Consider the following 114,101-nt stretch of genomic DNA (forward strand, 5'->3'; position numbering starts at 1 on the left):
CGCTGACCGCGATGTTCCAGCTGGACAAGGACATCCACTGGGGCACGCTGCTGCTCGTGACCGTCGCCATGGTGGGGCTGCGGACGTTCGCGATGGCTGCCAACCGGATCATCGACCGGAAGATCGACGCCCGTAATCCGCGCACGGCGGGACGGGAGCTGGTCACCGGGGCGGTGTCGGTGAAGTCGGCATGGACGGGCGCGATCATCGCCGTCGTCGCGTTCCTCGGGGCCGCCGCCCTGCTGAACCCGCTCTGTCTGGTGCTGGCGCCGGTCGCCGTCGTGCCGATGGTCGTCTACCCGTACGGCAAGCGGTTCACGAACTTCCCGCACGCGATCCTGGGCCTCGCCCAGGCCATCGGGCCGGTCGGCGCCTGGCTGGCGGTGACCGGCAGCTGGTCCTGGGACGCGGTCGTGCTGGGGCTGGCCGTCGGGATCTGGATCGGCGGCTTCGACCTGATCTTCGCCTGCCAGGACGTGCAGGCCGACCGGGCCCAGGGGGTGCTCTCCTTCCCGGCGCGCTTCGGGATCCCGGCGGCACTGTGGGGCGCGCGGGTCTGCCATGCCGTGACGACCGCACTGCTGGTGTGGTTCGGGCTGGTGACGGAGGCGGGGCTCTTCTACTGGCTCGGCATGGTCATCGTCGCCGTGGCCTTCGTCTACGAGCACCGGGTCGTGCGGCCGCACGACCTGTCCCGGCTGAACCGGGCGTTCTTCTCGGTCAACGGATTCATCGGGATCGCGCTGTTCGCCTGTGCGCTGCTCGACCTGCTGGTGCGTGGTCTCACACCGTGACGGCGCCGGCCGGCCGGGGGCGGCGGAGGACGAAGGCCGCCGCCACCCCGCCCATGAGGCCGAAGAGGTGGCCCTGCCAGCTGATGCCGGAGTCGGTCGGCAGCACGCCCCAGAGCAGCGAGCCGTAGACCGCGGCGATGATCACGCCGACCACGATGTCGAGCGGACGCCGGTCCACGAACCCGCGGACCAGCAGATAGCCGAAGAGGCCGAAGACCACACCGGACGCGCCGAGCGTGACGGTGTCCGGCGGCGCGGTGAGCCAGACGCCGAGGCCGCCCGTCACGATCACGAGCAGGACCACGGCGGCGAACCTGCGTATCCCGGCGAGCGCGGCGATGAAGCCGAGGACCAGCAGCGGGACGCTGTTGGAGGCCACGTGCTCCCAGCCGCTGTGCAGGAAGGCGGCCGGCACGACGTCGAGCAGCTCGGAGGGCTCCCGCGGGGAGATGCCGTAGGTGTCCAGGGAGTGGCCGGTCGACGTGTCGATGCCTTCCAGCAGCCACAGGAGCGCGATCCAGGCCGACATGACCGCACCGGCCGTGACGGCTCGTGCGGTGGCGGTAGTGGTGGCGCGTGTGCGCACGGGCACCCCCTGTCCATGGCTGTTGCCTCGTCTGCGCAACGTACGGAGCCCCTGGCTCGGTTCCTGGAGACCGGTGCCGGATAGGCTCGGTGGTGTGGAATCCAGGACTTCAGTGAGTCAGCAGCAGCGCAGGCCTTGGATTGTCGGGGTGTCGGGCGCGTCGGGTACCCCGTTCGCGGCCTCGGTCCTGCGAGGGCTGCTGGCCGCGGGGGAGAGCGTCGACCTGGTGGTGAGCCGCGCCTCGCGGCTGACGCTGCTGGACGAGACGGGGATCGCCTTCCGCGACGGGCACTGGCGCGAGGACCTGCGCGCGTGGCTGGCGCGAGGGGCGGACGGGAAGCCGGACACCTTCGCGGTGGGCGACGACGCGCTCGGCCGGGTGCGGCACTGGGCGGCCGGCGATCTGGCGGCCGGGCCGTCATCGGGTTCGTACCCGGCGAAGGGGATGCTGATCGTCCCGGCATCGACGGCCTGTGTGGCCGGGGTGGCGCTCGGACTCTCGAAGGACCTGCTGCAGCGGGCCGCGAGCGTGACGCTCAAGGAGCGGCGGAAGCTGGTCGTCACCGTGCGCGAGACGCCGCTCGGCGGCCAGACGCTGAAGCAGATGGTGGCGCTCGACGAGGCGGGCGCCGTGGTGCTGCCCGCCTCTCCGGCGTTCTACGCGGGGGCGACGCACATCCAGGATCTGGTGGACTTCGTCGCCGGGCGGGTGCTGGACGCGGCAGGGGTGCCGCACCAGCTGTACCGCCGGTGGGAAGGGGAGCTCGGTGGTGGCTCCCGTGCATGAAGGATCCGGCGGATCAGCGCTTCTTGGCCGCACGCGGGGCGCGGGTCCTGTCGACGCGGTGGGCCGCGGCCGGCTGGTGGGCACGCGAGCGGTTGGCCAGGTCCTGCAGCTCGCGCATCCGGGCGTAGGCCATCTCGATCGTGTACACGGTGAAGTTCACTCCTGAAGATTCGAAAGCGTTTCTTGGGTGATCTGAAAGATTCACAGGGCTTGAACCCTGTTGTGCCTTAGATTCTACACGTAAACTCGCGGTACTGCTGAACAATGGAAGGTTTCAGTCATATGGACGCGGTGGACAGGCAGCTCATCCAGGCCCTCAGAGAGAACGGCAGGGCCTCGTACGCCGAGCTCGGCCGGCTCGTCGGGCTCTCCGGGCCCAGCGTCACCGACCGCATCAACCGGCTGGAATCCGCCGGTGTCATCACCGGTTACCGCGCGACCGTCGACGCCGCGTCCCTGGGGCTCGGCGTCACCGCGCTGATCGGCATCTCGCTCTCCGACGCCGCCGACCACGAGGACGTCGCGCACCGGCTGAAGGACCTGGCCGAGATCGAGGACTGCTGGTTCATCGCGGGCGACGACTCCTTCATGCTCAAGGTCCGGGTCGGTGACGTGGACGGTCTGGAGAAGACGATCCGCAGGCTGAGCGGCACGAAGGGGGTGTCCCGGACCCGCACCACGGTCGTGCTCTCCACCAAGTGGGAGAGCCGGGTCGGGGAACTTCCCGAGGAGGCATAGGCGTACGGTTGGCTGCCGGAGCCTGTTACGCAGAGATATGGGAGGCGCCCTAGTGGACGCGGGACTCAAGCGCGAGCTGGAGGAGAAGGTCCGGGCCGGTGAGCGGCTGACCCGCGAGGACGGGATCGCGCTCTACGAGTCCGACGACCTGGCCTGGCTCGGTGGACTGGCCCACGAGGTGCGCACGAGGAAGAACGGCGACGTCGTCCACTTCAACGTCAACCGCCACCTCAACATGACCAACGTGTGCACGGCGTCCTGCGCCTACTGCTCGTTCCAGCGCAAGCCGGGCGAGAAGGACGCGTACACGATGCGCATCGAGGAGGCCGTCCGCCTCGCCAAGGCGATGCAGGGCGAGAACCTCACCGAGCTGCACATCGTCAACGGGCTGCACCCCACCCTCCCGTGGCGCTACTACCCCCGCTCGCTCAGCGCGCTCAAGGAGGCGCTGCCCGAGGTGGCGCTCAAGGCGTTCACGGCGACGGAGATCCACCACTTCGAGACGATCTCCGGGCTCTCGGCCTCCGAGATCCTCGACGAGCTGATCGACGCCGGTCTGGAGTCCCTGACCGGCGGCGGTGCGGAGATCTTCGACTGGGAGGTCCGCCGGCACATCGTCGACCACAACACCCACTGGGAGGACTGGTCGCGCATCCACCGCCTCGCGCACGAGAAGGGGCTCAAGACCCCGGCGACGATGCTGTACGGGCACATCGAGGAGCCCCGTCACCGCGTCGACCACGTGCTGCGCCTGCGGGAGATGCAGGACGAGACCGGCGGCTTCCAGGTCTTCATCCCGCTGCGCTACCAACACGACTTCGTGGACATGAAGGACGGCAAGGTCCGCAACACGCTCCAGGCGCGGACGTCGATGGCGACCGGCGCGGAAGCGCTGAAGACCTTCGCGGTCTCGCGGCTGCTCTTCGACAACGTCCCGCACGTCAAGGTGTTCTGGGTGATGCACGGCGTGCAGACCGCCCAGCTGGCGCTCCAGCACGGTGCGGACGACATGGACGGCTCCGTCGTCGAGTACAAGATCACGCACGACGCGGACGACTACGGCACGCCGAACAAGCTCGGCCGTGAGGATCTGCTGGACCTGATCCGGGACGCGGGCTTCCGGCCCGTGGAGCGCAACACCCGTTACGAGATCCTGCGCGAATACCCGGGACCGGACGCGGAGCGGCGTGAGTCGCCGCAGCCGATGCGCGTCTGAGGCCCCTGCCCGACGTCGCGCGAACGCCCCGGTCAGCCGTCCCCGGCCGGGGCCTTCTCGCGTTTCGGACAGCGTTTGAGGCTACGGTGGGTAAGGGTTAACCTCCGCCCATGGCACTTACGTTCGAGGTGGATCCCGCGTTCGACCGAGCGCTGCGGGACGGCATCACCGCGCTCTGGGTGGACGTCACCAACGCCGGCGGAGCCGTCGGCTTCGTGCCGCCGGTCACCGCCGGGGACGTCCGGCCGGAGCTGCTCAGGTACCTCTCCGGCATGGCCGACGGCCGCACCCGGCTGGTCGTCGGCCGCGACGAGGGCGGCACGGTGGCCGCCACCGCCTTCCTCACCCACAACGCCCACCGGCTGAAGCGCCACTGGATCGGGCTCTACACGGTCATGGTCCACCCGCGGCACCAGGGCAAGGGCTACGGGCGCGAGCTGATGGCCGCCACCGCGGACGCGGCCTGCGGCATCGACGGCATCGAGGCCGTACGGCTCACCTGCCGCGGCGGCACCGGTGCCGACCGCTTCTACGCCTCCTGCGGATACCAGGAGGTGGGCCGGATCCCGGACGGCATCCGGGTCGCCGAGGACGACTACCGCGACGACATCATCATGCTGCTCCCGCTCTTCCGCCGGGGCGCCCCCGCGGCGGACGCGACGCTCCAGGGGAACCCTGCGAACTGACCGGATTTCGGGGCATGCTTCACTGGTCGGGCAGAACCGCAGACTGAACGACCGCAGGAACGTCGGACGTAGAGAGAAGGCCAGCCGTGTCCGCTGCCAAGCCGAGTGCGACGATCAGGTACACCGCGATGCGCCTGCTGATTTTCGTCGGCTGCTTCTTCGTCGCCGGCGTGGCGGTCCACTTCGGCGTCCTGCCCTCCGGGGTCGGCGGCTCCAACGCCGTCTGGGTCGTCCTGCTCGGCCTGCTGCTCTCCGCGCCGCTCAGCTTCATCCTGCTGCGCAAGCAGCGCGACGAGATGTCCGAGCAGCTCATCTCCACGGTCGACCGGACCAAGGCCCGTCTCGAGGCGAACCGCACACGCGAGGACAGCGTCACCCGGTAAGGGCCGCGTAAGGTTCCTCACACCCAGCGCCCCGTACACACGAAGACCCCGGACCGGAGCATGTGCTCCCGTGCCGGGGTTTCGGCGTTCCCCCGGGGTGTCCGCGGGGGAACGGCGGACGCTTGTTGATCAAAGCGGACCTTTGAGGTTCTCAAAGTTCAAGTGTTAACGTATGCGTCATGAATGCCGCAGTGCGCCCCCGTCACACCATGAGCGTCCCGCTCGTGGCGCGCCTGCACGTCGATCTCTGCCGCTGTATGTCCGCGGTCTGTCGCCGCAACGTCTGAACCGGCATCATGCAGCGGCGCCGCCCCTGACGCGGGCGCCGCACCCCCGTCCCCGTTCGACCGCACGACCGTACGCCTGTCCTCGTACGTCCCGATGCGTCACATCTGGAGTGTGTCCGTGTCCGCGAATTCCGCGCCCCCTGTCGCGACCGACGCCGGCAAACCGTCCGGCTCCGGCTTCCGCGTACCCAGCGTCCCGTTCTGGGCCCAGATCGTCGCCGGTCTGGTCCTCGGTGTCCTGCTCGGCTGGCTCGCCCGCAGCCAGGACGTCGACTGGCTCTACACCACGCTCGACCAGGTCGGCCACATCTTCGTCCAACTGCTGAAGCTGGCCGTGGCGCCCCTCGTCTTCTTCGCGATCCTGGTGTCGATCACCAACCTGCGCAAGGTCAACAACGCCGCCAGGCTGGCCACCCGCACCCTGCTCTGGTTCATGATCACATCGCTGATAGCCGTCGCCATCGGCCTCACGATCGGCCTGGTCACCAACCCGGGCGCAGGCACCGGCCTCACCCCGAAGGACGGAGCCAAGCCCGAGAACGCAGGCTCCTGGCTCGACTTCCTGACCGGCATCATCCCGACGGACGTCATCACGCCGTTCACCGAGCTGAACGTTCTGCAGATCGTCTTCATGGCCGCCGTCGCCGGTATCGCCGCGCTCCAGCTCGGCGAGAAGGCCAAGCCCATCCTCACGCTCAGCGAGTCGATCCTGGAGCTCCTCCAGAAGGCCCTGTGGTGGGTCATCCGCCTCGCCCCGATCGGCACCGTCGGCCTCATCGGCTACGCCATCGCCGACTACGGCTGGGACCTGATCGGCAAGTACGCCACGTTCACCGCCGACGTCTACATCGGCTGCGCCCTGGTGATGTTCGGCGTCTACCCGCTGCTCCTCGCCACGGTCGCCAAGGTCAGCCCCCTGCAGTTCTTCAAGGGCGCCTGGCCGGCGATCCAGCTGGCCTTCGTCTCCCGTTCCTCGGTCGGCACGATGCCGGTCACCCAGAAGGTCACCGAGCGCCTCGGCGTCCCGAAGGAGTACGCGTCGTTCGCGGTGCCGTTCGGCGCCACGACGAAGATGGACGGCTGCGCCGCGATCTACCCGGCGCTGGCGGCGATCTTCATCGCGCAGATCTTCGACGTCCAGCTGGGCATCGGTGACTACCTCCTGATCGCGTTCGTCTCGGTGATCGGCTCGGCGGCCACCGCCGGCCTCACCGGCGCCACGGTGATGCTGACCCTCACCCTGTCGACGCTGGGCCTGCCGCTGGAGGGCGTAGGCCTGCTCCTCGCCATCGACCCGATCCTGGACATGATCCGCACCGCCACGAACGTGGCGGGTCAGGCGCTGGTCCCGGTGATCGTCGCGGCCCGCGAGAAGATCCTCGACCACGACGCGTACGACTCGGCGTCGGCTTCCCCGGTCGACGAGATCGAGGTCGAGGTCGAGGACGCGAAGCCGTCGGGCGTGCCTGTCGCCGTGTGACGTCACCAGGCACGTAGGGATGGATGTGCCCTGTACCCCGGACGGGGTACAGGGCACGTTCAGTTGGCGGCAGTGGATGATTCCGCCATGCGCATGGTGAAGCTTTCGGTCGGAGACGCAGTCAGCCACGAGAGTTTTGGAAGGGGCACGGTAATTTCGGTGTCGGGTGACGGGACGTCGGCCAAGGCGACCGTCGACTTCGACGGGAGCGGACAGAAGCGACTGCTTCTGCGATATGCGCCCATGCGCAAGATCTAGGGTGCGTTCCGGCGCTCCCGCCTGTCGGCGCTCCCGCCTCCTTGTGGGTCGACGCGGCCGTGGTCGGTGAGGTGCAGGACCTGGGTGCCGACGGCGTGCGGGCCGGTCGGGCGGGGCAGCTCGAGCGTGGCGGGTGTGGCAGGGGTGGCCGCGGGGCCGGATAAGGCGTGGGCGGTGACGGTGGGCGTGGTCAGCAGGGCCAGGGCCGTGACGACTGTCCCTCGGTGAAGTCTGATCGTCATACCGGGCGCATTAGGTGGCGGAATCGGGCGAAGGCATCGGACCCGGGTGTGACTCCGTGGGGGACCAGGGGTGCACGGGGCGCCCCCGGCGAGGGCCGGTGGACGACTACCGGTCATCGTGGCCGGGCCGCGCCCCTCCCGTACGACGGGGACGGGACCCGCGCCGTACTCTTGCCGAGGAGCAGGGCAGTGGGGGCGGGGAGGGGAGTCCGACATGAGTGCGGTGAAGAGCAAACGAATGCCGCGCGCGGTGCGCGAGCAGCAGATGATGGACGCGGCGGTGCGGACCTTCGGGCAGCGCGGATACCGCGCCGCCTCGATGGACGAGATCGCCGAGTCGGCCGGGGTCTCCAAGCCGTTGGTCTACCTGTATCTGAATTCCAAGGAGGACCTCTTCACCGCGTGCATCCGCCGTGAGGCGAAGTCGCTGGTGGAGGCGGTGCAGGCCGCCGTGGAGCCGGGGCTGCCGGCCGACCGGCAACTCTGGTCCGGGCTGCGGGCGTTCTTCACGCACACCGCGGAGAACCCGGACGGCTGGGCCGTACTGCACCAGCAGGCCCCCTCGCAGGGGGAGCCGTTCGTCAGCGAGGTCGCGGTGCTGCGGGAGGAGATCGTTGCGTTCGTGACGGGTCTGATCGGGGCGGCGGCGCGCGAGGCGCACCACGACCCCGCGCTGCCCGACCGTGACGTGGCCGGGCTCGCGCAGGCGCTCGTGGGTGCCGCGGAGGCGCTCGCCGGGTGGGCGAACGTCACTCCGGGCGTCTCGGCCAAGGAGGCCGCGGGCACTCTGATGAACTTCTCCTGGGCGGGTCTGGAGAACCTCATGCACGGCCGCGGCTGGCAGTCCCGGGGAGAGTGATCCGGCCGTCAGCCCGCCTCCCGCGTCACGCTGCCGGTGAGGTGGACGCGGCCGGAGCCGCGCACCTCGAAGGCGGAGCCCGCGGCGGCGTACGTCACGGTGGCCGGCAGCAGGACGGGGGCCCTGAAGCCGGCCCGTACGGAACGGATCCGGGCGCCGGCCCCTCGCGCCGCCCCGGCTTCGGCTTCCGCGAGGCAGCGGGCGACGGTCCACATGCCGTGGGCGATGTGCCGGGGGAAGCCGAACAGCCGTGCCGTCAGCGGGTGCAGGTGGATGGGGTTCCGGTCGCCCGACGCGGCTCCGTACCGCCGTCCGAGGTCGCCGGGCAGCCGCCACTCCGCCACGGCGGGGAGGCCCGTCGCGGGCGTTGCGGCGGACGGTGCCGTGGCGGACGGTGCCGTGGCGGTCGCGTGGCGGGACAGGTAGCCGCTGCGGGACTCCCAGACCAGGTCCCCGGCCAGCCGTGCCTCGGTCACCATGGTGACCTCGGTGCCCCGCCGGTGGGGCGTCAGCTCCTGCGCGTATACCGTGAGTTCGAGCGCGTCCGTGGGGCGCAGAGGGCGGTGGCCGGTGATCTCGATCCAGGTGTGGACCAGTCCCAGTACCGGCAGCGGGAAGGCCCGGCCCGTCATGAGCCGCATGGCCGGCGGGAACCCCAGTACGTGCGGGTAGGTGAGCGGCAGCACGCCCGGCTCGGTGAATCCGCAGACCGAGGCGTAGGCGGCGAGGGGTCCGGGGGCGATACGGCGGGCCGGCCGCACCGCCCGGTCGGTGGGCAGCGTGGCGCCGGAGCGCCCCGGCCGCTTGAACGGGGAGGTGACGGCCCCGCGTACGAGGGCCGTGCTCAGGCCGGTCATGACCTCAGGCCCCCAGCAGGCTCTGGCCGCAGACCCGCACGACCTGGCCGTTGACGGCACTCGACGCGGGCTGGGCGAACCACGCGATGGTCTCGGCGACGTCGATCGGAAGCCCGCCCTGGGACAGCGAGTTCATCCGGCGGCCGGCCTCCCGGATGAGGAGGGGCACGGCGGCGGTCATCTTCGTCTCGATGAAGCCGGGCGCGACCGCGTTGACGGTGACGCCGTGGTCGGCGGCGGCGCGCGGGGCGAGCGAGCGGACCAGACCGATGATGCCCGCCTTGCTGGCCGCGTAGTTGGTCTGGCCGTTGTTGCCGGCGATCCCCGCTATGGAGGCGGTGGCGACGATCCGGCCGCCGCGGTTGACGGTGCCGGCCCTGAGGAGGGCGTCCGTGGTGCGCAGGACGCTGTCCAGGTTCACCTCGACGACCGAGGCCCAGCGTTCGGCGGGCATGTTGGCGAGCCGGCGGTCCCGGGTGATGCCCGCGTTGTGGACGAGGACGTCGAGGCCGTCGGGGGCGGCCCCGGCGATCCGGGCGGCGGCGTCGGGCGCGGTGATGTCCAGCGGCAGGGCGGTGGCGCCGAGCCGGTCGGCGGTACGGATCAGCTCCTCCTCGGCCTGCGGGACGTCCAGGCAGATCACGTGGGCCCCGTCGCGCGCCAGCACGGAGGCGACCGACGCGCCGATGCCGCGGGCCGCGCCGGTGACCAGCGCGGTGCGCCCGGCCAGCGGTGCCATCCAGTCGGCCACCGGGTCGGGGGCGGCTGCGGTGAGCTCGATGACCTGGCCGCTGACGTACGCGGACCGGGGGGACAGCAGGAAGCGGAGGGTGGACTCGGCCGAGGCCGCGGCCCCCGGGGCGATGCGCAGCAGCTGCACGGTGGCGCCCCTGCCGATCTCCTTGCCGAGCGAGCGGACGAATCCTTCGAGCGCCTGCTGGGCGGCCGCCTGGTGGTGGTCGCCGGGGGACGGCGGGGTGCCCAGGACGACGACACGGCCGCCGGTCGCCAGGGACCGTACGACGGGGTGGAGGGCGCCGTGCACGTCCCCGAGCCCGGCGGCCGTGGTGATTCCGGTCGCATCCAGGACGATGCCCGCAGGGTGTCCCGCGTGCTCGGTGACCGGGAGTCCGGTCGCCGCGAGGACCGGGCCGAGTGCGCCCTTCAGGGCCGACTCGCCCGCTGTGAGGTGCAGCAACGGTCCGTCGAGGGCCGACGTGCCCACCGTCCAGCGGCGCAGTCGCACGGGCTGCGGCAGCCCTAGCCCGCGGGTCAGAAAGCGGCCGGGTGCTGTGCCGGTGAGGTGCAGATAGCGGTCGGCCATTGTCCAGACTCCCTGCTCGTCGTAGATTTACTCTTGAGTAAGGTTACTCAAGAGTCAGGAGCTGGTCGAGATGAGCTGGTCGAGTTGATTCCCCTCGGACTTCCGCAGCCCCGCCGCGTCGCCGTCCTGGGCGGCAGTCGCATCCCGTTCGCGCGCTCCGACGGCCCGTACGCGCGGGCCTCCAACCAGGAGATGCTTACCGCCGCGCTGGACGGGCTCGTCGAGCGGTTCGGCCTGGGCGGCCGGCAGGTGGGTGAGTTCGTCGCGGGCGCGGTGCTCAAGCACAGCCGGGACTTCAACCTGGCCCGCGAGACCGTCCTCGGCTCGGCCCTCGACCCGCGCACCCCGGCGTACGACATCCAGCAGGCGTGCGGCACCGGACTGCAGGCCGTCATCGCCGCCGCCAACAAGATCGCGCTCGGTGCCGTCGACTCGGCGATCGCGGGCGGCGCGGACACCACGAGCGACGCGCCCCTCGGCGTCAACGACCAGCTGCGCAGGATCCTGCTGGACGCGCGCCGCGCGAAGTCCGCGGCCGGTCGGATCAAGGCCCTGGCGAGGGTGCGCCCACGCCACCTCGTCCCGGACATACCCCGCAACGCCGAACCCCGCACCGGCCTCTCGATGGGTGAGCACGCCGCGGTCACGGCCCGGAAGTGGGGCGTCGCCCGCGCCGACCAGGACCTGCTGGCGGCCACCAGCCACCAGCGGCTCGCGGCGGCCTACGAGCGGGGCTTCCTGGACGATCTCGTCGTCCCGTACCTGGGCCTGGACCGCGACCAGAATCTGCGTCCCGGCTCCACGGTGGAGAAACTCGCCACGCTGAAGCCGGTGTTCGGCGCCGGTCACCCCGACGCGACGATGACGGCGGGCAATTCGACCCCGCTGACGGACGGGGCCGCCACCGTGCTCCTGGCGAGCGAGGAGTGGGCGCGGACGCACGGCCTGGAGCCGCTCGCCTACCTGTCGCTGTACGAGACGGCGGCCGTGGACTACGTGGACGGTGAGGCCGGGCTGCTGATGGCGCCCGCGTACGCCGTCCCGCGCATGCTGGAGCGCGCCGGGCTCACCGTCGAGGACTTCGACCTCTTCGAGATCCACGAGGCCTTCGCCTCCCAGGTGCTCGCCACGCTGGCCTCCTGGGAGCAGCAGGGCCTGGCCCCCGTCGCCAGGGACAAGCTGAACGTGGCCGGCTCGTCCCTCGCCACGGGGCATCCGTTCGCCGCGACCGGTGCCCGGATCGTGGCGACCCTGGCCAAGCTGCTCGCGGAGCGGGACGCACCCGGCCGCGGCCTGATCTCGGTCTGCGCCGCGGGCGGCCAGGGGGTCACGGCCGTCCTGGAGCGCCCCTGACCCCGCGTCACCCCCGCAGCTCGCACGTGTACGACCCCCCGCACCCAGCAGCCCGTACGGCGCCGGACCCAGGCACGGGTCCGGCGCCGGCCCCCGAGTCGAGGAGCCGCCCGTGTCCACGCCCCCCTCCGCCGTACCCGCCACGCCCACCGTGCCCGTCCTGGTCGAGCCGACCAGGGTCCGGGCGGCCGACGGCACGGTACGGGAGGTCTCCGTACCCCTGTTCGCGCCGACGGTCCGACGCGGATCGCTCGCCGAGATCCCCTTCGCCAACGCGGCCGAGGCACCGCAGGAGGCCGTCCTCAGCCGCAAGCGGGCCGACGGCAGCTGGCAGGACGTGACGGCGGCCGACTTCGCCGCCGAGGTCCAGGCCGTCGCCAAGGGCCTGATCGCGGAAGGCCTCCAGGCCGGTGACCGGGTCGCGATCATGGCCCGTACGACCTACGAGTGGACTCTGCTCGACTTCGCGTCCTGGGCGGCCGGGCTGGTCACCGTGCCGATCTACCCCACCTCGTCCGCCTTCCAGGCCCGCTGGATCCTCCAGGACTCGGGGGCCGTCGCCTGCGCCGTCGAGACGAAGGAGCAGGGCAGGCTGATCAGCCTGGAGCGCCAGCAGCTCGGCGACCTCGCCCACCTGTGGCAGTTCTGCACGGGCGCCGTCGACCGGCTGAAGAAGCTCGGCCGGAAGATCCCCGACGCGGTCGTCGCCGCCCGCCGTGCCACGCTGGAGCCGCACAGCCCGGCCACCCTCATCTACACCTCGGGCACCACGGGACGTCCCAAGGGCTGTGTCCTGAGCCACGGCAACTTCTTCGCCGAGGTCGACAACGCCATCGAGCTGCTCCACCCGGTCTTCAAGTCGGTCTCCAAGTACCCGGCGTCCACGCTGCTGTTCCTTCCCCTGTCGCACGTCTTCGGCCGGATGGTCGCGATCGGCTGCATGCGCGCCCGGGTCCGGCTCGGGCACGCGCCGTCCATCCGGACGGAGGACCTGCTGGCGGACCTGGCGGGCTTCAAGCCGTCGTTCCTGCTGGCTATCCCCTACGTCCTGGAGAAGGTCTACAACACCGGCCGGGCCACTGCCGAGAGCATGGGCCGCGCCTCGTCATTCGACCGGGCCGCCCGGATCGCGCAGCGCTACGGCGAGGCCGTCGAGGCGGAGCAGCACGGCACCGGCCCCGGCCCGGGCCTCGGGCTGCGCGCCGCCCGCGCCCTCTACGACCCGCTGGTCTACCGGCGCATCCGGGCCGCGCTGGGCGGCCGCGTCCGGTACGCGATCTGCGGCGGCTCCCCGCTGGGGCACCGGCTCGCCGCCTTCTACGCGGGCGCGGGCATCCAGATCTTCGAGGGCTACGGCCTGACGGAGACCACCGCGGCCGCCACGGTCACCCCGCCCCTCAAGCCCCGGCTGGGCACGGTGGGCTGGCCCCTGCCGGGCACCGCCGTACGGATCGCGGACGACGGGGAGGTCCTGCTCGGCGGCGGCCAGGTGTTCCAGGGCTACTGGGACACCGAGCACCGCAGGGCGGTCCCCTGCCTGGAGGAGGACCGCTGGTTCCCCACCGGCGACCTGGGCGCGCTGGACGAGGACGGCTACCTCACCATCACCGGCCGCAAGAAGGACATCATCATCACGTCCGGTGGCAAGAACGTCACCCCGGCTCCGCTGGAGGACTGGCTCCGCGCCCACCCGCTGGTCGGCCAGTGCATGGTGGTCGGCGACAACCGGTCGTTCATCAGCGCACTGATCACCCTGGAGCCGGAGGGTCTCGCGCACTGGCGCCGGATGCGGAAGAAGGAGGACGTGCCGCTGCGCGAGCTCGTCGAGGACGAGGAGCTCCGCGCGGCGCTGCAGCGCGCGGTCGACGAGGCCAACAGGCTGGTCTCGCGCGCCGAGTCCATCCGCAAGTTCACCGTTCTGCCGGTGGAGTTCACCGAGGAGAGCGGGCACCTGACCCCCTCGCTGAAGCTCAAGCGGGACGCGATCGCGCGGGACTTCGACGCGGTGATCGAGGAGATCTACCGCAAGTAGCGGCGGCGACGGGAGTGGGCCCGGCCCGCGGTGGGCCCACCGGTGAAGCGGAATCTCCGGCACTCCCTTGGTCCGTCCCACACGCCACCGTCATTCGTGACCGCTGAGCGCGCGACCGGCCCCGCGGCTGATCCGCGGGGCCGGTGCGGCGAGGCCCCTCAGGTCGCCCGCCAGTAGCCCAGCGCGTCGACCCGGTCCTTGGGGACGGCCAGCTCCCTGCGGGCGTACGTGCCCAGGGTCCGGGTCGTCGCCGTGTCGCACGCGATCCAGACGTACGCGTCCGAGGTGTCGGTCCCGAGCAGGCCCGGCAGGGCGGCCTTCACCTCGGAGACCAGACGCGCGCCCGCGTCGCGGCGCGGAACCATGTGCAGGGTGTGGTGCGCCGGGTCCAGGCGGAACGGGAGCTCCTCGTCCGAGGCGTGCGCCGTCTCGAACCAGATCGTCACCGGGGTCCCCGGGACCGCGTCCAGCAGGGAGTTGATCGCGGGCAGCGAGGCGGCGTCGCCGATCAGGAAGAGTCGTGCCGGCGCGGGCTCGGGCAGCGTGAAGCCGGTGCCCTGGAGCGTCGCGTCGACCGTGTCGCCGGGCTGCGCGGTGCGCGCCCAGTCGCTCGCCGTCCCGTCGTGGAGGGCGAATTCCAGACTGAACGTACCGGCGGCCGGGTCGGGGTCGACCAGGGTGTAGGCGCGCTGGTGCGGCTTGCCGGCCTGCTCGAACCAGATCCTGACCCACATCGTCGGATGCGCGCCGCCGGTGGCGGCGAGGAGCCCGCCGTCGCTCAGGCGCACCCGCCGGTAGTCCTCGGTGACCTGCTCGACACCGGTCACCGTGAACGTGAAGTCGCGTCCCCGCATGAGCTTGAGGACAACGCCCTCCCAGCCGTGACCCATGACTGTCCCTCCCCCGACCTTAGAAACTATTCAGGTTAGGCTAACCTAAATTCCGCGACCATGGGGGTGGCTGGAAAACATCGGGCGGGAGTGGGGGAACGATGGCCGCAGAGACCGGCTTCGACATCTTCAGGGACGACTGGGGGATACCCCATCTGCGGGCGGACAGTGCCGGCGCGCTCGCCCACGCGCAGGGCTTCTCCGCCGCCCTGGACCGTGCCTGGCAGATCGAGGTCGAACGGCACCGGGTGCGGGGCACCACGGCCGCCTTCCTCGGTGCGGAAGCCGTCGGCTGGGACCGTTTCGCCCGGCAGGCCCGGCTGGAGGACACGGCCCGGCGGTGTTTCGCCCGCCTCGAACCGGAGACCGCCGCCTGGGTCACGGCGTACGTCGGCGGAGTCAACGCCGGACTCGCCGAAGGGGCCCGCCGCGCGCCGGAGTTCGCCGCGACCGGTCTCGCCCCGGGGGTCTGGCGGCCCTGGACCCCGCTCGGTGTCTGGCTGTCCGTCCACATCCTGTTCGCCGGCTTCCCCACCAAACTCTGGCGCGAAGAGGTCGCCCGAAGACTCGGTGACGAGGCGGTCACCCTCTTCGCCACCGACGGCCCCGGCACCTCCGGGAGCAACGGCTGGCTGCTCACCGCCGACCGCACCCGCACCGGTGCCGCCCTCGTCGCCGGCGATCCGCACCGCTTCATCGAGGACCCGGGCGTCTACCAGCAGATCCGTCTCGCCTGCCCCGAGTTCGACGTGGTGGGGCTCGCGGTCCCGGGCGTCCCGGGTCTGGCCCACTTCGGCCACACGGGCGGCGTGGCCTGGGCGATCACCAACGCCATGGCCGACTACCAGGACCTCTACCGGGAACGGCTGCGGCGCACCCCGGACGGGGAGGGCGTCGAGGCGCTCGGCCCGCAGGGCTGGGAGCGCGCCGACGTCCGCACCGAGACCATCGAGGTCGCGGGCGGCAGCCCCGTGACGGTCGAGACCGTCGAGACCGCCCGTGGCCCGGTGATCATCGGCGGCCCGGACTCCGGCCCCGATCGCGGCCCCGATTCCGGTGCGGACGAGGGGGCGATCAGCCTTCGCTACCCGCCCCGCGTCACCGGCGACCTCGGCTTCGACGCCCTGCCCGCCCTGCTCCGGGCCCGTACCGTCGCCGACCTCGACGCCGCACTCGACCGCTGGGCCGAACCCGTCAACGTCGTGCTCGCCGCCGACACCACGGGCGCCACCCTGCACCGGGTCGCCGGACGCGTGCCGGTGCGCGCGCGGGCCAACACCCTGCGCGTCGTACCCGCCCACGACCCGGCGTACGCCTGGAGCGACCGGCCCGCGCCGATGCCACGGGCCGTCGTCGACGGGACCGCCGTCATGGCCAACGCCCGCGGTCTCGCCGCTCCGCTCGGCGTCGAGTTCGCGCCCCCGCACCGGGCGGAGCGGATACGGGAGCTCCTCGACCGGGGCGAGGGCTGGTCGGCCGAGGGCATGGCCGACATCCACACCGACACCCGCCTCGCCTCGGCGGGCCCGCTCCTGGACCTGCTGGCGGCGGCCCGGCCCACCGCCCCCGACGCCGTACGGCTGCGCGAGCGGCTGCTGCGCTGGGACCGGCACATGGCGGCCGGCAGCACCGAGGCCACGCTCTACTCCGCGCTGCGCACCGAGGTCGTCCGCCGGCTGGCGGCCCACCCCGCCCTGGCCCCGCTGACCGGTGCCGCCGACCCGGCACGCTCCCCCGCCTACCCGGCGCTGTTCGCACCCTGGCTGGCCGCCGTGCCCAGGATCGGCTACGCGCTCGAGCACCTGCTCACCGGCGCCTTCCTGCCGTACGAGGACCGGCTCGCGGCCGTGGCCGGAGCCGTGGACGCGGTCGCCTCCCGCTACGCCGACGGGCCGCCCCACCCGTGGGGCGAGGTGCACCGGCTCGCGTCGTGGCGGGCACTGCCGGACCCCACAGAGGTCCGGCCCGGCCTGGCCGGTGACCACGACTGCGTGCTCGCCACCTCCGGCGTCCCTGGCGTCACCGACCTCGCCGCCCGCGGCCCGGCCGCCCGCTACGTCTGGGACCTGGCGCGACGCGAGGACAGCCTGTGGGTGGTCCCGTTCGGCGCCTCGGGTGTCCCGTCCGACGCCCACCACCGTGATCAGCTGCCCCTGTGGCTACGGGGCGAGCTCGCGCCCGTGGTCACGGACTGGACGCTGCTGCACCGATCGAAGGAGACGACGACACAGATGCCCGCCCTGAGGACCCCCGTCCACGAGCAGGAGGTCGACGGCTTCGGCACCGTCCGCCTCGTCCCGATCGACCCCGCGGCGGACGCCGGACTGATCCATGGCTGGGTCGGTCAGGACCGAGCCCGCTTCTGGGGCATGACCGGGGCGAGCCGCGACGAGGTGCGGGAGACCTACGCCTACCTGGACTCGCTCACCACGCACCACGGTTATCTGGCACTGCGTGACGGTGTCCCGGTCGCCCTCTTCCAGACGTACGACCCGGCCGCCGACCCGATCGGGGAGTGCTACGACGTCCAGCCCGGCGACTTCGGGGTCCATCTGCTGATGGCCCCCGAGGACACGCCCCGGCCGGGCTTCACGGCCGGGCTGCTCACCGCGCTCGTCACCTACGTCTTCAGCGACCCGGCCCGCCTGCGGATCGTCGCGGAGCCCGACGCGGCCAACGAGAAGGCGGTCGCCCGTATGGTCCGGGCGGGATTCGTCCTCGGGCCCGTCGTCGACAAGCCGGAGAAGCGGGCCAGGCTCGCCTTCCTCAGCCGGCCCGTCCTCCCGCGGCAGCGCTCCCAGTCCCCAGGAACAGCGGGTTGGTGAGGGCCGCCAGGGCGCCCGGCAGCCCCGGCACCGACGCCGGGTGCCGGACCTCGGCCCGCACGTAGGCGGCGTACGCCGGGGTGGTCCGCCACTCCACCGTGCCCGCCCCCGACGCGGGCAGCGCGACCGCGTGCAGCGTGCCCTGGTCCGTGACGAGGTGCGCGGTGCACCCGGGGGCCCCGGCCACCTCCAGCCGCACGGTGACGGGGGTCTGCGGCCCCGCGGGGAGCCGTTCCCCGATCCCGGCGTGCAGACCGCGTCCGCCCGTGGCGCCGAAGGCGAGCGTGACGGCGGACGACTCGGCGATGTAGCAGCGGCCCGCCCGGATGCCGTCGGTGATCGCCTCGCGTGACAGCTCACGGGCCAGGACGACGGTCTGCGGCAGCCCCACCTCGTCCGGCTCGCGGTGGGCGTCGCTGCTGCCCACGGCCGGGATCCAGGGCCTCGACGTCCGGGTGGCCGCCACGAGGGAGTTGTCCCACTCGGCGAGGGCGATCTCGTCCTCCGGGGTGTACGGGCCGTTCCACACCTCCACCGCGTCCGCCTCGCCGTAGCCGAACTTCCAGTGGCAGCCGACGCAGGTGGCGTGCGGGTGCGCGGGCACGACCAGCCCGCCGGCCCTCCGCACCGCCTTCGCGAAGTGGCCGAAGCGGTTGTCGCGGGCCCGGTAGCGCCAGTCGACGAACGTGCCGGGGTCGGTGGCGACCGCGACCACGTGCCCGTTGCGGGTGGTGACCTCCTCGCCCGTCAGGATCAGCAGGTCGTCACCCCACAGCCCCTGCCAGGCGCTGTGCGCGGAGTGGGTGTTGTGCTCGCTGCTGTTGATGAAGTCGAGCCCGGCGGCGCGCGCGGCGGCGGCGATCTCCGCCGGGGTGCGCCGGCCGTCGGAGTGGACGGAGTGCAGGTGGCAGTCACCCCGGTACCAGGCCCGGCCGCGCCCCTTCGCGCGCTCCGGCGGGTACACGGGCTCCGGTGCGGCGGCGGACACCCCGAAGCGCAGGGCCACCGTCACCTCGTACGGCAGCCCTTCGGGCGCCACGGTGTACGGCCCGAGCGCGATGTGCCAGGTCCCGGCGCGCACGGGACCGGGGATGTAGCCGGGTGTCGCCGCGTCGGCACGCAGGAAGAAGGTGCTCCGCGCCCCGCCGGACCAGCCGCGGAAGCCCCGCCCGCCGAGTTCCGTGCCGCGTTCGTCGAAGATGCCGATGTCGAGGGCGTTGCCCTGGGTGCCGGGCGGGACGGGCGTCTTCTCGTACGCGTAGGAGACCGTGATCTCCCGCACACCGTGGGGGACCTCGACGGGCAGGTAGACGAAGTCGGGGGAGCCCGCGGGCAGCGTGCCGCGTACCGTCCGCTCGGTGTACTCCCCGGCCTCGTCCCCCTCTCCGGCAGCGGCGTCGGCGAAGCTCACCGGGCCCGGCGTCAGTGCGGTGGCGGCGGTTGCGAGAAGGAGACCGCGCCTGGCGATCGATCCGGTCATACGAGTGGCTCCCCAGAGTGTCGTGAGTGACGAGGGCGACGTACGCGCACTCTGGTGTCCGGCGGTGAACTGCCGGGAAACACCGGGGGAGTTACGGCCGAAACGGATCCCTGTGGTCCCCCGGACGGGCCGAAGGCTCCGCTTTGCGCGCCGAACCGCATACGTTGGACCCGTCACGGACGACGACGGAGGTGTCCTCACATGCGGATCGCCACAACGATCTTCCTCACCGATGAGACGATCACGCCGGTACGGCTGGCCCGCGAGCTGGAGCAGCGCGGATTCGCCGGGCTGTACCTGCCCGAGCACACCCACATCCCGGTGAGCAGGCAGACCCCGTACCCGGCGGGGGGCGAGCTGCCGCGCGAGTACGGCCGCACCCTCGACCCCTTCGTCGCCCTGGGGCAGGCCTCGGCGGTCACCGAGCGGCTGGCGCTCGGCACCGGCATCACGCTGGTCGCCCAGCACGACCCCGTCGACCTGGCGAAGCAGATCGCCACGCTGGACCACCTCTCGGGCGGCCGATTCACGCTCGGCGTCGGCTTCGGCTGGAATGTGGAGGAAGCCGCGGACCACGGCGTCCACTGGCCGGACCGGCGGGCGCTGGTCCGCGACCGGATGGCACTGATGCGCGCCCTGTGGGCGGACGAACCGACGGCGTACGAAGGCGAGTTCGGCTCGGTGCGGGCGAGTCATGCCCACCCCAAGCCGGTGCAGGAGCCGCGCGGCCCGGTGAACGGGCCGCGCACCCTGATCGGCGGGGCCGCGGGACCGAAGCTGTTCGCACAGATCGCCGGGACGGCGGACGGCTGGCTGCCGATCGGCGGGCGGGGCCTGACGGAGTCCGTGCCGGCGCTGCGTGCGGCCTGGGACGCGGCCGGCCGCGACCCGAAGCAGCTCCAGGTGGTGCCGTACGCGGTCCTGCCCAGTCCCGGCAAGCTGGCGCACTACGCCGACCTGGGCATCGAGGAGGTCGTCCTGCAGCTGCCCCCGGCCGGGGAGGCGGAGGTGCTGCGGGCCCTGGACGCGTACGCGGCGTATCTGTGACCGGCGCGGCCCGTCCGCACCGGGCGGTGGCCCGAGATCGACCGGCGGCGGTCTCGGGTGCAACCATCAAGGCTAAAATTGCATCCTTCACCTCCGGACATCGATGGTGCGGCCCGTGTGCGTGTGTGCTCGGCTGCCGGGGAGCAGGAGCACGATGAACAGGCCGTTGCGGCACATAGCCATTTTCTGCGGGCTGCTGATGCTGGCTCTGCTGGTACGGACCAACTGGCTCCAGTTCGCCCAGAGCGAGGAGCTCTCCACCCACGAGCACAACCGGCGGGTCAAGATCACCCAGTTCGCGACGCCGCGCGGCGACATCATCGTGGGCGGCAAGGCGATCACGGGCTCGAAGGCGGTGGAGGGGACCGACTTCAAGTACCAGCGGACCTTCAAGCAGGGTCCGATGTACGCGCCGGTCACCGGCTACGCCTCCCAGGCGCAGGGCATGTCGCTCCTGGAGAAGACGTACGACAGCATCCTCAGCGGCCAGGACGAGCGCTTCGCCTTCCGGCACGCCAAGGACATCCTCACGGGTGAGCCGCGGCGCGGCGGTGATGTGATCACGACCATCGATCCGAAGGCGCAGGAGGCGGGCTTCAAGGGCCTGACCGACCTCGACGCACGGGGCGCGGTCGTCGCGCTCGAACCGTCGACGGGCAAGGTCCTCGCGCTGGTCTCGACGCCTTCGTACGACCCCTCGGTCTTCGCCGGCAACTCCTTCAAGGAGGGTGACAAGTTCCAGGCGCTGGTCGACAGGAAGAGCAAGCCGCTGGCCAACCGCCCGCTGCGCGAGACCTTCCCGCCCGGCTCCACCTTCAAGATCGTGACCGCTGCGGCGGCCCTGGAGCACGGCGTCATCACGGACGTCAACGCGCCGACCGACGCGGTCTCCCCGTACCCGCTGCCGCTCTCCACGAACAAGATCAGCAGTGAGGCGGGCGACGCGGTCTGCAACAAGGCCTCGCTCAAGACCGCCATGCAGTACTCCTGCAACAACGTCTTCCTCGACGCGGCGGCCAAGCTCGGCGACGACAAGATGCGTGAGACGGCCGAGAAGTTCGGCTTCAACGCGGACATCTACTCCGAGGACTTCGGCGACATGCTCGCCACGAAGAGCCTGTACCCCGAGGAGCTCGACAAGCCCGGCACGGCCCTGACGGGCATGGGCCAGGGCAGCCTCACGAGCACCCCGATGGAAATGGCGATGGTGACGGCGGCCCTCGCCAACGGCGGCAAGATGATGCAGCCCTACATCGTCGAGAAGCTGCAGGGGCCGGACCTGTCCACCCTGGAGGAGCACGAGCCGCAGCTGAAGAACCAGGCGGTCTCCGAGGAGACGGCGAAGAAGGTCCAGGAAATGATGGAGTTCACCGCCAAGGAGGGCAGCGCGCAGAAGGCGCTGATCGACGGCGTGACGGTGGGCGGCAAGACCGGTACGGCACAGCGCGGCAACGACGTGACCAAGGAGGTGCCGTACGGCTGGTTCGTCTCGTACGGCAAGAAGGCCGACGGTCAGGCGGTGGCGGTGGCGGTGTTCATCGACCCGACGGCGATGGACATCTCCCGCTCGGACATCTCGGGCGGTGGCCTGGGTGCGCCGATCGCCAAGCGCGTGATGCAGGCGGTGCTGGGCAAGTAGCGGCACGGACGGACACGCGCACGGGCCGGGCTCCCCACCAGTCGTGGGGAGTCCGGCCTGTTTTCGCTCGGGACCCGCTGCGGGGGGCGAGGGGCAGGGGTCCGTGCTCGGACGGGCTCCGCCTACGCGCCGGACGGGACCGACCGGAAGACGGGGCGGGGCCGCTGCGCCCCGTTCAGCAGGGCCGGCAGGTCCGTCAGCGCGTCGATGATCCAGTCCGCCGTCTCCGTCACGTCCGGGTGGTCGGCCCACCAGTGCCCGTACGCCCCGCGGCGGATGTGGGCCGCCCGCAGCCCCGAGGACTTCGCCGGGAACAGGTCCTCGGCCGGATGGTCGCCCACGTACAGGGTGGCGTGCGGGGATGCCTCCGAGACCTCCAGTACGCGCGCGAAGAACTCCGGGTCCGGCTTCGCCACACCCCACTCCTCCGACGTGACGACCAGGTCGGCCGGCAGGTCCAGGGCCCGCAGCAACTCCCCGGCCCGCACGGTCCGGTTCCCCGCGATCACGATCCGCAGGCCGAGCGCGCGCAGCTCCGCCAGGGCGGGGCGGACGTCGGGGTAGAGGTCCCTCTCGTCCAGGTGCTCGCCGCGGCCGGCCGCCGTACGGGCGTGGTACGCCTCGGCGACGTCCATGTCGGGGCGCAGGATGCGCAGCGCGTCCACGCAGTCGCGGCCCTGGACGACCGCTGCGCCGACGAGGGCGCTGACGGTGTGCGGCGGGACTCCGAGCCAGTCGGCCCAGGAGGCCCAGTGGCGGTCGTCGCGGACGAGGGTTTCGCCGATGTCGAAGACGATCGTTTCCATCACCTCTCCGACCCTACGGTGCAAGACGGGCATAACGGCCAAGGCGCCAGGGCGGCCGGGGTGGTTACGCCGGACAGAGGCCCTGGTCCGGGCCGGGTGCCCCGCTCGTATGCTCGGTTCATGACCGATCCTCAGCGCGGACGTCCCACGACCAACGCCATGCGGCGCGCCCTCCGGCGGGCCCGCGACGGCGTCGCCCTCGATGTGGCCGAGGCCGCCGTACTGCTCCAGGCACGGGGGGACGACCTGACGGATCTGGCCGCGTCCGCCGCCCGGGTGCGCGACGCCGGGCTCGACGCGGCGGGCCGTCCGGGGGTGATCACGTACTCCCGCAAGGTCTTCATCCCGCTGACCCGGCTCTGCCGTGACACCTGCCACTACTGCACCTTCGTCACCGTGCCGGGGAAGCTCAGGCGTGCGGGCCACGGGATGTTCCTGTCACCGGACGAGGTCCTCGACATCGCTCGCAAGGGCGCCGAACTGGGCTGCAAGGAAGCCCTGTTCACGCTCGGCGACCGGCCGGAGGACCGCTGGCCCGAGGCGCGGGAGTGGCTGGAGGCCGAGGGGTACGACGACACCCTGGCGTACGTACGCGCCATGGCGATCCGGGTGCTGGAGGAGACCGGGCTGCTGCCCCACCTCAACCCCGGGGTGCTGACCTGGACCGATCTGCAGCGGCTGAAGCCCGTCGCCCCGTCCATGGGCATGATGCTGGAGACGACGGCGACCCGGCTCTGGTCGGAGAAGGGTGGCCCGCACCACGGGTCCCCCGACAAGGAGCCCGCCGTCCGGCTGCGGGTGCTGGAGGACGCCGGGCGGTCCAACGTGCCGTTCACCACCGGCATCCTGATCGGCATCGGCGAAACGTACGAGGAACGCGCCGACTCCCTGTTCGAGCTGCGCAGGACGGCCCGCGCCTACCAGGGCATCCAGGAGGTCATCGTCCAGAACTTCCGCGCCAAGCCGGACACCGCGATGCGCGGGATGCCGGACGCGGAGCTGGAGGAGCTGGCCGCCGCGATCGCCGTGGCCCGGCACGTCCTTGGCCCCTCGGCCCGCATCCAGGCCCCGCCGAATCTCGTCGACGCCGAGTACGCCCTGCTGATCGGCGCGGGCATCGACGACTGGGGCGGAGTGTCGCCGCTCACGCCCGACCACGTGAACCCCGAGCGGCCCTGGCCGCACATCGACGAACTCGCCGCCCGTACGGCCGAGTCCGGATTCCGGCTGCGCGAACGTCTCACCATCTACCCGGAGTTCATCCGACGCGGCGAGCCCTGGCTCGACCCCCGCCTCCTCCCGCACGTGCGTGCACTCGCCGACCCGGAGACCGGCCTCGCGAAGGAGGGCGCGATCCCGGTGGGGCTGCGCTGGCAGGAGCCCGACGAGGGGTTCAACGCCTCCGGCCGCACCGACCTGCACCGCACCATCGACACCGAGGGCCGCACCGGCGACCGGCGCGACGACTTCGACGAGGTGTACGGGGACTGGGAGGCGCTCCGCGAGGCCGCGGCCCCCGGCATGGTCCCGTCCCGCATCGACGCCGACGTACGCCAGGCACTGAGCCAGGCGGCCGACGACCCGACGAAGCTCACCGACGACCAGGCCCTCGCGCTGCTCCACGCGGACGGGCCCGCGCTGGACGAGCTGTGCCGGATCGCGGACACCCTGCGCCGGGACGTGGTCGGCGACGAGGTCACGTACATCGTCACGAGGAACATCAACTTCACCAACGTCTGCTACACCGGCTGCCGCTTCTGCGCGTTCGCCCAGCGGCGCACGGACGCCGACGCGTACACCCTGTCCCTGGACCAGGTCGCCGACCGTGCCGCACAGGCCTGGGACGTCGGCGCGGTCGAGGTCTGCATGCAGGGCGGCATCCATCCCGACCTGCCGGGCACCGCGTACTTCGACATCGCGCGGGCCGTGCGTGAACGCGTCCCCGGCATCCACGTCCACGCGTTCTCGCCGATGGAGGTCGTCAACGGCGCGACCCGCACGGGGATGTCGGTCCGCGACTGGCTGACCGCCGCCAGGGAGGCCGGGCTCGGCTCGATCCCCGGCACCGCCGCCGAGATCCTCGACGACGAGGTCCGCTGGATCCTCACCAAGGGCAAACTGCCGACCGCCACCTGGCTGGAGGTCGTCAGGACGGCGCACGAGGTGGGGCTGCGGTCCTCCTCGACCATGATGTACGGGCACGTCGACCAGCCCCGCCACTGGCTCGGCCACCTCAGGACGCTGGCCCGCCTCCAGCAGGAGACCGGCGGCTTCACCGAGTTCGTGACGCTGCCCTTCATCCACACCAACGCCCCGGTCTACCTGGCCGGGATCGCCCGCCCCGGTCCCACCGACCGCGACAACCGGGCCGTCACGGCGATGGCCCGTCTGCTCCTGCACCCGCACATCACCAACATCCAGACCAGCTGGGTCAAGCTCGGTACGGAGGGTGCGGCCCAGATGCTCCGCTCGGGGGCCAACGACCTCGGCGGGACGCTGATGGAGGAGACCATCTCCCGGATGGCGGGCTCCGGCTACGGCTCCTACCGGTCCGTCCAGGACCTGGTGTCCATCGCCGAGCTCGCGGGCAGGCCGGCGAAGCCGCGCACGACGCTGTACGGCGCGGTGCCGCAGGAGCGCGTCGCGGCCGCCGCGGCGTCGGACGGTCACCTGCCGGAGCTGCTGCCGGTGCTGCCGAGCTGACTCTCACGGCAGGCGCTCGGCCGGGGCGTCCGCCACGAGACCTCTCGTGGGGGCGGGGGACGCCCGAAGGTCCGGCCCGGGTTGCGACCCGTCCCGGAATCACCTTCCGAATGCCGGCCGAGGAAACGTCTCCCCGAATCCTTCCCGAAACCTCCTCCGGAATCCCGCACCGGAAATCCGTTCAGGAAACCCGTCCAGGAAACCCGTCCAGAAAAACCGTGAGGAATGCCGTTCAAAAGTGCTCCGAAGCGCGACTCCGTACATAACGTTCCACTCCTGAATCGGCTCTTCCCGTTCGATTACAGTGCTTGCGCAGTCGCAAGCCGCTGAACGAACGGAAGGGGCACGGTGAGCACAGGGACCACGGCTGTCTGGGGCCGTGCCGAGCAGCAGGACTTCCGCAGCCGGGTCCGAGGCTCCCTGCTCGGCGGCGCCATCGGCGACGCGCTCGGGGCGGGGGTCGCCGGACTCACCCTGGAGGCGATCCGTGCGGCCCACGGCGTGGACGGCGTCGTCGACTTCGTCCCGGTGCACGGCAGGCGCGGCGCCGTCACCGCCGTCACCCAGCTCACCCTCTTCACCGTCGACGGGCTGATACGGGCGCAGGTCCGCCGCGACACCGGCGCCTGGCATCCGCCCACCGACGTGCACCGCGCCCACCTGCGCTGGGCGGCCACCCAGAGCGCCTGGGGACCCGACGAACGCCGCGAGGACAACGGCTGGCTGGCAGGGGAGGAGTGGCTGTACACCCGCCGCGCCCCCACCCGGGAGTGCCTCATCGGCTTCGGCGACCCCACCATGGGCACCCTCGCCGTGCCCAAGAACCCGGCGGCGCGGGACTCGGCCGCGCTCACCCGCTCCGCGCCGTTCGGGCTGCTCGTCGGCTGGGAACCGCAGCTGGTCCTCCAGCTGGCCGTCGAGTGCGCCGCCCACACCCACGGACATGCCACCGCGCAGCTCGCCGCCGGGGCCCTCGCCGTCATGGTGCACGGGCTGGCCCGGGGCGAGACCCTGGACGGCTCCGTCCAGCGCGCCCTCGCCCTGCTCGCCGAACGCCCGGGCAACGAGCAGGTCACCGAGGCACTGCGCCAGACCCTCGGCTCCGTACGCCAGGGCATCCCCGGCCCCGCCCTCATCGAGGCGCTCGGCGACACCGACTCCGCGGAGGAGGTCCTCGCCGTGGGCCTGTACTGCGCGCTGGTCGGCGAGGACGTACGGCACGGGCTGCGCCTCGCCGTGAACCACTCGGGGCCGTCCGCGGCCACCGGGGCCGTCTGCGGCGCCCTCCTCGGGGCCCTGCACGGCGAGACGGCACTGCCCCCGGCCTGGCTGGCCGAGCTGGAGGGCCGGGCGACCGTCCTCGAACTCTCCGACGACTTCGCCATGGAGATGACCCAGGGCCCCGCCCTGCACAGCCCCACCGCCGTGGCCCCCGGCTGGCTGGCCCGCTACCCCCGGGGCTGAGTCGCGGGAACGAATCGGAAGTGGGCGGACGCCGCCGCGCCCGCCCGCCCTCCGGTCCCTCCGCACGCGAGGGTCAGTCCTTCACGCCCTCGGGCACCACCGTGCCGTCCGGGCCGGTCCGCTGCGGCGGGACGGCTCCGCCCGCCGGGCTCCCGTCATCCGAGTTGATCTTGTCGATGAGCGCGTCGCGCTCCGGTGTGTCCTCCGGCTTGACGAACCCGATGACGACGTACAGCACCAGCGAGATCGCCAGCGGCAGCGCCACCTGGTACTGCAGCGCGACGTCGGTCTTCACCGAACCGTCGAAGTTGTAGTTGGTGAGGTAGAACGCGAGCAGACCCGCCGCCCAGCTGGTGAGCGCCGCCGTCGGCCCCGACCTGCGGAACCTGCGCAGCAGGCCCAGCATGAACGGGATCGCGATCGGCCCCATGAGCCCGGCCACCCACTTGATGACGACCGAGATGATGTCCTTGAACGTCGGCGAGTTGATCTGGGTCGCCAGCGCCATGGACAGGCCGAGGAAGGCGAGCGTGGACAGCCGCGCGGCCATGAGCCCGCTGCGGTTGCTCCAGGTACGGGCCGCCTTGGAGAAGACCGGTGCGATGTCCCGGGTGAAGACCGCCGCGATGGCGTTGGCGTCGGAGGAGCACATCGCCATCGTGTGCGAGAAGAAGCCGACGACGACCAGGCCCAGCAGTCCGTGCGGCAGCAGCTGCTCGGTCATCAGGGCGTAACTGTCCGAGGCGTCGGGCTTCTTGGCCTCCACGAGCAGCGGGGCGACCCACATCGGGAAGAAGAGCACGACCGGCCAGACCAGCCACAGAACGGCGGACAGCCGGGCCGAACGGGTCGCGGAGCGGGCGGAGTCCGTGGCCATGTAGCGCTGGGCCTGGTTCCACATTCCGCCGTTGTACTCGAAGGTCTTGATGAAGAGGTACGCCAGCAGGAAGGTCACCGTGTACGGGCCGGCCGTCGGGTCCGTGTGACCCTCGGGCAGCTTGTCCCACACCGTCCACAGAGAGCTGAAGCCGCCCAGCTCGCTCATGACGATCACCAGCATGGCCAGACCGGCGAACAGCTGGATGATGAACTGCCCCAGCTCGGTGAGCGCATCGGCCCACAGCCCGCCGACGGTGCAGTAGACGGCGGTGATGGCGCCGGTGATGAAGATGCCCTGGGTGAGGGAGATGCCCGTGAAGACGGAGAGCAGCGTGGCGATGGCCGCCCACTTGGCGCCGACGTCCACGATCTTCAACAGCAGACCGGACCAGGCCAGGGCCTGCTGCGTCTGGATGTTGTAGCGGTTCTTCAGGTACTCGAGCGGCGAGGCGACGTGCAGGCGCGAGCGCAGCCGGTTGAGCCGGGGCGCGAAGAGCTTCGCACCGATGCCGATGCCGATGGCGATCGGCAGGGACCAGGTCACGAAGGACGTGACGCCGTACTGGTACGCGATGCCGGCGTAGCCGGTGAACATCACCGCGCTGTAGCCGGACATGTGGTGCGAGATGCCCGACAGCCACCACGGCATCTTGCCGCCGGCCGTGAAGAAGTCGCTGACGTTGTCCACGCGCTTGTGCGACCAGAGTCCGATCGCGACCATCACACCGAAGTAGCCGATGAGCACGGCCCAGTCGAGACTGTTCATGTGCCCCCTCCAGGGGTCCGCCTTGTGAACGGGAACGCACTTCGCCAGTACGGCCGTTCAGCGGGGCCCCCGCGCGGGAACGGGGGACTTCGGGGATTGAACCGCCTGTTCGGCTCCTCGGTCAAGGTTTTCGCGGTCAAGGATATGAACGCAGATCAGCAAGGCGAACGATTTTACTCGTTCTTGACCTAGTGGGGCGTTGTCGTGAACGTGACCGCAGCCACAGGATGAGCGGGCACTTCGTCAGGCTGTGCAGGGATCGCGGCAACGCAGAGCTCAGGAATGCCCGAGAACGCGGAACGGCCGCACGGGATGCGGGTCCCGTGCGGCCGGAAGAAGGAGGAGAGTTGAGCGAGCGAGGCCTGAAGTGCTGATGCTCCGACAGGCGGTTCGTCGATCGGTGGCGCTGAATCCGTTGGCGGGTCAAGCCCTCTCGGCCAGGACGGCGGACCGGTCTAGAGGACTCCTGACGGCGCTACGGAGTGGCCACGCCGGGCGAACCGCGGGTGGTGGATCAGGCGTTGACCGTGCCCGCTGCGACATCGCGCACGAAGGCGTTCCACGCGCCGGGCACGAAGGTGAGTGAAGGGCCCTCGGGGGCCTTCGAGTCACGCACGGCGATGGCCTGCGTCACGGGGGACTTCACTTCGACGCACGCCCCGTTGCCGCCGGAGTACGACGACTTTGTCCAGTTTTCCGTAGCACCCTGAAGGATAGCCATGTTCACTCCGGTTCAGAGAGTTGTGTGAGTGGCGCCAACTTCGTTCCCGTTGGCGTGATCGACGCTACTCGCCAACATCGCTAAGCGGAGGAGCCGTTCACTCGTCCGGATGGCATATCCCGAATGGGACTTCCGTCGCGAGGTGGTGACGGTGTACCGTCCCGTCCCCACCTCACCTGCAGCCCCGCATCTCTCGCAAATCTCACTTTGCCGGGTGCCTCGTTCCGGCAGGCTCCGTGGTGTTCAGCGGGTGTAGCTCTTGGCGATCTCGCCGATGAAATGGCGGGTCTGCTCCACGTTCAGTGCCTGTGCCCGCAGGTGCTCGTACATGACGCTGTAGCGCTGTACGTCATTCGCCTTCTCCAGATAGAGATCGCTGGTGACGCCTTCGATGTACACGACGCTGGAGTCCGCGGCGTCGGGGAATTCCAGAATGGCGTACTGCCCGTTGATGCCCGGGTGCGCACCCATCTCGAACGGCAGTACCTGCACCGTCACGTGGGGTAGCTGGGACTGCTCGACGAGGTGTTCCAACTGCTCCAGCATCACCTGCTTGCCGCCGACGAGCCGACGCAGTGCGGACTCGTCGATCACGGCCCAGAGGCGCAGCGGGTTCTCAGGGGCGGTGACCCGGTCCTGGCGGCGGGCGCGCACGTTCACCCGCTTCTCGATGTCGGAGGGCGGTGCCTCAGGGAGGGCGCCGTTGATCAGGGCCTCCGCGTATCCGCGGGTCTGCAGCAGTCCCGGGACGACCTGGGGTTCGTACACCCGAAGAGACTCGGCATCCGTTTCCAGGCCGATGTAGACGCTGTACGGGATGTCACCGAAGGCGTGCCACCAGCCCTGCTGGCGGGAGTCCTTGGCCATCTGCATGAGCGACTCGACGATCCGGTGGTCCTCGACCTCGTAGACCCCGCAGAGGTCGCGCACGTCGCGCTGGCTGATGGAGCGGCGGCCGTTCTCCAGGCGGCTGATCTTCGACTGCGAGACCAGCAGCCGCTCCGCCACCTCCTCCGCCGTCATGCCCTTGATCTCGCGGAGGCGGCGCAGTTCCTGGCCCAGCCGGCGTCGCCTGACAGTGGGATTGACGTTGGTCGGCACGGGAACGGCACCTCCGGCTATGCAGCTGTTGTAGCTGTGCGTATCTGCTTGCTCAGCAGATTGCCACCCGGGGCCCCGGCCGCGCTGGGAAATGGCCACACGCATTGACCGCGCGCAAGAGCGCGGGGCAGCCGGTGGATCCGGCTGCCCCGCGCCTGGTGCGGCTCCCGGACCGGGTCATGGGGACGTCGGTGCGGTGGTGTGCGGTGCTCCGCGCAACTGTCCGCGCGGTCGTGCGGTCAGTGGACGGAGGTGTGCGCCATGCTGCCGCTCCGCGCTGGGGCTTGCGGCTGCAACGGCACGCCTGCCGTCTGCTGATTACGGCGTGGCTGGACGGCCGCGCCGTTCTGGACGTCCATCACGGCATGCGCCACGAGACCGCCCATCGGGTCGTGTCTGATCAGGTCCCGGAGCCGGGAGCGCGATGAGCGCCCCTCGTTCCCGGGGTACAGGTGCTTGCCGAGTCCGACCGCGTGGGCCAGCGCGGCGAGCGCCGCGGTCCGCGGGTCCGGCGGTACGCCGGTGCGGATCGCACTGTCCAGCCGGGCTCTGATGTCCCGGCTGATTGCCGTGTCCGTCGCCTGGTAGCGAGTCGTCGGCAGCACTCCGCACATCTGGCCCGCCACGGCATGCACCATGCCGCACCGCTCCAGATGAGCGAGGTAGATCTGGCGAAGTCCCAGTCGGGGTCCGCCGATCCAGTGGACGGCCCGAACCGGGCTGCCGCGACGGCGCAGCAGTTCCAGTGCGGAGTCCAGAGTCGGATCTCCTGTCGGCCGTGGCATCACCACGGCGATACGATCCCCGTCAGGGGCTATCCGTCCTGCCAGAGCCAGCTCCACTAGCTGTGCCCCGGCCAGGCCGAGGTCGAGCGACTGCGGCTGCGCTGTGGTACCCGTGGTCGGGTCCAGAGCGAGCAGCAGAAGCTCCTCCGGAATTGTTCTGCGGCTCCTGCCCATCCATGCCTCCCCGCGTGGATGAATGACAGGGTGACCCCTCTCACATTGGTCTGTCGAGAGTGCCTGGGTGCTTTGTAAGGGAACCGTTAGGTATGTCGTTCCCGTCTAGCAGCCCGGCCAAGGGTTCACACAGGACACTGGTAGATGGTTCGGACAGTGCGGGCATGTCCCCGCGGCGCATCAAGGAGGCATCGGTGGCGGGCGAGTCCCCCGACAAGTCGGAGCAGCGGAAGTCGTCGGGGACGACTGAGGAACGCGATCCGCGTTTCGCCGTGTTCCGCGAACCGGTCGCCGCGGCAGGCGCCGGGAGCACGACGGGCAGGACGACGGGCACCGTGACGGACACCGCGACGGCGGTCTTCCGCTCGCCGCACTCCGCGGACACGGCCGACGAGTCGGAGGAGGTGTCCGAGGACGCCTCCACGGACCCTTCCGAGGGCGGGTCCGTGGACGCCGGCAGCGACACGGGCACGGACCGGGCCGACGGCGCCGCCGCATCGGGCGGCGACCCGGAGGGGCCCGAAGTCCCCACAGAGGGCGCAGAGGCCCCTCAGGAGGGCTCCAGGGCCCGTGGAGAGGCCGGGGGTCCCGCCGGTGCGGACGAGGCGACGAGGAGCGAGCCCGGGGCGACAGCGGCGCCGGACGTGCCGTCCGCTGCCGGGTCCGGGTCCCGGCCGGACACCGAGACGGCTTCCGGGGGCACCGCGGGGTCGGGCGACGCATCGGGGTCCGGTGCTGACGCGGAGTCCGATGCGGGCTCCGATGCCGGACCCGCTCCCGTGACCTCTTCCGAGCCCCAGCCTGACGACGAGCCGGACGACGAGCTGGAGAGGGACGGCCGCGCCGGGACCGGCACGCGGTCCGAGGACGGCGCGCAGGCCAGGGACGGTGCGCAGGCCGAGCCCGCCGACGACGACGAGAACGACGAGGACGACGGCCCGGACTCCCAGGCCTTCGACGCCGACGAGCCCACGGACGCGAAGGCCACCGGCGAGCGCGAAGCCGACGAGCCCGCCGACGCGAAGGCGGCGGACAGCAAGCCCGCCGAGGCATCCTCCTCCGACACGCCCCGCGTGCCGAGGACCCGCACGGAGACCCCCGTCCCCGAAGCCGCTCCCGAGGCCGCCGCCAAGGCACCCGGCACCCCTCACGAGGACGCGAAGCCCGCCGGGGACGAGCGGGGGGTCGACCAGCCGACCACCGCCTTCAAGGCACCGCGGAAGAAGCAGGTCGACCAGCCGACCACCGCTCTCAAGCTCCCCCCGCCGGCGCCCGATCCGGAACCGGCCCCCGAGGCCCCGGCCGAGCGGACCAGCAAATTCGTGCCGCTGCGGTCGGACGACGCCCGGCCCGGTGAGGCCGGCAGGTCCGTGCCCCCGGTCGGCCCGACGGTCACCCCGGACATCACGGCGGAACCCGACACCCCCCGGACGTCCGCGACCCCCGCGGCCGGACTCGTCGAGGCCGAGCGGACCAGGCAGCAGCCCATGCCGCCCAAGCCGCCGCTCGACCTGCTCGCCGAGCTGACGAACACTCCGCCGCCCCCGCAGACCCCGGTCCGCACGGTGTTCAGGCGGATCAAGATCTGGACGCCGCTGGTGCTTCTCCTCGTGGTCGTCTTCGCGATCGCACAGGCGGTGCGCCCGCTTCCCGAGCCCACGCTGGCGCTCTCCGCCGCACCCACGTACACCTTCGACGGCGAGAAGCTCGACATGCCGTGGCCCGCTGAGGGCCAGGGCGCCGTCGAGGTCGAGGGCGTCGGCACCATCGGCACGTACGGCACGGAGAAGTCCGCGCCGATCGCGAGCGTCGCGAAGATCATGACCGCCTACGTGATCCTCAAGGGCCACCCGATCACCGGCAAGCAGGACGGTGAGCAGATCGTGGTCGACGAGACGGCGGGCGAGGAGGCCAACCGTCCGGACGAGTCGACGGCCCCGATCAAGGAGGGGCAGAAGTACACGGAGCGTCAGATGCTCCAGCTCCTGATGATCCCCTCGGGGAACAACGTGGCCCGGCTGCTCGCACGGTGGGACGCCACGACCGTGGACGCCTTCGTCGAGAAGATGAACGCGGCGGCCGAGGAACTCGGGATGACGAAGTCCGTGTACACGGATCCGAGCGGTCTCGAGTCCTCCACCCGGTCCACGCCGGCCGACCAGCTGAAGCTGGCCAAGGCGGTCACGCAGTACGACGTCTTCCGCGAGATCGTGAACATGCCCCAGGCGGACATCCCCGGCATCGGCAAGACGATCTACAACAACAACGTGATCCTCCTGGAGCCCGGGGTGAACGGGATCAAGACCGGCTCCTCCACCCCGGCCGGCGGCAACCTGGTCTGGACGGCCGACACCGTCATCGACGGCAAGGCCCGCCGGATCATCGGCGCGGTGATGGGCGCCAACCTGGACGGCACCCTCGACGCCAAGCTGCAGCGCGCCATACAGAACAGCCTCAAGCTGATCAAGGCCGCCCAGAAGGGCGTCGAATCCGCCACCGTGGTCAAGAAGGGCCAGGTGGTCGGATACGTCGACAACGGGCTCGGCACCCGGACCCCGGTGGTCGCCACCAAGGACCTGAAGGCGGTCGGCTGGGCCGGGCTCCAGGTCGAGCTCGACCTCGGGGACCTCGGTGAGCCGCTCCAGCACGCGGCGGAGGCGGGCACGGTCGTGGGCGAGGTGACGGTCGGCACCGGCACCGGAAAGGTGTCCGCCCCCGTCGCCCTCCGGAACGGGATGACGGAACCGGCCTTCGGCGACAAGCTGACCCGCATCACCTGACCGGACCCGGCCGCATCCGGCCGGCCGGCACGGTTCCGCGCCCCCGCACCGGGGGCGCGGAACCGTCCGCCGGGGGCAGCGGGGAGAAAAACGTGCGTGCTAGCGTCCGAAAGCAACGGAAGGCCGCCGGGACGCGTCCTCCCGGATACGGATGAGGCCCGTGCAGTACATCGACGGTTCGGCAGGCCCGGGCAAGGACGGGGAGAGTCGCAGTGACCACCGCTGAGCCGACACGGGCGAACGACAGTGTGACGTCCACGGGCTTGCCCGTCCGGATCCCGGCCCAGGCCGACGGTGGCCGGGGCGGAACGGGCCGACCCCCGAGACGCCGCCTGTGGCGCCATCCGGTCGTGCTGACGACCGCGGTGGCCGCTGCCGCACACCTGCTCTGGTTCTTCTTCTTCGCGAACAGCGGCGGCGACATCGCCGCCCAGGACGCCTGGGCCGAGTTCGTCGGCCGCCATCCCGGCACCGCGTACAACCTCGCCTGGTACGGGGGCATGCATCCCGTCTCGTACAGCGTGGTGTCGCCCTATCTGATGTCCCTGCTCGGTGTCCGTACGACGATGATGATCGTCGGCACGGTGTCCTCGGCGCTCACCGCGCTGATCCTGGTCAGGGTGCCCGCCGTCCGCAACCCCCTGGCGTGCGCGCTCGCCGGGGCGTTCGCGTATCTGTGCAACGCGCTGTCCGGGCGCGTGACGTTCGGGCTCGGCATGATGTTCGCGCTGGGGGCGGTGGCGGCCGTCTTCTGCTGGCCGTACCGGTGGAGGTACAGGCGGTGGGCGAAGGCCGTCGCCGCCGCGCCGCTGGCCGCGCTGGCGACGGCGGGCAGCCCGGTCGCCGGGCTCTTCCTCGGCGTGGTCGCCGCGGCACTCTTCCTGAACAAGCGACGTCCCGGGGCGTACGCGATCGGCCTGCCCCCCGTCGCGGTCGTGTTGCTGTCCGCGTGGCTGTTCCCCTTCTCGGGCACGCAGCCGATGTCGCTCGGGACCCTGTCCCTGCCGTTCGTCTTCGCCGTCCTGGTGTTCCTCCTGGTGCCCCGGGACTGGTACACCGTGCGTACGGCCGCCGCGGTGTACGGGGTCGGGACGCTGCTGACGTATGTGATCGACTCGCAGATCGGCTCCAACGTGTCGCGCATGGCGATGCTGTTCGCCGGGGTCGTGCTGCTCGCCGCACTCCCGTACACGGCGCCGCGCACCCGCCGCTGGTACGCGCTGGTCATCGCCTTCGCCGGGCTGAACTTCTGGATCGGCTTCAAGAGCGTCGACGACATCGTCCGGACCGCCCCCACCGCCTCCTGGAACCGTGAGCTGGCCCCCCTCGTCAACCAGCTCCAGAAGGCCGGGGCGGAGCGGGGCCGGGTCGAGGTGGTCCCCGCCAGCAGCCACCGGGAGGCCTCGGCGCTCGCCGGGTACGTGAACCTGGCCCGCGGCTGGAACCGGCAGGCCGACATGAAGCGCAACCCGCTCTTCTACGACGACACCCTGAACGCCGTGAACTACCGGGAGTGGCTCGACCGCTGGGCGGTGCACTACGTGGTGCTGCCGAAGGGCAAGCCCGACTCCAGCGGGGCGGTTCGGGAAGCGGAGCTCGTGGAGAAGGGCCAGCCGTACCTGAGGCCGGTCTGGAGCGACGCCAACTGGAAGCTCTTCCGGGTCCTGGACCCGGTGCCGCTCGCCGATCCGCCCGCGACGGTGGAGCGGGCCGGTGACAACGAGCTGACGATCCGGGTGCGGTCGGCGGGCCGGGTGCTGATCCGGATCCCGTACTCGCGCTGGCTCGCCGTCGTGGACGACAAGGGCGAGAGCGTGGAGCGGCCGCAGGAGACGGAGGCCTCCAGGAAGCGCTCCGCGCAGGACGAGGACGCCCCCAAGGACTTCACCAACGCGCACGGCTGCCTGATCAAGGTGGACGAGGGCCCGGACGGCGACGAGTGGACCGAGCTGCTCGCACCGCGGCCGGGGGTCTACCGGCTGGCCGCGCCGTACCAGCTGCAGCCGGGCACACCGTGCCCGGAGGAGCTGCGCTGACGGACCTCGGCCGGAGGCGGGACTTCCGTGACTTCCGTGCAGGGAGTCGGGACGGACGACGCGGCGTGGGCACGGGGCCGGGGCTGGGCGCCGTCGATCGCGCTCAAGGAGCTCTCGTACTGCCGGACGACGAACCCGGTGATGGCGTCGAACGCCCGGCACGTGATCGGCGAGGTCCTCGCGGACACGGGCCGGGACCGCACCCAGCAGACCGTGCGGCACCGCGGCCCGGCGGCCGACCCGGCACCTCCCGCCGGTTCGACCCGGACACGAGCTGGACCGTGCATGGTCCGGCCATGTCAGTGACAACGCACCGGAGCGGACCCGCGGGCGCATGGTCGGCGCGGATCACCAGGCCGCAGGGGACCCTCACGCAGACCTTCCACTTCACGGCGGACGGCCAGGTCTTCATGGCCACCGGCGGTGCCGGCACCTGGACGGCCACCGGCCCCGGCACCTTCGCCTTCCGGCTCTCCGAGCCGGTCTTCGACGAGCACGGCGACTGCGTCGCCTGGGTGGCCATCGACCAGCGGGCCGTCCAGCACGGGGACGAGTTCACCAGCGAGGGGCGGTCCACCGTGACCGGCAGCGACGGAAACCCGCTGCGCACCGTCGAGGTCGCGATCGCGGCCCGGGCACGGTACAGCGGGCGGGGCGCCGGGTGAGGCGGGTGACTCCGGCGGGGGCCGGACGCACCGTCGGCGGCCTCGACCGCGGGGCTCGGCGCCCGCACGGGTCCTGGCCGCCGAGGCAGCAGCGGTGGGCTCAGTGCGCGACGCGTTCGAGCAGCGGCGTGTAGATGTTCGGCTCGCTGCTGCCGAGCTTCTGCAGGGCCGTGCGATGGACGGCGAACTCCGGCCGGCCGAGCGCGCGGCGGAAGGACTCCTCGTCCGCCCAGTCGGCCACGTTCACATAGCGGCCCGGCGCGTTCAGGTGCTTCAGCATGCGGTGCGCGACGAAGCCGGGCTGGGCGGCGAAGAACGCCGAGGTCTCCTCGAACGCGGCCTCGAACTCCTCGATCGGCCCGGTGACTTCGAATCGGTTGATGAACGTGATCACAGCGATTCCTTCCGAAAGGCGGATATGCCGGGGTGAAGCCCGAGCACGGTCGCAGTCCGTACTGGAGTACCGGTCGAACAGCGCACCGTCCCGGCCGCGCGGTCCCGTCGAGAACCGTCGAGAACCGTCGAGAAGCCTTGGGAGCCGGTGAGAACCGGACGGTGTTGCGGGAGCTGTCCCGCACTCGACCGGTTCTGTAGCGGTCGTCCCTAGCGTCGGAGCGAATGAATCGAGCCAGCAGGGAGGACACGGGGTGAGTTCAGTCATTGAGCCCTATCGGGCAGAAATCGCGCAGGCGGATCTCGACGATCTACGCGCCCGGCTGAACAGCACACGCTGGCCGGACCGGGAGACCGTGGACGACTGGTCCCAGGGGGCGAGGCTGGAGACCGTCCAGGACCTGTGCCGGTACTGGGCCGACGGATACGACTGGCGGGCGACCGAGGCCCGGCTGAACGCCTTCCCGCAGTTCACCACCGAGATCGACGGGCTGCGGATCCACTTCGTGCACGTGCGCTCGCCCCACCCGGGCGCCGTACCGCTGCTGCTGACTCATGGCTGGCCCAGCTCGATCGTGGAGTACCTCGACCTGATCCGGCTGCTCACCGACCCGCCGGATCCGGCCGACGCCTTCCACGTGATCTGCCCGTCCCTGCCGGGCCACGGCTTCGGCGGGCGACCGACCGGAACCGGCTGGACCGTGCAGCGGACCGCCGAGGCCTGGGCCGCGCTGATGGCACGGCTGGGATACGACCGGTACCTGGCCCACGGCGGCGACTGGGGCTCCTGGGTCTCCGCCGCGCTCGGCAGCACCGACGCCGCGCATCTGCGGGGCATCCACCTGACGATGCCGCTGGCCCGGCCGCCGGAGCACTCCGTCGAGCTGGACGAGCGGGACCGGGCCGCCATGGCGCGCATGCAGAGTTTCGGCAAGAACCGCTCGGGATACGCCGCCATCCAGTCCACCCGTCCGCAGGCGCTCGGCTACGGCCTCGCGGACTCGCCGGCCGGTCAGCTCGCCTGGATCCTCGACCGGTTCTGGGAGTGGGTCGACCACGAGGGCGACCTCGACAAGGCCATCGGCCGTGACCGGCTGCTGGACATCGTCTCCATGTACTGGTTCACCAACACCGGGGCCTCTTCGGGCCGGCTGTTCTGGGAGAGCTTCACGGACGAGCCGATGCGGGCGACGGACGTTCCGACCGGCTGCTCGGTCTTCCCCAAGGACGCCTGGATGCCGCGGGCCTGGGCCCGCGAGCGCTTCACCGACCTGCGCTACTGGCAGGACCTCCCGGACGGCGGCCACTTCCCGGCGCTGGAGCGGCCCGAGGTGCTGGCCCGCGAACTCAGGCTGTTCAACCGCGCACTGGGCTGACCGACCGCGCACCCCGCCGGACAGCCACACCCCGCGCCGCCGTGCACGCGCGCACTGCCTCGATCAACCGCGCCGGACCGAACCCGCGCGCCGGACCGAGCCGCACGCCGGTCCCCATGACATCTCCACCGACGAGAGGAACCTCCCATGATCACGCGAATAGACGGGCGAGCGGACAAGCGCCTCGCGCGCCGGGTGGGCCGCGCCTTCTGTGCCGTCGCCCTGGCCGCGTCCGTGGCCCTGGCAGTCCCTGCCGTGGCCGGCGCCCGGACCGCCGACACCGCCCCCGCGGCCAAGGCCGCCGTCTCGTCCTCCACGCCGGTGGGCCGCTGGCAGGGAACGGTCGAGCACGCCAACGGATCAGGCAACATCACCCTGTCCTTCCACAGCACCGGTCTGGTCTGCCTGGGGTCGGGTGACGGCTCGACCGGGGGCGGCCAGGGCATGGGTGTGTGGTGGCCGACCGGCACCAACACCTTCTCCTACCGGGTGCTGGAGGTCCTGCGCGAGGCGGAGGGCCCGGTGACCGGATTCGTCGACGTCAACCAGGCGGCCACGCAGGACGTCGCGAACGTCAGCAGCTCGGGCGTCTCCAAGATCTACGACGCGCAGGGCACGTACCTCCTGTCGGCCAACGCGACCGTCACCGTCAAGCGGGTCGCCACCACCCCCGGATCCTGCTGATCCGGTTCGCGACCGCCGCGGCCCGCGCACCCGCTCGGACGTAGCCGTACGCCGTGTCGTACGCCTCCGGGACCCGGGCAGGCCTGCGGCCGGCGAGCCCCCGGGCAGGCCCAGGAATCCGGCCGGCCCGGGGGCGTCGCCGTTACGGCGCGGGGACGGCGGGCCGCGTGCCACCAGTGGCCGCGACCCCCGGCCGAGATACCGTGCGCGCCCGACCACCGAGCGGTGCTCCTGACGACGGGGCGCCCGGGACGGAATCCGTCCCGGGCGCCCCGTCCGTGCTGTGCCCCGCCGCGTACGCGCACGGCGGGCAGGGTCCTGCCGCCGTACGGATCAGCCCGCGGGAACGGCCGGGCGGGCCACGCCGGGCACCCGGGTCTCGCTGCCGGGCGGCAGAGTCCCGTCGAGCAGATAGCGGTTGACGTGCTCGTCGACGGCGCTGTTGCCCCCCAGGGCGTACACCTCGTGGGCGCCCGAGTCGACCACCCGGATCAGCCGGTGGCCGAGGCGCTGCGCCATGACCCGGCCGCCCTCGTGGTGGTCCAGCGGGTCACCGTCCGCCTGCACGACGAGGCCGGCCGGATATCCGGTGTGCCGGATGCGGGTGGCGGGCTCCGGCGGGGTGAACGTACGGAAGGTGCCCACCCACGGCTGTGCCCGCATCACGCCGAGGCCGTACGGGCAACGGTCCCGGAAGTCCCGCATGCCGGCGTGGTATTCCTCCGGGTCGGCCGGCCAGTCGGTCTCGCAGGTGACCGCCTCCAGCACCGCCTCGCGGCGTGTTCCCGCCGGGCGGCCCGGACGCCACACGGACTGCCCGGACAGCAACTCGCCCGTTTTGGCGGTGTCGCCGGACCCGGCCGCGTCCGTCAGCTCCGCCACCAGGTGGCCGAGCCGGTCCCAGCGGGCGCGGTCGGCACCGAGCGTGCCCACGAGGGTGTCGAAGGAGGTCCGCAGGGCGATGCCGTCGGGCAGCGCGGCCAGCGCGGCGGCGGCCCGCTCCACGGCGCCGATCACCGCGTCCGCGCCGGTCCCCAGACCGAAGGCGGACGGCCGCTCGCCGGCCCACCGGGCCCAGGCGTCCACGTTCTCGCGGCTCGCCTCGGCCTGGGACCTGAACTGGGCCCGCCAGTCCCAGTCGGGGTGCACCGAGGAGTCCAGGACGCTGCGGTCCAGCCGGTCGCCGAACATCGTCCCGTACACCGCGCCGAGCAGGGTCCCGTACGCCCAGCCGACGAAGGTGAGCTTCTCCTCGCCGAGCACCGCGCGGATGAGGTCCATGTCGCGGGCGTTGTTCCGGGTCGAGACGTGCGGGCGGAGGTCGCCGCCGGCCCGCCGGCAGCCCTGCTCGCGTTCGCGCATGTCGTGCGCGAGCGCCTCGAAGACGGCGTCCGGCGGCCGGGAGTCGAAGGCCACCGTCATCGGGCTGTCCTCGCCCTCCAGCCGGGTGGACTCACCCGTGCCGCGCGGGTCGAAGCCGATCAGGTCGTACACCTCGCCCAGCGGGGTCGCCGCGGCGAGCCGGGCGGGGAGCCCGCGGCCGGTGCCGTTGTCGCCGCCGGGGCCGCCGTTCAGGGAGAGCAGAACGCCCCTGCGACGGGCGGGGGCGGTGGCCCGGATCCGGCTCAGGGCGAGCGTGATGCGCGGTCCGTCGGGGCGCGCGTAGTCGAGGGGGGCCTCGATGGTGGCGTGCTCCAGCCGGCCGCCGGGGACGTCGGCGCTCTCCACCGCGGTCCACGCGGGCCGTTGCGCCAGGAGGTCCGGTGCCGGAGGCAGCGGGGCGGCCACCGGGGGATCCACTATCTCTGTCTCACAGGTCATGGCCCCACGATGGTCCGGTGGCCAGGAGCGGGGGTGGAGCCCGGCCTGATTCCGAAGCGGGTCCGGAGCGGGCCCCGACCCGCCCTCGACCCGACGTCGACCCGTCCCCGATCCGTCCTGGGCGGTTCCCCGACCTGCCACGGGCGGTTCCGCGACCGGCTTCCCACCGCGAGAGCCCCGACCGGTGCTCGTCGCCCGCCCGGCGGGCGACCGTGACCGCGGGCCGCCTCAGAGGTGCTTGCCGGTGTCCACCGCCCCGAGCGTCAGCACCGGCTTCGCCTCCAGGATCTCGCCGATCCGCTCCACCTGGGCATCCAGCTCCACCAGCCGGCGCTTGCTGAGCTCGGTGAACGCCTCGACCCGGATCTCGACCTTGCGCCCCGACCGCTTCTGATGCCACACCCCGGCCGCGGTCCCGCCGATCGCCATCACCTGCACCGTCCCTGCCTGGCCGCTTGACAGGGCCCGCTCCCCGGCCGGGCCGGGGAAGACCTGTTCCCGGGGATGGCTGCCGACGACGTAGGCGTCGAAGTACGGCAGCAGCCGCAACTCGTGCTCCACGAAGGGCTGCTCGTCGGAAGCATCCGAGGCGAGCTGCCAGGCCGGGCTGCCCTCGACGTCGACCGGACGCAGCTCGTCCCCGAGCGAGGCGAACAGGTCGGCCGCCCACCGGCGGGGTGCGCTCAGCCACTGCGCGAACTGTTGCGAGGTCGCGGGGCCGTACGCGTGCAGGTAGTGCCGTACGACCTCGGCGAGTGCCTCGTCGGCGGGCGCGGGCGCGAAGCCGGGGAGCCAGCGCTCGGGGCTCGTGTACGTCACCTTCCGGCCCCGGTTCGGCCCGAAGCACATCGCCCCGCGGTGCCCGGCGGTGTGCAGCGCCTGCCGCCAGCGCGGCCACATCCCGGTGAAGCCGGGCACCACGAGATCGGCGGCCCAGTCGCCGAGGCGCGCGATGACGGCCTCGCTCAACTCGTCGATGGTGGGCGGCTCCACGTCCCGTACCGCGTCGGCCACCGCGGCCACCACGGCCTCCGTCTGCGCCGCGTCCATCCGGGCCCGCTGGGGCATGCTCGACGAGGGGGTCGGTACGGCCGCCAGTGCCCCGGTCCACAGCGGCAGTTCGGCGGAGGGCAGCAGATGGACCGTGCCGCGCGGACCGAACGCCTTGACCAGCGTGCGGTCCTCCCAGAGCGCGTCGCGCACATCCGCGCGGGTCGTGCCCAGGGTCCGCAGTCCGACGGACAGTTCGGCCGCGGACATCACCTGCGCGTGCGCCCCGCACATCGAGCCCACCACACCGGGGAGTTCGCCGGGCGGAGCCGGCCGGTCCAGCCGGTGCCGGGCCAGCCGCCGGGCGGTCACGTCCTGCCAGGTGATGCTGTCGGTCATGGTCGGGCGTCCTCCTACGGACCAGGTCCTGCTGACGGTCCAGGCCGGCCGATCGGCCGCCCCGGACCCCGAAAAGGCACGACGGCCGCCGCGCGGTGGGCCCGCGCGGCGGCCGTCGGCCCGCTGCTCGTACGGCAGTTGGCAGTGTCGCAGAACGTCGGCGCATCAGGCCCGCGAGCCCTCTGCACGTCGGAACGCCGACACCTCCAAAGGTCAGATCTTCACGACGACGTTTCCGGTGAACTTCCCACCGAGCAGATCGATGAGCGCCTGCCCAGCCGCGTCGTGGCCGCCCTCGACGAGCGTCTGAGGCAGCACGAAACGGCCCTCGGCGGTCCAGGCTGCGAACGCGGAGTTCCACGCCCAGATCTGCTCCGGCGTGTGGAACGTCGCGAAGGGACGGATCACGATCTGCTTGACGATCGCCGTCATCACGTCGAGCCGCGGGAAGGCGCCGATCGACTCGCCCACCTGGCCGGCGAGCGCACCGCAGAGCGCGAAGCGGGCGTTCGGCGCGGCGGCCTGGACGGCCGCCTCGAACTGCTCGCCGCCCACGGTGTCGAAGAAGACGTCGATCCCGTCCGGGGCCAGCTCGCGGAGCCGGTCCACGACCGGTCCGTCGTGGTAGTCGAAGGCCGCGTCGTAGCCGAGGGTGTTGACGAGGTAGTCGACCTTCGCCTTGCTGCCCGCGGCACCGATGACACGCTTGGCGCCCTGGAGCTTGGCGATCTGGCCGGCCAGCGAACCGACACCGCCCGCCGCGCCGGAGACGAAGACGGTGTCGCCGTCCTTGACCTCCGCGATGTCCACGATGCCGTGGTAGGCGGTCACGCCCTGGGTCAGGTGGTGGAGCGGGCTCGGGAACGCATCCGGGTCGAGCTTCCAGTTCTCACCCGCCGGGCCGACGGAGTACTCGCGGAAGCCGCTCATGTTCTGGACGACGTCGCCGACCGCCAGATCCGGGCTGTTGGAGGCGACCACGGTACCGATCCCGCCGCCCCAGAGGGTTTCACCGACCTGATAGCCGGGCATCGGCAGATTGGGCTCGGGCTTCATGAGGTCCTGCATCACCGCGGTGAGCTGGAGGTAGTCGGTACGCACCACCACCTCGCCGTCCGCGGGCTGGGGCACCTCCGCCTCGACGACCTCGAAGGCCGCGAGGGTGAGCGCACCGTCCGGACGGGCGGCCAGCCGTACTTCCTTGGCCTTCGAGGGAATCTCTTCGGTGGTCATGGGACCTCCTGGTTGAAAGTAGCTACCCGGCGAGCATCCCTCGCCGCGCTCGAATCTCACTTGACCGCTTGTCCGACCCAGCACAACAGGATGCGACGTCTGTTCTCAAGCGACGCTCCGGCCGTTTCCGGACCGTCCGGATCCGTTCGTCGCGATCCGCCGGCCGGCGTTCTCCGGAGTACACGGATGTGCGCCGCCCCGGGCGGCGCACTTGTGCTGAGCCGGCACCTCGCCGCGGCGGCTCAGCGCCTCCGAGCCGGTTGAGGAGCGCAGTGGTCCGCTGATCCACGGGGTCCACGGCATGCGCGGGGGCTTACACGCCCGCCGGGCCCCTTCACGACGTCCGGCGGCGCTCCCGGGTGAGGCGCAGGCGCAGCGCGAGCCGGACGACGAGGGCTGCCAGACCCGTCAGGAATCCGATCTTCCCCATCAGTATCCCGGCGCCGTACGGGACCGAGGCCAGCAGGCCGTACTCGTACATCAGCAGGCACGCGGCGGCGATCAGTACCGCCGCGGCGGTCCCTCCGTGCCGGCAGCGGGCCAGGCCGAAGGCGGTCGGGAAGGCCAGTACGAGCGGGGCGAACTGCAGGAACACCCGCATCGGGTCAGGGCGGGCGGACTCCACGATCCCGGCGGACGTTGCGCGCAGCCGTGCCGGCGGGTTCCGGGACCGGTCCCGGGAGGCCCCCACCCGGTTACGGCGTGACGCCCGGGCCTGATCGTGGCCGCCGCCAGGGACCTCGTACCCCGTACCGGAGCGGTCGCCCCGTACAGCCTGCTGCCGAGTCCCGAGCTGCGCACGCTCAAGGGCGCGAACCGGCACGGGCTCCACGGTGAGCACGGCGACCCCTGCGTGGACGGCGCGGTCGGCACCCACCTGGCCACCGGCGAACAGCCGACGAAGGACCGGACCTGCGCCGACCAGACCGGCCGACGGAACTGCCGCGGCCGCACCTCACGCCTCTGGGAGTCGCCCGGGGCGCAGGTACCCCCTACGTGATCAGGTCACGGATCGCCTGTTCCGGCCATCGGGGGCCGACTCCCCGTGTGGAGGCGACGTACGCGGCCACGGTGCCCGCGTCCCAGGCTCCTGTCTCCAACAGGCCGGACATGAGCACGCGGAGATATGCCAGGGCCGGGGCCACCGGGGCCACCGCGTCGGCGCCCCACGGTGCGGTGAAGGTGAGTACGGGCCACCCGTCGATCTGCCCCGCGCACACCAGGGTCTCGTACCGTCCGGGCCCCAGCCGGGCGACGCCCGAGGCGAGGACCTCGCTCAGCTCCAGATCCTCGCCGGGCTCCCTGTACATCTCCTGGGCGGCGATGTCCGCGAACTGCGACGCCGACACCAGGTGGGCGCGGGCGTAGACCCGCCCCACGGCGTCCGGGTCGTAGAAGGCCCGTCCGCCACCCCAGACCGGGGACCTCGTGGCGAAGTAGAGGGCGCCCGCGAGCTCCACGGGAACGGACCGGCCGGGCGGACGACGGTCCCGGCACCCCGGATACACCGTGCCGGTCCCGAACAGCCGACCGCCCTCGATGTAGCAGGCGAGCCGGTCCAGACACATGTTGGAGCCGTACGAGGTGTACCAGACCCGCCGCGGCGCGGATACCTCCACGGCTGCCGGCTCGATCGGATGCACACCAGCCATCTCGTCGCCCCTTCGCGTCAGTGTCCGCCGTACGTCGTACGTCGTACGGAACGGCGTGCCGGGGCACCCGGCACCATGACGATCGTCGTGGACGCGCTCCGGACGCGCCAGGCGCCTGCGGACGCCTCGACGCCCCGTCGGACCAAAAGCACCGCGCCAAGCCTGGGGCGTGGCAGGGGCGCGGATGTGCGGTCAGCCTGCGGCCGGGATCCTGCCGCCTCGCTGTGACGTTTCTTGATCGGCGCGCGCTGTGTTCGGCGGGGCCGGTACGGACCGGTTCCACAGAAGCAAGGAAGGAGCGCATGTGCGCTTCACACACGCTGCGTTGACAGTCGGGCTCGCGATTGCGACGAGTCTGTCACTGGCGGGGACCTCCGGCGCGGTGGGAACGGTGGAGGCGGGGCGGATCACCGCCACGGACTACATGGCGGGGTCCCCCGCCACCGTCGCGCTCGACCCGGCGACCGGCTCCGTGACCGCCACGCTGGCCCAGGCCGCGGAAGACGGGGTCCTCTCGCCCAAGGGCACCCAGGTCGCGTACGTCCAACGCCGGGACACGTGCATCCCGCAGGCCGAAGGGTGCATGTACGCCCGCGACCTGGTGATCGCCGACGTCGACGGCGGCGACCGGCGGGTCCTGGCCGAGGGCGTACAGCCCGAAGACTCCACCGCGCCGTACGTCGGACACCCTGACTGGTCTCCGAGCGGTAGGCGGATCGTCTACGACAGCCCACGCGGCCTGGAATGGATCGCCGCGGACGGCACCGGCGCTGAGGTGCTCACCTCCGGCAGCCGTGGCACGTTCTCCCCGGACGGCCGGAGCATCGCCTTCCTGAAGGCCACCGCGTACGAGACGCCTGACGGCACGGAGTACGGAACCGACGTCTACACCCTGCACCTGGCCACCCGCGAGGTCCGCGCCGTCACAACCGATCACCAGGCGTGGTCGACGGCCGCTGACTGGTCCCCCGATGGGGAGCGTCTCGTCCACTCCACCGGACACAGCCTGCGCATCACGGACGTGGCGACCGGCGCCGTCACCGAGCCGCAGTGGCCGATGCCCCTCTCCAACATCCAGGATCCGGTCTTCTCACCCGACGGCAGCCGGATCGCATTCACCGCCGTCGACGATTCGGTCGGCACCCGCGGCGTCCATGTCGTCGATTCCGCAGACGGAGGGAACCTCCGCGTGCTCACCGACCGTCCCGTGACTCTCACGGACTGGCTGGCCAACTAAGGGCTGTCCCGCAACTCCTGGCGGGCGCACGACGACAGCTACGGCACCTCGCCGCGTTGTCGGAACGCCCGAATACGTCCAGTATTCGGGCGTCCCTCCGCCTTGCGATGCACCGCATCTGACGCCGCGCGCTGATCCACCAGGAATTGCGGGACAGCCCTTAGAGGTGCGGGGCCCCGGCCCGCGGCGGCCTACCGCACGACGATTCCGAGAACCGTCGTCGCAGCGATGTGACCGTGGGGCCGAATCCCGCACCCGCCGCAGACGAACGGCCCCTGACCAGCTCACTCGGTCAGGGGCCGTCCGCGTGGGCGTCGTCTGACAGCGACCACCTCGAAGATCCACCAGGACTTCAGCGGCGCCATGCCACGTTCGACGGGTGCCCGGGATGCCGCCGGCGCCCGGTTGGCGTCCGCTGTGTCGGGGAGGACTGCCTGCCTGGCGGCCGTGCGCCGGGGGGTTAACCCACTGGCCGGCGCACTGGTAGGCGCGGTCGGCCAGCACAGGGACCCTTGGCGTTCACAGATTCGGATGATTCGGTGGTGCGAGCCGCGGTCAGGTCGGGGCACCGTCCCGGCAAGGGCGGCGAGATCCGCAGCACCTGCCCGGTCGGGGTCGGTCACGACGGGTACGTTGACGCCTCGCGGGAGTGCAGCGCACGGGGCAGGTCGAGTGCGGCAGTTGGGACTTCGAACACCTTCCTCAACGGCACGATGCCTCGGCGTTGCCGCGCGTTCGCTCCACGCCGCGGGCCGCGTTGAACACCGCGATCGGCCGGCAGTTGATCACCCTCAACCCGCTTCCCGAGTCGAGTTGGACGCGGGGAGGCGTCCCGAGGCGCTTGTATGGACCGAGGAGCGCATCCTCCACCGGAAGCGAATCGGCGAGAAGCCCTCGCCGGTGATGGCCCGGACGCCGGAGAACACCGGCCGCTTCCTCGACCGTGAAGCCGAGGACCGCCCGTACGCGCTGTTTCACCTGGTCGACTTCCGGGGGCTGCGGCGTGGTGAGGCGTGCGGTCAGAGGTGGACCGACGCGCACCTGGACGCCGGGCTCCTCACGCTCGCCAAGCAACTCGTGAATGGCTGGGAGGTGTACGAGGACGATCCAAACCGTCGCCGGAGCGCGCACCATCGCCCTCGACCGCGCCCAGCAGAACAAGGACCGCGAGACGCGGGGGCGCGCCTGGGTGGAGACCGGAAGGGCCGTCACCCGCGGGAACGGAAAACTGCTCCACCCCGCCAACGTCACGCGGCGGTTCATCGAGCTGCACGAGGAAATCGCAGGTGCCGGCCGGAAGGGCATCCAGGAGATGCTCGGCCACTCCTCGATCACCATCACGTCGGACACATACAGGGGCCTGCTCCCCGAGGCGATCTGGCGATCGCGGAGGCTGCAGCCCCGTGGGTGTCGCGAGCACGCGTCATCTCCGAGGACGGCGGGCCTGGGGCGGGTGGTCAGCCTGGCGAGGCCGACGATCCCGTGCCGGATGATGCTGATTTGTGGTGACGGATTGGGGAGAGCGCTTCCCCGTCCGCTCACGCAAACGGCCCCGGACGAGAAGTCCGAGGCCGAGTAAGACCCCTCCCTGGGGGAGAGACCCCAGGTCAGAGCGGTAACGCGTTGTGCCCCCGGCAGGATTCGAACCTGCGACACCCGCTTTAGGAGAGCGGTGCTCTATCCCCTGAGCTACGAAGGCCAGTGTGCTCACGACAGGGTACCGGATCGGTGTGGCCGAGGTGCTGGGAGACAGCGGTGCGGCTCGGGTGGATGGCGGTCGGGCTCACCGGCCCGCTTGACTTGTGATGTGGATCACAGGAACTGTACGGCGTGGGCGGACAAGTCAGGGAGTGAACTACTCGATGCATGCCCGCATCCGCGCAGGGGACCCGGAGGCCTTCCGGGAGTTGTTCCGCGACCACGCCCAGCTCGTCTACCGGCACGCGGTGCGGACGACGGGGGACTGGGCCGCGGCCGAGGACATAGTGTCGCTGACCTTTCTGGAGGCCTGGCGGCTGCGCGAGAAGCTGAGGGACGAAGGGGACAGCCCACGGCCGTGGCTGATGGGGATCGCGGTCAACGTGCTGCGCAACACCGGCCGGGCGCTCCGGCGGCACGAGCGGGCGCTGGCCAGGCTGCCGCTGCGGGACGTGCTGCCCGACTTCGCCGACGAACTGGTCGGCCGGATCACCGACTCGGAGGAACTGGCGGCGGCGAAGACCGCGTTGGCGCAGTTGCGCAAGGGCGAGCGCGAGGTGTTCGCGCTGTGCGTGTGGTCCGGTCTCGGTTACGCGGAGGCCGCCGAGGCGCTCGGGGTGCCGGTCGGCACCGTGCGGTCCCGGCTGTCGCGGGCGAGGGCCCGGCTGCGCAAGCTGACGGACGGGGAGCTGCGGCGCCGACGGAAGAAGACGGAACCGGTCAGGGCGGGCGGACAAGTACAGGGTGGCCGCGTAGATGCGGTCCGGTCGAACGAGGAGAGAAACCGATGAATCGCACCCCTTGGCGGCGGCGCCGAGAGCCGCTCGACCATGCGGAGCTGACGGGGCTGCTGCCGCCGCCGGGCGATCCGGTGCTGTCCCACGGCCGCCTGACCACGCTCGAGGAGCACCTGATGAACGAGATCCAGCAGGCGCAGTCCCAGAAGGCGGCGGAGCCGCAGCCGCAGCCCGTGATCCTGTTCCCGGCCCCACCCCCCGCGAGGCCGCGCCGTGCCGGACGCCGGCTCGCGCTGGTCGGGGCGGCCGTCGCGGTCGCCGTGCTGGCCGGGGTGGCCGGGGCCGTGCAGTTCGCGGGGCAGGGGACCGGTGAAGTCGCCGGTCCGCCGGAAGGGGCCGTACCCGCGTCGATCGTGCAGGTGGCGCAGGGCACGACGGAAGGGCTGACCCGCACGGTCGACCGGATCTCCGGGGCGGCGGCGCGGGAGGAGCTGCCCGAGCCCCGGCCGGGCCAGTTCCTCTACATCAAGAGCCAGGTCTCCTGGCTGGAGAGGTCGGAGAACGTCGACACGGGGGAGAGCAGGACCTATGTGCAGAAGCTGCACCCCCGCCAGGTGTGGATGTCGCCGGACGGTCGCAAGGGCTGGCTGATCGAACCGGGCAACGGCAACACGTCCGCGGCCGGACTTACCCTGGACGACGATCAAGAGGAGCCGGCGAGGCCGAGCATAGGGGCGCCCAGCTACGACTACCTCAAGACGCTGACCACTGATCCGGACGAGCTGCTGAAGAAGATCTACAAGGAGACGGAGGGGCAGGGCAACGGCCCGGACCAGCAGGCATTCACCACGATCGGCGACCTGGTGATGGAGCAGGTGATGCCGGCGGAGCTGGCGTCCGCGCTGTACCGGGCCGCTGCGAAGATTCCGGGTGTCGTCGTGGTGGACGACACGACCGACGCCGTGGGCCGTCACGGCATCGCCATAGCCCGGACCGACGAGACCTCCGGTGACCGCACCGAGTGGATCTTCGACCCGAAGACCTTCAGTTACCTGGGGGAGCGCACGGTACAGATGCGTGACGCGGAAGGCATCAAGGCCGGCACGGTGACCGGGCACACAGCCATCACGGAGCGAGCGGTCGTCGACGCGATGAGGGAGCTTCCGGGGGGCAGGAGCAGGGTCTGATCGGCCGGGCGGCCGATTCTTGACGGGGACGGGGTGCGGGCATAGCGTCGCCGGGTTGCCGAGACAGTGCTTGGAGAGGTCGTTCGTGCCGCACACCGACCCCACGCCCGCCCTGCCCCCCGGTCCCGACGACGAGGCCGCCGCCCGTGCCCGTAGGGAGGCGGTACTGACCGCCCCGGGTGCTCCGTTCGCCGTCGTACGCGCCGAGCACGGCCCGCTCGTCTATGCCAACGGGCCACGCACGCTCCACGAGTTCGTCGAGACCACCTGGGCCTTCGGGGACCAGCCGTTCCTGATCGCCGGTGAACGGACCTGTACGTACGCGGAGTTCTTCGCCGCCGCGTCCGCGTTGGCGCGGCGGCTCGCAGGGCCGTACGGGCTGCGCCCCGGTGATCGGGCGGTGGTGGCGATGCGCAATCACCCCGAGTGGCAGATCGCCTTCTGGGCGGTACAGATGGCCGGCCTCGTCGCCGTCCCGCTCAACGCCTGGTGGACCGAGGCGGAGTTCGCCCACGCCCTCGACGACTGCGAGCCTTCGGTGCTGCTGGTCGACGGGGAGCAGTTGCCGAAAGTGGCGGACTGGGGGGAGAAGGCCGGGGTGCGGTTCGTCGTCTTCCACGACGGGGAAGCCGGACTCCCGGACAGGGCCGAGCGGTACGCGGACCTGCCCGAGCCCGACCCGCTGGCCGCGCCGCCGGACGTGGAGATCCGGCCGGAGGACGACGCCACGATCCTCTACACCTCCGGCACCACCGGACGGCCCAAGGGGGCCGTCGCCACACACCTCGCCCAGGCGGGAGCGGCGCTCAACGCGCGCTATCAGGCGGCGGCGTCCGCGCTGGGCCGTGGCGTCATCCCGGGACAAGGACCGGCTCCTGTCACCCTCATGACGTTCCCGTTCTTCCATGTCGCGGCGTTCACCGGTCTCTACGCGGCGATGGCGGCGGGCGGGGCCCTCGTCCTGATGCGGAAGTGGGATGCCGACGAGGCACTGCGGCTGATCCACGCGCACCGGGTCACGCACTACGCCGGCGTCCCGGCCACCGCGCTTCAGCTGCTCGCCGCGGCCGACCGTGCGGGCGACGGTCTGGAAAGTCTGCGGATGCTGAACACCGGCGGGGCGGCGGCTCCGCCGGACCTGGTCGCCCGGCTCACCGCACGGCACGGTGAGCGGATCGAGCCGCGTAACGGCTACGGCCTGACCGAGACCAGCGGCGGGGTGCTGGCCAACTTCGGTGCCGCCTACCGGGCGCACCCTCAGAGCGTCGGTACACCGACGCCCGTCACCGAGGTACGGATCGCCGGTGCGGCAGGGGAAGGGCTTCTGGACGGCGAGGTCGGCGAGCTCTGGCTGTGCGGCCAGTCGCTGATCAGGGGCTACTGGCGCGACGAGGGGGCGACGGAGGAGGCGTTCAGCGGCGGCTGGTTCCGTACGGGCGATCTCGCTGTCGTACGGGACGGGCGGGTCGCCGTCGTCGACCGGATCAAGGACATGGTGATCCGGGGCGGCGAGAACGTGTACTGCGTGGAGGTCGAGGCGGCGTTGCACGACCACCCCGATGTGGAGGACGCGGCGGTGCTCGGCGTTCCCCATCCGGTGCTGGGCGAGGAGGTCGCGGCGGTGGTCCGGCTGCGTGCCGGTGCCGTGGTCTCCGTCGAGGAACTGCGGGCGCAGGTGGGGCGGACTCTCGCCGCGTTCAAGGTGCCGGTCCATGTGCTGGTGACCTACGAGCCGCTGCCCAGGAACGCGACGGGGAAGATCCTGAAGAGGGAGCTGCGCGGGCCGGTCCAGGAGCAGGCGCGGAGGAGGGATGGCTGAGCGGGCTGTCAGGGCCGGGTGATGCGCACCCGGTAGTTCCCGTCTGGTTCCTTCGCGAGCACGGATATGCGTATTCCGTGCGGCCGGTCGGTGAAGGTCTCACCGGGCTCGAACGGGGCGTCGGAGAGTTCGGCGTGGACGTTCGGCCGCCGGGTGCAGCCGCCGCTGTCCTCGGTGCTGTCCGTGACGGAGACCGGCCCCTGGCCGGTGTCCACGTCGGAGCTCACCCTGTAGATGAGGACGCCGGGCCTGCAGACGGCTTCGTCGTTGCCGGCCGGGGTGCGTACCTCCACGGCGTAGCCGGACTGGGCGCTGAGCGGCACGAAGGCCAGCTTCGTGCCGCCCTCCATGGCCAGTGGCTCGAGGACGTGTTCGGTGGTGCCGGGCATGGCGGCGCAGCGGATTTGGCTGTTGTCGAGCCAGCCGAGCTTCCACTTGTGCCAGGCCAGGAGGTCGTTGTTGGCCCCCCAGTCCTCGGACATGATGTCCCAGTGCCCCACGGAGCCGCCGCCCTCCGTCGTGTAGAGGTCGGGCAGGCCGAAGACATGGCCGTTCTCGTGGGGCAGGACCCGGTAGCCGGTCTCCGCGTACGACCCCGAGCCGTCGTCCTGGCGGCTGTAGACGAAGGACGTGTTGGCGAGCGGTACCCCGTCGGCGAACGGTGCGTCGTCGTTGCCGGAGAAGGTCACCGACAGGACGGTGTCCAGCGCGGAAGGTCCCGCGTTCGGGGTGACCAGCACGTTGAACAGGTCGTACGCGGAGAAGTCGACTTTGGGATCGGCGACTGCCACGAGGTCCTTGACGAGGTCGCGGTAGCCCGGTTCGTACGGTGAGCCGCGTTCTATGCCGTACTCCGCGAACGGCAGCGGCATCCGCAGCCAGTCGTTCACGGGTGCTTCCGGTACGTAGGTGAGCCGGCCGTAGGAGCTGGTACGGAACCATTCGGAGGTCTGCGGGAAGAATTCCGCGAGCCGGTCCGCCGCCGGTTCCGTCGCCTGCGCGTCCGGGAAGTCGATCATCAGATTGAGGGCCTTGATCCGCCCGGTGGAGCGTGCGTACCCCGGCGGTGTCGGCATGCCTTCCGACATCTGCACACCCATGGTCGTGGGGATCCGGCAGGGGCCGAGGCCGGTTCCCCGGGGTGCGGCCACCGGTCCGGCGGAGGCGGGGCTGGCGGCGGGGAGGGTGGAGCTGGCCGACGCCATGGTCGCTATGACCAGGGCCGTCGCCCCGGCAAGGGCGAGGGAGCGGTATCTGCGTATCCGGTGGCGGGGCTGCTGCATAGGGCTTCGCCTTCGGGTCCGCGGCAGCCGGCCGGCCCTGACTGCTCTCTGGCGATCAGCCTGTGGCGGGCCGCGGTGGTCCGCTCGCTGGGTGAGCCGATGGAGGGGTTCTCCCGGGTTCCCCCGGTCGCTTCATGTGACTCAGGTCACTTGAGACTGCGAAATAACCGGGGATCCTCTCCCCGTTTGCACATGTGTCCCCGCGAAACGGGGAAGCGGTCCCCGGTTGTGCCAGGGATCGTCCACACGCCGAAGGAAGGGCCGCAGTCGTGGAGACCGTCGCCGGAACCGCCTCCTGCGCCGCGCAGCGCCGTACGCCCCGCCCGCGGGCCGACGCCCTGCGCAACCGGGAGCGGATCGTGACGGCCGCCCGTGAGATGTTCGTCGAGTTCGGGCCGGACGTGCCGCTCGACGAAGTCGCACGTCGTGCCGGAGTCGGCAACGCCACGCTCTACCGGAACTTCCCCGACCGCGCCGCGCTCATCCACGAGGTCGTCCTCGCGGTCACCTCCCGCACCACGGAGTGTGCGCAGGAGGCCGTGGCGGCGGAGTCCGACCCGTTCGCCGCGCTCAGCCGCTTCGTCCACGCGGCGGCCGACGAACGGATCGGCGCCCTGTGCCCGATGCTGTCCGGCGGCTTCGACAAGAGCCACCCCGAACTGCTCGCCGAGCTCCGTCGCCTCGAAGAGACCGTCGAAGGGCTCGTGGAGCGCGCCATGTCCGCGGGGCGGCTGCGCACCGACATCGCCGTCGGTGACGTACTCGTCGCCCTCTCCCAGCTCACCCGGCCGTTGCCCGGCATCGCCTGCCCGAACATCGACCGGTACACCCACCGCCATCTGCAGCTCTTCCTGGACGGCCTGGAAGCTCCGGCCCGCTCCGAACTGCCCGGATCGGCGGCGACCATGGAGGACCTGCGCCGCGGGGACTGACGCCCACGCGGCACCAGAGACCAACAGACCACGGGCCCGAGCGGCCGACAGAACCCACATGGAGCGGGCGGGGCCTGACCAGCAGGTCCGACCGCCAGCTCGTACACCCTTTTCCGGCGGTGCCCGCGGATCCGTCCGCGGGCCGGCCCCGCCGGTCTCACGACTCCTCGCGTCCACGCGCGTCCTTAGGTGGCTACTCGCATGTCAAAAACAGCCGACATCCGGCTTCCGGATCCCAGCCGCTGGAAAGCGCTGGCCTTCATCGCCCTCGCCCAGCTGATGGTCGTGCTCGACGCGACCATCGTGAACATCGCCCTGCCTTCCGCCCAGACCGACCTGGGCATCTCCGAGGGCAACAAGCAGTGGGTCATCACCGCGTACGCGCTCGCGTTCGGCGGACTCCTGCTCTTCGGCGGACGCATCGCGGACCTCTGGGGCCGTAAGCGCACGTTCGTGGTGGGCCTGATCGGCTTCGCCGCCGCGTCCGCGATCGGTGGTGCCGCCCAGGGCGAGGCGATGATGTTCGGCTCCCGTGCCCTGCAGGGTGCCTTCGGCGCACTGCTCGCACCGGCAGCCCTGTCGCTGCTCGCGGTGATGTTCACCGACGCCAAGGAGCGCGCCAAGGCCTTCGGTATCTACGGGGCCATCGCCGGTGGCGGTGGCGCGGTCGGCCTGATCCTGGGCGGGTTCCTGACGGAGTACCTGAACTGGCGCTGGACGTTCTTCGTGAACATCCCGTTCGCGATCGTCGCCGCCGCCGGTGCCTACTTCGTCATCCGTGAGCCGGCCGGCGGCCGCAACCGCTCGCCGCTCGACATCCCCGGTGTCGTCCTGTCCACGCTCGGCCTGGTCGCGCTGGTGTACGGCTTCACCCGAGCCGAGTCGGCCGGCTGGTCCGACTCGCTGACCATCGGCATGTTCATCGCGGCCGCGGTGCTGCTGCTGGCCTTCGTCGTCACCGAGTCGCGCGTCAAGTCGCCGCTGCTGCCGCTGCGTGTCCTGACCGAGCGCAATCGCGGTGGGGTCTACCTCTCCCTGGGGCTCGCCATCATCGCGATGTTCGGGCTCTTCCTCTTCCTGACGTACTACCTCCAGGTCGCGAAGGGGTACTCGCCGGTCAAGACGGGCTTCGCGTTCCTCCCGATGATCGCGGGCATGATTGTCGGCTCCACACAGATCGGTACCCGGCTGATGACCCGGGTTCCCCCGCGGTTGCTGATGGGCCCCGGTTTCCTCGTGGCCGCCATCGGCATGCTGCTGCTGACCCAGCTGGAGGTCGACACCTCGTACGCGGGCGTCATCCTGCCGGGCCAGCTGCTGCTCGGCCTGGGCATGGGTACGGCATTCATGCCGGCCATGTCGTTGGCCACGCACGGCATCGAGCCGCGGGACGCGGGTGTGGCCTCCGCGATGGTGAACACCTCGCAGCAGGTCGGCGGAGCCATCGGTACGGCGCTGCTCAACACCATCGCCGCAGGCGCCACCACCGCGTACATCGCGGACCACGCCGCGGGCGCCACCGATCCCGAGCTGCTGCGGATGCAGGCCATGGTCAGTGGTTTCGCCAGCGCGATCTGGTGGGCGGTGGGCATCCTCGTCGCCGCCTCGGCCATCGCGACGGTGCTGATCAACACCGGGCGTCCGGGCACCGGAACGGCCGGTTCGGCCGACGGTGCCGGGGACCGTGCGGACGGCGTCGAGGACGAGCTGAAGATCCCGGTCATCGCGCACTGAGTCCTGAAGGCCACGGCCGAGCCACGACCGCCACGACCGGCGTGACGGGTGCGCCGGGTGGGGCGGGTGGGGCGGCACCGGACACCGGACGCCCCCGACATCTGCCCTGGCTCCGCTCAGCGGAGCCAGGGCAGATCCGCGTCCGCGCCCTCCGGCTGCAGTCCGGCGGCGATGACCTGCATGATCTCGCCGAGGCTCGCCACCTGGCCGGGGGTGAGCCGGGCGAACATCGCGTGGCGCACCGCGTCGACGTGCCCCGGAGCGGACCGGGCGAGCATCTCGTAACCGTCGTCCGTGAGGACCGCGTTCTGACCGCGCTTGTCGGAGGGGCACTCCTCGCGGCGGACCCACCCGTTCTTCTCCAGCCGGGCGACGGCGTGCGAGAGCCGGGAGCGGGTGATCTTGGCGTCCTTGGCCAGCTCGGTCATCCGCTTCCGGTGCCTGGGCGCCTGGGAGAGCTGGACGAGCAGCCCGTAGTAGATGTGCGGCATGCCGGCATCGCGCTGCAACTGGCGGTCGAGGTGATCCTCCATCAGCGTGGTGGCGTGGAGATACGCCCGCCACACGCTCTGCTCTTCGTCGGTGAGCCATCGGGGCCCGCCGGTGGATGTCGTGGTCATGTACTTCACTGTACGACCTTTTCTTGAATGTTGAACTAGATAGAGCTAAGGTCTCAGGTGATAGGAACTTGAAGATTCAAAGAAACCATCTGTCGAGTCCCCGGTGGTCTGCCCAGGTGACCGTTTCCCGGTGCCTGTAGAGAACACATACCTTGATCGGCGGAGGAATGGGAGTGTCATGACTGTCACCGCGGAACGCATGCCGGCCCTCTATCTCTCCCACGGCGCGCCGCCGCTCGCCGACGACCCGGTCTGGCCCGGTGAGCTGGCCGCCTGGTCCGCCGGACTCCCCCGCCCCAAGGCGATCCTGATGGTCTCCGCGCACTGGGAGGAGGCCCCGCTCGCGCTCGGCGCCACCGAGACCGTGCCGCTCGTCTACGACTTCTGGGGCTTCCCCGAGCACTATTACCAGGTGCGGTACGCGGCCCCCGGTGCCCCGAAGCTCGCGGACGACGTGCGCAAGCTCCTGCGTGCCGCGGGTGCCCCGGTCCAGGACATCCCCGACCGCGGCCTCGACCACGGGGCGTACGTGCCGCTCGTGGAGATGTTCCCGGATGCGGACGTCCCCGTGCTGCAGATCTCCCTGCCGACGCTGGACCCGCGGAAGCTGATGGACATCGGGCGCAAGCTCGCTCCGCTGCGCGACGAGGGCGTGCTGATCGTCGGCAGCGGCTTCTTCACGCACAACCTGGCGGCGCTGCGGCACGCAGGCACCCCCGGCTGGTCGGCGGAGTTCGACGACTGGGGGCACCGGGCGCTCCAGGCGCAGGACGTCGACGCGCTGCTGGATTTCGCACACAAGTCGCCTGCGGGGAAGCTGGCCCACCCCCGCACCGAGCACTTCGCCCCGCTGTTCGTGACGCTGGGTGCTTCGGAGGGTGAGCTCGATCAGGGACGCAGTGTCATCGACGGGTTCTGGATGGGGCTGGCGAAGCGATCGGTCCAGTTCGGCTGAGCATCGGCTTCTCGTACCAGGACACGTCCCAGTACCGGCCGAACTTCCGCCCCACCTCGGTGTACGTGCCGACGTGGCGGAAGCCGAAGGTGTCGTGCAGCCGGACCGACGGTTCGTTGGGCTGGGCGATCGCGGCGTAGGCGCGGTGGATGTCCTCACCGGCCAGGGCCTCGAAGAGCGCCTTGTAGAGCAGGGTGCCGATGCCGCGGCCGGTGGCGCCCGGTGCGCAGTAGGCGCTCACCTCGACCGACGTGCTGTACGCCGCCTTGGGCCGGTACGGGCTGCTGGTGGCATAACCGAGGAGCTCGGGCGCGTTGTACGTCGTACTGACGTCCGAGGCAACCAGCAGCCGGTACGGGCCGTCTTCGGGGTGTGAGCGCAACCACGGCAGGCGTTCGGCCGGCGTGAAGGGGGATGTGTCGAACGTGAGTGCAGTCTCACGGACGTAATGGTTGTAGATGGCCGTCAGGGCTTCAAGATCAGTCTCCGTGCCGGGCCTGACCTGCACTTCTGTGGGTATCTGGGCCATCTGTCCTCCTGTCGGGGCGGACAGGGTACTGCATGATCTCGAAAGTGAATGGTCGCCGTGGGAATTCTGTCCGGATTCCAGTCGTTGTTTCCATCGGATGCAGGGCACCCGGAAGGGTGTCGCGACCTACTCAGCAAGGGAGCTCGCATGGCAACCCGTGCCGTCGCCCGTCGTTCGTCCGCCCGCTCCGGCGGGACCGACCGGGCAAGCAGTGTTCGCGCCGTGGGCGGGGAGATCGCCGATCGCGACCTGGTCGGCATGTACCTGGACGAGATCGCTCGCACACCCCTGCTCGACGCCGCGAAGGAGGTCGAGCTCTCCCAGACGATCGAGGCGGGTGTCTTCGCCCAGCAGATCCTCGACGGCCAGGTGGAGAGCGGGGCCGGCGGAGCGAAGCGCGAGGAGCTGGAGGCGCTGGTGGCCGAAGGCGAGCGCGCCAAGGACGTGTTCATCCGGTCCAACCTCCGGCTCGTCGTCGCCGTGGCCCGGCGCTACCCGCGGGCCGGTCTCCCGCTGCTCGACCTGATCCAGGAGGGCAACGCGGGCCTGGTGCGTGCGGTCGAGAAGTTCGACTACGCCAAGGGCTTCAAGTTCTCCACATACGCCACGTGGTGGATCCGCCAGGCCATCACCCGCTCGATAGCCGACCAGTCCCGCACCATCAGGCTCCCCGTCCACCTCGTGGAGGAGCTCGGCCGGATCCGCCGGGTGCAGCGCGAATTCAACCGCGAGCACGGGCGCGACCCGGAGCACACGGAGATCGCGGCGGAGCTGGACTCCAACGCCGAGCGCGTGGGCAATGTCCTGGACTGGGCCCGTGACCCGGTCAGCCTCAACATGTCCGTCGACGACGACGGGGACACCCAGTTCGGCGATCTGCTGGAGGACACCTCCGCGGTGTCGCCCGAGCAGTCCGTGATGACGCTGCTGCGCAGCGAGGAGCTCGAAGACCTCATCGGCAAGCTCGACAACAGGACCGCCTCCATCATCCGTATGCGGTACGGGATCGAGGACGGCCGCGAGCGGACCCTCACCGAGGTGGGCAAGCAGCACGGTCTGACGCGGGAGCGGATCCGTCAGATCGAGAAGCACGCATTGCTCGAATTGAAGCGAATGGCTCACGACACGGGCTTTGACGCTGCGGCGTGAGGCAATAACCCGTAATCTCCCCATCAAGCCGGTTCGCACCGGCCCGACGACCGGTCCCGTACCGGTCCCCTGAGCTGAGTCCCGGCGCCCACCCCCCCGGCGCCGGGGCTCATTCATTTCCGCTCCCCCCGGGCCCGGCCGACGAAGCGCGGGTCAGACGGGCACCCAGGCCGCTCAGATACTGCACCAGCCGCGGCGGCCCGTGCGCCTCGAACTCGCAGTCCACCAGAGCCAGCCGCAGCGCCACCCACTCCAGCGAGTCCGAGGAGACAGTGCGCAGCCGGCAGCTGTCCGCACCGGTCGGCTCCACGGCGCCCAGCATCGCGGGGAGCCGTGCCCTCACGAAGTCCGCCGGTGCCCCGAAGCTCACATCGATCCGGAGTTCCGGCTGCATCCGGGTCATCGAACGGGCGATGAACTCCGCCGCGTCCCCGTTCTCGGTGGGCAGCTCGCGAGGGGTGAAGCGGGCCCCGGTGGCGAACGGCTCGTTCACCCGGTCCACGCGGAAGGTGCGCCAGTCCTCGCGGTCCATGTCGTACGCGACGAGATACCAGCGGCTGCCGGTGCTCACCAGCCGGTACGGCTCGACCCGGCGTTTCGACGCGGTGCCGTCCCCCGCGCGGTAGCCGAAGCGCAGCCGCTCCCGCCCGGTGGCCGCCGAGGCGATCACCGTGAGGGTCCGCGGATCGATGGTCGAACCGTCGCCGCGGGTGAGTGGCACCGTCGCTCTCTGCAGGGAGGAGACCCGGTGCCGCAGCCGTGACGGAAGCACCTGTTCCAGCTTGGCCAGCGCCCGTACCGAAGCCTCGTCGACACCCTCGATGGCATGCCCGGCCCCGGCCCTCAGCCCCACCGCGATGGCCACCGCCTCCTCGTCGTCCAGCAGGAGGGGCGGCATGGCACTGCCCGCCACCAGGCGATAGCCCCCGATGGAACCGCGGGAGGCCTCGACCGGGTAGCCGAGGTCGCGGAGCCGGTCGATGTCACGGCGGATGGTGCGCGGGCTGACGTCGAGCCGCTCGGCCAGCTCGCTGCCCGGCCACTCGCGCGGGGTCTGGAGGAGCGACAGCAGATTCAGCAGTCGTGCCGGGGTATCCGTCATGGGACCCAGCATGCCGGTCCATCAGGACACGATCTGACCTAATGGACTCCTAGCTTCTTCCTATGCCTTCTTCCGAATCCCCGCCGTCCTCGGCAGCCGCCCGCACGGCGCCCATGGGCCCGGACGCCCCACAGGACCGTGCGGACCGCCGTCGCTGGTTCGCGCTCGCGATCGTGATGACCGCGGCCTTCATGGACCTGGTCGATGTCACGATCGTCAATATCGCCATCCCGAGCATCACCCGGGACACCGGTGCCTCGTTCTCCGAGATCCAGTGGATCACCGCCGGGTATGCCCTGGCCTTCGCGGCCGGTCTGATCACGGGCGGCCGGCTCGGCGACATCTACGGCCGCAAGCGGATGTTCCTCATCGGGATCGGCGGCTTCACGATCGCCTCCGCCCTCTGCGGCTTCGCCGGGAACCCGGAGATGCTGGTCGCCTCCCGCATCCTGCAGGGCGGCATGGCCGCGCTGATGGTGCCCCAGGTGCTGTCCATCGTGCACGCCACCTTCCCGGCACACGAACGTGGCAAGGTCTTCGGGCTCTTCGGCGCGATCGTCGGGCTCGGCGCGGTCTCCGGGCCCCTGCTGGGTGCGCTGCTCACCGAGTGGAACCTCTTCGGCCTGCAGTGGCGGCCGATCTTCCTGATCAACCTGCCGGTGGGCATCGCCGGACTGGTCCTGGGGCGGAAGTTCATCAGCGAGTCCAAGGCACCGAAGGCACTGCGCCTCGACCTGGCCGGTGTGTTCCTGGTGACGCTGGGCCTGCTCATGCTGCTCTACCCACTGACCCGGGGACGCGAGCTGGGCTGGCCGCTGTGGGGGTACGCGTCGATGGCCGCCAGCCTCCTGGTCTTCGCGGCGCTGATCGCGTACGAGCGGCAGAAGGCGAGCAGGGACGGCTCCCCGCTCATCGAACTGTCGCTGTTCCGGGTGAAGAGCTTCGCCGCAGGTATCGCCGTACAGCTGGCCTTCGGCCTCGGCCTCGGCATCTTCTTCCTGGTCTGGACGCTCTACATGCAGATGGGGCTCGGCTGGAGCGCGCTGCGCGCGGGCACGACCGGGATCCCGTTCTCGATCTCCGTCTCGGTGGCCGCAGGGATCTCCGTGCAGAAGCTGGTGCCCCGATTCGGCCGCAAGGTTCTTCAGTCGGGCGCGCTGCTGATGATCGCCGGGCTGCTGGTCTACATCGGCGAGGCCGAGCGGTACGGCCTGGCCATCACGTCCTGGCAGATGATCGTGCCGCTGGTGATCATGGGTGCGGGCATGGGGCTGATCGTGGCCCCGCTGACGGACGCGGTGCTCTCCGGGGTACCCAAGGAGCACTCAGGATCGGCGTCCGGGCTGATCAACACCGTGCAGCAGATGGGTACGGCGCTGGGGCTCGGCCTCGTCTCGGTCGTCTTCTTCGGATCGATCAGCGACGACCTGGCGCCGCAGGAGATGGGTGCGGCCTTCGTGGACGCGTTCCAGCAGTCGCTGTGGTGGGTGGCCGGGGTGCTCATGGTGATCTTCCTCGTGATGTTCGTGCTGCCGGCCAGGCCGCAGGTGCACCTCGAGGGCGGCGACGACACGGCCGCTGTGCCGGACACCGGGATCAGTAAGGAGCCTGCGCTGTCGCGCTGATCGCGCGCCCGCGCAGTGCTGTCACGGCGGTCCTCGCCCGTCCGTCCCGGTTCCGGGGCGGACGGGCGATCCGTGTCCGGCGTCCGCGCGGGTCAGCAGATCCTGGTGCGGTTCTCCATGGCCCGGCGTGCGGTGTCCTCGTCCCCGTACACCTCGCACATGTGACGGCCGTCGGGCGTCGCCGTGTGCTCGACCTCCCACAGGCTCGTCTCGCTGCCGTCCAGGAGCAGGAAGGCGTGCTCGTAGAGCGTGAATCCGGCGTCACGGCCTTCGACGCGGCACTGGCGGCCGAAGACCTGCGTGATGTGGTGGGCGAAGGCCGCCCGGAGCAGTCCGGCCGTGCCGGCGCCCGGCCGGTCCCCGTTCTCCGCGCGGCGCAGGACCCGGCGGGCGTGGTCCGCCGAATTGTCCGGGGCGTACACGCGGGGGTGGGGGGCCGGGGGGACGGACATCAGGAGCGTGAGGACGTCCATGTCCCCCCGCAGGCTCTCCTCGCCGAAGGCCGGGGTGTCCCAGAAGGTGCCCGCGAGCCGTGCGGCGGCGATCTGGGCATCGCCCTCGTCGTCGTACAGCTCGTGCCGGCGGGGGACCGAGGCGTCCCGGCCGCCGCCGTGCACCAGCTCCCACAGGGTGAACGCGGTGCCGTCGGCCAGCAGATACGTGTGCCGGTAGGTCTCACGGTGCAGAACGGCACTGTGATGGGACGAATGCAGGGCACTGCTGTGCGCCAGGGCCGTCCCGAGCCGGTCGACCGTGGTGTCGGACAGATCGAAGGAGTTGAGGGCGCATCGCAGGAGTCGCTCGAGATGCTGCTCGGTTGTCTCGTACGGATCGCTCAAGGTGCTGTCTCCAGGCCGTCGCCGCGTGTTACTTGATGCGTGCATAACGTAGTCCCTGGGTCTGACATCGTGACCGGGGTTAGCGAAAAACGTACGGCGCACGCAGAAAGTTCCCGGCCCGATCAGGGGGCGTCGCAGGGATCGGCGCACGAGGCGAACGCATCCCGGGGCCGTCGATTCCCTGGGCCGCCGCGACGCCCTCGCGAGGGCGCGGGCCAGCGCATCCGCGCCTGCGGCCAGGATCTCGTTCAGCTCGGTGACGGGCTCCGGAGGCAACGGCCGACGGCCGGCGGCACGGGTGAACAGGGTGTCCCCGTCGGGCAGCACATGGGTCGGCCGCACGGCGCGCGCCAGCCCGTCGTGCGCCGTGCCCGCGCGCTCCTGCGCCGGGGCGCGGGTGAGGGGGCGCCCGTGGCGGCGACGGCGACCGTGGTGTTGAACGGAAGGTCCCCTTCGCGTCCCGGATCGCGGCCGGCCGTCGGACGGCGGCCTCGTGGTCCGCGGACTGCGGCGGCTCGATCCGAAGGACCGCTGTGCCGCCGTACCCTGGAGACATGAGTACCGCCCCCGCCCCTGGACCGCGAGATTCGAAGCCGTCGCAGCGGCAGGAGCCGCCGTCGCAGGAGCCCAGGCCCAAGCCGGCTCTGATCTTCGACGATCCGCTGGACCGGCAGTCCGCGGACGATACGGACCAGGGGTGGGGTGAGCGGGCTCCGGCCGGCGGGAGCGCGGCCGATCTGGCGCGCTTCCTCGACGACAAGCCGCCCCACCACATCTGATCCCCGCCGTCCGCGAGGTCTTGCGCCTTGTCACGCCGTGGGACGAGCCGTCGCGGATCTCCTTCAGAACGTCCGGCTCGCTCAGTTCCAAGGTCTCCTGCACCCCTCCCACGACTGACCTTCTTCTCGCTCACACGTGAGCCTTCCTCCGTGCGGGCCGCAAGGGAACGGGCGGATCCGCGCCGTCGAGACGAGGCAAGGGCGCGCCGCCGGATCAGCGACCTTCCGTGGGTGGGTGACGGCATATCAGTACCGGTCGGCACGGGACACCGCCACCGCGAGCCGGCCCGAGGCGCCGGCTCCGGCCAGGGTGACAGCGGTCTCCCGCTCCACGGACAGCACCACCAGGGCGCCGCCTTCCGGCCCGGTCCCGCCGTCCGGCCCCGGGAAGGCCGTCCCCGTGCCCGCGGCACCGCGGGGCACCTCCACCACCCGTGCGTCCTTCGCCACCATTCGCGCACCGGCGTCCCCGCCCCGCGCGGCGATCACATCGACCCGGTCGCCCGGCCGCAGCAGCCCGACCGTCGCCCCGTCCGCGATCCGCACGGGCGCGGACACGAGCCGTACGGGCGGCCGCTCCGGCCCCGGCGGCGCACCGCCGCTCGTGACGGCGGCCGCCTCGTCGCCGCCCGGCCCGGCAGGGCCCGAGCCCGCACCGCCCAGCCCCGAGGCGGCGAGCACCGCTGAGGCCAGGGCGAATCCCGCCGCCATGGCGCGGCGCCGCCCGCGCAACGCCCGCCGCAGTCGTCGGCCACCGCCGCCGCGCACCCGCAGGGGCCCGAAGAGCGGGACCTCGCAAGGCGGGGGAGACGCGGGACGTGTATCGGGCACCGACGGGAACATGGCCAACACCACCTGCCGTGAAGGAGATCCACGAGGGAGATCCACAAGGGACCCGCCCGGGGAGACGCATGAGGAGACGCATGAGGAGACGCGAGAACGTGGAGAGGGACGTATGACGACATGCGTGAGGGGAGTCCCGCGGGATCTCCCGCCGGACTCCCCTCACGATCCACTCTCCGCACGAATCCCGCGCGGCCCTGTGGACAGTTCACGCGATGTGGACAACTCGCTCACCCGTACGCGAGGTGCGAGACGTGAGGGGAGTGCGAGGTGCCGGCATGCCGAGCTGCCGGGCAGCTCGGGTCAAGGCAGTTCCACCCCCGTGTGGATCCCGTCCAGGGCGTGCACACAGACGCAGTCACGGTCCGCGTTCGCGGGCAGTGCGGCCACCGCGTCGAACAGCACCGACCGCAGCCGGTCCACATTGGCCGAGAACACCTTCAGCACATCGCCGTGGTTGACACCCTCGCCGGCCTCGGCGCCCGCGTCCAGGTCCGTCACCAGTGTCAGCGTCGTGTAGCAGAGCCCCAGTTCACGGGCCAGCACCGCTTCGGGGTGTCCCGTCATCCCGACCACCGACCAGCCCATCGCCGCGTGCCAGCGCGATTCCGCGCGGGTCGAGAAACGGGGCCCCTCGACCACGACCAGCGTTCCGCCGTCCACCGGCTCCCAGTCGCGCCCGCGGGCCGCGGCGAGAGCCGCCTTGCGTCCCTCGGGGCAGTAGGGGTCGGCGAAGCCGAGGTGCACCACGTTCGGCTCGGTGCCGTCCGCCCGGGTCTCGCCGTCGTAGTAGGTCTGCGTACGAGCCTTGGTGCGGTCCACCAGCTGATCCGGCACGAGCAGGGTGCCCGGCCCGTACTCCGGACGCAGGCCGCCGACGGCGCACGGGCCGAGTACCTGACGTACGCCGACGGAGCGCAGGGCCCAGAGGTTGGCGCGGTAGTTGATGCGGTGCGGCGGCATGTGGTGGCCGCGGCCGTGACGCGGGAGGAAGGCCACCCGGCGGCCCGCGATCTCGCCCAGGAAGAGGGAGTCGCTGGGCGCCCCGTACGGGGTGTCCACCTGGACCTCGGTCACGTCCTCCAGGAAGGAGTAGAGGCCCGATCCGCCGATCACGCCGATATCCGCTGTACCCGTTTCTGCGTTCACCATGCGGTCACACTAACGGGGCACGCACGACCGGGACCCCGCCGAGTGGATCAGCGGGGTCCCGGTGGAGCGTATGAAGGTATGTGTCCCGCCTCAGGCGGCCGACGTACCGCTCGTCGAGGAGCTCGACGAAGAAGTGGACCCCGAGGACGAGGACGTCGAAGCGGCGGGCTTCGCATCCGATCCCGACGAGGCCGGCGTGCTGGACGCGGAACCGGAAGCCTTCGCGGACGACGTGGCCGGCGTGCTGCTCGACGAGGAGCCGCGGCTGTCGTTCCGGTAGAAACCGGAACCCTTGAAGACGATGCCGACCGCTGAGAACACCTTCTTGAGGCGTCCTTCGCAGTTCGGGCACACGGTCAGGGCATCATCGGTGAACTTCTGCACCGCCTCGAGGCCCTCGCCGCACTCGGTGCACTGGTACTGATAGGTCGGCACTTGATCCTCCTGGCACTCTCACTCAATGAGTGCTAACGACGTTCCATACTGACGTATTCCGAGCCATCAGTCCACCGTGACCGGCTCGCGGTGACCGATCCCACGTGCCACCGTCCGTCCCCGGTGCCTCGGTATCAGCCGCGAGCGCAGGGCCAGCAGGGTCACCAGGGCCAGCGCCGTGCCGATCATCGGCACCACGAAACCGGTGCTCGCTCCGTGGGCGTCGGCGAGCTGTCCGGCCACCGTGACGGCGGCCGCCTGGCCCAGGGCCACCGCGCCCGTCAGCCAGGTGAAGGCCTCGGTCCGGGCGGACGCCGGGACCAGGGCCTCGACCAGCGTGTAGCCGCTGATCAGAGCCGGTGCGATGCAGAGTCCGACCAGCAGGCCCAGGCCGGCCAGCAGCGGCACGGAGTGCACCGCCCAGAGACCGGACGCGGTCAGCGTCAGGGCCACGTACCCGACGATCAGGCGGCGGCGCGGGCCGCTCTTCCAGGCGATGGCTCCGCAGGCGACCCCGGCCAGCATGTTGCCGGCCGCGAAGATCCCGTACAGCAGCCCGTTCACGCCGGGCCGGCCGATCTCCTCGGAGAACGCGGTCAGGGAGACCTGCATGCCGCCGAAGACGGCACCGATGCCGAGGAAGGTGACCGCCAGGACGCGGACGCCCGGCACGGAGAGCGCCGAGCGGTGCGGCTCGGCGGCGGTCGCGGCGCTCCGGGTGGCGGGCTGGGTGGCGCGCTGGGCGGCGAACAGGAGGCCGCCGACGAGCGTCAGCACCGCCTCGGCGATCAGGCCGGCCGCCGGGTGCACGCCGGTGCACAGGGCCGTCGCGAGCACGGGTCCTACGACGAAGGTGAACTCGTCCGTCACGGACTCGAAGGCGGCGGCCGTGGCCATCAGCGGGGAGGCCGGCCGCCCCGGAGCGGCGCCGAGCGCGGCCGCCCAGCGGGCCCGCACCATCGGCCCGATCTGCGGGATGGAGGCGCCGGTGGGTACCGCCGCCAGGAACAGCACCCACAGGGGCGCGTCCGCCAGGGCGAGCGCCGTGAGTGCGCCGACGGAGGTGGCGTGCGCCAGGACGCCGGGCACGAGGACGGAGCGCTGGCCGAAGCGGTCGGCGAGCCTGCCGCTCTGCGGGGCGAACAGTGCCATCGAGACACCGGACACGGCCGCCACGGCGCCCGCGCTGCCGTACGAGCCGGTGGTGTGCTGCACCAGGAGCACGATGCCGATGGTCAGCATCGCGAAGGGCTGCCGGGCGGCGAAGCCCGGAAGGAGGAAGGTCCACGCACCGGGGGTGCGCAGCAACTGCCCGTAACCGGGGCGGTCGGAGACCGTGGACGCCACGGTCCTTGCCTTTCTGCCGCCTGGTGGCCGTGCTCCCGTGCGGGCCGCCGCACCGGGGTGCGGGCTCGGGCGGGAGCTGCCGAGAGCTGTCCTCTTCGCGCGGAACTGCGGTAGATGCCGGGCGCTCGCCGCAGAGGCGAAAGGACGCCACGACCGCCATACGGTCGCGCCAGCTCTGCATCAGACAGAGTTGGTCGATCAAAATCAAAACAGATGGATCATGTGGATAAGTCCTTCATGTTACAGACCCCAGGTCCGGTGCGCCTGTGATGGCGTCCGAGATGCCCGTCACCACCTTTGATCAGTGGTGCGCCTTCCTGCCGCCCGACGCGCCCCGGGACGCGCGCCCCGACGTACCGCCCGGCCGTCCCTCGCCGCCCCTGCTCAGCTTCTTGGCCAGCTTCATCACGTGCGGCGCGTCCGGTGAGCCGTCGTCCTGACGGCCTCCGCCGCCCGTCCCCAGCCAGCCTGCCAGCTTGCCTCCCTCGCCGACCGACCGCAGGCGCGCCTCCGCGGCGTCACGCACCGGGTCGGTCGCGACCACCAGCAGCTCGTCCCCACGCCGGAGCACGGTGGACGGGGCGGGGACGAAGCTCTTCCCGTCCCGTACGACGAGGGTGACGGCTGCCCCGGAGGGCAGCCGCAGCTCGGCGACCTCCACGCCGTGCATCTTCGACCTCCCGGGGATGGCGACGGACAGCAGATGCCCGCGCAGCCGTTCCAGGGGCGCCGACTCGATGCCCAGGTCCGCGGTCTCGGACGGGTCGTCCGAGATCTTCAGAGCCCTCGCGAGCCAGGGCAGGGTGGGCCCCTGGATCAGCGTGTAGACGATGACGAGCACGAAGACGATGTTGAAGACCCGGGTGCTGCCCTCGATCCCGGACACCATGGGAATGGTCGCCAGGACGATGGGGACGGCGCCGCGCAGCCCCGCCCAGGACATGAGGGCCTTCTCGCGCCGCGGCAGGGTGAACGGCGCCAGGCTGATGAAGACCGACAGCGGGCGCGCGACCGCTGTCAGGACCAGCCCCACGGCCACGGCGGGCCAGAAGTCGCCGACGAGGTCGTGCGGGGTGACCAGCAGGCCGAGCAGGACGAACATGCCGATCTGCGCCAGCCAGCCGAGCCCGTCCGCGAAGCCCCGGGTGGCCGGCCAGTGCGGCAGCTTGGAGTTGCCGAGGACCATCGCGGCCAGGTAGACGGCCAGGAAGCCGCTGCCGTGGGCCATGGCGCCCGCGGCGTACGCGGACACGGCGATGGCCATCACGGCGATCGGGTAGAGGCCGGACGCGGGCAGTGCCACATGACGCAGTCCGAAGGAGCCGAGCCAGCCCACCGCGAGACCGATGGCCGCGCCGATGGCCAGCTCCAGGGCTATCTCGCCGACGAGTACGTACCAGTGCTCCACCGGGCCGACGGCGGAGAACGCCACCACCAGGATGACCACGGGGGCGTCGTTGAAGCCGGACTCGGCCTCCAGGACACCGGTGATCCGGGAGGGGAGCGGGACCTTGCGCAGTACGGAGAAGACGGCTGCGGCGTCGGTGGAGGAGACGACGGCACCGATGATCAGGGCCTGCTGCCAGTCGAGGCCGACGAGATAGTGCGCCGCGCTCGCGGTGACGCCCACGCTGATGCCCACGCCGACGGTCGACAGCATGGCAGCCGCCGGCAGCGCGGGTCTGACTTCCTTCCACTTCGTGCCCAGTCCGCCCTCGGCCAGGATGACCACCAGGGCGGCATAACCGATCACCTGGGTCAGCTCGGCGTTGTCGAACTTGACGTCGAAGATGCCGTCCTGCCCCATGGCGATCCCGATGCCGAGGTACAGGAGCAGGCTGGGGAGCCCGCTGCGGGACGAGATGCGTACGGCCGCGACGGCCACCAGCAGGACGAGCGAGCAGACGAGCAGAAGTTCGTTGAGCGCGTGGACAGTCAGGGTCCGTTCCTTCCCTGCGTACGCCTTCCGGATCGACCTCCGGCGGCCAGTACTTCGTTACCTTACCTAATCTTTAACGTTTCCTTGACGCGGTCGAGTGTTCGTGCGAGGACTACGCAAATGGACGCATCTCCATACCGCGTCCGAGTGGCATCGGCGGGGCGCCTATGGTTGCTCCTGCACTCCCAGGACCACCCTGCCCCTCGAAGGACAGCGATGCCCGCCAACACAACCGCCCCTTCCGGTTCTTCCGATGCGAAGAAGCCCGGCAGGAAGAAGGGGCGACGCGCCCGCCTGTTCGTGATCGTCCTGGTGCTGGCGCTTGTCGCGGGTGTCGGTTACGGCGCGTTCTGGTCCGTATCCACGGTCCGGGCCTCGTACCCCCAGACCACCGGTTCGATCGAGCTCAAGGGTCTTGCCGGCGACGTCGACGTCAAACGCGACAGTTACGGGATCCCGCAGATCTACGCGGACTCCGACAGTGATCTCTTCCGTGCGCAGGGCTTCGTCCAGGCCCAGGACCGCTTCTGGGAGATGGACGTCCGCCGTCACATGACCTCGGGACGGCTCTCCGAGATGTTCGGCTCCGGCCAGGTGGAGACCGACGCCTTCCTGCGCACGCTGGGCTGGCGCAAGGTCGCGCAGCAGGAGTACGACGAGGTCCTGGACGAGGACACCAAGAAGAACCTCCAGGCGTACGCGGAGGGGGTGAACGCGTATCTGGACGGCAAGGACGGCAAGGACATCTCCGTCGAGTACGCGGCCCTCGGTCTGACCAACGACTACAAGCCCACCGAGTGGACCCCGGTCGACTCGGTCGCCTGGCTGAAGGCGATGGCCTGGGACCTGCGCGGGAACATGCAGGACGAGATCGACCGCTCGCTGATGACCAGCAGGCTCGGCAAGAAGCAGATCGAGGATCTCTATCCGGCCTACCGGTTCGACAAGAACGACCCGATCGTCGGACAGGGTGCGGTCTCCCCGGTCACCGGCGCATTCGAGCCTGACGCCGAACCGTCGGACGGCATCGGTGCGCAGACCCCCGAGGGCGCGACCGAAGGGCTGAACACCCAGCTCTCCGCGCTCTCCGACACCCTGGACGAGATCCCGGCACTGCTCGGCCCCAACGGCAACGGCATCGGATCGAACTCCTGGGTCGTGTCCGGGGACCACACGACCACCGGCAACCCGCTCCTGGCCAACGACCCGCACCTGGCGCCCATGCTGCCCTCGCTCTGGTACCAGATGGGGCTGCACTGCCGTCAGGTGTCGGAGACCTGCCGGTACGACACCGCCGGTTACACGTTCTCCGGGATGCCCGGGGTGATCATCGGGCACAACAAGGACATCGCCTGGGGCTTCACCAACCTGGGCGCGGACGTCACCGACCTCTTCCTGGAGAAGGTCTCGGCCGACGGCTACCAGTACGACGGCAAGACCGAGCCCTTCGTCACCCGTGAGGAGACCATCAAGGTCGCGGGCGGCAAGAGCCGGAAGATCACGGTCCGGGAGACCAACAACGGGCCGCTGGTCTCCGACCGGAGCAGCGAGATGGTGAAGGTCGGCAAGAAGGCGCCCGTCACCGCCTCCGCCCCGGACCGCGGCGACGGTTACGCGGTCGCGCTGAAGTGGACCGCACTGGAGGCCGGCAGGTCGATGGACGCGGTCTTCGAGCTCAACCGGGCCAAGGACTTCAAGACCTTCCGGGCGGCCGCGGAGCACTTCGAGGTGCCTTCGCAGAACCTCATCTACGCGGACACCGACGGCAACATCGGCTACCAGGCCCCCGGCAGGATCCCGGTCCGTGTCAAGGGTGACGGCAGGATGCCGAGTCCCGGCTGGACGTCGGAGTACGGCTGGGAGGAGAAGCCGGTCCCGTTCGCCGAGCTGCCGTTCGAGTACAACCCGGATCGCGGCTACATCGTCACCGCCAACCAGGCCGTCATCGAGAAGTACGACCACCTGCTCACCAAGGACTGGGGCTACGGCGCCCGCAGCCAGCGGATCAACGACCTCATCGAGCAGAAGATCGGCGGCGGCGAGAAGATCTCCACCGACGACATGCAGACGATGCAGATGGACAACCAGAGCGTGATCGCCGCCGAGCTGGTTCCGAAGCTGTTGAAGATCGGTATCTCCGACAAGAGCGTCCGTGAGGCCCAGAAGCTGCTGGAGGGCTGGGAATACGTCCAGGAGCCCGACTCCGCCGCCGCCGCGTACTTCAACGCCGTCTGGCGCAACATCCTCAAGCTGGCCTTCGGCAACAAGCTCCCCAAGGAGCTCCGCGCCAAGGGCGACTGCCTCAGCGTGCTGCCCGCCACCAGCACCGGACCGGTGGACGAGCAGACCAAGCGCGTACGGGAGTGCGGTCAGCGTGACCCCGACACGGCGCAGCCGGACGGCGGAGACCGCTGGTACGAGGTCGTCGAGTCCATCCTCGAGGACCCGGACAACGAGTGGTGGAAGGTGCCCGCCCAGGGGCGCGAGGAGGCGATCGGGAACCGTGACCAGCTCTTCGCCCGCGCCATGGAGGACGCCCGCTGGGAGCTGACCGCCGAGCTCGGCAAGGACATCAACACCTGGAGCTGGGGCCGGCTGCACCAGCTGACCCTGCGCAACCAGACGCTCGGCACCGACGGCCCCGACCTTCTGCAGCGGGCCCTCAACCGGGGCCCGTGGCACCTCGGCGGCGGCGAGGCCGCGGTCAACGCCACCGGCTGGAACGCGGCGGGCGGCTACGACGTGATCTGGGTTCCGTCGATGCGGATGGTCGTCAACGTGGGGGAGTGGGACAAGTCCCGCTGGATCAACCTCACCGGCGCCTCCGGGCACGCATTCAGCGCGCACTACACCGATCAGACCGACAAGTGGGTCGACGGGGAACTGCTCGACTGGTCCTTCGAGTCCGACGCGGTCGGGCGGTCCACGGTCGACACCCTGACGCTCACGAAGCCTTAAGGGCTGTCCCGCCGGGACCTCGCCGGACAGCGCTCAGGCGAGGTCCCGGGGTGGAAAGCGCCGCGCCCCGGCCGGCGTGACCACGGCGTCCACGGGGTGGTCGTGCGGTTCCTCCGGAACCTGCGCGACCACCTCGTCGTCGTACAGCAGGACGACGAGGGCGGGATCCGCTCCGGCCGCCGAAAGCCGCGCCAGCACCCGGTCGTAGCTGCCCCCGCCGCGGCCCAGCCGCATCCCGCGCCGGTCCACGGCGAGTCCGGGCAGCAGGACCACGCCGGCCCCGAGGACCGCTCCGGGCCCCAGGCGTACACCGTCCGGCTCCAGCAGTCCCCGCCCGGCGGGGACGAGATGTTCCGGCCCCTCGTACACGGCCCAGTCCAGGTCGTTGTCCGTCATGAGCACCGGCAGCAACACCCGTACGCCCCGCGCACGCAGCGTGTCCAGGAGCGCGTGCGTCCCGGGCTCGCGTCCCACGGACACGTAGGCCGCCACGGTCCGGGCTCCGGCCACCTCCGGGAGGGCCGATGCGGCGGCGGCGAGAACCTCGGCGGCTCTCTTGACGTCCTCGGAGGACAGGAGCCTTCGCGCGGCGAGGAGTTCGCGCCGCAGTAGTGCCTTTCCGGACATGTCATCGTTCAATGGGTGCTCGCAAACCTCGTTTATCGGGTTGTATGAGTTCAAAGTTAACCGGACGCTCATCTTCCGCCCATACGCACCGGTTACAGTTCTGCGCATGACTCAGTCGCGCCCCAGGATCAGCAAAGCTGTCATCCCAGCTGCAGGTCTCGGCACCCGGTTCCTGCCGGCCACCAAGGCCACTCCCAAGGAGATGCTGCCTGTCGTCGACAAGCCCGCCATCCAGTATGTCGTCGAGGAGGCGGTCACCGCAGGCCTCTCGGACGTACTGATGATCACCGGTCGCAACAAGCGTCCCCTGGAGGACCACTTCGACCGGAACTACGAGCTGGAGTCCGCGCTCACCCGTAAGGGAGATGCCGAACGGCTCTCCAAGGTCCAGGAGTCCAGCGACCTCGCCACCATGCACTACGTCCGCCAGGGCGACCCGCGCGGCCTCGGCCACGCCGTGCTGTGCGCCGCGCCGCACGTCGGCGACCAGCCCTTCGCCGTCCTCCTGGGCGACGACCTGATCGACCCGCGCGATCCGCTGCTCGCCCGCATGGTCGAGATCCAGGAGCGCGAGGGCGGCAGTGTCGTCGCGCTCATGGAGGTCGACCCGGCGCAGATCCACATGTACGGCTGTGCGGCCACGGAGCCCACCGGTGACGGCGACGTCGTACGGGTCACGGGCCTGGTGGAGAAGCCCGACCGTGCCGACGCGCCCAGCAGCCTCGCCGTCATCGGCCGATATGTGCTTGACCCCGCGATCTTCGACATACTGCGCCACACCGAGCCGGGCCGCGGCGGCGAGATCCAGCTCACCGACGCACTCCAACTGCTGGCCGAGGACGAGAAGATCGGCGGTCCGGTGCACGGCGTCGTCTTCAAGGGGCGCCGCTACGACACCGGTGACCGCGGCGACTACCTGCGTGCCATTGTCAGACTCGCGTGCGAACGTGAGGACCTGGGCCCGGACTTCCGGACCTGGCTGCGCAGTTACGTCACCGAGGAGTTGTAACAGCTTGAGCAGCACGATCTGGTCGGTGGACGAGCACCTGGACGACATCCTCGCCGCGGTGAGGCCGCTCGAACCCATCGAGCTGCAACTCCCCGACGCCCAGGGCTGCGTCCTGGTCGAGGACGTCATGGTCGAGGTCGCGCTGCCGCCCTTCGACAACAGCTCGATGGACGGGTACGCCGTCCGGATCTCCGATGTCGAGGGCGCCAGCGAGGAGTTCCCCGCCGTCCTCACCGTCGTCGGCGACGTCGCGGCGGGCGACGGCGGGCTGGCCGACGGCCGGTCGGTCGGCCCCGGTGAGGCCGCCCGCATCATGACCGGCGCCCCGCTGCCCGCGGGCGCCGAGGCGGTGGTCCCGGTCGAGTGGACCGACGGCGGTACGGGCGGGGGCCCGGCCGACGCCATGCGCGCCCACAGCGACGCCCCGGAGGGGGCGAGCGGCGAGGTCCGGGTCCACCGGCCCGTCGAAGCCGGGGCCCATGTCCGGGTCCGGGGGAGCGACGTCCAGCCCGGAGCCCTGGCGCTGCGCGCGGGCTCGGTCGTCGGACCGGCGCAGATCGGGCTGCTCGCCGCGATCGGCCGCTCGACGGTGAAGGTGCGGCCCCGCCCGCGCGTCGTCGTGCTCTCCACCGGCAGTGAGCTCGTGCAGCCGGGCGAGGAGCTGACAGGCGGCCGGATCTACGACTCCAACAGCTTCGCACTGACGGCCGCCGCCCGGGATGCCGGAGCCATCGCCTACCGTGTCCCCGCGGTGGCCGACGACGCGGAGACACTGCGTGCCACGATCGAGGACCAGCTGATCCGCGCCGACATCGTCGTCACCACCGGTGGCGTGAGCGTCGGCGCGTACGACGTGGTCAAGGAGGCCCTGTCCTCGGTGGGGGACGAGGACGAGCCCGGCAGTGGCATCGACTTCCGGAAGCTCGCCATGCAGCCGGGCAAGCCGCAGGGCTTCGGCGCGATCGGCCCCGACCACACGCCGCTGCTGGCGCTGCCCGGCAATCCGGTCTCCTCGTACGTCTCCTTCGAGCTGTTCGTCCGGCCGGCGATCCGGGCCCTGATGGGCCTCGACGACGTCCACCGCCCGACCGTCCTGGCCTCGCTGGACGTCGACAAGGCGCTCACCTCGCCGGCCGGCAAGCGGCAGTTCCTGCGGGGGACGTACGACGCGCAGTCCGGCACCGTGACCCCTGTCGGCGGTCCCGGATCCCACCTGATCGCCGCCCTCGCCCAGGCGGACGCCCTGATCGTGCTGCCCGAGGACGTCACCTCCGCCGAGCCCGGCACGCAGACCCAGGTGATCCTCCTCCGCTGACTTCGGCGCGGTGGCGGTACGGTGTCAGGCGCTGTGCCTTACCGGGGGAAGCCCCCCGGACCCTCCGGCCCGCGCTCCGGTGCGGGCCGGGCGGGCAACCGGCGCCCTACCGCTAGGCGGAGTGAGTTGAGTACGCAGAACAGGCTGACGCACATCGACGAGGCGGGCGCGGCCCGCATGGTCGATGTGTCGGAGAAGGACGTCACGGCACGCGTCGCCCGGGCGAGCGGCCGGGTGCTCGTGTCCCCACGCGTCGTCGAACTCCTCAGAGGCGAGGGGGTTCCCAAGGGAGACGCCCTCGCCACGGCACGCATCGCCGGGATCATGGGGGCCAAGCGCACCCCGGACCTGATCCCGCTGTGCCATCCGCTCGCCGTCTCCGGTGTCGAGGTCGACCTGAGCGTCGCCGACGACGCGGTGGAGATCCTGGCCACGGTGAAGACGACGGACCGGACAGGGGTCGAGATGGAGGCCCTGACCGCGGTCTCGGTCGCCGCCCTGACGGTCATCGACATGATCAAGGCGGTCGACAAGAGCGCCGTGATCACGGACGTCCGTGTCGAGGCGAAGTCGGGCGGCAAATCCGGCGACTACCGGCGCCCGGCAGCGGAGAAGGCGGAGGCATGACCGCGCCCGACAGCGAGCAGGCGGCGCTCGGCGGGGCCCTCACCGCCCCGTACGCGGCCCTCGTCGTGACCGCTTCCAACCGCGCCTCGGCCGGTGTCTACCCCGACCGGGGCGGGCCGCTGGTCGCCGAAGGGCTCGCCGCTCTCGGGTTCGCCGTCGACGGCCCGCAGGTCGTTCCCGACGGCGACCCCGTGGAGGCGGCCCTGCGCGCCGGTGCTGCCGCCGGCTACGACGTGATCGTCACCACCGGAGGCACGGGCGTCTCGCCTACCGACCGGACCCCCGAGGCCACCCTCCGCGTCATCGACCGCGAGATCCCCGGCATCGCGGAGGCGATCCGCGCCGAGGGCCGGGACAAGGTCCCCACGGCCGCACTCTCCCGAGGCCTCGCGGGCATCACGGGCGGCACCCTCATCGTGAACCTGCCCGGCTCCACCGGCGGCGTACGCGACGGGCTCGCGGTCCTGGGCAGGCTTCTGGTGCACGCCGTCGACCAGATGCGCGGCGGCGACCACCCCCGACCGGGGAGCCCGAGCTGAACGTCCCGACCTGGCCGGTGATCCTGACCGACGGCGCGATCACCCTCCGTCCGATAAAGCTGCGTGACCAGCGCATGTGGCGCGAGGTCAACCGCCGCAACCGTGACTGGCTCCGGCCTTGGGAGGCGACCGTTCCGCCGCCGGCCCCCGGCGGCCCCGTGGCCCGGCGCCCGACCTACCGCCAGATGATCCGTCACCTGCGCACCGAGGCGAACGCCGGCCGCATGCTCCCCTTCGCCATCGAGTACGAAGGCCGTCTCGTCGGGCAGTTGACGGTGGCCGGGATCACCTGGGGCTCGATGTGCTCGGGCCATGTCGGCTACTGGGTCGACCAGGGCGTGGCCGGCCGCGGCGTCATGCCGACAGCCGTGGCGCTCGCCGTCGACCACTGTTTCCGCACGGTAGGACTGCACCGGATCGAGGTCTGCATTCGGCCCGAGAACGGCCCCAGCCGGAGAGTCGTGGAAAAACTCGGATTCCGCGAGGAGGGATTGCGGCCACGGTATCTCCACATCGACGGCGCGTGGCGGGACCACCTGATCTTCGCCCTCACCGCGGAGGAGGTGCCCGACGGTTTGCTCCGGCGTTGGCGCAGGGTGCGGCCGGGTACGCCGCGCACACCCGGGGAAATGAAATAAGTGTTCGAAATTGATCGCTCTGTGACTGCTGTCGAACCCGCTCGCGTCGAGTGTTGATCCGAGGAATCGCAAAAAAAGTCCGTGATATCAGCCTGATCGTGCGACACACCGGGCCAATTGGCGGATGCTGCCGTGCAAACCCCTCTACGGTGTGAGCGTGAGCAGTAGCGGCCTCATCTACGCAGTCATCGTCGGTGCCTGGGCCGCCTACCTGGTGCCGATGTGGCTCCGCAGGCAGGACGAGCTCAATGAAGCCCGACCGACGGAACGCTTCAGCACCGCCATCCGGCTGCTGTCCGGACGGGCGGCCATGGAGCGCCGGTACGCCAAGGAGCTGCAGGAGCGCGATGCCGGGGAGGCGCCTGGCGACGTGGACCCGGATGCCGTCACGGACCGATTGGATTCCGTCGACGTCCGGGCCTTTTCCGCGCCCCCGGCACACACCGAAGCCCGGTTGAACGACCCGGCGCAGAACACCCCGGAGCGGCCGGCGTCCGGTCCTCCGGCGGACCGCCCGCGCGCGGAACAGGCGCGCCTGGCGCCGGCCCGGCGCCCGCGTACCTCCGGCGCGGAGACCGAGCGCGAGCGCCGGCGGCGCTCGCAGGTCCTGGCGCGCCGCCGGCGTACGACCACCGTCCTGTTCCTGGCGTTCACGCTCGGCGCGATCGTCGCGGGCGTCGGCGGGCTCCGCTTCCTGTGGGCGCCCGCTGTCCCGGCCGTGCTGCTGAGCTCGTACATCGTGCATCTGCGCGCCCAGGAGCGCCGCCGGTTCGTCTTCACCATGGACCGGCGCAGGGCCGAGGTCGCCGCGCAGCGGCTCCGCGAGAACCGCCCTCGCAGGCATCAGCCCGCTGCGACGGCTCCCGCCGAGCCCGACGAGGAGCCCGAAGGGCGTCACCCCGCCCCCACTCCGACCGTCTCCCCGCAGGAGGCCGGCCGTCGCGCCCTCGTCGAGCAGACGGACCACGCGGAGTGGGTCGACCAGCAGCGCGAGCGTGGTCCGGCCCAGGGCGACAGCTGGGAGCCGGTCCCGGTCCCGCTGCCGACCTACGTCACCGCCCCCGTCGCCCCGCGTGCCACGGGCGGGGTGGAGGTCGGCGACCCGGAGACCTGGAGCGCGGCCCGCTCCAGCACGGCCGAGCCCACGGGCACCTCGCACCCCGTCGTATCCGAGGCGGACCCCGCGCCACGCCGCCGCGGCAACCAGCCCCGGCGCACCCGCGACCGCGGCCGGACCCCGCTCTTCGACCAGTACGACGACGAGGACCGGCCCCGAGCGGCCAACGAGTGAGCCCGGGGAGAGACCGGCTCGCCTGACCTGCGGGATGCGGATTTCCGAGCACCCCGTTGAGGGTGCTAAAGTTTCACTCGTTGCAAGGGCCTGTGGCGCAGTCTGGTAGCGCACCTCGTTCGCATCGAGGGGGTCTGGGGTTCAAATCCCCACAGGTCCACCACCGCAACTCAGAGCCCCTGCTGGGGAAATCCGGCAGGGGCTCTTCGGTGTTCGGCGGCAGTGTGGTTCAGCACTTGCGTCTGGACGCGTCGCCGCGACCAGGATGCCTGTCGTGGCAGGTACGAGGCCGGGCGCGGCAATCGTGTGGTGACGAGCGACTCCGGCCATCCTGTCCACGCCAATCAGATCCAGGAGATCCCGGTGACGCCGGCCGAGCGGCCTCCGCCCCGGAGCCCGGTCTTCCTCCGCGCCGCGAGCACTGGTAGAGCCACGCCGCTCGGAATTCCGGTGGGAGCAGGAGTGACTGGACCGTGTACGGCAGTTGATGCCCCAGACCGATCCCTACCGGGGTGTGGGTGACGTTCCGGTTCACGGGGGACCACGGCGGGGTCAATGAATGCGACCGGCACCCTGACCTCTTGCGTAGCATGATTGCAAAGTTAGATTGAATCTACGTAAGGCTCTATCCACGTAGAAAATGATCTACTCAGTGAATGGAGAGTGCGTGATGGAGTTCCGAGGTCGCGCCGCGGATCTTGCCCTGCTGACTGAGTGGTACCGCAGCTGTATGCCACCCAGTACCTTCTCCGGTGCCGTCACGAGCAGCAGAGTCGTGATCCCGGCTCCGGCCGCGACCAGTGCGTAGGGCCGGCCCTCCTGGAGGTGGAACTGCACGGCCGGGAGCATTCCGAACACTGACCCGCCCCCCAGGCCCCGGCCAGCCGCTGACCGATGAGTGCCACACAGGAGGCTCCCACCGCTATGGCCAGGACGGAAGGCAATCGCAGAATCGTGGTTGAGGGCCCGAAGCACTCGAAGAGCCCATGTATGAACAGGTAGTAGAGCCCGTGCACGACGTCGACATGCTCCAGCATGCGCACGATGTCGCCGGTGGAGCGCTGAGCCACCTGCCAGGTCGCGGCCTCGTCCCGCCAGACACTGTTCTGCCGGGACAGACCCCACGCGCCGAGGGCGGCGGTCCACACCGACGGAATCAGCCATATGTGAAGAGGACTACGGGAAAGGACGGTTGCGGGCTTCATGAACGTTGGCTCAGACCTCGAATAGTGGCACTCTGACGAATCTGGCGATTGAGGGACGACGGAGAACCCGAAAATTCCCTGAAAGGGAATGACGAGGCCGGCCAATGCCGCAGGGTGACGGCATGTCCCGGCGAGATGAGCCGGGCCGGATGCATGTGACGCCGTGTTTGCCGTCCATGAGTCCGTCGGCCGGAACCTTGAAGGACGCGGCCTAACGAACGGGCTGCCCCAGCGGCTTGGCCATGCAGATGCTGTTTTCGTACAGGCGGTAGTGGCCGAACTTCGGGCAGGGTGTGTAGCCGCTGGAGGTGTACAGCGCGATCGCCTCGGGCTGCTTGTTACCGGTCTCCAGGACCATGCGGGTGCGTCCCGCGGCCCTGGCGTCGGCCTCCAGGGCGGCGAGGATGCGACGGGCGAGGCCGAGGCCGCGGCCTGCGGGTATCACGAACATCCGCTTGATCTCGGCGTCGCCGTCGGAGTAGCCCTCGGCGTTCCGGTCCTGCGTGCGCCAGCCGCCGGTGGCCACGGGCTCGCCCCGGTCGTCGTAGGCGAGCAGGTAGAGTCCGCGCGGCGGATCGAACATGGCGGCGTCGAGCGGTGTCATGTCGCCCCCCTCGCCGTAGCGCTCGGCGTATTCGAGCTGCACCTGGTCGTTGAGTTTGACGGCGTCGGGGTGGTCGAAAGGCCGAGGCTGGATATTCATGCGAGTCATGGTACAGCTATGCACTAGCGTCCCTCGGTACTGTACGGGGATGCTGACTGTTACCACGGTAAATGTGAACGGGCTCCGTGCTGCCGCGAAGAAGGGATTCGTGGAGTGGCTGGGGCAGACCGAGGCCGACGCGGTCTGCCTCCAGGAAGTCCGTGCCGAAGCGCAGCAGCTCCCCGAAGAGCTGCGTGAGCTCGAGGGCTGGCACGCCGCGTACGCCCCGGCGGCGGCCAAGGGGCGCGCGGGGGTCGCCGTCTACACGCGGCATGCGCCGGAGCGCGTCCAGGTCGGGTTCGGCGGATTCGAGGTGCCGGGGAGTGAGGAATTCGACACCTCCGGCCGCTACGTCGAGGTGGACCTGCCCGGCGTGACGGTCGCCAGCCTGTATCTGCCCTCCGGCGAGGCCGGCACCGAGAAGCAGGAGGAGAAGGAGCGCTTCATGGCGGCCTTCCTCCCCTATCTCCAAGGGCTGAAGGAGCGGGCAGCCGCCGAGGGGCGCGAGGTCGTCGTCTGTGGTGACTGGAACATCGCCCACCGGGAGGCCGACCTCAGGAACTGGCGGTCCAACAAGAAGAACTCCGGCTTCCTCCCCGAGGAGCGGGAGTGGCTGACCCGGGTGTTCGACGAGGCGGCGTACGTGGATGTCGTCCGCGCTCTGCACCCGGACGAGGAGGGGCCGTACTCCTGGTGGTCCTACCGTGGACGGGCCTTCGACAACGACGCGGGCTGGCGCATCGACCTCCACGTGGCGACCCCGGGCCTGGCGGCGCGGGCGGTGAAGGCCTGGGTGGAGCGGGCGGCCACGCGTGACGGGCGGTGGAGCGACCACGCGCCCGTGACGGTCACGTACGAGCGCTGAGGCGCGGGGGCGGGGCCTGTCCTGAGCGCTGAGGCGCGCGATGGGGCGCGTCCTGGGCGCTACGGCTGGGGCGCGCCCTCGTCGCGCAGTCGCCGGTCCAGGGCCATGGACAGCTCCGCGTCCGCCACCGCGTGGGCGAGCGTGCGCAGTTGGTCCGGATCGGTGTCCGCGGCGTGGGCGCGCAGGACGCGGACGAAGAGTCCGGCGAGGGCGTCGGCGTGCTCACGGACCAGCCGGCCGGAGGAGAGCACCGCGGAGAGCGGCACCCCTTCCCGCACGAGCTCGGCCGACACCTCCAGCAGGCGGCGGCTGATGTGCACGATCTCGTCACCGTCGGTCGCGAGATAGCCCAGGTCCAGGGCCGCGGCGAGGTTCTCCGCCGTGGCCTGGTCCCCGAAGTAGTCGGCGAGCTGCTCGGGGGTGAGCCGGACCGGGGTCTCCTCGGTCGGCTCGCCCAGGCCCAGCACCTCGGCGACATCGCGGCCGCTGTCGAAGGTGGCGGCGAGGTCGGCGATGCCGTTGAGGGTGTGGCCGCGGTCCAGCAGGCCCGTGATGGTGCGCAGCCGGGCGAGGTGGTGGTCGTCGTACCAGGCGATGCGGCCCTCGCGGCGAGGTGGCTGGATCAGCCCGCGCTCCCGGTAGAAGCGCAGGGTGCGCACGGTGATGCCGGCCTCCTCGGCCAGTTCCTCCATGCGGTACTCGCGGTGCTCGCGTCCTTCGGCCACACCCGCACCCTATGTTGTACCGCCGGTAACTTTCCTCGTCCCGACCCCTACCCATCAGTACGGAGCTGCTCTACTCTCCCAACAATGCCAGTGATTGCTGGCAGAGTCGTGTACGTACCGCGGGGAGGCGGCAGCATGGCCCAGCACGAGCACGTACGAGTGGCGGTGATCGGATCCGGATTCGGGGGCCTCGGGGCCGCGGTCCGGTTGCGCCGCGAAGGCATCACCGACTTCCTGGTTCTCGAGCGGGCCGGATCCGTCGGTGGCACCTGGCGCGACAACAGCTATCCGGGCTGTGCCTGTGACGTACCGTCCCACCTCTATTCCTTCTCGTTCGCGCCCAACCCCGACTGGCCGCGCACCTTCTCCGGACAGGAGCACATCCGCGCCTACCTGGAGCACGTGGCCGACACCTTCGGGCTGCGCCCGCACCTCAGGTTCGGCCATGAGGTCACGATGATGCGCTGGGACAACGACCAGCTGTACTGGGTGATCGAGTCGGCGAACGGCTCCACGGTCACCGCCGACGTCATCGTCTCCGCGACCGGCCCGCTCTCCGAGCCGAAGCTGCCGGACATACCCGGGCTCGTCGGCTTCCCCGGCAAGGTCTTCCACTCGGCGCAGTGGGACCACGACCACGACCTGACCGGCCGGCGCGTCGCCGTGATCGGCACCGGCGCCTCCGCCATCCAGATCGTGCCGGAGATCCAGCCCGAGGTGGCCGCGCTCACGCTGTTCCAGCGGACGCCGCCCTGGGTGATGCCGCGTGTGGACCGTGCCATCAGCGGTGCCGAGAAGTGGCTGCACCGCACGCTTCCGTTCACCGGCACCGCGCGCCGCGGACTGCTCTGGGGCATCCGGGAACTGCAGGTCGGGGCCTTCACCAAACATCCCGACCAGCTGGGCTTCGTCGAGCGGATAGCCAAGGCCAACATGGCCCGGGCGGTCAAGGACCCGGAGCTGCGGGCCAAGCTGACCCCCTCGTACCGCATCGGCTGCAAGCGCATCCTGCTCTCCAACACCTACTACCCGGCGCTGGCCCGGCCCAATGTGGACGTGGTCACCTCGGGCCTGGCGGAGGTGCGGGGCTCCACCCTGGTCGCCACGGACGGTACGGAGACCGAGGCCGACGTGATCGTCCTCGGCACCGGCTTCCACGTGACGGACATGCCGATCGCGAACCGGGTCGTCGGCGCCGAGGGCGTCACGCTCGCCGAGTCCTGGAAGGACGGCATCCAGGCGCTGCGCGGCGCGACGGCGGCGGGCTTCCCCAACTGGATGTCGATCATCGGCCCCAACACCGGGCTCGGCAACTCCTCCATGATCCTGATGATCGAGTCGCAGCTGAACTACATGGCGGACTTCATGCGTCAACTGGACGTCCTGGGCGGACGCGTGGCGCTCGGTGCGCGGACCTCCGCCGTCGGCGCGTGGAACCGGCGCGTCCAGGACCGGATGAAGCGGACCGTGTGGAACACCGGCGGCTGCACCAGCTGGTATCTGGACGCCGAGGGGCGCAACACCACGGTCTGGCCGGGGACGACGGCCGAATTCCGGCGGGCCACGCGCACCGTCGACCTCGGGGAGTACGAGGTCGTCCGGCCGCCCGCCGCCGGCACCCGGAAGAAGTCCGTCACCGAGGAGATCGCCCGATGAGCCGGCTGCTGCACCGCGCGGACGCCCCGCCCGTGCCCGTACGCGAACTGACCGCCCTGTCCGCCGACGGCTCGTCCGTCCACGTCGAGCTGCACGGGCCCGACGACGGCCCCGCCGTGGTCCTGGCGCACGGCTGGACCTGCAACACCCACTTCTGGGCGGCGCAGGTACGCGACCTGGCGGTGGACCACCGGGTCGTCGTCTACGACCAGCGTGGACACGGCCTCTCCCCGGAGGCGGGCCCGGGCGGATACAGCACGCGTGCGCTGGCCGACGACCTCGAAGCGGTGCTGCGGGCCACCCTCGCGCCGGGGCAGAAGGCGGTGCTCGGCGGGCACTCCATGGGCGGGATGACGCTGATGGCGGCGGCCGGCCGGGCCGCCGTGCGCGAGCACGGGGCGGCCGTCCTGCTGTGCAGTACGGGCAGTTCGCGGCTGACCGAGGAATCCCTGGTGCTGCCGATGCGGGCCGGTGCCCTCCGTACGCGCCTGACCGGGAAGATCCTCGGTGCTCCGGCACCGCTCGGGCCGGTCACGGGGATTTCGAAAGCGATACTCAGGTACGCGACGATGGGCCGCGGTTCCTCCCCGGAGCGGGTGGACGCCTGTGCCAGGATCGTGCACGCGTGTCCCCGCAAGGCACGCGTCGCCTGGGGTCATGTGCTCGCGGGGATCGATCTCGAGGCGCGGCTGCGGGAGTTGCGGCTGCCGACCGCCGTCATCGCGGGTACGGAGGACCGGCTGACGCCGCCCGTGCACGCACGGGCCATCGAGGCGGCACTGCCCCGGAGCCTCGGGCTCACGGAGCTGACCGGCATGGGCCACATGACACCCGTCGAGGCGCCCGAGGCGGTCACCGCGAAACTTCGGGAACTGGTGGCCGCGTACATCACCGTGGACGGTGCGGCGCAGGCAGTGAACGAGGAGGAGGTCGCATGAGCGGCAGGCGGAGTCTCGAAGGCCAGGTCGTCGTCGTCACGGGTGCGGCACGCGGCGTGGGCGAGCTGCTGGCCCGCAAGCTGTCCGCCCGTGGGGCCAAGCTGGCGCTGGTCGGTCTGGAACCGGACGAGCTGAAGAAGGTCTCGGAGCGGCTGCACGCGGAGAGCGACCACTGGCACGCGGACGTCACCGACCACGAGGCCATGGCGCGGGTCGCCCGCGAGGTCAAGGCACGCTTCGGGAAGGTCGACGTCGTCGTCGCCAATGCCGGGGTCGCCTCGGGCGGGCCGTTCGTGGACTCCGATCCCGTCGCCTGGCGCCGGGTCATCGAGGTGAACCTGATCGGTGGCGCGGTGACGGGGCGGGCGTTCCTGCCGGTGCTCATGGAGAGCCGCGGATACTTCCTCCAGATAGCCTCGCTGGCGGCGATCACCCCGGCACCGATGATGAGCGCGTACTGCGCCTCGAAGTCGGGTGTGGAGGCGTTCGCGCACAGCCTGCGGGCGGAGGTCGGCTACCGGGGGGTGAAGGTCGGGGTCGGCTACCTGTCCTGGACCGACACCGACATGGTGCGCGGTGCCGACGAGGACGACGTCATGCGGGAGCTGCGGCAGCGGCTGCCGTGGCCGGCCAACCGTACGTATCCGCTGGGTCCCGCGGTGGACCGGATCGTGGCCGGGATCGAGCGGCGCTCCGCGCATGTGTACGCGCAGTGGTGGCTGCGTGGGATGCAGTCGGTACGGGGATACCTGCCGATGCTGATCGGGGCCGTCGGACAGCGCGAGATGGAGCGGTTCGGGCCGCGGCTCGAAGGCGTGAGCAAGGGGCTCGTGGGGGCCGGTGGTGCGGCGGACCAGGAGGAGCGGGCACAGCGCGAATGATCGAAATGCGTTGAAAGTCCGGGTGTGTAAGTCTGAGCGAGGCCCTCACGGGGCCACCCCCACGCACCCACGGAGGAGTGAACGGCATGGGCATCGCAGACCAGTTCAAGGACAAGGCGCAGGAGCTCGCCGACCAGGCCAGGCAGAAGAAGCCGGGTGAGAGGCGGGACGAGGCGCAGGAGCGTCCGTCCGGCGCCGGGGGCGAGCGTTCGGACCGCCGCGGCTCGGAGCGGTCCGGGGTCCGGGACCGGGCGCAGGACGCGGCGGACCGTACCCGTGAGCGTTCCGACCGCTGACGTGAGGCGGGCGGCACGGGGCGTCTGACGCGTCTGTGTTGTGGTGAGGGGCGCATCCGGAGGACCGGGTGCGCCCCTCTCGCGTGGCCGGTGGCCGCCCGCGCCACGCGAAGGGTCACCTCGGGGGGAGTGGGGGCCGGCGGAGGATCGGGGCCGTGTCGTAGGTGGGGGGTGTGGCTGCCGGGTGGCGCGTCAGGAGGTCCAGGGCCACCCGGACCGCGTCGTCCAGGACCGCGTGGCGGCCTTCCGCCCAGTCCAGGGGGGTGCGCAGGGCCTCGACGTCCGGTTCGACGCCGTGGTTCTCGACGGACCAGCCGTACGTGTCGAACCAGGCCGCGTTCATCGGCACCGTGATCACCGTTCCGTCGACGAGCCGGTGACGCCCGGTCATGCCGACCACGCCGCCCCAGGTGCGCTGGCCCACCACCGGTCCCAGTCCGAGCAGCCGGAAGGCGGCCGTGATCATGTCGCCGTCGGAGGACGTCGCCTCGTCGGCCAGGGCCACCACGGGACCCCGGGGTGCGTTCGACGCGTAACTGACCGCCTGGGCGTTGCGGGTCAGGTCCCAGCCGAGGATCGTGCGGGTGAGCTTCTCCACGACCAGCTCGCTGATGTGGCCGCCCGCGTTGCCCCGTACGTCCACGATCAGGGCCGGACGCGACACCTCCAGCCGCAGGTCGCGGTTGAACTGGGCCCAGCCCGAGCCGCCCATGTCAGGGATGTGCAGATACCCGCACATGCCGCCGCTCAGATCCCGTACGACCTCGCGGCGCTTGGCCACCCAGTCCTGGTAGCGCAGCGGCCGTTCGTCGACCAGGGGGACGATCGCGACGCGGCGGGACCGGCCGCCGCACTCGCCCCCGGCGGGTCGGAACGTCAGCTCGACCGTGGTACCGCCCGCAGCCGTCAGCAGCGGGTAGGGGCCCGCCACCGGGTCCACCGGCCGGCCGTCCACATGGGTGAGGACCGCGCCCTCCCGGATGCCCGTGCCGGCCAGCGGTGAACGGGCCTTGGAGTCCGAGGAGTCGCCGGGCAGGATGCGCCGCACCGTCCAGTCGCCGTCCCGGCACACGAGGTTCGCGCCCAGCAGCCCGATGGCCCGCTGGTAGTGCGGGGGGCCCTCGTTGCGGCGGGCGGGCGAGACGTACGCGTGGGAGGTGCCCAGCTCGCCCACGACCTCGCGCAGCAGATCCGCGAACTCGTCGGGCGAGGCGACCCGTTCGACCAGGGGACGGTACTGGTCGAGCACGCCGTCCCAGTCGATGCCGCACATGTCCGGTTCCCAGAAGTAGGACCGGATGATGCGCCCCGCCTCCCCGTAGGCCTGACGCCATTCGGCGGCGGGGTCCACGTCGTGCAGGATGCGGCGCAGGTCGAGATAGACCGTCGAGTCGTTGTCGCCGGGCTCGTTGGACGGTACGGCGCGCAGCTCGCCGTCGTCCATGACGACCAGCCGGGATCTGTCGCCGCTCATCGCGAACCAGTCCAGGTGGTCGACCAGTTCGGTCTTCCGGGCCTTGGCGATGTTGAAGTGCTCCAGTGTGGGCCGGCCCGACATGTCCGCCGGGTTCGCGAAGGTCTCGCCCAGCGCACCGGAGATCGGCCAGCGCAGCCAGACCAGGCCGCCGCCGCTGACCGGCTGCAGTGCCGAGTACTTCGACGCGGAGACGGGGAACGGCGTCACCCGGCTCTCCAGGCCCTCGAACTCCACCGTGACCGTCGTCCCCTCGACCGTGCCTTCGGGGATGTCCACCGGATCCAGCCCGCCCGCCGCGGGCCGGCCGTCAGGGAGCAGGGCGAACGGCGACGGGGTGGCCGAGGAGAGCGGGACCAGGTACGGCCGGCAGCCCAGGGGGAAGGAGAGGTCGCCGGTGTGGACGTCGTACACCGGATCGAAACCGCGCCAGGACAGGAAGGCGAGATAGCGGCCGTCCCCGGTGAAGACGGGGTTCTCGTCCTCGAAGCGGCCGTTGGTGACGTCCACTATCACCGGGGCGTCGGGGCCGGTGATCCTGGCCAGCTTGATCTGCCGCAGCGACCGCCCGATGCCCGGCTGCGACCAGGTCAGCCAGGCGCCGTCCGGCGAGAACGCCAGATCGCGGACCGGGCCGTTGAGCGAGTGGATGAGCTCGGTGACCACGTCCGGCGCGGGGGCCGGCGGCACGGGGGCGGTCTCCGCGGTCTCCGCCGTGCCCGCGGTCTCCGACGTGCCCGACGCGTCGGCCGGATCCGAGAGGCCGGCGAGGTCCGCGATCCTGTCCAGGCCCGCGGTCTCCCCGTCCGTGGTGTCCAGGAGCAGCAGACGGCCGTCGTTCGACGCGATGGCCAGGCGTTCGCCCTCCGGATCCGAGACGATCTCGTGGACCCTGCCCAGCCGCCCGGAGGCCAGCCGCTGCGGCTCGCGGTCGCCGCTGGCCCGGGGGAGGTAGGCGATCTCGATCGCGTCGTCGCCGTCCGCGTCCGTGACGTACGCGACCTTGCCGCTGCTGCCGAGCATCTCCGGCAGCCGGACCCGTACCCCCGGGGTGTCCGCGATCGTGCGCGCGGGCCCGTCCCGGTGCGTGAGCCAGTACAGGCTGCCGCGTACGGACACGGCGCTCGCCCGGCCCGTCTCGTCCACGGACAGCGAGCCGACGTGGCTCGAGGCCGGTACCTGGTAGGTGCGCCTGCCCGTGCGCGGTCCGCCGAGCCGCACTTCCAGCTTCCGGGGCACCGCGTCCGGCGACTCCAGGTCGTCGACCAGCCAGAGATCCCCCGCGCACTGGTAGACGACCCTGCTGCCGTCGCTGGACGCGTTCCGGGCGTAGAACGCGTCGTGATCGGTGTGGCGGCGCAGATCGCCGCCGTCCATCAGACAGGAGTACAGGTTGCCGACGCCCTGGTGGTCGGAGAGGAAGGCGATCCGCCGTCCGACGAACATCGGCGCGTCCAGATGCCCGCCGATGTCCGGGAGCAGCCGTTCGCCGTGCAGCCACAGCCGCCCGGTCGCCCCGCCCCGGTAGCGCTTCCACGCCGACGGCTCGTGCGGCGGCGTCCCGGTGAGCAGCAGGGTGCGCCGCTCCCCGTCGATGTCGGCGACGGAGATGTCGGAGACCGGCCCCCAGGGCAGCTTGCCGCCGGGGCCGCCGTCGGTGGGGACGCTGTAGGCCCACGAGAAGTACGAGAACGGCTGGTTGTGCGAGGACACGGCGAGGATCTGGGAGCTGTCGCCGGGGTCGGGGCTCCACCCGCACACCCGGGTGTCGGTCGAGCCCCAGTACGTGAGTCTGCGAGCGGGCCCCCCGTCCACGGGGGCCAGATGGATCTCTGGATCGAGCGTGCGCCAGGTCGTGTAGGCGATACGGCTCCCGTCGGGCGAGAAGCGCGGATGACTGACCCGGGTCCGGTCGACGGTCACCCGCCAGGCACGGCCGGGCCGCTGCCCCGCCTCGGCGAGGGGGGCGACCCAGAGGTCGTCCTCGGCCGCGAAGCAGAGCAAGTCCTCGTGGAGGTGCGGGAAACGGAGATACGCGACGTCGTCACTCACCCTCCAATGCTTTCCGCGCGAAGGGCCTCCGGCAACTTGTGGTGCACGACACAAGCGAAACTATTTCGTTTCGCCGGGGAAGGGGGGTAGCTTCGAAGTGTACGAAACAGTTTCGTTCGCTTGGTGGATCTTCCGCTTGATCATCGGGCGGGCGGACCGCTGGCGTACGATCCAGCAGGCGCAAGGGAACAGGAGGTCGACACATGGCACGTACCCGGCTCACGCCCGAACGTGAGAACGAGCTGTACACCGCTGTGCTCGACCTGCTCGGCGAGGTCGGCTACGAAGCCCTGACCATGGACGCCGTTGCCGCCCGCACCCGTTCCAGCAAGGCCACCCTCTACCGCCAGTGGGGGAGCAAGCCCGAGCTGGTCGTCAAGGCGCTCCGGAACAACAAGCCGGTCCGTCTTGCCGAGATCGACACCGGTTCGCTGCGTGGCGACTTCAACGCCGTGCTCACGCGTACCGACGACTGCCAGATGGAGAAGAACTCCGCGCTGCTGCGGGGTCTGAGCCATGCCGTCCACGACAACCCCGATCTGTTCCAGGCGCTGCGCGAGCTGCTGATCGAGCCGGAGATGACCGGTCTCGGGGCGCTGCTCCAGCGGGCCGTGGACCGGGGTGAAGTGCGTCCGGACAATCCGGCGCTCCCCTATGTGTCGCACATGATGATCGGCGCCCTCGCCGCTCGGGAGCTGGTCGAGGACCGACCGGTCGACCAGGCGTTCCTCATCGACTACGTGGAAGCCGTGGTGTTCCCCGCCCTCGGCGTCTGACGTCCCCGTTTCTCGCACCACCCCTCCCCGACGCCCCACCTGACACGCCGCTCTCGTCGTCGGGCTGCTTCCTCACGCCCTTTTCCACTCCACGACCTGACCGGGAGCACTCCTCCATGGCCACATTCCTTTACAAGCTCGGGCGGCTCGCCTTCCGGCGCCGCCACTATGTCGCGCTCGTCTGGGTGGCGCTGCTGGCACTCGCCGGATTCGGCGCCGCGTCCGCGTCCACCGCCACCTCCAGCTCCTTCTCGATTCCCGGTACGGAGGCCCAGAAAGCCTTCGACCTGCTGGAAGAACGTTTTCCCGGAGGCAGCGCCGACGGCGCGACCGCCCGGGTCGTCTTCAAGGCCCCCGAGGGGCAGAAGGTCACCGACGCCGGCAACAAGGCCGAGGTCGGCGCGATCGTGGGCGAGCTGAGGTCCGGTTCGGACCAGATCGCCTCCGTCGCCGACCCGTACACGGCGAACGCCGTCAGCGAGGACGGTTCGACGGCGTACATCTCCGTCTCCTACGAGGTCAGCTCGATGGAGCTCACCGACGGGACGCGTGAGGCGCTGGAGGACGCGGGCGAGGCCGCGCGGAGCAGCGGGATGACCGTGGAGATCGGCGGTGACGCGCTCCAGGTGATGCCGCACACCGGCGCCACCGAGGTCATCGGGATCGCCGTCGCCGCGGTGGTGCTGGTCATCACCTTCGGTTCGCTGATCGCCGCGGGGCTGCCGCTGCTGACCGCGCTCATCGGCGTCGGAATCGGGGTGTCGCTGATCACGGCCCTGGCGAACGTGCTCGACCTGGGCTCCACCACCTCCACGCTCGCGATGATGATCGGCCTCGCGGTCGGCATCGACTACGCGCTCTTCATCGTCTCCCGCTACCGCGCCGAACTGGCCGAGGGCCGGGAACGCGAGGAAGCGGCCGGGCGGGCCGTGGGCACGGCCGGGTCCGCGGTCGTCTTCGCCGGTCTGACCGTCGTCATCGCCCTCGTCGGTCTCGCCGTCGTCAACATCCCGATGCTGACGAAGATGGGCGCCGCCGCGGCCGGTACGGTCGCGATCGCCGTCCTCATCGCGCTCACCCTCGTCCCGGCGATGCTGGGCTTCGCGGGCAAGCGGGTCATGGGACGCAAGGCGCGCAAGGCCGCCGAGGCGGAGAACCAGCCGGACGCGAAGCCGAACGCGGGCACCCGCTGGGCGCGGTTCGTGCTGCGCAAGCCGGTGTGGGTGCTGCTGGCCGGAGTGATCGGCCTCGGGGTCATCGCCGTACCGGCCGCCTCGCTGGAGATGGGCCTGCCCGACGACGGTTCCCAGCCGAGGAGCACCACGCAGCGCCAGGCCTACGACCTGCTGTCCGACGGTTTCGGCCCCGGGTTCAACGGGCCGCTCCTGGTCGTCGTGGACACGAAGAACAGCTCGGACGGCGAGACCGCCGTCGCCCAGGTCTCCCAGGAGATCGAGGGCCTCGGCCACGTCGCCGCGGTCACCCCCGCCACCTTCAACAAGGCCGGCGACGCCGCGACCATCACGGTGATTCCCGAGGACCGGCCGAGCTCCGTCGAGACGGAGGACGTCGTCCACGCGATCCGTGGCGCCGGTGCGGACATCAAGAGCGACACGGGTGCCGAGGTCCTGGTCACCGGTGCCACGGCGATGAACATCGACTTCTCGCAGAAGATGAACGACGCGCTGCTGCCCTACCTGGCGCTCGTCGTCGGCCTGGCCTTCCTGCTCCTGATGGTGGTCTTCCGGTCCCTGCTGGTGCCTCTCAAGGCGGCCCTCGGCTTCCTGCTCTCGGTCGTCGCGGCCCTGGGTGCGGTCGTCGCGGTCTTCCAGTGGGGCTGGCTCGCCTCGCTCTTCGGGGTCGAGCAGACCGGTCCGATCATGAGCATGATGCCGATCTTCATGGTCGGTGTGGTCTTCGGTCTCGCGATGGACTACGAGGTCTTCCTGGTCACCCGGATGCGTGAGGCGTACGTGCACGGTGAGACGCCCGGCCAGGCGATCGTCACCGGTTTCCGGCACGGGGCACGCGTGGTCACGGCAGCCGCGGTGATCATGATGGCGGTCTTCGCGGGCTTCATCGGCTCCAGCGAATCGATGATCAAGATGATCGGCTTCTCGCTGGCCATCGCGGTCTTCTTCGACGCCTTCGTGGTCCGGATGGCCATCGTGCCCGCCGTGCTCGCCCTGCTGGGCAAGCGCGCCTGGTGGCTGCCGCGGTGGCTCGACCGCGCGCTGCCCAACGTGGATGTGGAGGGTGAGGGCCTGCGCCACGGGCCCGCCGCCGACGGTCCCGCGGACGGCGAGCGCGAGCTGAGCCGCGTCTGAGCCGCGTCCGATCCGCGGCTCGGTCCGAGCCGCACATGCTCCGGGGTCCGCGTCCGAGCGGAACGCGGCCCCGGTGCGCCGGTTACCTGTGGGGACGGGGGACCGGAGCGACAGGGAGCCCCCGTGCACGCGGCACGGGGGCTCTCGTCACGCGCGGGTGGCGGATGCGGCCGGGGCGGCCGCCCCGGTGCCGGGCTCCGTCCTGTTCCCGGCCGCCGCGCTCCCGGCCTCCTCGTGTGCGCGGTGCAGGAAGCGGATCAGCGGCGCGACGTCGAACTGGAACACGGCCACACCGTCCGGCGAGTGCAGTTCCAGGACCAGCTGCGCACGTCCGCAGGGCCAGACCCGTATGTCGCCGCGGGCGACGGGCGAGCGCAGTCCCCTCTCCAGGAGGTCGCGGCCGAAGGCCCAGTCGACGCCGCCGGGGAGTCCGAGGTGGACGGTCTGCGGCTCGTCGGGGTCGCAGCGCAGTTCCACGGGGACCAGCCGCGGGTCGGGTCCATCCGTGATGAGCCGGGCTCGGGCGTGTTCTTGGATCACGAGGGACATCGGCCCGCTCCTCCTGTGTGAACTTCTCTCCTCATCCAATGTCGCATATGTTCCAATTCGGGCGCGCTGAGAGGACGAGGTAGTTGGGTGACCTAGGCTCTTGCGAAGGCTTTGCAACAAGGCCCTATCATTGAGCGGTTGCCGACCCGCCCGCAGAAACGCCCCGAAGCGGAGCCACTCCATGCATGTACCCGACGGATTCATCGATGCACCCGTCTCCGCCGTCGCCGGAGTCGTCGCCGCGGGCGCGGTCGCGGTCAGCCTCAGGGGTGCCCGGCGGGAGCTGGAGGAGCGCACCGCGCCGCTCGCCGGTCTCGTCGCCGCCTTCGTCTTCGCCGTGCAGATGCTGAACTTCCCGGTCGCCGCCGGCACCAGCGGCCATCTCCTGGGCGGGGCGCTGGCGGCGATCCTGGTCGGGCCCTACACCGGGGTGCTCTGCATAGCCGTCGTCCTGCTGATGCAGGGGATCCTCTTCGCCGACGGCGGTCTCACCGCGCTCGGCGTGAACATCTCGGTCATGGGCGTCGTCACCGTCGTCGTCGCGTACGCCCTGTTCCGCGGCCTCACCGGCGTGCTGCCCCGCACCCGCCGCTCGACGACCGCGGCGGCCTTCGTGGCCGCGCTGGTCTCCGTGCCGGCCGCCGCCGTCGCCTTCACCCTGCTCTACGCGGTCGGCGGGACCACCGACGTGCCCATCGGCAAGGTCCTCACCGCGATGGTCGGCGTCCACGTCCTGATCGGCATCGGCGAGGCCGCGATCACCGCGCTGACCGTCGGCGCCGTCATCGCGGTGCGCCCCGACCTCGTCCACGGCGCCCGTGGCCTCGCCGCCCCGCTCAGACTCCGCGTGGACGGCGAGCTCGTCGACGCCCCGGCAGCCGCTCCCGCCCCGGCCGCCCCGCGCCCCACCCGCACGGTCTGGGCGACCGGGCTGGCCGCCGCTCTCGTCCTCGCGGGCTTCGTCTCCTTCTACGCTTCCGGCGACCCCGACGGCCTGGAGAAGGTCGCCGCCGACCAGGGCATCGACGAGAAGGCGCGGGAGCACGGCGCGGCCGGCTCCCCGCTCGCCGACTACGGGGTCGAGGACGTCGAGAACGCCCGGATCTCCGGCGGCCTCGCCGGAGTGATCGGCGTCGGCGTCACCGTCGCCGCCGGCAGCGGCGTCTTCCTGGCCGTACGCCGACGGCGGACGCCCGAGGAGCCCGGCACCACCGCGACCAGGTCCCACTGACATGGGCGCCGGCCACGCGCACAAGCTCTACCGGCACGGTCATTCCCCGGTCCACGACCTGCCGCCCCACTGCAAGCTCGTCGCGGTCCTCTGCTTCGTCGTGGTCGTCGTCTCCACGCCGCGCGAGGCCCTCTGGGCCTTCGCGCTGTACGCGGTGCTGCTCGCCGCCGTCGCCGCCACGGCCCGGATCCCCGCCGGATTCCTGCTGAAGCGGCTGGTCATCGAGGTGCCGTTCGTGGCGTTCGCGCTCCTCATGCCGTTCGTGGTGCCTGGCGAGCAGACCGAGCTCCTCGGGATCTCCGTCAGCGTCCCCGGTCTCTGGGGCGCGTGGAACGTCCTCGCCAAGGGCACCCTGGGCGTGGCCGCCTCGATCGTCCTGGCCTCCACCACCGAGCTGCGCTCCCTGCTGCTCGGCCTCCAGCGGCTCGGACTCCCGCCACTCCTCGTCCAGATCGCGTCCTTCATGATCCGCTACGGCGATGTGATCACCGACGAGCTCCGCCGGATGTCGATCGCCCGCCGGTCCCGCGGGTTCGAGGCCCGCGGTGTACGGCACTGGGGGGTCCTCGCCAAGACGATGGGCGCCCTGTTCATCCGGTCCTACGAGCGCGGCGAACGGGTCCACCTCGCGATGGTCAGCCGCGGCTACACCGGCAGGATGCCGGTGATCGACGAGGTGACCGCCTCCCGCACCCAGTGGGCGTCCGCGTCCGTGCTCCCCGTGCTCGCCCTCGTCGTATGTCTGCTGGGATGGACCGTATGAGCCTGCCCACCGCCCCCGTGCCGTCCCTCGAGGTCAGCGGCCTCGCCTACGCCTACCCCGACGGCCATCAGGCCCTGTTCGGCGTCGACCTGACCGTGGCCCGCGGCGAACGGGTCGCCATCCTCGGCCCCAACGGGGCGGGCAAGACCACCCTCGTCCTGCACCTCAACGGCATCCTCGACGCGGGCGCCGGCACCGTCCGGGTCGCCGGGCTGCCGGTGGAGAAGCGACACCTGGCCGAGATCCGGCGCCGGGTCGGCATCGTGTTCCAGGACCCCGACGACCAGCTCTTCATGCCGACCGTCCGCGAGGACGTCGCCTTCGGGCCCGCCGCGGCCGGACTGCGCGGCCCCGAGCTGGAGGACCGGGTCATGACCGCGCTCAAGCAGGTCGGCATGGAGGCGTACGCGACACGGCCCCCGCACCACCTCTCCTTCGGCCAGCGCCGCCGGGTCGCCGTCGCCACCGTCCTCGCCATGGAGCCCGAGATCCTCGTCCTGGACGAGCCCTCCTCCAACCTGGACCCCGCCTCCCGACGCGAACTGGCCGACATCCTGCGCTCCCTGGACGTCACCGTGCTGATGGTCACCCATGACCTGCCGTACGCCCTCGAGCTCTGCCCGCGCGCCGTGATCCTCAGCGACGGGGTGATCGCCGCCGACGACCGTACCCAGGACCTCCTCTGCGACGACGAACTGATGCGCGAACACCGGCTGGAGCTGCCCTTCGGCTTCGACCCGCGTTCCGTCGTCGTGCCGCTCCTGTGAACAGGACCGACCCGCCCCCCGCCCGGCCTGCGGCCCGATGCACCATGGGGGGATGAGCGGGAGCGCGGGAGCAGGCGTGGATGTACGGGGCACGGTGACACCGGGGTTCGAGGCGGTACGGGACGCTTTCGTCCGGAATTTCGAACAGCGGGGCGAGCGGGGGGCGGCCGTGACGGTCTACCGCCACGGCCGCAAGGTCGTCGACCTGTGGGCGGGTACGAGGGACGTCGACGGCACCGAACCGTGGGCCGTCGACACCGTCCAGGTCGTCCGGTCGGCGGGCAAGGGCGTCGCCGCCGCCGTACCGCTGCTCCTGCACCAGCGCGGGCAGGTGGACCTGGACGCACCCGTCGGCACGTACTGGCCGGAGTTCAAGGCGAACGGCAAGGAACGCGTCCTCGTACGCCACCTCCTGGCCCACCGGGCCGGCCTGGCCGCCCTCGACGGGACGCTGACCCCCGAGGAGGCGGTCGACGGAACGTCCGGGCCGCGGGCGGTCGCCGCCCAGCGGCCCCTGTGGGAGCCCGGCACCGACCACGGGTACCACGCCCAGACCTACAGCTGGCTCATCGCCGAACTGGTCCGCAGGACCACCGGACGCACCATCGGCCGCTGGATCGCCGAGGAGATCGCCCGCCCGCTCGGCCTGGACTTCTGGTTCGGGCTCCCGGCGGACGAGGCGCACCGGATCGGGCGGATCGGCCCCGTCGAACCCCCGGTGACCGAAGGCAACGGCGGCGCCCTGCGCTTGCGCCCCAAGCGCTCCGTCGCCGAGGCCTACCGCGACCCCGCCTCGCTCACCCGTCGCGCGTTCGGCGCGATCCACCCCTTCCCCGACGAGAACGACCCCGCCTACCGTGCGGCCGAACTGCCCGCCTCCAACGGCGTCGCCACCGCGCGCGGCCTCGCCCGCTGCTACGCCGCGATGATCGGCGAGGTCGACGGCCACCGGCTGTTCGCACCGGCCACCCTGACCCTGGCCCGCACCGAGGAGTCCGCGGGCCCGGACCGGGTCCTGGTCGTCAACACCCGCTTCGGCCTCGGCTACATGCTGCACGGACCGGCTGCCCCGCTGCTGGCCCCCGGCTCCTTCGGCCACCCCGGCCGCGGCGGTTCGCTCGGCTTCGCGGACCCCGAAACGGGCGTCGCGCTCGGCTATGTGACGAACGGTCTGCAGAAGGGAGTCACCGCCGATCCCCGTGCCCAGGCACTGGTCAGGGCAGTACGTTCGGCCCTATGACTCCTTCCCCTTCCGCAGCACGCTTCGACGGATACGCCGCACTCCTCACCGGCGCGGGCCAGGGCATCGGCGCCGCCACGGCCCGGAGGCTGGCCGCCGAGGGTGCGGCCGTCCTCGTCACCGACCTGGACGCCGGACGGGCCCGGAGCACGGCGGCGGAGATCCGCGAGAGGGGCGGCACGGCCGAGTCGCTGCCCTGCGACGTGGGCGACCGGGCGGCGGTCGAGGCGGCCGTCGCCCACGCGGCCGCGGCCTTCGGCCGGCTCGACGTCCTGGTCAACAACGCCTACGCCAACCACGAGGACGCACCCCTCTTCGAGGACGAGGCGGACGAGTCCTGGGACCACACCCTCGACGTCACCCTGACCGGCCCCTACCGCTGCTCCCGTGCGGCCCTGCCGCACCTGGTGGCCTCCGGGCGGGGCGCGATCGTCAACATCGGCTCGGTCAACGGCGAACAGGACTTCGGCGGCCACGCCTACAGCGCCGCCAAGGCGGGCCTGGCGAGCCTCACCCGCACCCTGGCCGGCCACGCGGGTCCGCGCGGCGTCCGGGTCAACCTCATCGCCCCCGGCACGATCCGCACCGATGCCTGGAGCGGCCGGGACGCCGACCTGGCGAGGGCGACCGCCCTCTACCCGCTGGGCCGGCTCGGCACCCCGGACGACATCGCGTCCGCCGTCGCCTTCCTCGCCTCCCGGGACGCGTCCTGGATCACGGGGACGACGCTCCGGGTGGACGGGGGCCTGCTCGGGATCAACGCGGGCTTCCGCAGGGCGATGCGCGGCGACGGGTGAATCCGGTGGCCGGCCGGTCGCCATCGAGGCATGGAAGGAGACGGGCTCGGGCACGGCGCCCCGCTCCGCCCGCGGGCCCTCCTCCCCGGTCACCGAGTGCGAGTCCGGCTCCGGCGTGCTCATCCCTCGAGCCGTTCGTGCCCGGCCGTCCCGTCATACCCAGGTGTCCAGCCACATCCGGTCGCGCCAGGAGTTCTCCGGCAGGGACGTGCCCGTGTAGACGGGCCAGAAATAGACGAAGTTCCAGATGATCAGCAGCACCAGCACACCCGCCGCGATCGCGCCCAGTGTCCGTCTCCGCTCGCCCGTCGGATCACCGGTGGCCAGTCCCAGCTCCTGCTTGGTCCCCGTGCCGGCCGCCGGGCCCAGCAGGGCGCCGATCAGCATCGTCACCGCCAGGCAGAGGAACGGCACGAACACGACCGCGTAGAACAGGAAGATCGTCCGCTCCTGGTAGAAGAACCAGGGCACCCAGCCCGCCGCCACGCCACAGGCGATCGCGCCCGCCCGCCAGTCGCGGCGGAAGAACCAGCGCCACAGCACGTACAGCAGCGCCACGCAGCCCGCCCACCACAGCAGCGGGGTGCCGATCGCCAGCACCTCACGGGCGCACTTGCCGGTCTCCGACGCGGTGCAGCCCGCCTTCTCCTCGTAGAAGTACGAGACGGGGCGGCCCAGCACGATCCAGCTCCACGGGTTGGACTCGTACGTGTGGCCCGAGGTCAGGCCGACGTGGAACTCGAACACCTGGTGCTCGTAGTGCCACAGGCTGCGCAGCCAGTCCGGCAGCCAGCTCCAGGTGCCGCCCTTGCCCTCGGTGGCCGCCCAGTCGCGGTAGTAGCCCTTGTCCGTGACGATCCAGCCGGTCCACGACACGAGGTACGTGCCGATGGCGACCGGCACCGTCGACACGAACGCGGGCAGCAGGTCCCGCAGCATCACGGCGCGGTGCGGCTGCCGCGCACCCGCGGTGCGCCGCGCGCCCACGTCCCAGAGCACCGTCATCACACCGAACGCGGCCAGGATGTAGAGCCCGTTCCACTTCGTGGCGAAGGCCAGGCCGAGCATCACACCGGCGGCGATCCGCCAGGGGCGCAGGCCCAGGCGGAGGGTCTCGGCCACGTGGACGTCCGGACGCAGCACCCCCTCCTCGTCGGCCGGCAGCGCGGCGGCCAGTCTGCGGCGGGCCCGGTCACGGTCGACGAGGAGGCAGCCGAAGGAGGCGAGCACGAAGAACATCAGCACCAGGTCGAGCAGCGCGGTGCGGCTCATCACGAAGTGCAGCCCGTCCACGGCCAGCAGGGTGCCCGCGAGGCAGCCCAGGAACGTGGAGCGGAAGAGCCGGCGGCCGATCCGGCACAGCATGAGCACCGAGATCGTGCCGAGCAGCGCCACCATGAAGCGCCAGCCGAACGGGGTGAAGCCGAAGATCTGCTCGCCGATGCCGATGATCCACTTGCCGACCGGCGGATGCACGACGTAGCCGGGATCCACCGGGACGTCCACGGAGGACGGGTCCTTGAGGATCAGCTTGTCGACGTCCTTGGGCCAGGAACCCTCGTACCCCTGGTTGATCAGGGCCCAGGCGTCCTTGGCGTAGTACGTCTCGTCGAATATCACCGCCTTCGGGCTGCCCAGGTTCCAGAACCGCAGCACACCGGCCACCAGGGCCACCAGGAGCGGCCCGCCCCACGCCGACCGGCGGACCAGGCGGTCCGCCAGGGCCGGCGGCACGGCGAGCACGTCCCAGAACTGCCGTCCGGGCCGGGTGTACGGGGGGTCCAGGCGCTCGCGCAGCGCCGTTTCCGGCCGTGGGGAATGGCCGAAGCGGCGCAGCCGCCGCTGCCAGGAAGGCGGCTGGTCGCCGGTGTGATCCCCGGCGTCGTGGCCCTGATGGGCTTCGGGCGCAGTACTCGTCACCGCGCCATCGTAGGGAACGCGTCCGTGCGAGTGGTGCCGCCCGTGCTGGGAGGATGGCCGGTGTGACTGGAACGACTGGAACGCTCGTACTCGCAGGGACCCCCATCGGCGATGTGGCGGACGCCCCGCCACGGCTCGCCGCCGAACTGGAGACGGCCGATGTGGTGGCCGCCGAGGACACCCGTCGGCTGCGCCGGCTCACCCAGGCGCTGGGCATCCACACGACGGGGCGTGTCGTCTCCTACTTCGAGGGCAACGAGTCGGCGCGTACGCCCGAACTCGTCGAGGCGCTGGTCAACGGGGCGCGCGTCCTGCTGGTCACGGACGCCGGGATGCCGTCCGTCTCCGACCCCGGCTACCGGCTCGTGGCCGCGGCCGTGGAGAAGGGCATCAAGGTCACCGCCGTGCCGGGCCCGTCGGCCGTGCTGACGGCGCTCGCGCTGTCCGGGCTGCCGGTGGACCGCTTCTGCTTCGAGGGCTTCCTGCCGCGCAAGGCGGGCGAACGGCTCGGGAAACTGCGCGAGGTCGCGGACGAGCGCCGCACGATGGTCTTCTTCGAGGCACCCCACCGGCTGGACGACACCCTGGCCGCGATGGCCGAGGTGTTCGGCGCGGACCGCAGGGCGGCCGTGTGCCGGGAGCTCACCAAGACGTACGAGGAGGTGAAGCGCGGTCCGCTGGGCGAACTGGCCAGCTGGGCGGCCGAGGGAGTGCGCGGCGAGATCACCGTCGTCGTCGAGGGCGCCACGGACTCCGGGAACGAGGGGCTGGACGCCGCCGAGCTGGTGCGCAGGGTGCAGGTGCGCGAGGAGGCGGGGGAGCGGCGCAAGGAGGCCATCGCGGCGGTCGCCGCCGAGGCGGGACTGCCCAAGCGCGAGGTGTTCGATGCGGTGGTCGCGGCAAAGAACGCGGCCAGGACCGGCCCGGCGGAGGGCAAAGGACTAGCCTGAACGTAAAGCGCGAGCCGCGTACCCGGCCCCTTTGGCCATGGATGGGCCAAGAGCGTTCCAACACTCGGCAGACCTGGTGCGTCGCCGTCGGGAGAAGCGTCCACTGGAAGGTGGAACGCACCACCCGGAGTGCTCGTCCGGAGTGCTTGTCCGGCGGACAAGAGGAGCAGGCATGAGTGAGATCGCAGCAAGCACCGTGCACGAGGCGTACGCGTTCGCCTGTATGCGGTGCGGATACGGCTGGGAACAGGCCTACGAGATAGAACACCACGTGGACGGCTCCGGCCACGCGTTCGTGGTGTACAAGGCGGACGGGGAGCGCGTGCCCTCGCCCCTGTCCACACCCACCTGCACGAACTGCGGCGGGAACGTGGTCCGGATCATGCGGTCCGGCCGGGTCTCCACCGTCCAGCACCTGCTGGAGCAGCAGAACGCGGGCCGTCCCGAGGGAGCGGCTCAGGACGCGGCCGTACCCGCCGCCGTCCCGGCCCCGGGTTCCGAACCCCACCACTGGCAGCTGTCCGACCTGCTGCATCCCTTCCACCGGCGGTGAGACCGGGCCCGTCGCCCTCGTAGAGTCGGGGGCATGAGCCGTACCGACGCGCCGCCGCTGCCCGAACCACTCAGGGTCCCGGTCGCCGATTCGCACACCCATCTGGACATGCAGGACGGAACCGTCGAAGAGGGCCTGGCCCGGGCAGCGGCGGTCAACGTGACCGCCGTCGTCCAGGTGGGCTGTGACGTGGAGGGCTCGCGCTGGGCCGCCGCGACCGCGGCGGCGCACCCCTCCGTCCACGCCTCCGTCGCCCTCCACCCCAACGAGGCGCCGCGCATCGTGCACGGGGACCCGGAGGGCTCGGCGCGGCAGGGGGTCCGCGAGCCGGGCGGGAAGGCGGCGCTGGACGAGGCGCTCGCCGAGATCGACGCGCTGGCCGCCCTCGGCCACGTACGCGGCGTCGGCGAGACCGGGCTCGACCGGTTCCGTACGGGCCCCGAGGGCATGGCGGCCCAGGAGGAGTCCTTCCGGGCGCACATCGAGATCGCCAAGCGGCACGGCAAGGCGCTGGTCATCCACGACCGTGACGCGCACGCGGACGTGCTGCGCATCCTGGCCGACGCGGGTGCGCCGGAGCGGACGGTCTTCCACTGCTACTCCGGTGACGCCGACATGGCCCGGATCTGCGCGGCGGCCGGGTACTTCATGTCGTTCGCCGGCAACGTCACCTTCAAGAACGCCCAGCCGCTGCGCGACGCGCTGGCCGTGGCGCCGACGGAGCTGGTGCTCGTCGAGACGGACGCCCCGTTCCTCACCCCCGCCCCCTACCGCGGACGGCCCAACGCGCCTTACCTCATCCCGGTGACGCTCCGTGCGATGGCCGAGGTGCGGGGGACGGACGAGGACACCCTGGCCTCCGCGATCTACGACAACACCGCGCGCGCATTCGATTTCTGACGCCCGCCGCGCCACGCTGGGTAGTTACGCCGTCCTGGAGGGTGACGCACGCTCCGCCCGGGGAGGCCCGGCCCGCGGCGGGCGGCGGACCCCGGGCCCCGCGGCGGCCGTAGGCTTGACGGGTGAGCACCACTGAGCCCGACGCCCTCCTGGGCCCCGCAGACATCCGCGAGCTGGCCGCAGCGCTGGGCGTACGCCCCACGAAGCAGCGCGGTCAGAACTTCGTCATCGACGCCAACACGGTCCGCAGGATCGTACGGACCGCCGAGGTGCGGCCCGACGACGTGGTGGTCGAGGTCGGCCCCGGCCTCGGCTCGCTGACCCTGGCCCTGCTGGAGGCGGCCGACCGGGTCGTCGCCGTCGAGATCGACGATGTGCTCGCGGGCGCCCTGCCGGCCACGGTCGCCGCCCGCCTGCCGGGGCGCGCCGACCGCTTCGCCCTGGTCCACTCGGACGCGATGCTGGTGACGGAGCTGCCCGGACCGGCGCCCACCGCGCTCGTCGCCAACCTCCCGTACAACGTCGCCGTGCCGGTCCTGCTCACGATGCTGGAGCGCTTCCCCTCCATCGAGCGCACCCTCGTGATGGTGCAGGCCGAGGTCGCCGACCGGCTGGCCGCCAAACCGGGCAACAAGGTCTACGGGGTGCCGTCGGTCAAGGCCAACTGGTACGCCGACGTCAAGCGCGCCGGGTCCATCGGCCGCACGGTGTTCTGGCCCGCGCCGAACGTCGACTCGGGGCTGGTGTCCCTGGTGCGGCGTACCGAGCCGATCCGGACCACCGCGAGCCGGACCGAGGTCTTCGCCGTCGTGGACGCCGCCTTCGCCCAGCGCCGCAAGACGCTGCGCGCGGCCCTGGCCGGCTGGGCGGGCTCCGCGCCCGCGGCCGAGGCGGCCCTGGTCGCGGCGGGCGTCTCGCCGCAGGCCAGGGGCGAGGCGCTGACGGTCGAGGAGTTCGCCGCCATCGCCGAGAACAAGCCTGCCGAGAACAAGCCGTCCGGCAACCAGCCGTCAGGGAGCAGCGAGTGAGCGTCACCGTCCGCGTGCCCGCCAAGGTCAACGCACAGCTCGCGGTAGGCGCCCCGCGCCCCGACGGCTTCCACGACCTGGCCAACGTCTTCCTCGCCGTCGGCCTGTACGACGAGGTCACCGTCACCCCCGCCGACGAACTGCGCGTCACCTGCTCGGGCCCGGACGCCGCCCAGGTCCCGCTGGACGCCACCAACCTCGCGGCCCGCGCCGCGATCGCGCTGGCCGAGCGGCACGGCATCGCACCCGACGTGCACATCCACATCGCCAAGGACATCCCCGTCGCGGGCGGCATGGCGGGCGGCAGCGCCGACGGCGCCGCCGCACTGCTGGCCTGCGACGCCCTGTGGTCCACCGGCGCCACCCGCGACGAACTGCTCGCGATCTGCGCCGAGCTGGGCAGCGACGTGCCGTTCAGCCTGGTCGGCGGGGCCGCCCTCGGAGTCGGACGCGGCGAGCGGCTGACCGCGGTCGACGTCGGCGGCACCTTCCACTGGGTCTTCGCGGTCGCCGACGGCGGACTCTCCACCCCGGCGGTCTACGGCGAGTTCGACCGGCTCACCGCCGGTACCGACGTGCCCGAACCCGCCGCGTCCGGTGCACTCCTGGCCGCGCTGCGCTCCGGGGACACCGCCGCGCTCGCGGGCGCCCTGGGCAACGACCTGCAGGCCGCGGCGCTCTCCCTGCGCCCCTCGCTGGCCGACACCCTCGCCGCGGGCACCGCGGCGGGTGCCCTGGCCGCGCTGGTCTCGGGTTCCGGGCCGACCACCGCGTTCCTGGTGTCCGACCCGGAGTCGGCGCGGAAGGTGGCCGACGCGCTGCTGACGTCGGGCACCTGCCGCACCGCACGGGTCGCCGTGTCCCCGGCGCCGGGAGCCACGGTCCTCTGACCGCCGGTACTCAGACGGGAATTGAGTACGGTCGCGGTGCCGCCCCCGGGCGCGCGGCGCGACCGTATCCCTATGGGATCAAGTGTTCGTGAACTGGCCGGGGCGACGCCCGCCACGCGGGACCGCTACATCGACCTGCTGCGGGTCGCCTCGCTCGGGACGGTCGTCCTCGGCCACTGGCTGATGGCCGCCGTCACCACCGACGGGGTCGGCAACCTCCTCGCCGTCCTCCCCGGACTGCAACGCTGACCTGGGTGCTCCAGATCATGCCGGTGTTCTTCTTCGTCGGCGGCTTCTCCCATGCCCTGTCCTACCGTTCGCTGCTGCGCAAGCGGCCCGAAGACTCCACGGACCGGGTCTACTCGGCGTTCCTGCGGGCCCGGCTGCAGCGGCTGCTGCGTCCCACCATGGTCTTCGTCCTGGTGTGGGGCGCCGCGGCACTGGTCGTCCAACTGCTCGGCGGGGGCGGCGGACTGACCGGCGTCACGCTCCGGCTGGTGACCCAGCCGCTCTGGTTCATCGGGATCTACCTGGCGATGGTGGCGTTCACCCCGCCGCTGCTGAAGCTCCACGACCGCTATGGCTGGGGCGCGTTCGCCGCGCTCGCGGGGGCCGCCGCCACGGTGGACGTACTGAGGTTCGCCGCCGGTGTGCCGTACCTCGAATTCCTCAACTTCGCGTTCGTCTGGCTCGCCGTGCACCAGCTCGGATTCCTGCGCGCCGACGGCCGTATCCGCCGCCCCGCGCTCCTCGCCGGGTCCGGACTGGTCGCGGCCGCCGCGCTGGTGGCCCTCGGCCCGTATCCGCTGTCCATGGTCGGCATGCCCGGCGAGAAGATCAGCAACATGGCGCCGCCCACCCTCGCGCTGCTCTGCCACGGCCTCTGGCTGGTCGGCGCGGTGGAGCTGTTGCGCGCTCCCGGGTCCCGGCTGGTGGCCCGGCCCCGGGTCTGGCGCACGGTCGTGGCCGCCAACGGCGTCGCCATGACCGCGTTCCTCTGGCACCTCACCGCGATGCTCGGCGTGTACGGGGCGATGCTCGCCCTCGGCGTCCCGCTGCCCGAGCCGGCCACCGGCGCCTGGTGGGCGCAGGTGCCGGTGCGGATTGCGGTCGCCGCCGGGATCACCGCGGCCCTGGTCGCCGTCTTCCGCGCCTTCGAGCGGCCCGTCCCCGCCGTCCCCGGCCGGGGCGCGGGCTCGGGACCCGTCTCGGCCCTGGGCGTGACGCTCACCCTCCTGGGGGTGCTCGGCCTGTCCATGGTCGGGTACGGAGGACTGTTGGAGGGGCGCACCACGCTGCTGATCGCCGTACGGGTCAGCGCTCCGGCGGCCGTGGCGATGGCGCTCGGCGGCTGGCTGCTCGTCGAGCGGGCAGGGCGGTGAGTGGGGCGGGGCTGTGCGCTTGTGGGAAGCCGCTCAGCGACCGTAGTGGTAGTGGCGGGAGACGGTACGTACCTCGTCCTCGGTCACACGGTGGATGAGCCGGTGTTCCTCGCTGATCCGGCGTGACCAGTACCCGTGGAGATCACGCCGGAGCGGCTCCGGTTTCCCGATGCTCTCGTTTCCGTTACGGACGACGTCCTGGAGCAGGGCGTTGATCCGCTCGAGGACCTTCCTGTCCTGGGTCTGCCACCACAGGTGGTCCGTCCACGCGGATTCGTGCCAGACGAGCTTCACTCGATGAGTTCCTGGCAAAGGGCGCAGCCGCAGGCGGCCCGCTCATTCAGCCGAGCTCCAGTGTCCGCTTGGCCAGCTCGTACGTGGGCAGCATCTGCCGGTGCTCCTCGGAGTCCAGCCCGCCCAGGTGCACCACGACCGGGCCGTCCGGGGTGGCGACGGCGAAGGCCCGCTCCGTCTTCTGCTCGTCCAGCAGCTCGGCGTCCACGGTGTAGGTGACCTCGGCGGCCGCCACCGCCCCCGCCCGGGTCTCCTGGTAGACGGCCTCGGCCGCGTTCGGGTCGCCGGCCACGAAATCCTCCAGAGCCGCACGCGGGGCGGTGCCGGAACCCTTGCCCTGCCAGACCCGGAGGTAGCCGATGTTCCCCGCCGGCTTCGCGTCGATCTCGCAGACCATCGTGGCCGAGCCCTGCCCGGCCAGTGCGGCCAGGTCGGAACCGGGCTCGATCTCGACGGCCTGGGGCTTCCAGTCCGCCGCCAGGTCGAAGGTCACCGGCAGTTCGCAGGCCGAACCGGGGCCGCCGAGCGTGAGGCCCTTGGCCGCGGCCTTCACCGGGGCGCTCTCGGCCGTCTTCGAGGGGGCGCTGTCCCCGTTCTTGTCCGGGTCCGCGTCCGTACCGCTGCCGGACGGCGACGAACAGCCCGCCAGCAGCGTCGCCGCCAGGACCACCGGTATCAAGGCCCGCATCGTGTCGTGCGTCATGAAGTCCCCACCCCAGAGATGTTCCGTACCGCTCCGACCAGGGGTTACTCCCCATGATCGATCGCCGCACGCTATCGCACCTCCCGCGGCGACTACTCTGGGACGTCGAGCGGTCCCCGACGCAGGGATCCCCGAGGCAGGAGTGAAATGGCCGTCAATCTGGTCAATGTCGAGCAGGTCAGCAAGGTGTACGGCACCCGTGCCCTGCTCGACGGTGTATCCCTCGGGGTGTCCGAGGGCGACCGGATCGGCGTCGTCGGCCGCAACGGCGACGGCAAGACGACGCTCATCCGGATGCTCGCCAAGCTGGAGGAGGCGGACACCGGCCGGGTCACCCACAACGGCGGTCTGCGCCTGGGCGTCCTCACCCAGCACGACTCGCTCGACCCGAAGGCCACCATCCGGCACGAGGTCATCGGCGATCTCGCCGACCACGAGTGGGCGGGCAGCGCCAAGATCCGTGACGTGCTGACGGGGCTGTTCGGCGGGCTCGCCCTGCCGGGCTTCGAGCACGGCCTGGACACCGTCATCGCCCCGCTCTCGGGTGGCGAGCGGCGCCGGATCGCGCTGGCCAAGCTGCTCATCGGCGAGCCGGACCTGATCGTCCTCGACGAGCCGACCAACCACCTCGACGTCGAGGGCATCTCCTGGCTGGCGGGGCACCTGCGCGCCCGCCGCTCCGCTCTCGTCTGCGTCACCCACGACCGGTGGTTCCTCGACCAGGTCTGCACCCGCATGTGGGACGTCCAGCGCGGCTCGGTCCACGAGTACGAGGGCGGCTACAGCGACTACGTGTTCGCCCGGGCCGAGCGGGAGCGGATCGCCGCGACCGAGGAGTCGAAGCGGCAGAACCTGATGCGCAAGGAGCTGGCCTGGCTGCGGCGCGGTGCTCCCGCCCGTACGTCCAAGCCGCGCTACCGCATCGAGGCCGCCAACGAGCTGATCGCCGACGTGCCGCCGCCCCGCGACACGAGCGAGCTGATGAAGTTCGCCAACGCGCGGCTCGGCAAGACCGTCTTCGACCTGGAGGACGTGACCGTCCAGGCCGGACCCAAGACCCTGCTGACCCACCTCACCTGGCAGCTCGGCCCCGGTGACCGCATCGGCCTGGTCGGTGTGAACGGCGCGGGCAAGACCTCGCTGCTGCGGGCGCTCGCCGAGGCCTGCCGGACCCAGGGCGACGTACAGCCCGCGGCCGGGAAGATCGTCGTCGGCAAGACGGTCAAGCTGGCCTACCTCTCCCAGGAGGTCGCCGAGCTCAACCCGAACCTGCGGGTGCTCGAAGCCGTCCAGCAGGTACGCGACCGGGTCGACCTCGGCAAGGGCCGCGAGATGACCGCCGGTCAGCTCTGCGAGCAGTTCGGCTTCTCCAAGGAGAAGCAGTGGACCCCGGTCGGCGACCTGTCCGGCGGTGAGCGACGGCGGCTGCAGATCCTGCGGCTGCTGATGGACGAGCCCAACGTCCTCTTCCTCGACGAGCCCACGAACGACCTGGACATCGAGACCCTGACCCAGCTGGAGGACCTCCTCGACAGCTGGCCCGGGTCGATGATCGTGATCTCCCACGACCGGTTCTTCATCGAGCGGACCACGGACCGGGTGATGGCACTCCTCGGTGACAGGGCGCTGCGCATGCTGCCGCGCGGGATCGACGAGTACCTGGAGCGCAGGCAGCGGATGGAGCAGACGGCCACGCCCGCCTCCGCCGCGGCGGCTTCGGCCCCGAGGACGGCACCGGCGGAGAGCGTGTCGCCGCAGGCGGCGCGTGCCGCGAAGAAGGAACTGCAGAAGGTCGAGCGGCAGCTCGAGAAGATGTCCACCAGGGAGACGGCTCTGCACGCGCAGATCGCCGACAACGCCACCGACTTCGAGAAGGTGGCCGGGCTCGACGCGGAGCTGCGGCAACTGGTCGCGGAGCGGGACGTGTTGGAGATGCGCTGGCTCGAACTGGCCGAGGAGGCCTGACCGCTGGGGCGTGACGGGCGATGCGGTGCCGGTGGGGCCGCAGGGTCGGGCGGGGCGGGTGGTAGAAAGTAGGCTGCCCGGATCGCGGTGACCTTGCGGTGGCCGTGCCGCTCGAAGGGGGACCCGCAGATGACCCAGCCGCCCGGCCAGCAACCGCCGCAGGGAGGCTTCGGGGCACCGTACGACCCGCCGCAGGGCCCACTGCCCGCAGGCCCGTCCTACGGCTACCCGCCCGCGTCCCCGTCGTACGGCTACCCGCCGGCACAGGGCGCGCCTCAGGGGCCGTACGCCCAGCAGCCGGGTCCCTACGGGCAGCAGCAGCCCGGACCGTACGCCCCGCAGCCCGGGCCGCCTGGCCATCCGCGGCAGGTGCCGTACGGGGCCGGCTCCCCACCGCCGGGGTCCGGCGGGTCCGGGAGTGGGCGCCGGCCGTTCAGGGGCAGGCCCGGGCTGGTCATCGGGACCGTCCTCGCCGTGCTCCTCGTCGCCGGGGGCGGCATCTGGCTCGCCACGAGCGGCGACGGGGACGACCGGAAGCCCGTCGCCGGGAAGGGCAGCGGGGACCCGAGCGGCTCGCCCACGTCCGGCAAGGACGACGGCAAGGACGACAAGGCCGCCGGGCCGACGGCCGCCGAGCTCAACACTGCCCGCAAGCCCGGTGAGGCGAAGGTGCTCTGGCTGCGGGAGAACGGCGTCGATCTGCCGCAGTACGGGGAGGAGACGCACGGCCCCTGGTTCACCGGGGACACCGTCGTCAAGGCCATGTACCGCACGGTCTCCGGCTACTCGGCGGCCGACGGCGGCGAGAAGTGGACCCTGGCGCTGCCCACCGACCTCTGCGCGGCGCCCACGCTGCCCACCGACGACGGCAAGATCGTCGTCGGGATCGAGGACAACGTCTCGGAGAAGGAGGCGAGCTGCTCGGTCCTGCAGATGATCGATCTGCGCACCGGCAAGGCGGGCTGGAAGGCGACGGTCGACCGCAGCGAGATGCAGGACGGGCTGTCGCACGTGGCCATGTCGGTGAACGGGGACACGGTGACCTTCGGGCGCACCGGCAACACGGACGCGTTCCGCGTCAGTGACGGGAAGAAGCTGTTCGGCAAGCGGGAGGACGTCTGCCAGCCGTTCGCCTTCACCAGCGGACCCCGGATGATCGCCGCGGTCAGCTGCCAGCTCGAGCCCGGCGACCCCGTCGAGCAGCAGGTCCAGGAGACCGACCCGGTCACCGGCGCCGCCCGCTGGACCTACCGGGTGAAGGCCGGCTGGAAGGTCGCGCACGTGTATGCGGCGCGACCGCCCGTCATCTCGATCTGGAAGGACGAGGAGAAGGCCGTCGTCGTCCTGAACGAGGACGGCACCTTCCGCTCGCAACTGGCCGGCGGAGTCGAGGGCCACGCCGCGAGGTGCCGCGAGGAGTTCGTGGAGTACGGCGGCAATCTGGACGGCTGCGCGGGAATCGCGGCCGACGCGGACAAGCTGTACATGGCGACTTTGCCCAAGGTGACCAAGAAGTCCAGCGCCAACCAGGTCGCCGCCTTCGACCTGGCGACCGGACGAGTCGTGTGGAACGTGTCCGGGCCGGAGGATCAGCTCGTGCTGCCGCTGCGCATGGAGGGCGGCGACGTGCTGATCCGTGTGGAACCCTCGTACCGCAAGGGCGGCGGGATCGCCACGGTCGCCCCGTCGGGAGGTGCGCTCAAGACGCTGCTGACACATCCGGCCTCGGGCGCCGCGACCGAGGCGACGCTCTTCCAGGCGAAGGTCGCCTACGTCGACGGCCGTTCCTTCCTCCTGGCCAGTCGCATCAGTGCGGACGACGACGCGGAGGAGATGGCGGCGACGGCCCTGATGGTCTTCGGCCGGTGAGGGTCCGGGCTGATCCGCTGATAGCGGTACAAAATCGGCTATGACGGTGGGAAGCGCCTGCGGCGTTCCGTGAAAGGCGCCTACGGCGGGGCGAGTTGACGCAGCATCGGTGAGAGAGCTTTCCGCCGGGCCCGGTACGTGCGTAACGGCGGCATCACGGGCCGGTCCTCCCTTGGGTACAGGGGGTGGACCGACCCGGTGTCCGACGTGCGGCGGGTGGTACAAAGAAGCCCCGCTCGACTGTCGTAACACCGCGGAATCCATGTCCCATTCGCTCCTTTCCGGGGGAATCCCGTCCCACCGGAATCGCGGGGGAGGACGAACAGGACACCGGACCGCGACCGCACGAAGGGGGACGTGCTGATGACCCAGCCGCCCAGCCAGCAACCGCCGCAGGGAGGCTTCGGGGCTCCGCAGGAGCCGCCGCAGGGAACTCCTCAGCCGCCACCCCAGGCCCCGCCGTCGCAGGACCAGCCGCCCCAGCCGCAGACCCCGCCGCCGGCGGCCCCGCCCCAGATACCGCCGGGCGCACCGCAGACGCCCCCCGGTCCGCCGCCGGCACAGCCCGGCTACGGCTACCCGCAGACGCCGGGCCCGTACAGCCAGCAGCCCGGTCCCTACGGCGCCCAGCCCGGCCCCTACGCGCAGCCGGGCCCGTACAGCCAGCAGCCCGGCCCGTACGGCCAGCCCACGCAGCCCGGCGCCTACGGCCAGCCCACGCAGCCCGGCGCCTACGGATACCCGCAGCAGCAGTACCCCGGCGCGCCCGTCCCCGGCGGCTCCGGCGGGGGCCCCTTCAAGGGCAAGCCCGCGGTCGTCATCGGTGCGGCGCTCGCCGCGCTGCTCGTCATCGGCGGTGGCATCTTCTTCGCCACGAGCGGCGACGACGACGAGAAGAAGCCCGTCGCCAAGTCCAGCACCGGCCCCGCGGAGCCGAGCGCCTCGCCCACCGTCGACGAGGGCGACGGCAACGGCGACGGCCGCGAGGTGGACGAGGACCTCAACGCCGGGCGCAAGCCGGGCGAGGCCAAGGTCCTGTGGCTGTCGACGAACGACATCGACCTGCCGCGCAACGGCGCGGAGGTGTACGGCCCGTGGATCGTCGGCGACACGCTCGTCAAGGGCATGTACCGCTCGCTCGCGGGCTATTCGGTGGCCGACGGCAAGCAGAAGTGGACCCTCCCGCTGCCCGCAGACCTGTGCGCGGCGCCCAGCACCCCCACGGCCGACGGCAAGATCGTCATCGGCGTGATGAACGGCACCACGGACAAGGCCGACTGCGCCGACCTGCAGATGGTCGACCTCAACACGGGCAAGGCCGGCTGGAAGAAGTCGATCACGAAGAACGGCACCTGGGACCTGATGTCCGACATCGGCCTCGCTATCAGCGGTGACACCGTGACCGTCGGCCGTACCGGCAACTCCAACGGCTACCGGGTCAGCGACGGCAAGGAGCTGTTCGGCAAGCCGTCGGGCAACTGCCAGCCGTTCGCGTTCGCCGGCGGCCCCAAGCTGATCGCCGCGACCAGCTGCCGCACCGACGACGTGGACAATCCCCAGCAGCAGGTCCAGGAGATCGACCCGGCCACCGGGAAGCCCAGGTGGACGTACGAGCCCCAGCGCGGCTGGGAGGTCGACAAGGTCTACTCGGTGAGTCCCCTCGTCGTCTCGCTGACCAAGCGCGAGGAGAAGAAGTGGTCCATCCTCGCCCTCAGGGAGAACGGCACGCTCCGTTCCCAGCTGGTCGGTGACAAGGAGGACAAGTTCGCCGTGGACTGCGGCCACGACTTCTCGATCTTCGGCCAGCAGATCGAGGGCTGCACCGGAGTCGCCGCGGACGCCAACACCTTCTACATGGCGACCGAGGACGACACCAGCGGCACCGGCCGTACCAACAAGGTCGTCGCGTTCAACCTGAACACCGGCAAGCCGAAGTGGAAGGCCGCGGCCCCCGCCGAGCGCGTCATGAAGCCGCTGCGCATGGAGGGCGGCAACGTGCTGCTCTACCTGGAGGCCACGTACAACAAGGGCGGGGCGATCGCGACGCTCGCGCCGACCGGCGGCGCGCCCACCGTGCTGCTGCAGCACCCGGACTCGACGACCCGGATCGAGAGCTCCTTCTTCACGTCGGAGATCGCTTACGCGGGAGGCCGTTCCTTCATCGTGAGCGGGCGCGTCAGCGCCTCGAACGACGAGGAAGAGAAGTCCCAGAAGACCATGATGGCCTTCGGCAAGTGACGGACCACGACGGTACCCGCAGCCCCTTCTCCTCAGACCCCTCAGAGGTACGCACGCCATGACTCAGCCGCCCCAGCCGCCCAACGATCCGCCCCAGGGCGGATTCGGAGCCCCGCAGGACCCGCCCCCGGGCGGATTCGGCGCGCCCACCCCGCCGCCCGCCGACCCGTTCGGCAAGCAGCCCCCCGCCGCCGCACCGCCGACCCTGCCCGCGGGCGGCTACGGCAGCCCGCCGCCTCCGCCCGGCGGATTCGGCGCCCCGCAGACGCCCCCGCCCGGCCAGCCGCAGAACCCGGCGTACGGCTACCCGCAGGCACCGCCCCCCGGGCAGCCCCCGACGCAGCCCGGCTACGGCTTCCCGCAGGCACAGCAAGGCATGCCCCCGCAGCAGGGGTACGGCTACCCGACGGCTCCGATGCAGCCGCAGTACGGAGCACCGCAGCCGGGCAACGGCGGCAAGAAGTTCTCCACGCAGATGCAGATCATCGTCGCCGCGGTCGTCGCCGTGGTGCTGATCGTCGGCGGCGGAGTCATCTACGCCTCCAGCGGCGGTGACGACGAGGGCGGCAAGAAGACCGAGGCGTCCTCGGCCGGCACGACCGGCGGCGAGGGCAAGGGCGGTTCGGGCAGCGGACAGGGCGGCGGCAGCGAGAAGGCGCCCGCCGACACCACGTCCACGGTGGGCTTCCAGCTGCCCCATCCGAAGGTCACCGACACCACCGACGTCAGCGGCTCCTGGGTCACCGACAAGGCGTACGTGAAGACCGGTGTGTACGAGATCGTCGGCTACGACCTCGCCAAGGGCACCAAGCTCTGGTCGATCCCGCTGGAGGGCCAGCTCTGCGCCGCCTCCCGGCACATGAGCAAGGACTACAAGACCGCCGTCGTCTTCGAGGACGGCAAGCCGACCGCGGCGGACAAGTACCCCTCCTGCACCCAGGTCGGCGCGATCGACCTGGCCACCGGCAAGCTGATGTGGAGCAAGTCGGTCACCTCTCCCGCGAGCGGTGACGCGCCCGTCAGGTTCGGCGAGGTGACGCTCAGCGGCACCACCGTCGCCGCGGGCGGCACCGGCGGCGGCGCCGCCTTCAAGCTCACCGACGGCGCCGAGCTGTGGAAGCCGAAGACCGAGACGGACGGTTGCTACGACAAGGGATACGGCGGCGGCGAGGCCCTCGCGGTGGTCCGCAAGTGCGGCTCCTACGACGAGCCGCAGCTCACCATCCAGGCCCTGAACCCGGATACGGGCGCGCCCCTGTCCTCGTACGAGATGCCGGCCGGCGTCGAGTACGCGAGCATCATCTCCACGAAGCCGCTCGTCGTCGCGGCCGACGTCGGCGACACCGCCGGTGACGGCAGCGGCATCTCGGACTTCTTCTCCATCGACGCGGCGACCGGCAAGCTGACCGTCCGGATCTCCGCCGACGCCGACCAGTACGCGGCGCGCTGCGGCTCCACCGAGGTGGAGACCTGCGGCTCGGTGGCCGTCGGCAACAACCGGATCTACGTGCCGACCGAGGAGCACGAGGGCGGCGGGGAGTACGGCGACACCAACGAGATCGTCGCCTTCGACCTGACCACCGGGAAGCTCGTCGGCGGCAAGGCGGACGCGGGCGACCGCTACACGCTGACGCCGCTGCGCATGGACGGCCCCGACGTCATCGCGTACAAGAAGCCCCCGTACGACAAGGGCGGCCAGATCGTCTCCATCGACGGCTCCACCTTCAAGGAGACCGTGCTGATGCAGAACCCGGACGACGAGGCGGTCCGGGACGCGGAGACCAGCTTCTCCGTCGACTACGCCGAGTTCATCTTCGAGAAGGGCCGGCTGTTCATCTCCGAGACGATGATCAGCGAACCCCGCAAGAGCGCGTTCGACGACAAGGAGTACCTCGTCGTCTCCTTCACCACCGGCTGACCCCTCCGCGGGTGAGCAGCGACGGCCCTGCCGGTTGATCAACGACCGGCAGGGCCGATCGTTTTCCGTCCGCCAAGTAGGCCTGAAAGAATCAGAATTCGGCATTCCGG

The 114,101-nt window shown here is 71.2% G+C and carries 97 protein-coding genes, 2 tRNA genes and 4 pseudogenes (1 of these 103 only partly in view); 63 read left to right on the top strand and 40 right to left on the bottom strand.

The annotated features are described in order from the left end of the window. On the top strand, positions 1-794 hold the 3' portion of the coding sequence (gene mqnP / locus AB0F38_RS15440; RefSeq protein WP_361892360.1) for a menaquinone biosynthesis prenyltransferase MqnP. 112 nt of this gene lie to the left of the window's left edge; only the last 794 of its 906 coding nucleotides appear in the window; the start codon falls outside the window, past its left edge; its stop codon occupies positions 792-794. Here the strand turns inward: mqnP and AB0F38_RS15445 are convergent. Next, positions 784-1,323 (bottom strand): rhomboid family intramembrane serine protease, encoded by a 540-nt coding sequence (locus AB0F38_RS15445; protein ID WP_361892918.1) that lies wholly within the window; start codon positions 1,321-1,323, stop codon positions 784-786. The two genes, mqnP and AB0F38_RS15445, sit on opposite strands and share 11 nt — an antisense overlap. Before the next feature lie 169 nt (positions 1,324-1,492). Here AB0F38_RS15445 and AB0F38_RS15450 point away from each other — a divergent pair, with 169 nt between their 5' ends. Then, entirely contained in the window at positions 1,493-2,167 is a 675-nt protein-coding gene (locus tag AB0F38_RS15450; RefSeq protein WP_361892363.1) for a UbiX family flavin prenyltransferase, read from the top strand. 13 nt (positions 2,168-2,180) lie between these two features. Here AB0F38_RS15450 and AB0F38_RS15455 read toward each other — a convergent pair whose 3' ends face one another. Further along, entirely contained in the window at positions 2,181-2,327 is a 147-nt protein-coding gene (locus AB0F38_RS15455) for a hypothetical protein (protein WP_361892960.1), read from the bottom strand. A 122-nt stretch (positions 2,328-2,449) separates the two neighbouring features. Here AB0F38_RS15455 and AB0F38_RS15460 point away from each other — a divergent pair, with 122 nt between their 5' ends. The 6 genes from AB0F38_RS15460 (at position 2,450) to AB0F38_RS15485 (ending at position 7,215) form a co-directional block, all read left to right on the top strand. Continuing rightward, a complete protein-coding gene (locus tag AB0F38_RS15460; RefSeq protein WP_361892366.1) occupies positions 2,450-2,905 on the top strand; it encodes an Lrp/AsnC family transcriptional regulator in 456 nt (151 codons plus the stop codon). Positions 2,906-2,957: 52 nt separating this feature from the next. Further along, entirely contained in the window at positions 2,958-4,121 is a 1,164-nt protein-coding gene (mqnE, locus tag AB0F38_RS15465; protein WP_361892369.1) for an aminofutalosine synthase MqnE, read from the top strand. A gap of 110 nt (positions 4,122-4,231) precedes the next feature. Next, positions 4,232-4,807, top strand: a complete 576-nt coding sequence (locus AB0F38_RS15470) for a GNAT family N-acetyltransferase (RefSeq protein ID WP_361892372.1) — start codon at positions 4,232-4,234, stop codon at positions 4,805-4,807. 86 nt (positions 4,808-4,893) lie between these two features. Then, the gene (locus AB0F38_RS15475) at positions 4,894-5,190 is read left to right on the top strand and encodes a DUF4229 domain-containing protein (RefSeq protein WP_361892375.1); all 297 of its coding nucleotides are present in this window, start codon (positions 4,894-4,896) and stop codon (positions 5,188-5,190) included. Between the two features lie 405 nt (positions 5,191-5,595). Beyond that, positions 5,596-6,957, top strand: a complete 1,362-nt coding sequence (locus tag AB0F38_RS15480; protein WP_361892377.1) for a dicarboxylate/amino acid:cation symporter — start codon at positions 5,596-5,598, stop codon at positions 6,955-6,957. Between the two features lie 93 nt (positions 6,958-7,050). Next, a complete protein-coding gene (locus AB0F38_RS15485) occupies positions 7,051-7,215 on the top strand; it encodes a hypothetical protein (RefSeq protein WP_361892921.1) in 165 nt (54 codons plus the stop codon). Here the strand turns inward: AB0F38_RS15485 and AB0F38_RS15490 are convergent. After that, entirely contained in the window at positions 7,212-7,457 is a 246-nt protein-coding gene (locus tag AB0F38_RS15490) for a hypothetical protein (protein WP_361892380.1), read from the bottom strand. The genes AB0F38_RS15485 and AB0F38_RS15490 overlap by 4 nt on opposite strands. A gap of 214 nt (positions 7,458-7,671) precedes the next feature. On the opposite strand from AB0F38_RS15490, the gene AB0F38_RS15495 reads away from it, so the two are divergent. Beyond that, entirely contained in the window at positions 7,672-8,316 is a 645-nt protein-coding gene (locus AB0F38_RS15495) for a TetR/AcrR family transcriptional regulator (protein ID WP_361892383.1), read from the top strand. Positions 8,317-8,324: 8 nt separating this feature from the next. On the opposite strand, the gene AB0F38_RS15500 is transcribed toward AB0F38_RS15495, so the two are convergent. Both AB0F38_RS15500 and AB0F38_RS15505 read right to left on the bottom strand, forming a co-directional pair. Then, a complete protein-coding gene (locus tag AB0F38_RS15500) occupies positions 8,325-9,173 on the bottom strand; it encodes a MaoC/PaaZ C-terminal domain-containing protein (protein WP_361892386.1) in 849 nt (282 codons plus the stop codon). A 4-nt stretch (positions 9,174-9,177) separates the two neighbouring features. Further along, a complete protein-coding gene (locus AB0F38_RS15505) occupies positions 9,178-10,497 on the bottom strand; it encodes a 3-oxoacyl-ACP reductase (protein ID WP_361892389.1) in 1,320 nt (439 codons plus the stop codon). Between the two features lie 75 nt (positions 10,498-10,572). On the opposite strand from AB0F38_RS15505, the gene AB0F38_RS15510 reads away from it, so the two are divergent. Beyond that, positions 10,573-11,850, top strand: a complete 1,278-nt coding sequence (locus AB0F38_RS15510; protein WP_361892924.1) for an acetyl-CoA C-acetyltransferase — start codon at positions 10,573-10,575, stop codon at positions 11,848-11,850. A 112-nt stretch (positions 11,851-11,962) separates the two neighbouring features. Further along, complete coding sequence (locus AB0F38_RS15515; RefSeq protein WP_361892392.1) at positions 11,963-13,882, top strand: AMP-dependent synthetase/ligase; 1,920 nt, start codon at positions 11,963-11,965, stop codon at positions 13,880-13,882. A gap of 158 nt (positions 13,883-14,040) precedes the next feature. Here AB0F38_RS15515 and AB0F38_RS15520 read toward each other — a convergent pair whose 3' ends face one another. After that, the gene (locus tag AB0F38_RS15520) at positions 14,041-14,772 is read right to left on the bottom strand and encodes a siderophore-interacting protein (RefSeq protein WP_361892395.1); all 732 of its coding nucleotides are present in this window, start codon (positions 14,770-14,772) and stop codon (positions 14,041-14,043) included. Between the two features lie 101 nt (positions 14,773-14,873). Here AB0F38_RS15520 and AB0F38_RS15525 point away from each other — a divergent pair, with 101 nt between their 5' ends. Further along, on the top strand, positions 14,874-17,597 hold the full coding sequence (locus tag AB0F38_RS15525; protein WP_361892398.1) for a GNAT family N-acetyltransferase: 2,724 nt from the start codon (positions 14,874-14,876) through the stop codon (positions 17,595-17,597). Here the strand turns inward: AB0F38_RS15525 and AB0F38_RS15530 are convergent. Next, positions 17,539-19,077, bottom strand: a complete 1,539-nt coding sequence (locus tag AB0F38_RS15530) for a CehA/McbA family metallohydrolase (protein WP_361892400.1) — start codon at positions 19,075-19,077, stop codon at positions 17,539-17,541. The genes AB0F38_RS15525 and AB0F38_RS15530 overlap by 59 nt on opposite strands. A gap of 201 nt (positions 19,078-19,278) precedes the next feature. Here AB0F38_RS15530 and AB0F38_RS15535 point away from each other — a divergent pair, with 201 nt between their 5' ends. Both AB0F38_RS15535 and AB0F38_RS15540 read left to right on the top strand, forming a co-directional pair. Beyond that, the gene (locus AB0F38_RS15535; RefSeq protein ID WP_361892403.1) at positions 19,279-20,124 is read left to right on the top strand and encodes a TIGR03619 family F420-dependent LLM class oxidoreductase; all 846 of its coding nucleotides are present in this window, start codon (positions 19,279-19,281) and stop codon (positions 20,122-20,124) included. A 154-nt stretch (positions 20,125-20,278) separates the two neighbouring features. Beyond that, the gene (locus AB0F38_RS15540; RefSeq protein ID WP_361892406.1) at positions 20,279-21,763 is read left to right on the top strand and encodes a penicillin-binding protein 2; all 1,485 of its coding nucleotides are present in this window, start codon (positions 20,279-20,281) and stop codon (positions 21,761-21,763) included. A gap of 122 nt (positions 21,764-21,885) precedes the next feature. Here AB0F38_RS15540 and AB0F38_RS15545 read toward each other — a convergent pair whose 3' ends face one another. Then, on the bottom strand, positions 21,886-22,569 hold the full coding sequence (locus AB0F38_RS15545; RefSeq protein WP_361892927.1) for an HAD family hydrolase: 684 nt from the start codon (positions 22,567-22,569) through the stop codon (positions 21,886-21,888). Between the two features lie 120 nt (positions 22,570-22,689). On the opposite strand from AB0F38_RS15545, the gene AB0F38_RS15550 reads away from it, so the two are divergent. Together AB0F38_RS15550 and AB0F38_RS15555 are read left to right on the top strand one after the other, a co-directional pair. Then, positions 22,690-25,272, top strand: a complete 2,583-nt coding sequence (locus AB0F38_RS15550) for a bifunctional FO biosynthesis protein CofGH (RefSeq protein ID WP_361892409.1) — start codon at positions 22,690-22,692, stop codon at positions 25,270-25,272. A gap of 348 nt (positions 25,273-25,620) precedes the next feature. Next, positions 25,621-26,736, top strand: a complete 1,116-nt coding sequence (locus tag AB0F38_RS15555; RefSeq protein WP_361892412.1) for an ADP-ribosylglycohydrolase family protein — start codon at positions 25,621-25,623, stop codon at positions 26,734-26,736. Positions 26,737-26,809: 73 nt separating this feature from the next. Here AB0F38_RS15555 and AB0F38_RS15560 read toward each other — a convergent pair whose 3' ends face one another. From AB0F38_RS15560 to AB0F38_RS15575, 4 genes are all read right to left on the bottom strand, one after another. Further along, positions 26,810-28,381 (bottom strand): sodium:solute symporter family protein, encoded by a 1,572-nt coding sequence (locus tag AB0F38_RS15560; protein ID WP_361892415.1) that lies wholly within the window; start codon positions 28,379-28,381, stop codon positions 26,810-26,812. A gap of 514 nt (positions 28,382-28,895) precedes the next feature. Next, positions 28,896-29,102, bottom strand: coding sequence for a DUF397 domain-containing protein (locus AB0F38_RS15565; RefSeq protein WP_361892418.1), 207 nt, complete (start codon positions 29,100-29,102; stop codon positions 28,896-28,898). Between the two features lie 243 nt (positions 29,103-29,345). Continuing rightward, on the bottom strand, positions 29,346-30,203 hold the full coding sequence (locus AB0F38_RS15570; RefSeq protein WP_361892421.1) for a helix-turn-helix transcriptional regulator: 858 nt from the start codon (positions 30,201-30,203) through the stop codon (positions 29,346-29,348). A gap of 239 nt (positions 30,204-30,442) precedes the next feature. After that, positions 30,443-31,162: a GPP34 family phosphoprotein gene (locus tag AB0F38_RS15575; protein WP_361892424.1), complete on the bottom strand. Its 720-nt coding sequence runs from the start codon at positions 31,160-31,162 to the stop codon at positions 30,443-30,445. A gap of 164 nt (positions 31,163-31,326) precedes the next feature. Between AB0F38_RS15575 and AB0F38_RS15580 the strand changes: the two genes are divergently transcribed. The 4 genes and pseudogenes from AB0F38_RS15580 to AB0F38_RS15595 all read left to right on the top strand — a co-directional run bounded on the left by AB0F38_RS15580 (position 31,327) and on the right by AB0F38_RS15595 (position 36,643). Beyond that, on the top strand, positions 31,327-33,942 hold the full coding sequence (locus AB0F38_RS15580) for a D-alanyl-D-alanine carboxypeptidase (RefSeq protein ID WP_361892427.1): 2,616 nt from the start codon (positions 31,327-31,329) through the stop codon (positions 33,940-33,942). 212 nt (positions 33,943-34,154) lie between these two features. After that, positions 34,155-35,978, top strand: coding sequence for an MFS transporter (locus AB0F38_RS15585; RefSeq protein ID WP_361892430.1), 1,824 nt, complete (start codon positions 34,155-34,157; stop codon positions 35,976-35,978). Between the two features lie 45 nt (positions 35,979-36,023). Beyond that, positions 36,024-36,164 (top strand): annotated as a pseudogene (locus AB0F38_RS15590) (phosphotransferase); the annotation flags it as partial. A 110-nt stretch (positions 36,165-36,274) separates the two neighbouring features. After that, positions 36,275-36,643, top strand: coding sequence for a hypothetical protein (locus tag AB0F38_RS15595; protein WP_361892432.1), 369 nt, complete (start codon positions 36,275-36,277; stop codon positions 36,641-36,643). A 100-nt stretch (positions 36,644-36,743) separates the two neighbouring features. Here AB0F38_RS15595 and AB0F38_RS15600 read toward each other — a convergent pair whose 3' ends face one another. Beyond that, the gene (locus tag AB0F38_RS15600) at positions 36,744-37,037 is read right to left on the bottom strand and encodes an antibiotic biosynthesis monooxygenase (protein WP_361892435.1); all 294 of its coding nucleotides are present in this window, start codon (positions 37,035-37,037) and stop codon (positions 36,744-36,746) included. A gap of 253 nt (positions 37,038-37,290) precedes the next feature. On the opposite strand from AB0F38_RS15600, the gene AB0F38_RS15605 reads away from it, so the two are divergent. Together AB0F38_RS15605 and AB0F38_RS15610 are read left to right on the top strand one after the other, a co-directional pair. Beyond that, on the top strand, positions 37,291-38,412 hold the full coding sequence (locus tag AB0F38_RS15605; RefSeq protein WP_361892438.1) for an epoxide hydrolase family protein: 1,122 nt from the start codon (positions 37,291-37,293) through the stop codon (positions 38,410-38,412). Between the two features lie 147 nt (positions 38,413-38,559). Continuing rightward, on the top strand, positions 38,560-39,096 hold the full coding sequence (locus AB0F38_RS15610) for a hypothetical protein (RefSeq protein WP_361892440.1): 537 nt from the start codon (positions 38,560-38,562) through the stop codon (positions 39,094-39,096). Positions 39,097-39,429: 333 nt separating this feature from the next. Here the strand turns inward: AB0F38_RS15610 and AB0F38_RS15615 are convergent, their stop codons facing one another. The 4 genes from AB0F38_RS15615 to AB0F38_RS15630 form a co-directional block, all read right to left on the bottom strand. Then, positions 39,430-40,917 (bottom strand): alpha/beta fold hydrolase, encoded by a 1,488-nt coding sequence (locus AB0F38_RS15615; RefSeq protein ID WP_361892443.1) that lies wholly within the window; start codon positions 40,915-40,917, stop codon positions 39,430-39,432. Between the two features lie 228 nt (positions 40,918-41,145). Continuing rightward, positions 41,146-42,306, bottom strand: coding sequence for a winged helix DNA-binding domain-containing protein (locus AB0F38_RS15620; RefSeq protein ID WP_361892446.1), 1,161 nt, complete (start codon positions 42,304-42,306; stop codon positions 41,146-41,148). Positions 42,307-42,519: 213 nt separating this feature from the next. Next, positions 42,520-43,539, bottom strand: coding sequence for an NADP-dependent oxidoreductase (locus tag AB0F38_RS15625; RefSeq protein ID WP_361892449.1), 1,020 nt, complete (start codon positions 43,537-43,539; stop codon positions 42,520-42,522). Between the two features lie 334 nt (positions 43,540-43,873). Then, positions 43,874-44,164, bottom strand: a complete 291-nt coding sequence (locus tag AB0F38_RS15630; protein WP_361892452.1) for a hypothetical protein — start codon at positions 44,162-44,164, stop codon at positions 43,874-43,876. 96 nt (positions 44,165-44,260) lie between these two features. Between AB0F38_RS15630 and AB0F38_RS15635 the strand changes: the two genes are divergently transcribed. Beyond that, a complete protein-coding gene (locus AB0F38_RS15635; RefSeq protein ID WP_361892455.1) occupies positions 44,261-44,539 on the top strand; it encodes a hypothetical protein in 279 nt (92 codons plus the stop codon). Here AB0F38_RS15635 and AB0F38_RS15640 read toward each other — a convergent pair. Beyond that, on the bottom strand, positions 44,532-45,191 hold the full coding sequence (locus AB0F38_RS15640; RefSeq protein ID WP_361892458.1) for a histone deacetylase: 660 nt from the start codon (positions 45,189-45,191) through the stop codon (positions 44,532-44,534). The two genes, AB0F38_RS15635 and AB0F38_RS15640, sit on opposite strands and share 8 nt — an antisense overlap. A gap of 304 nt (positions 45,192-45,495) precedes the next feature. On the opposite strand from AB0F38_RS15640, the gene AB0F38_RS15645 reads away from it, so the two are divergent. After that, positions 45,496-46,428, top strand: coding sequence for a hypothetical protein (locus tag AB0F38_RS15645; RefSeq protein ID WP_361892461.1), 933 nt, complete (start codon positions 45,496-45,498; stop codon positions 46,426-46,428). Positions 46,429-46,763: 335 nt separating this feature from the next. Here AB0F38_RS15645 and AB0F38_RS15650 read toward each other — a convergent pair. From AB0F38_RS15650 to AB0F38_RS15660, 3 genes and pseudogenes are all read right to left on the bottom strand, one after another. Further along, positions 46,764-47,041: pseudogene (locus AB0F38_RS15650) on the bottom strand (transposase family protein); the annotation flags it as partial. Positions 47,042-47,130: 89 nt separating this feature from the next. Beyond that, positions 47,131-47,778: a hypothetical protein gene (locus AB0F38_RS15655; RefSeq protein WP_361892464.1), complete on the bottom strand. Its 648-nt coding sequence runs from the start codon at positions 47,776-47,778 to the stop codon at positions 47,131-47,133. Between the two features lie 276 nt (positions 47,779-48,054). After that, positions 48,055-48,127 (bottom strand) — tRNA-Arg (locus AB0F38_RS15660). A gap of 163 nt (positions 48,128-48,290) precedes the next feature. Between AB0F38_RS15660 and AB0F38_RS15665 the strand changes: the two genes are divergently transcribed. The 3 genes from AB0F38_RS15665 (at position 48,291) to AB0F38_RS15675 (ending at position 51,869) form a co-directional block, all read left to right on the top strand. After that, the gene (locus AB0F38_RS15665) at positions 48,291-48,917 is read left to right on the top strand and encodes an RNA polymerase sigma factor (protein WP_361892467.1); all 627 of its coding nucleotides are present in this window, start codon (positions 48,291-48,293) and stop codon (positions 48,915-48,917) included. Further along, positions 48,914-50,050 (top strand): CU044_5270 family protein, encoded by a 1,137-nt coding sequence (locus AB0F38_RS15670; RefSeq protein WP_361892470.1) that lies wholly within the window; start codon positions 48,914-48,916, stop codon positions 50,048-50,050. Before AB0F38_RS15665 ends, AB0F38_RS15670 begins: the two co-directional genes overlap by 4 nt. 85 nt (positions 50,051-50,135) lie before the next feature. Beyond that, positions 50,136-51,869: a class I adenylate-forming enzyme family protein gene (locus AB0F38_RS15675; protein ID WP_361892473.1), complete on the top strand. Its 1,734-nt coding sequence runs from the start codon at positions 50,136-50,138 to the stop codon at positions 51,867-51,869. 8 nt (positions 51,870-51,877) lie between these two features. Here the strand turns inward: AB0F38_RS15675 and AB0F38_RS15680 are convergent, their stop codons facing one another. Then, positions 51,878-53,152 (bottom strand): M6 family metalloprotease domain-containing protein, encoded by a 1,275-nt coding sequence (locus AB0F38_RS15680; RefSeq protein WP_361892476.1) that lies wholly within the window; start codon positions 53,150-53,152, stop codon positions 51,878-51,880. A 269-nt stretch (positions 53,153-53,421) separates the two neighbouring features. Here AB0F38_RS15680 and AB0F38_RS15685 point away from each other — a divergent pair, with 269 nt between their 5' ends. Continuing rightward, positions 53,422-54,084 carry a TetR/AcrR family transcriptional regulator gene (locus tag AB0F38_RS15685; RefSeq protein ID WP_361892478.1) on the top strand — a complete coding sequence of 221 codons (663 nt, stop codon included), beginning with the start codon at positions 53,422-53,424 and terminating at the stop codon, positions 54,082-54,084. 201 nt (positions 54,085-54,285) lie between these two features. Beyond that, positions 54,286-55,818, top strand: a complete 1,533-nt coding sequence (locus tag AB0F38_RS15690; protein ID WP_361892481.1) for an MFS transporter — start codon at positions 54,286-54,288, stop codon at positions 55,816-55,818. A gap of 116 nt (positions 55,819-55,934) precedes the next feature. On the opposite strand, the gene AB0F38_RS15695 is transcribed toward AB0F38_RS15690, so the two are convergent. Further along, complete coding sequence (locus AB0F38_RS15695) at positions 55,935-56,447, bottom strand: MarR family transcriptional regulator (RefSeq protein WP_361892484.1); 513 nt, start codon at positions 56,445-56,447, stop codon at positions 55,935-55,937. Positions 56,448-56,616: 169 nt separating this feature from the next. On the opposite strand from AB0F38_RS15695, the gene AB0F38_RS15700 reads away from it, so the two are divergent. Then, positions 56,617-57,393 carry a class III extradiol ring-cleavage dioxygenase gene (locus tag AB0F38_RS15700; protein ID WP_361892487.1) on the top strand — a complete coding sequence of 259 codons (777 nt, stop codon included), beginning with the start codon at positions 56,617-56,619 and terminating at the stop codon, positions 57,391-57,393. Here the strand turns inward: AB0F38_RS15700 and AB0F38_RS15705 are convergent. After that, the gene (locus AB0F38_RS15705) at positions 57,341-57,922 is read right to left on the bottom strand and encodes an N-acetyltransferase family protein (protein WP_361892489.1); all 582 of its coding nucleotides are present in this window, start codon (positions 57,920-57,922) and stop codon (positions 57,341-57,343) included. The genes AB0F38_RS15700 and AB0F38_RS15705 overlap by 53 nt on opposite strands. Positions 57,923-58,069: 147 nt before the next feature. Between AB0F38_RS15705 and AB0F38_RS15710 the strand changes: the two genes are divergently transcribed. Beyond that, on the top strand, positions 58,070-59,071 hold the full coding sequence (locus AB0F38_RS15710) for a sigma-70 family RNA polymerase sigma factor (RefSeq protein ID WP_361892492.1): 1,002 nt from the start codon (positions 58,070-58,072) through the stop codon (positions 59,069-59,071). 109 nt (positions 59,072-59,180) lie between these two features. Here the strand turns inward: AB0F38_RS15710 and AB0F38_RS15715 are convergent, their stop codons facing one another. Beyond that, complete coding sequence (locus AB0F38_RS15715) at positions 59,181-60,173, bottom strand: YafY family protein (RefSeq protein ID WP_361892495.1); 993 nt, start codon at positions 60,171-60,173, stop codon at positions 59,181-59,183. A 62-nt stretch (positions 60,174-60,235) separates the two neighbouring features. On the opposite strand from AB0F38_RS15715, the gene AB0F38_RS15720 reads away from it, so the two are divergent. After that, positions 60,236-61,798, top strand: a complete 1,563-nt coding sequence (locus AB0F38_RS15720; protein ID WP_361892498.1) for an MFS transporter — start codon at positions 60,236-60,238, stop codon at positions 61,796-61,798. Between the two features lie 92 nt (positions 61,799-61,890). Here the strand turns inward: AB0F38_RS15720 and AB0F38_RS15725 are convergent, their stop codons facing one another. Continuing rightward, positions 61,891-62,637, bottom strand: a complete 747-nt coding sequence (locus AB0F38_RS15725) for a DUF6227 family protein (RefSeq protein ID WP_361892501.1) — start codon at positions 62,635-62,637, stop codon at positions 61,891-61,893. 554 nt (positions 62,638-63,191) lie between these two features. On the opposite strand from AB0F38_RS15725, the gene AB0F38_RS15730 reads away from it, so the two are divergent. Next, positions 63,192-63,416 (top strand): hypothetical protein, encoded by a 225-nt coding sequence (locus AB0F38_RS15730; protein WP_361892504.1) that lies wholly within the window; start codon positions 63,192-63,194, stop codon positions 63,414-63,416. A gap of 246 nt (positions 63,417-63,662) precedes the next feature. On the opposite strand, the gene AB0F38_RS15735 is transcribed toward AB0F38_RS15730, so the two are convergent. The 5 genes from AB0F38_RS15735 to AB0F38_RS15755 form a co-directional block, all read right to left on the bottom strand. Next, positions 63,663-64,259 carry an RcpC/CpaB family pilus assembly protein gene (locus AB0F38_RS15735; RefSeq protein WP_361892507.1) on the bottom strand — a complete coding sequence of 199 codons (597 nt, stop codon included), beginning with the start codon at positions 64,257-64,259 and terminating at the stop codon, positions 63,663-63,665. Between the two features lie 303 nt (positions 64,260-64,562). Continuing rightward, on the bottom strand, positions 64,563-65,411 hold the full coding sequence (locus AB0F38_RS15740) for an S-methyl-5'-thioadenosine phosphorylase (RefSeq protein WP_361892510.1): 849 nt from the start codon (positions 65,409-65,411) through the stop codon (positions 64,563-64,565). Between the two features lie 90 nt (positions 65,412-65,501). Beyond that, positions 65,502-65,846, bottom strand: coding sequence for an FmdB family zinc ribbon protein (locus tag AB0F38_RS15745; protein ID WP_361892513.1), 345 nt, complete (start codon positions 65,844-65,846; stop codon positions 65,502-65,504). A 66-nt stretch (positions 65,847-65,912) separates the two neighbouring features. Next, positions 65,913-67,193, bottom strand: a complete 1,281-nt coding sequence (locus AB0F38_RS15750; RefSeq protein ID WP_361892515.1) for an MFS transporter — start codon at positions 67,191-67,193, stop codon at positions 65,913-65,915. A 301-nt stretch (positions 67,194-67,494) separates the two neighbouring features. Then, entirely contained in the window at positions 67,495-69,105 is a 1,611-nt protein-coding gene (locus tag AB0F38_RS15755; RefSeq protein WP_361892929.1) for a potassium/proton antiporter, read from the bottom strand. A gap of 243 nt (positions 69,106-69,348) precedes the next feature. Between AB0F38_RS15755 and AB0F38_RS15760 the strand changes: the two genes are divergently transcribed. After that, positions 69,349-72,090, top strand: a complete 2,742-nt coding sequence (locus tag AB0F38_RS15760) for a penicillin acylase family protein (RefSeq protein WP_361892518.1) — start codon at positions 69,349-69,351, stop codon at positions 72,088-72,090. 33 nt (positions 72,091-72,123) lie between these two features. Here the strand turns inward: AB0F38_RS15760 and AB0F38_RS15765 are convergent, their stop codons facing one another. Further along, positions 72,124-72,717: a 5-formyltetrahydrofolate cyclo-ligase gene (locus AB0F38_RS15765; protein WP_361892521.1), complete on the bottom strand. Its 594-nt coding sequence runs from the start codon at positions 72,715-72,717 to the stop codon at positions 72,124-72,126. A 106-nt stretch (positions 72,718-72,823) separates the two neighbouring features. On the opposite strand from AB0F38_RS15765, the gene galU reads away from it, so the two are divergent. The 7 genes from galU to AB0F38_RS15800 all read left to right on the top strand — a co-directional run bounded on the left by galU (position 72,824) and on the right by AB0F38_RS15800 (position 78,299). Beyond that, positions 72,824-73,726, top strand: a complete 903-nt coding sequence (gene galU / locus AB0F38_RS15770) for a UTP--glucose-1-phosphate uridylyltransferase GalU (RefSeq protein WP_361892524.1) — start codon at positions 72,824-72,826, stop codon at positions 73,724-73,726. Between the two features lie 4 nt (positions 73,727-73,730). After that, a complete protein-coding gene (gene glp / locus AB0F38_RS15775; RefSeq protein ID WP_361892527.1) occupies positions 73,731-75,041 on the top strand; it encodes a gephyrin-like molybdotransferase Glp in 1,311 nt (436 codons plus the stop codon). Between the two features lie 126 nt (positions 75,042-75,167). Then, positions 75,168-75,668, top strand: coding sequence for a cyclic pyranopterin monophosphate synthase MoaC (gene moaC, locus AB0F38_RS15780; protein ID WP_361892530.1), 501 nt, complete (start codon positions 75,168-75,170; stop codon positions 75,666-75,668). Next, positions 75,665-76,207, top strand: coding sequence for a MogA/MoaB family molybdenum cofactor biosynthesis protein (locus tag AB0F38_RS15785; protein WP_361892533.1), 543 nt, complete (start codon positions 75,665-75,667; stop codon positions 76,205-76,207). The genes moaC and AB0F38_RS15785 overlap by 4 nt, the downstream gene beginning before the upstream one ends. Positions 76,208-76,224: 17 nt before the next feature. Further along, positions 76,225-76,845 carry a GNAT family protein gene (locus tag AB0F38_RS15790; protein WP_361892536.1) on the top strand — a complete coding sequence of 207 codons (621 nt, stop codon included), beginning with the start codon at positions 76,225-76,227 and terminating at the stop codon, positions 76,843-76,845. Between the two features lie 124 nt (positions 76,846-76,969). Then, on the top strand, positions 76,970-78,136 hold the full coding sequence (gene glpR / locus AB0F38_RS15795) for a gephyrin-like molybdotransferase receptor GlpR (RefSeq protein WP_361892539.1): 1,167 nt from the start codon (positions 76,970-76,972) through the stop codon (positions 78,134-78,136). 86 nt (positions 78,137-78,222) lie between these two features. Further along, positions 78,223-78,299: transfer RNA gene (locus AB0F38_RS15800), tRNA-Ala, on the top strand. Positions 78,300-78,892: 593 nt separating this feature from the next. On the opposite strand, the pseudogene AB0F38_RS15805 reads toward AB0F38_RS15800, so the two are convergent. After that, positions 78,893-79,341, bottom strand: a pseudogene (locus AB0F38_RS15805) (hypothetical protein); the annotation flags it as partial. A gap of 211 nt (positions 79,342-79,552) precedes the next feature. Continuing rightward, positions 79,553-80,044, bottom strand: a complete 492-nt coding sequence (locus tag AB0F38_RS15810) for a GNAT family N-acetyltransferase (protein WP_361892542.1) — start codon at positions 80,042-80,044, stop codon at positions 79,553-79,555. A 49-nt stretch (positions 80,045-80,093) separates the two neighbouring features. Here AB0F38_RS15810 and AB0F38_RS15815 point away from each other — a divergent pair, with 49 nt between their 5' ends. Next, the gene (locus tag AB0F38_RS15815) at positions 80,094-80,909 is read left to right on the top strand and encodes an exodeoxyribonuclease III (protein ID WP_361892545.1); all 816 of its coding nucleotides are present in this window, start codon (positions 80,094-80,096) and stop codon (positions 80,907-80,909) included. Positions 80,910-80,968: 59 nt separating this feature from the next. On the opposite strand, the gene AB0F38_RS15820 is transcribed toward AB0F38_RS15815, so the two are convergent. After that, positions 80,969-81,601, bottom strand: coding sequence for a MerR family transcriptional regulator (locus AB0F38_RS15820; RefSeq protein WP_361892932.1), 633 nt, complete (start codon positions 81,599-81,601; stop codon positions 80,969-80,971). A 168-nt stretch (positions 81,602-81,769) separates the two neighbouring features. Between AB0F38_RS15820 and AB0F38_RS15825 the strand changes: the two genes are divergently transcribed. The 4 genes from AB0F38_RS15825 (at position 81,770) to AB0F38_RS15840 (ending at position 85,405) form a co-directional block, all read left to right on the top strand. Next, positions 81,770-83,290, top strand: coding sequence for an NAD(P)/FAD-dependent oxidoreductase (locus AB0F38_RS15825; protein WP_361892548.1), 1,521 nt, complete (start codon positions 81,770-81,772; stop codon positions 83,288-83,290). Then, complete coding sequence (locus AB0F38_RS15830; protein ID WP_361892551.1) at positions 83,287-84,228, top strand: alpha/beta hydrolase; 942 nt, start codon at positions 83,287-83,289, stop codon at positions 84,226-84,228. The genes AB0F38_RS15825 and AB0F38_RS15830 overlap by 4 nt, the downstream gene beginning before the upstream one ends. Continuing rightward, positions 84,225-85,109, top strand: coding sequence for an SDR family oxidoreductase (locus tag AB0F38_RS15835; RefSeq protein WP_361892554.1), 885 nt, complete (start codon positions 84,225-84,227; stop codon positions 85,107-85,109). Before AB0F38_RS15830 ends, AB0F38_RS15835 begins: the two co-directional genes overlap by 4 nt. Before the next feature lie 86 nt (positions 85,110-85,195). After that, positions 85,196-85,405: a hypothetical protein gene (locus AB0F38_RS15840; protein WP_361892557.1), complete on the top strand. Its 210-nt coding sequence runs from the start codon at positions 85,196-85,198 to the stop codon at positions 85,403-85,405. A 115-nt stretch (positions 85,406-85,520) separates the two neighbouring features. Here the strand turns inward: AB0F38_RS15840 and AB0F38_RS15845 are convergent, their stop codons facing one another. Beyond that, the gene (locus tag AB0F38_RS15845; protein ID WP_361892560.1) at positions 85,521-88,931 is read right to left on the bottom strand and encodes a S41 family peptidase; all 3,411 of its coding nucleotides are present in this window, start codon (positions 88,929-88,931) and stop codon (positions 85,521-85,523) included. Between the two features lie 203 nt (positions 88,932-89,134). On the opposite strand from AB0F38_RS15845, the gene AB0F38_RS15850 reads away from it, so the two are divergent. Then, on the top strand, positions 89,135-89,707 hold the full coding sequence (locus tag AB0F38_RS15850) for a TetR/AcrR family transcriptional regulator (RefSeq protein ID WP_361892563.1): 573 nt from the start codon (positions 89,135-89,137) through the stop codon (positions 89,705-89,707). 116 nt (positions 89,708-89,823) lie between these two features. Then, a complete protein-coding gene (locus tag AB0F38_RS15855) occupies positions 89,824-92,034 on the top strand; it encodes an MMPL family transporter (protein ID WP_361892566.1) in 2,211 nt (736 codons plus the stop codon). 147 nt (positions 92,035-92,181) lie between these two features. Here AB0F38_RS15855 and AB0F38_RS15860 read toward each other — a convergent pair whose 3' ends face one another. Further along, positions 92,182-92,583, bottom strand: a complete 402-nt coding sequence (locus AB0F38_RS15860) for an SsgA family sporulation/cell division regulator (protein ID WP_361892568.1) — start codon at positions 92,581-92,583, stop codon at positions 92,182-92,184. A 181-nt stretch (positions 92,584-92,764) separates the two neighbouring features. Here AB0F38_RS15860 and AB0F38_RS15865 point away from each other — a divergent pair, with 181 nt between their 5' ends. The 5 genes from AB0F38_RS15865 (at position 92,765) to AB0F38_RS15885 (ending at position 97,381) form a co-directional block, all read left to right on the top strand. Further along, positions 92,765-93,814: an energy-coupling factor ABC transporter permease gene (locus AB0F38_RS15865; protein WP_361892571.1), complete on the top strand. Its 1,050-nt coding sequence runs from the start codon at positions 92,765-92,767 to the stop codon at positions 93,812-93,814. A 1-nt stretch (position 93,815) separates the two neighbouring features. Continuing rightward, a complete protein-coding gene (gene cbiQ, locus AB0F38_RS15870) occupies positions 93,816-94,577 on the top strand; it encodes a cobalt ECF transporter T component CbiQ (protein ID WP_361892574.1) in 762 nt (253 codons plus the stop codon). Then, on the top strand, positions 94,574-95,344 hold the full coding sequence (locus AB0F38_RS15875; RefSeq protein WP_361892577.1) for an ABC transporter ATP-binding protein: 771 nt from the start codon (positions 94,574-94,576) through the stop codon (positions 95,342-95,344). The genes cbiQ and AB0F38_RS15875 overlap by 4 nt, the downstream gene beginning before the upstream one ends. A 76-nt stretch (positions 95,345-95,420) precedes the next feature. After that, the gene (locus AB0F38_RS15880; protein ID WP_361892935.1) at positions 95,421-96,584 is read left to right on the top strand and encodes a serine hydrolase domain-containing protein; all 1,164 of its coding nucleotides are present in this window, start codon (positions 95,421-95,423) and stop codon (positions 96,582-96,584) included. Next, positions 96,581-97,381: an SDR family NAD(P)-dependent oxidoreductase gene (locus AB0F38_RS15885; protein WP_361892580.1), complete on the top strand. Its 801-nt coding sequence runs from the start codon at positions 96,581-96,583 to the stop codon at positions 97,379-97,381. The genes AB0F38_RS15880 and AB0F38_RS15885 overlap by 4 nt, the downstream gene beginning before the upstream one ends. Positions 97,382-97,534: 153 nt before the next feature. On the opposite strand, the gene AB0F38_RS15890 is transcribed toward AB0F38_RS15885, so the two are convergent. After that, complete coding sequence (locus AB0F38_RS15890; RefSeq protein ID WP_361892583.1) at positions 97,535-99,301, bottom strand: phospholipid carrier-dependent glycosyltransferase; 1,767 nt, start codon at positions 99,299-99,301, stop codon at positions 97,535-97,537. Positions 99,302-99,354: 53 nt separating this feature from the next. Between AB0F38_RS15890 and rsmI the strand changes: the two genes are divergently transcribed. The 6 genes and pseudogenes from rsmI to AB0F38_RS15920 all read left to right on the top strand — a co-directional run bounded on the left by rsmI (position 99,355) and on the right by AB0F38_RS15920 (position 105,004). Beyond that, on the top strand, positions 99,355-100,251 hold the full coding sequence (gene rsmI / locus AB0F38_RS15895) for a 16S rRNA (cytidine(1402)-2'-O)-methyltransferase (RefSeq protein ID WP_361892586.1): 897 nt from the start codon (positions 99,355-99,357) through the stop codon (positions 100,249-100,251). A 172-nt stretch (positions 100,252-100,423) separates the two neighbouring features. Next, positions 100,424-100,804, top strand: a complete 381-nt coding sequence (locus tag AB0F38_RS15900) for a hypothetical protein (RefSeq protein ID WP_361892589.1) — start codon at positions 100,424-100,426, stop codon at positions 100,802-100,804. Between the two features lie 33 nt (positions 100,805-100,837). Beyond that, the gene (locus AB0F38_RS15905; RefSeq protein ID WP_361892592.1) at positions 100,838-101,704 is read left to right on the top strand and encodes a TatD family hydrolase; all 867 of its coding nucleotides are present in this window, start codon (positions 100,838-100,840) and stop codon (positions 101,702-101,704) included. A 122-nt stretch (positions 101,705-101,826) separates the two neighbouring features. Beyond that, positions 101,827-102,732 carry a 16S rRNA (adenine(1518)-N(6)/adenine(1519)-N(6))-dimethyltransferase RsmA gene (rsmA, locus tag AB0F38_RS15910; RefSeq protein ID WP_361892594.1) on the top strand — a complete coding sequence of 302 codons (906 nt, stop codon included), beginning with the start codon at positions 101,827-101,829 and terminating at the stop codon, positions 102,730-102,732. Next, a complete protein-coding gene (locus tag AB0F38_RS15915) occupies positions 102,729-103,622 on the top strand; it encodes a 4-(cytidine 5'-diphospho)-2-C-methyl-D-erythritol kinase (RefSeq protein WP_361892597.1) in 894 nt (297 codons plus the stop codon). Before rsmA ends, AB0F38_RS15915 begins: the two co-directional genes overlap by 4 nt. A gap of 72 nt (positions 103,623-103,694) precedes the next feature. Continuing rightward, positions 103,695-105,004 (top strand): annotated as a pseudogene (locus tag AB0F38_RS15920) (acyltransferase). Positions 105,005-105,037: 33 nt separating this feature from the next. Here the strand turns inward: AB0F38_RS15920 and AB0F38_RS15925 are convergent. Both AB0F38_RS15925 and AB0F38_RS15930 read right to left on the bottom strand, forming a co-directional pair. Next, positions 105,038-105,298 carry a Txe/YoeB family addiction module toxin gene (locus tag AB0F38_RS15925; RefSeq protein WP_361892600.1) on the bottom strand — a complete coding sequence of 87 codons (261 nt, stop codon included), beginning with the start codon at positions 105,296-105,298 and terminating at the stop codon, positions 105,038-105,040. 46 nt (positions 105,299-105,344) lie between these two features. Then, positions 105,345-106,001 (bottom strand): lipoprotein, encoded by a 657-nt coding sequence (locus AB0F38_RS15930; protein WP_361892603.1) that lies wholly within the window; start codon positions 105,999-106,001, stop codon positions 105,345-105,347. A 147-nt stretch (positions 106,002-106,148) separates the two neighbouring features. Here AB0F38_RS15930 and AB0F38_RS15935 point away from each other — a divergent pair, with 147 nt between their 5' ends. From AB0F38_RS15935 to AB0F38_RS15950, 4 genes are all read left to right on the top strand, one after another. Continuing rightward, a complete protein-coding gene (locus AB0F38_RS15935; protein WP_361892606.1) occupies positions 106,149-107,966 on the top strand; it encodes an ABC-F family ATP-binding cassette domain-containing protein in 1,818 nt (605 codons plus the stop codon). 129 nt (positions 107,967-108,095) lie between these two features. Further along, on the top strand, positions 108,096-109,835 hold the full coding sequence (locus tag AB0F38_RS15940) for a PQQ-binding-like beta-propeller repeat protein (protein WP_361892609.1): 1,740 nt from the start codon (positions 108,096-108,098) through the stop codon (positions 109,833-109,835). Positions 109,836-110,198: 363 nt separating this feature from the next. Continuing rightward, complete coding sequence (locus AB0F38_RS15945) at positions 110,199-112,073, top strand: PQQ-binding-like beta-propeller repeat protein (protein WP_361892612.1); 1,875 nt, start codon at positions 110,199-110,201, stop codon at positions 112,071-112,073. 58 nt (positions 112,074-112,131) lie between these two features. Next, complete coding sequence (locus AB0F38_RS15950) at positions 112,132-113,991, top strand: PQQ-binding-like beta-propeller repeat protein (protein ID WP_361892615.1); 1,860 nt, start codon at positions 112,132-112,134, stop codon at positions 113,989-113,991. Positions 113,992-114,101: the final 110 nt, after the last annotated feature.

Origin of the sequence: Streptomyces sp. NPDC025273, assembly GCF_040638585.1 — a bacterium.
Classification (GTDB): domain Bacteria; phylum Actinomycetota; class Actinomycetes; order Streptomycetales; family Streptomycetaceae; genus Streptomyces; species Streptomyces cinereorectus.

Excerpts from the sequence above, each read along its gene's own strand:
- AB0F38_RS15505 (WP_361892389.1), bottom strand. The coding sequence starts at position 10,497 with ATGGCCGACCGCTATCTGCACCTCACCGGCACAGCACCCGGCCGCTTT.
- AB0F38_RS15875 (WP_361892577.1), top strand. The coding sequence starts at position 94,574 with ATGAGCCTGCCCACCGCCCCCGTGCCGTCCCTCGAGGTCAGCGGCCTC.
- AB0F38_RS15760 (WP_361892518.1), top strand. The coding sequence starts at position 69,349 with ATGCCCGCCAACACAACCGCCCCTTCCGGTTCTTCCGATGCGAAGAAG.
- AB0F38_RS15580 (WP_361892427.1), top strand. The coding sequence starts at position 31,327 with ATGTCCCCGCGGCGCATCAAGGAGGCATCGGTGGCGGGCGAGTCCCCC.
- AB0F38_RS15825 (WP_361892548.1), top strand. The coding sequence starts at position 81,770 with ATGGCCCAGCACGAGCACGTACGAGTGGCGGTGATCGGATCCGGATTC.
- AB0F38_RS15840 (WP_361892557.1), top strand. The coding sequence starts at position 85,196 with ATGGGCATCGCAGACCAGTTCAAGGACAAGGCGCAGGAGCTCGCCGAC.
- AB0F38_RS15885 (WP_361892580.1), top strand. The coding sequence starts at position 96,581 with ATGACTCCTTCCCCTTCCGCAGCACGCTTCGACGGATACGCCGCACTC.
- AB0F38_RS15705 (WP_361892489.1), bottom strand. The coding sequence starts at position 57,922 with ATGGCCCAGATACCCACAGAAGTGCAGGTCAGGCCCGGCACGGAGACT.
- AB0F38_RS15905 (WP_361892592.1), top strand. The coding sequence starts at position 100,838 with ATGAGCCGTACCGACGCGCCGCCGCTGCCCGAACCACTCAGGGTCCCG.
- AB0F38_RS15935 (WP_361892606.1), top strand. The coding sequence starts at position 106,149 with ATGGCCGTCAATCTGGTCAATGTCGAGCAGGTCAGCAAGGTGTACGGC.
- AB0F38_RS15665 (WP_361892467.1), top strand. The coding sequence starts at position 48,291 with ATGCATGCCCGCATCCGCGCAGGGGACCCGGAGGCCTTCCGGGAGTTG.
- AB0F38_RS15670 (WP_361892470.1), top strand. The coding sequence starts at position 48,914 with ATGAATCGCACCCCTTGGCGGCGGCGCCGAGAGCCGCTCGACCATGCG.
- AB0F38_RS15625 (WP_361892449.1), bottom strand. The coding sequence starts at position 43,539 with ATGACCACCGAAGAGATTCCCTCGAAGGCCAAGGAAGTACGGCTGGCC.
- AB0F38_RS15735 (WP_361892507.1), bottom strand. The coding sequence starts at position 64,259 with ATGTTCCCGTCGGTGCCCGATACACGTCCCGCGTCTCCCCCGCCTTGC.
- cbiQ (WP_361892574.1), top strand. The coding sequence starts at position 93,816 with ATGGGCGCCGGCCACGCGCACAAGCTCTACCGGCACGGTCATTCCCCG.
- AB0F38_RS15950 (WP_361892615.1), top strand. The coding sequence starts at position 112,132 with ATGACTCAGCCGCCCCAGCCGCCCAACGATCCGCCCCAGGGCGGATTC.
- AB0F38_RS15710 (WP_361892492.1), top strand. The coding sequence starts at position 58,070 with ATGGCAACCCGTGCCGTCGCCCGTCGTTCGTCCGCCCGCTCCGGCGGG.
- AB0F38_RS15485 (WP_361892921.1), top strand. The coding sequence starts at position 7,051 with ATGGTGAAGCTTTCGGTCGGAGACGCAGTCAGCCACGAGAGTTTTGGA.
- glpR (WP_361892539.1), top strand. The coding sequence starts at position 76,970 with ATGCTGCCGTGCAAACCCCTCTACGGTGTGAGCGTGAGCAGTAGCGGC.
- AB0F38_RS15740 (WP_361892510.1), bottom strand. The coding sequence starts at position 65,411 with ATGGTGAACGCAGAAACGGGTACAGCGGATATCGGCGTGATCGGCGGA.
- AB0F38_RS15715 (WP_361892495.1), bottom strand. The coding sequence starts at position 60,173 with ATGACGGATACCCCGGCACGACTGCTGAATCTGCTGTCGCTCCTCCAG.
- AB0F38_RS15860 (WP_361892568.1), bottom strand. The coding sequence starts at position 92,583 with ATGTCCCTCGTGATCCAAGAACACGCCCGAGCCCGGCTCATCACGGAT.
- AB0F38_RS15620 (WP_361892446.1), bottom strand. The coding sequence starts at position 42,306 with ATGACCGACAGCATCACCTGGCAGGACGTGACCGCCCGGCGGCTGGCC.
- AB0F38_RS15730 (WP_361892504.1), top strand. The coding sequence starts at position 63,192 with ATGAGTACCGCCCCCGCCCCTGGACCGCGAGATTCGAAGCCGTCGCAG.
- rsmI (WP_361892586.1), top strand. The coding sequence starts at position 99,355 with ATGGCCGGTGTGACTGGAACGACTGGAACGCTCGTACTCGCAGGGACC.
- AB0F38_RS15765 (WP_361892521.1), bottom strand. The coding sequence starts at position 72,717 with ATGTCCGGAAAGGCACTACTGCGGCGCGAACTCCTCGCCGCGCGAAGG.
- AB0F38_RS15495 (WP_361892383.1), top strand. The coding sequence starts at position 7,672 with ATGAGTGCGGTGAAGAGCAAACGAATGCCGCGCGCGGTGCGCGAGCAG.
- AB0F38_RS15550 (WP_361892409.1), top strand. The coding sequence starts at position 22,690 with ATGACCGATCCTCAGCGCGGACGTCCCACGACCAACGCCATGCGGCGC.
- AB0F38_RS15945 (WP_361892612.1), top strand. The coding sequence starts at position 110,199 with ATGACCCAGCCGCCCAGCCAGCAACCGCCGCAGGGAGGCTTCGGGGCT.
- AB0F38_RS15470 (WP_361892372.1), top strand. The coding sequence starts at position 4,232 with ATGGCACTTACGTTCGAGGTGGATCCCGCGTTCGACCGAGCGCTGCGG.
- AB0F38_RS15940 (WP_361892609.1), top strand. The coding sequence starts at position 108,096 with ATGACCCAGCCGCCCGGCCAGCAACCGCCGCAGGGAGGCTTCGGGGCA.
- AB0F38_RS15835 (WP_361892554.1), top strand. The coding sequence starts at position 84,225 with ATGAGCGGCAGGCGGAGTCTCGAAGGCCAGGTCGTCGTCGTCACGGGT.
- AB0F38_RS15820 (WP_361892932.1), bottom strand. The coding sequence starts at position 81,601 with ATGGAGGAACTGGCCGAGGAGGCCGGCATCACCGTGCGCACCCTGCGC.
- AB0F38_RS15560 (WP_361892415.1), bottom strand. The coding sequence starts at position 28,381 with ATGAACAGTCTCGACTGGGCCGTGCTCATCGGCTACTTCGGTGTGATG.
- AB0F38_RS15540 (WP_361892406.1), top strand. The coding sequence starts at position 20,279 with ATGAACAGGCCGTTGCGGCACATAGCCATTTTCTGCGGGCTGCTGATG.
- AB0F38_RS15815 (WP_361892545.1), top strand. The coding sequence starts at position 80,094 with ATGCTGACTGTTACCACGGTAAATGTGAACGGGCTCCGTGCTGCCGCG.
- AB0F38_RS15565 (WP_361892418.1), bottom strand. The coding sequence starts at position 29,102 with ATGGCTATCCTTCAGGGTGCTACGGAAAACTGGACAAAGTCGTCGTAC.
- AB0F38_RS15615 (WP_361892443.1), bottom strand. The coding sequence starts at position 40,917 with ATGACCTGTGAGACAGAGATAGTGGATCCCCCGGTGGCCGCCCCGCTG.
- AB0F38_RS15530 (WP_361892400.1), bottom strand. The coding sequence starts at position 19,077 with ATGACCGGATCGATCGCCAGGCGCGGTCTCCTTCTCGCAACCGCCGCC.
- AB0F38_RS15855 (WP_361892566.1), top strand. The coding sequence starts at position 89,824 with ATGGCCACATTCCTTTACAAGCTCGGGCGGCTCGCCTTCCGGCGCCGC.
- AB0F38_RS15680 (WP_361892476.1), bottom strand. The coding sequence starts at position 53,152 with ATGCAGCAGCCCCGCCACCGGATACGCAGATACCGCTCCCTCGCCCTT.
- AB0F38_RS15595 (WP_361892432.1), top strand. The coding sequence starts at position 36,275 with ATGTCAGTGACAACGCACCGGAGCGGACCCGCGGGCGCATGGTCGGCG.
- AB0F38_RS15500 (WP_361892386.1), bottom strand. The coding sequence starts at position 9,173 with ATGACCGGCCTGAGCACGGCCCTCGTACGCGGGGCCGTCACCTCCCCG.
- AB0F38_RS15850 (WP_361892563.1), top strand. The coding sequence starts at position 89,135 with ATGGCACGTACCCGGCTCACGCCCGAACGTGAGAACGAGCTGTACACC.
- AB0F38_RS15520 (WP_361892395.1), bottom strand. The coding sequence starts at position 14,772 with ATGGGTCACGGCTGGGAGGGCGTTGTCCTCAAGCTCATGCGGGGACGC.
- AB0F38_RS15785 (WP_361892533.1), top strand. The coding sequence starts at position 75,665 with ATGACCGCGCCCGACAGCGAGCAGGCGGCGCTCGGCGGGGCCCTCACC.
- AB0F38_RS15535 (WP_361892403.1), top strand. The coding sequence starts at position 19,279 with ATGCGGATCGCCACAACGATCTTCCTCACCGATGAGACGATCACGCCG.
- AB0F38_RS15690 (WP_361892481.1), top strand. The coding sequence starts at position 54,286 with ATGTCAAAAACAGCCGACATCCGGCTTCCGGATCCCAGCCGCTGGAAA.
- galU (WP_361892524.1), top strand. The coding sequence starts at position 72,824 with ATGACTCAGTCGCGCCCCAGGATCAGCAAAGCTGTCATCCCAGCTGCA.
- AB0F38_RS15490 (WP_361892380.1), bottom strand. The coding sequence starts at position 7,457 with ATGACGATCAGACTTCACCGAGGGACAGTCGTCACGGCCCTGGCCCTG.
- AB0F38_RS15460 (WP_361892366.1), top strand. The coding sequence starts at position 2,450 with ATGGACGCGGTGGACAGGCAGCTCATCCAGGCCCTCAGAGAGAACGGC.
- AB0F38_RS15545 (WP_361892927.1), bottom strand. The coding sequence starts at position 22,569 with ATGGAAACGATCGTCTTCGACATCGGCGAAACCCTCGTCCGCGACGAC.
- AB0F38_RS15610 (WP_361892440.1), top strand. The coding sequence starts at position 38,560 with ATGATCACGCGAATAGACGGGCGAGCGGACAAGCGCCTCGCGCGCCGG.
- AB0F38_RS15640 (WP_361892458.1), bottom strand. The coding sequence starts at position 45,191 with ATGGCTGGTGTGCATCCGATCGAGCCGGCAGCCGTGGAGGTATCCGCG.
- AB0F38_RS15900 (WP_361892589.1), top strand. The coding sequence starts at position 100,424 with ATGAGTGAGATCGCAGCAAGCACCGTGCACGAGGCGTACGCGTTCGCC.
- AB0F38_RS15525 (WP_361892398.1), top strand. The coding sequence starts at position 14,874 with ATGGCCGCAGAGACCGGCTTCGACATCTTCAGGGACGACTGGGGGATA.
- AB0F38_RS15810 (WP_361892542.1), bottom strand. The coding sequence starts at position 80,044 with ATGAATATCCAGCCTCGGCCTTTCGACCACCCCGACGCCGTCAAACTC.
- AB0F38_RS15930 (WP_361892603.1), bottom strand. The coding sequence starts at position 106,001 with ATGACGCACGACACGATGCGGGCCTTGATACCGGTGGTCCTGGCGGCG.
- AB0F38_RS15700 (WP_361892487.1), top strand. The coding sequence starts at position 56,617 with ATGACTGTCACCGCGGAACGCATGCCGGCCCTCTATCTCTCCCACGGC.
- AB0F38_RS15575 (WP_361892424.1), bottom strand. The coding sequence starts at position 31,162 with ATGGGCAGGAGCCGCAGAACAATTCCGGAGGAGCTTCTGCTGCTCGCT.
- AB0F38_RS15830 (WP_361892551.1), top strand. The coding sequence starts at position 83,287 with ATGAGCCGGCTGCTGCACCGCGCGGACGCCCCGCCCGTGCCCGTACGC.
- AB0F38_RS15445 (WP_361892918.1), bottom strand. The coding sequence starts at position 1,323 with ATGTCGGCCTGGATCGCGCTCCTGTGGCTGCTGGAAGGCATCGACACG.
- AB0F38_RS15865 (WP_361892571.1), top strand. The coding sequence starts at position 92,765 with ATGCATGTACCCGACGGATTCATCGATGCACCCGTCTCCGCCGTCGCC.
- AB0F38_RS15720 (WP_361892498.1), top strand. The coding sequence starts at position 60,236 with ATGCCTTCTTCCGAATCCCCGCCGTCCTCGGCAGCCGCCCGCACGGCG.